Source organism: Sporosarcina luteola (genome assembly GCF_007991495.1).
Taxonomy (GTDB): domain Bacteria; phylum Bacillota; class Bacilli; order Bacillales_A; family Planococcaceae; genus Sporosarcina; species Sporosarcina luteola.
Genome location: NZ_BJYL01000012.1, coordinates 1 through 101,869, shown reverse-complemented (window position 1 = coordinate 101,869; position 101,869 = coordinate 1). Strand labels below are relative to the sequence as shown.

The 101,869-nt window shown below is 41.4% G+C and carries 95 protein-coding genes and 1 riboswitch; of the genes, 41 read left to right on the top strand and 54 right to left on the bottom strand.

The genetic code is table 11. From position 1 onward, the window contains the following. Positions 1 to 35: 35 nt before the first annotated feature. The 5 genes from SLU01_RS05020 (at position 36) to thrS (ending at position 6,675) form a co-directional block, all read left to right on the top strand. A complete protein-coding gene (locus SLU01_RS05020; RefSeq protein WP_147055986.1) occupies positions 36 to 416 on the top strand; it encodes a hypothetical protein in 381 nt (126 codons plus the stop codon). A 234-nt stretch (positions 417 to 650) separates the two neighbouring features. Then, positions 651 to 1,148 (top strand): helicase, encoded by a 498-nt coding sequence (locus SLU01_RS05015; protein WP_147056002.1) that lies wholly within the window; start codon positions 651 to 653, stop codon positions 1,146 to 1,148. 315 nt (positions 1,149 to 1,463) lie between these two features. Further along, positions 1,464 to 1,724 carry a hypothetical protein gene (locus SLU01_RS05010; RefSeq protein ID WP_147055983.1) on the top strand — a complete coding sequence of 87 codons (261 nt, stop codon included), beginning with the start codon at positions 1,464 to 1,466 and terminating at the stop codon, positions 1,722 to 1,724. A gap of 812 nt (positions 1,725 to 2,536) precedes the next feature. Then, on the top strand, positions 2,537 to 4,771 hold the full coding sequence (locus SLU01_RS05005) for an S-layer homology domain-containing protein (RefSeq protein WP_147055982.1): 2,235 nt from the start codon (positions 2,537 to 2,539) through the stop codon (positions 4,769 to 4,771). A 707-nt stretch (positions 4,772 to 5,478) separates the two neighbouring features. Further along, positions 5,479 to 6,675, top strand: coding sequence for a threonine--tRNA ligase (thrS, locus tag SLU01_RS04995; protein WP_147055978.1), 1,197 nt, complete (start codon positions 5,479 to 5,481; stop codon positions 6,673 to 6,675). A gap of 32 nt (positions 6,676 to 6,707) precedes the next feature. Here the strand turns inward: thrS and SLU01_RS04990 are convergent, their stop codons facing one another. Beyond that, positions 6,708 to 7,436: a Fic family protein gene (locus tag SLU01_RS04990; RefSeq protein ID WP_218029693.1), complete on the bottom strand. Its 729-nt coding sequence runs from the start codon at positions 7,434 to 7,436 to the stop codon at positions 6,708 to 6,710. A gap of 205 nt (positions 7,437 to 7,641) precedes the next feature. Between SLU01_RS04990 and SLU01_RS04985 the strand changes: the two genes are divergently transcribed. The 7 genes from SLU01_RS04985 (at position 7,642) to SLU01_RS04955 (ending at position 14,158) form a co-directional block, all read left to right on the top strand. Then, a complete protein-coding gene (locus SLU01_RS04985; protein ID WP_170232594.1) occupies positions 7,642 to 8,496 on the top strand; it encodes a DUF4362 domain-containing protein in 855 nt (284 codons plus the stop codon). A 56-nt stretch (positions 8,497 to 8,552) separates the two neighbouring features. Further along, positions 8,553 to 9,185, top strand: coding sequence for a DUF8580 domain-containing lipoprotein (locus SLU01_RS04980; protein WP_147055974.1), 633 nt, complete (start codon positions 8,553 to 8,555; stop codon positions 9,183 to 9,185). A 144-nt stretch (positions 9,186 to 9,329) separates the two neighbouring features. Beyond that, on the top strand, positions 9,330 to 9,755 hold the full coding sequence (locus SLU01_RS04975) for an acyl-CoA thioesterase (RefSeq protein ID WP_147055972.1): 426 nt from the start codon (positions 9,330 to 9,332) through the stop codon (positions 9,753 to 9,755). Beyond that, positions 9,755 to 10,072 (top strand): hypothetical protein, encoded by a 318-nt coding sequence (locus tag SLU01_RS04970; RefSeq protein WP_147055969.1) that lies wholly within the window; start codon positions 9,755 to 9,757, stop codon positions 10,070 to 10,072. The genes SLU01_RS04975 and SLU01_RS04970 overlap by 1 nt, the downstream gene beginning before the upstream one ends. Before the next feature lie 93 nt (positions 10,073 to 10,165). Next, a complete protein-coding gene (locus SLU01_RS04965; RefSeq protein WP_147055967.1) occupies positions 10,166 to 11,365 on the top strand; it encodes an ATP-grasp domain-containing protein in 1,200 nt (399 codons plus the stop codon). 36 nt (positions 11,366 to 11,401) lie between these two features. After that, positions 11,402 to 11,809: a CotY/CotZ family spore coat protein gene (locus tag SLU01_RS04960; protein ID WP_147055965.1), complete on the top strand. Its 408-nt coding sequence runs from the start codon at positions 11,402 to 11,404 to the stop codon at positions 11,807 to 11,809. Between the two features lie 183 nt (positions 11,810 to 11,992). Next, positions 11,993 to 14,158: a YheC/YheD family protein gene (locus SLU01_RS04955; protein WP_147055963.1), complete on the top strand. Its 2,166-nt coding sequence runs from the start codon at positions 11,993 to 11,995 to the stop codon at positions 14,156 to 14,158. Between the two features lie 36 nt (positions 14,159 to 14,194). Here the strand turns inward: SLU01_RS04955 and SLU01_RS04950 are convergent, their stop codons facing one another. After that, positions 14,195 to 15,424, bottom strand: coding sequence for an ATP-grasp domain-containing protein (locus SLU01_RS04950; RefSeq protein WP_147055961.1), 1,230 nt, complete (start codon positions 15,422 to 15,424; stop codon positions 14,195 to 14,197). A gap of 281 nt (positions 15,425 to 15,705) precedes the next feature. Between SLU01_RS04950 and SLU01_RS04945 the strand changes: the two genes are divergently transcribed. The 4 genes from SLU01_RS04945 (at position 15,706) to SLU01_RS04930 (ending at position 20,394) form a co-directional block, all read left to right on the top strand. Beyond that, positions 15,706 to 17,091: a Mur ligase family protein gene (locus SLU01_RS04945; protein WP_246110879.1), complete on the top strand. Its 1,386-nt coding sequence runs from the start codon at positions 15,706 to 15,708 to the stop codon at positions 17,089 to 17,091. A 112-nt stretch (positions 17,092 to 17,203) separates the two neighbouring features. Continuing rightward, complete coding sequence (locus SLU01_RS04940; protein ID WP_147055959.1) at positions 17,204 to 17,641, top strand: hypothetical protein; 438 nt, start codon at positions 17,204 to 17,206, stop codon at positions 17,639 to 17,641. Positions 17,642 to 17,681: 40 nt separating this feature from the next. Further along, the gene (locus tag SLU01_RS04935; RefSeq protein WP_147055957.1) at positions 17,682 to 19,034 is read left to right on the top strand and encodes a YheC/YheD family protein; all 1,353 of its coding nucleotides are present in this window, start codon (positions 17,682 to 17,684) and stop codon (positions 19,032 to 19,034) included. Further along, positions 19,012 to 20,394: a UDP-N-acetylmuramoyl-tripeptide--D-alanyl-D-alanine ligase gene (locus SLU01_RS04930; protein ID WP_147055955.1), complete on the top strand. Its 1,383-nt coding sequence runs from the start codon at positions 19,012 to 19,014 to the stop codon at positions 20,392 to 20,394. The genes SLU01_RS04935 and SLU01_RS04930 overlap by 23 nt, the downstream gene beginning before the upstream one ends. 44 nt (positions 20,395 to 20,438) lie before the next feature. Here SLU01_RS04930 and SLU01_RS04925 read toward each other — a convergent pair whose 3' ends face one another. Continuing rightward, complete coding sequence (locus SLU01_RS04925; protein ID WP_147055953.1) at positions 20,439 to 21,809, bottom strand: C40 family peptidase; 1,371 nt, start codon at positions 21,807 to 21,809, stop codon at positions 20,439 to 20,441. Between the two features lie 223 nt (positions 21,810 to 22,032). Next, positions 22,033 to 22,635, bottom strand: coding sequence for a glycerol-3-phosphate 1-O-acyltransferase PlsY (gene plsY, locus SLU01_RS04920; RefSeq protein ID WP_147055951.1), 603 nt, complete (start codon positions 22,633 to 22,635; stop codon positions 22,033 to 22,035). 249 nt (positions 22,636 to 22,884) lie between these two features. Here plsY and parE point away from each other — a divergent pair, with 249 nt between their 5' ends. The 4 genes from parE to SLU01_RS04900 all read left to right on the top strand — a co-directional run bounded on the left by parE (position 22,885) and on the right by SLU01_RS04900 (position 29,508). After that, the gene (gene parE / locus SLU01_RS04915) at positions 22,885 to 24,855 is read left to right on the top strand and encodes a DNA topoisomerase IV subunit B (protein WP_147055949.1); all 1,971 of its coding nucleotides are present in this window, start codon (positions 22,885 to 22,887) and stop codon (positions 24,853 to 24,855) included. Continuing rightward, the gene (gene parC / locus SLU01_RS04910) at positions 24,852 to 27,287 is read left to right on the top strand and encodes a DNA topoisomerase IV subunit A (RefSeq protein ID WP_147055947.1); all 2,436 of its coding nucleotides are present in this window, start codon (positions 24,852 to 24,854) and stop codon (positions 27,285 to 27,287) included. The genes parE and parC overlap by 4 nt, the downstream gene beginning before the upstream one ends. A gap of 156 nt (positions 27,288 to 27,443) precedes the next feature. Further along, entirely contained in the window at positions 27,444 to 28,667 is a 1,224-nt protein-coding gene (locus tag SLU01_RS04905) for an MFS transporter (RefSeq protein ID WP_147055945.1), read from the top strand. Between the two features lie 190 nt (positions 28,668 to 28,857). Continuing rightward, complete coding sequence (locus SLU01_RS04900; RefSeq protein ID WP_246110882.1) at positions 28,858 to 29,508, top strand: GTP pyrophosphokinase; 651 nt, start codon at positions 28,858 to 28,860, stop codon at positions 29,506 to 29,508. Between the two features lie 250 nt (positions 29,509 to 29,758). Here the strand turns inward: SLU01_RS04900 and SLU01_RS04895 are convergent, their stop codons facing one another. Then, complete coding sequence (locus tag SLU01_RS04895) at positions 29,759 to 30,133, bottom strand: rRNA methyltransferase (RefSeq protein ID WP_147055940.1); 375 nt, start codon at positions 30,131 to 30,133, stop codon at positions 29,759 to 29,761. Between the two features lie 5 nt (positions 30,134 to 30,138). Next, positions 30,139 to 30,948: an LAGLIDADG family homing endonuclease gene (locus SLU01_RS04890; protein WP_170232593.1), complete on the bottom strand. Its 810-nt coding sequence runs from the start codon at positions 30,946 to 30,948 to the stop codon at positions 30,139 to 30,141. 181 nt (positions 30,949 to 31,129) lie between these two features. Further along, positions 31,130 to 31,276: riboswitch (FMN riboswitch) on the top strand. Positions 31,277 to 31,339: 63 nt separating this feature from the next. Here SLU01_RS04890 and ribD point away from each other — a divergent pair. From ribD to ribH, 4 genes are read left to right on the top strand one after another with little or no spacing between them, the layout of a single operon-like run. After that, complete coding sequence (gene ribD, locus SLU01_RS04885) at positions 31,340 to 32,425, top strand: bifunctional diaminohydroxyphosphoribosylaminopyrimidine deaminase/5-amino-6-(5-phosphoribosylamino)uracil reductase RibD (protein ID WP_147055936.1); 1,086 nt, start codon at positions 31,340 to 31,342, stop codon at positions 32,423 to 32,425. Then, on the top strand, positions 32,426 to 33,076 hold the full coding sequence (ribE, locus tag SLU01_RS04880; RefSeq protein WP_147055934.1) for a riboflavin synthase: 651 nt from the start codon (positions 32,426 to 32,428) through the stop codon (positions 33,074 to 33,076). Between the two features lie 12 nt (positions 33,077 to 33,088). Next, positions 33,089 to 34,282 carry a bifunctional 3,4-dihydroxy-2-butanone-4-phosphate synthase/GTP cyclohydrolase II gene (locus SLU01_RS04875; RefSeq protein WP_147055932.1) on the top strand — a complete coding sequence of 398 codons (1,194 nt, stop codon included), beginning with the start codon at positions 33,089 to 33,091 and terminating at the stop codon, positions 34,280 to 34,282. A 13-nt stretch (positions 34,283 to 34,295) separates the two neighbouring features. Further along, the gene (ribH, locus tag SLU01_RS04870) at positions 34,296 to 34,760 is read left to right on the top strand and encodes a 6,7-dimethyl-8-ribityllumazine synthase (protein WP_147055930.1); all 465 of its coding nucleotides are present in this window, start codon (positions 34,296 to 34,298) and stop codon (positions 34,758 to 34,760) included. A gap of 40 nt (positions 34,761 to 34,800) precedes the next feature. On the opposite strand, the gene fni is transcribed toward ribH, so the two are convergent. The 6 genes from fni to SLU01_RS04845 form a co-directional block, all read right to left on the bottom strand. Then, on the bottom strand, positions 34,801 to 35,835 hold the full coding sequence (fni, locus tag SLU01_RS04865) for a type 2 isopentenyl-diphosphate Delta-isomerase (RefSeq protein ID WP_147055928.1): 1,035 nt from the start codon (positions 35,833 to 35,835) through the stop codon (positions 34,801 to 34,803). Further along, on the bottom strand, positions 35,832 to 36,953 hold the full coding sequence (locus SLU01_RS04860; protein WP_147055926.1) for a phosphomevalonate kinase: 1,122 nt from the start codon (positions 36,951 to 36,953) through the stop codon (positions 35,832 to 35,834). Before SLU01_RS04860 ends, fni begins: the two co-directional genes overlap by 4 nt. Before the next feature lie 19 nt (positions 36,954 to 36,972). After that, positions 36,973 to 37,953: a diphosphomevalonate decarboxylase gene (mvaD, locus tag SLU01_RS04855; protein WP_147055924.1), complete on the bottom strand. Its 981-nt coding sequence runs from the start codon at positions 37,951 to 37,953 to the stop codon at positions 36,973 to 36,975. A 24-nt stretch (positions 37,954 to 37,977) separates the two neighbouring features. Continuing rightward, positions 37,978 to 38,919, bottom strand: a complete 942-nt coding sequence (gene mvk / locus SLU01_RS04850; RefSeq protein WP_147055922.1) for a mevalonate kinase — start codon at positions 38,917 to 38,919, stop codon at positions 37,978 to 37,980. A gap of 174 nt (positions 38,920 to 39,093) precedes the next feature. After that, entirely contained in the window at positions 39,094 to 39,270 is a 177-nt protein-coding gene (locus SLU01_RS17895; protein WP_170232592.1) for a hypothetical protein, read from the bottom strand. 79 nt (positions 39,271 to 39,349) lie between these two features. Continuing rightward, entirely contained in the window at positions 39,350 to 40,036 is a 687-nt protein-coding gene (locus SLU01_RS04845) for a YwaF family protein (protein WP_246110881.1), read from the bottom strand. A gap of 161 nt (positions 40,037 to 40,197) precedes the next feature. Between SLU01_RS04845 and SLU01_RS04840 the strand changes: the two genes are divergently transcribed. Beyond that, positions 40,198 to 40,518, top strand: a complete 321-nt coding sequence (locus SLU01_RS04840; RefSeq protein WP_147055917.1) for a hypothetical protein — start codon at positions 40,198 to 40,200, stop codon at positions 40,516 to 40,518. 41 nt (positions 40,519 to 40,559) lie between these two features. Here the strand turns inward: SLU01_RS04840 and SLU01_RS04835 are convergent, their stop codons facing one another. Genes SLU01_RS04835 through SLU01_RS04825 form a run of 3 tightly spaced genes read right to left on the bottom strand, consistent with a single transcriptional unit; the run spans position 40,560 to position 44,210 of the window. Continuing rightward, entirely contained in the window at positions 40,560 to 41,045 is a 486-nt protein-coding gene (locus SLU01_RS04835) for a (2Fe-2S)-binding protein (protein WP_147055915.1), read from the bottom strand. Further along, the gene (locus SLU01_RS04830) at positions 41,042 to 41,872 is read right to left on the bottom strand and encodes an FAD binding domain-containing protein (RefSeq protein WP_147055913.1); all 831 of its coding nucleotides are present in this window, start codon (positions 41,870 to 41,872) and stop codon (positions 41,042 to 41,044) included. The genes SLU01_RS04835 and SLU01_RS04830 overlap by 4 nt, the downstream gene beginning before the upstream one ends. After that, entirely contained in the window at positions 41,853 to 44,210 is a 2,358-nt protein-coding gene (locus tag SLU01_RS04825; protein WP_147055911.1) for a xanthine dehydrogenase family protein molybdopterin-binding subunit, read from the bottom strand. The genes SLU01_RS04830 and SLU01_RS04825 overlap by 20 nt, the downstream gene beginning before the upstream one ends. A gap of 152 nt (positions 44,211 to 44,362) precedes the next feature. Here SLU01_RS04825 and SLU01_RS04820 point away from each other — a divergent pair, with 152 nt between their 5' ends. Both SLU01_RS04820 and SLU01_RS04815 read left to right on the top strand, forming a co-directional pair. After that, positions 44,363 to 45,373 carry an XdhC family protein gene (locus SLU01_RS04820; protein WP_147055909.1) on the top strand — a complete coding sequence of 337 codons (1,011 nt, stop codon included), beginning with the start codon at positions 44,363 to 44,365 and terminating at the stop codon, positions 45,371 to 45,373. Beyond that, positions 45,349 to 45,969, top strand: coding sequence for a nucleotidyltransferase family protein (locus tag SLU01_RS04815; protein ID WP_147055907.1), 621 nt, complete (start codon positions 45,349 to 45,351; stop codon positions 45,967 to 45,969). Before SLU01_RS04820 ends, SLU01_RS04815 begins: the two co-directional genes overlap by 25 nt. Positions 45,970 to 45,992: 23 nt before the next feature. Here SLU01_RS04815 and SLU01_RS04810 read toward each other — a convergent pair whose 3' ends face one another. The 3 genes from SLU01_RS04810 to modA form a co-directional block, all read right to left on the bottom strand. Continuing rightward, positions 45,993 to 46,643: an ATP-binding cassette domain-containing protein gene (locus SLU01_RS04810; protein ID WP_147055905.1), complete on the bottom strand. Its 651-nt coding sequence runs from the start codon at positions 46,641 to 46,643 to the stop codon at positions 45,993 to 45,995. A gap of 4 nt (positions 46,644 to 46,647) precedes the next feature. Then, a complete protein-coding gene (gene modB / locus SLU01_RS04805) occupies positions 46,648 to 47,343 on the bottom strand; it encodes a molybdate ABC transporter permease subunit (protein WP_147055903.1) in 696 nt (231 codons plus the stop codon). A 137-nt stretch (positions 47,344 to 47,480) separates the two neighbouring features. Continuing rightward, entirely contained in the window at positions 47,481 to 48,260 is a 780-nt protein-coding gene (modA, locus tag SLU01_RS04800; RefSeq protein WP_147055900.1) for a molybdate ABC transporter substrate-binding protein, read from the bottom strand. Positions 48,261 to 48,463: 203 nt separating this feature from the next. Between modA and SLU01_RS04795 the strand changes: the two genes are divergently transcribed. Beyond that, positions 48,464 to 49,450, top strand: a complete 987-nt coding sequence (locus SLU01_RS04795) for a substrate-binding domain-containing protein (RefSeq protein ID WP_147055898.1) — start codon at positions 48,464 to 48,466, stop codon at positions 49,448 to 49,450. A 91-nt stretch (positions 49,451 to 49,541) separates the two neighbouring features. Here the strand turns inward: SLU01_RS04795 and SLU01_RS04790 are convergent, their stop codons facing one another. Next, the gene (locus tag SLU01_RS04790; RefSeq protein ID WP_147055896.1) at positions 49,542 to 50,738 is read right to left on the bottom strand and encodes an AI-2E family transporter; all 1,197 of its coding nucleotides are present in this window, start codon (positions 50,736 to 50,738) and stop codon (positions 49,542 to 49,544) included. A gap of 10 nt (positions 50,739 to 50,748) precedes the next feature. Then, the gene (locus tag SLU01_RS04785; RefSeq protein WP_147055894.1) at positions 50,749 to 51,711 is read right to left on the bottom strand and encodes an LCP family protein; all 963 of its coding nucleotides are present in this window, start codon (positions 51,709 to 51,711) and stop codon (positions 50,749 to 50,751) included. Positions 51,712 to 51,881: 170 nt separating this feature from the next. Between SLU01_RS04785 and SLU01_RS04780 the strand changes: the two genes are divergently transcribed. From SLU01_RS04780 to SLU01_RS04760, 5 genes are all read left to right on the top strand, one after another. Further along, the gene (locus SLU01_RS04780) at positions 51,882 to 51,980 is read left to right on the top strand and encodes a YjcZ family sporulation protein (protein WP_147055892.1); all 99 of its coding nucleotides are present in this window, start codon (positions 51,882 to 51,884) and stop codon (positions 51,978 to 51,980) included. Between the two features lie 152 nt (positions 51,981 to 52,132). Beyond that, a complete protein-coding gene (gene msrA / locus SLU01_RS04775) occupies positions 52,133 to 52,663 on the top strand; it encodes a peptide-methionine (S)-S-oxide reductase MsrA (RefSeq protein WP_147055890.1) in 531 nt (176 codons plus the stop codon). A gap of 116 nt (positions 52,664 to 52,779) precedes the next feature. Further along, positions 52,780 to 53,034: a protein YuzH gene (locus tag SLU01_RS18525; protein ID WP_507772823.1), complete on the top strand. Its 255-nt coding sequence runs from the start codon at positions 52,780 to 52,782 to the stop codon at positions 53,032 to 53,034. Positions 53,035 to 53,142: 108 nt separating this feature from the next. Further along, positions 53,143 to 54,750, top strand: coding sequence for an ABC-F family ATP-binding cassette domain-containing protein (locus SLU01_RS04765; protein ID WP_147055886.1), 1,608 nt, complete (start codon positions 53,143 to 53,145; stop codon positions 54,748 to 54,750). Between the two features lie 113 nt (positions 54,751 to 54,863). Beyond that, entirely contained in the window at positions 54,864 to 55,544 is a 681-nt protein-coding gene (locus SLU01_RS04760; protein WP_147055884.1) for a hypothetical protein, read from the top strand. A 220-nt stretch (positions 55,545 to 55,764) separates the two neighbouring features. Here the strand turns inward: SLU01_RS04760 and SLU01_RS04755 are convergent, their stop codons facing one another. Continuing rightward, the gene (locus SLU01_RS04755) at positions 55,765 to 55,965 is read right to left on the bottom strand and encodes a cold-shock protein (protein ID WP_147055882.1); all 201 of its coding nucleotides are present in this window, start codon (positions 55,963 to 55,965) and stop codon (positions 55,765 to 55,767) included. 180 nt (positions 55,966 to 56,145) lie between these two features. Continuing rightward, the gene (locus SLU01_RS04750) at positions 56,146 to 56,466 is read right to left on the bottom strand and encodes a DUF1033 family protein (RefSeq protein WP_147055881.1); all 321 of its coding nucleotides are present in this window, start codon (positions 56,464 to 56,466) and stop codon (positions 56,146 to 56,148) included. 196 nt (positions 56,467 to 56,662) lie between these two features. On the opposite strand from SLU01_RS04750, the gene SLU01_RS04745 reads away from it, so the two are divergent. Continuing rightward, the gene (locus tag SLU01_RS04745) at positions 56,663 to 57,325 is read left to right on the top strand and encodes a 5-bromo-4-chloroindolyl phosphate hydrolysis family protein (RefSeq protein ID WP_147055879.1); all 663 of its coding nucleotides are present in this window, start codon (positions 56,663 to 56,665) and stop codon (positions 57,323 to 57,325) included. Next, positions 57,312 to 58,517: a toxic anion resistance protein gene (locus tag SLU01_RS04740; RefSeq protein ID WP_147055877.1), complete on the top strand. Its 1,206-nt coding sequence runs from the start codon at positions 57,312 to 57,314 to the stop codon at positions 58,515 to 58,517. Before SLU01_RS04745 ends, SLU01_RS04740 begins: the two co-directional genes overlap by 14 nt. Before the next feature lie 67 nt (positions 58,518 to 58,584). Here the strand turns inward: SLU01_RS04740 and SLU01_RS04735 are convergent, their stop codons facing one another. The 6 genes from SLU01_RS04735 to murG form a co-directional block, all read right to left on the bottom strand. After that, positions 58,585 to 60,477: a vWA domain-containing protein gene (locus tag SLU01_RS04735; protein WP_147055875.1), complete on the bottom strand. Its 1,893-nt coding sequence runs from the start codon at positions 60,475 to 60,477 to the stop codon at positions 58,585 to 58,587. A 10-nt stretch (positions 60,478 to 60,487) separates the two neighbouring features. Further along, complete coding sequence (locus tag SLU01_RS04730) at positions 60,488 to 61,351, bottom strand: AAA family ATPase (protein ID WP_147055873.1); 864 nt, start codon at positions 61,349 to 61,351, stop codon at positions 60,488 to 60,490. Between the two features lie 58 nt (positions 61,352 to 61,409). Continuing rightward, the gene (locus tag SLU01_RS04725) at positions 61,410 to 61,607 is read right to left on the bottom strand and encodes a DUF6501 family protein (protein WP_147055871.1); all 198 of its coding nucleotides are present in this window, start codon (positions 61,605 to 61,607) and stop codon (positions 61,410 to 61,412) included. A 73-nt stretch (positions 61,608 to 61,680) separates the two neighbouring features. Further along, the gene (gene odhB, locus SLU01_RS04720) at positions 61,681 to 62,916 is read right to left on the bottom strand and encodes a 2-oxoglutarate dehydrogenase complex dihydrolipoyllysine-residue succinyltransferase (RefSeq protein WP_147055869.1); all 1,236 of its coding nucleotides are present in this window, start codon (positions 62,914 to 62,916) and stop codon (positions 61,681 to 61,683) included. Between the two features lie 255 nt (positions 62,917 to 63,171). Continuing rightward, positions 63,172 to 65,982 (bottom strand): 2-oxoglutarate dehydrogenase E1 component, encoded by a 2,811-nt coding sequence (locus SLU01_RS04715; protein ID WP_147055866.1) that lies wholly within the window; start codon positions 65,980 to 65,982, stop codon positions 63,172 to 63,174. Between the two features lie 199 nt (positions 65,983 to 66,181). Then, entirely contained in the window at positions 66,182 to 67,258 is a 1,077-nt protein-coding gene (gene murG, locus SLU01_RS04710) for an undecaprenyldiphospho-muramoylpentapeptide beta-N-acetylglucosaminyltransferase (protein WP_147055864.1), read from the bottom strand. A 177-nt stretch (positions 67,259 to 67,435) separates the two neighbouring features. Between murG and SLU01_RS04705 the strand changes: the two genes are divergently transcribed. Continuing rightward, on the top strand, positions 67,436 to 68,782 hold the full coding sequence (locus SLU01_RS04705; RefSeq protein WP_246110878.1) for an MATE family efflux transporter: 1,347 nt from the start codon (positions 67,436 to 67,438) through the stop codon (positions 68,780 to 68,782). Between the two features lie 43 nt (positions 68,783 to 68,825). Here SLU01_RS04705 and SLU01_RS04700 read toward each other — a convergent pair whose 3' ends face one another. From SLU01_RS04700 to fakB, 13 genes are all read right to left on the bottom strand, one after another. Further along, the gene (locus SLU01_RS04700; RefSeq protein ID WP_147055862.1) at positions 68,826 to 69,893 is read right to left on the bottom strand and encodes a Ger(x)C family spore germination protein; all 1,068 of its coding nucleotides are present in this window, start codon (positions 69,891 to 69,893) and stop codon (positions 68,826 to 68,828) included. Continuing rightward, positions 69,890 to 70,906, bottom strand: a complete 1,017-nt coding sequence (locus SLU01_RS04695; RefSeq protein WP_147055860.1) for a GerAB/ArcD/ProY family transporter — start codon at positions 70,904 to 70,906, stop codon at positions 69,890 to 69,892. Before SLU01_RS04695 ends, SLU01_RS04700 begins: the two co-directional genes overlap by 4 nt. Continuing rightward, the gene (locus SLU01_RS04690; protein WP_373866389.1) at positions 70,906 to 72,336 is read right to left on the bottom strand and encodes a spore germination protein; all 1,431 of its coding nucleotides are present in this window, start codon (positions 72,334 to 72,336) and stop codon (positions 70,906 to 70,908) included. Before SLU01_RS04690 ends, SLU01_RS04695 begins: the two co-directional genes overlap by 1 nt. Positions 72,337 to 72,434: 98 nt before the next feature. Then, positions 72,435 to 73,304, bottom strand: a complete 870-nt coding sequence (locus SLU01_RS04685) for a CAP domain-containing protein (RefSeq protein ID WP_246110876.1) — start codon at positions 73,302 to 73,304, stop codon at positions 72,435 to 72,437. Between the two features lie 180 nt (positions 73,305 to 73,484). Continuing rightward, entirely contained in the window at positions 73,485 to 74,396 is a 912-nt protein-coding gene (locus tag SLU01_RS04680; protein ID WP_147055992.1) for a CobW family GTP-binding protein, read from the bottom strand. Positions 74,397 to 74,555: 159 nt separating this feature from the next. Beyond that, on the bottom strand, positions 74,556 to 76,055 hold the full coding sequence (locus SLU01_RS04675) for a lmo1851 family serine protease (RefSeq protein WP_147055856.1): 1,500 nt from the start codon (positions 76,053 to 76,055) through the stop codon (positions 74,556 to 74,558). 87 nt (positions 76,056 to 76,142) lie between these two features. Beyond that, positions 76,143 to 76,844 carry a purine-nucleoside phosphorylase gene (gene deoD / locus SLU01_RS04670; protein WP_147055855.1) on the bottom strand — a complete coding sequence of 234 codons (702 nt, stop codon included), beginning with the start codon at positions 76,842 to 76,844 and terminating at the stop codon, positions 76,143 to 76,145. 80 nt (positions 76,845 to 76,924) lie between these two features. Further along, positions 76,925 to 77,146 carry a YozE family protein gene (locus SLU01_RS04665; RefSeq protein WP_147055853.1) on the bottom strand — a complete coding sequence of 74 codons (222 nt, stop codon included), beginning with the start codon at positions 77,144 to 77,146 and terminating at the stop codon, positions 76,925 to 76,927. A gap of 14 nt (positions 77,147 to 77,160) precedes the next feature. Continuing rightward, complete coding sequence (msrB, locus tag SLU01_RS04660; protein WP_147055851.1) at positions 77,161 to 77,586, bottom strand: peptide-methionine (R)-S-oxide reductase MsrB; 426 nt, start codon at positions 77,584 to 77,586, stop codon at positions 77,161 to 77,163. Next, positions 77,583 to 78,113 (bottom strand): peptide-methionine (S)-S-oxide reductase MsrA, encoded by a 531-nt coding sequence (gene msrA, locus SLU01_RS04655; RefSeq protein ID WP_147055849.1) that lies wholly within the window; start codon positions 78,111 to 78,113, stop codon positions 77,583 to 77,585. The genes msrB and msrA (SLU01_RS04655) overlap by 4 nt, the downstream gene beginning before the upstream one ends. A 28-nt stretch (positions 78,114 to 78,141) precedes the next feature. Continuing rightward, positions 78,142 to 78,717, bottom strand: a complete 576-nt coding sequence (locus tag SLU01_RS04650) for a YpmS family protein (RefSeq protein WP_147055848.1) — start codon at positions 78,715 to 78,717, stop codon at positions 78,142 to 78,144. A 12-nt stretch (positions 78,718 to 78,729) separates the two neighbouring features. Continuing rightward, entirely contained in the window at positions 78,730 to 79,542 is an 813-nt protein-coding gene (locus tag SLU01_RS04645) for a GDSL-type esterase/lipase family protein (protein ID WP_246110875.1), read from the bottom strand. A gap of 46 nt (positions 79,543 to 79,588) precedes the next feature. Further along, positions 79,589 to 80,428, bottom strand: a complete 840-nt coding sequence (gene fakB / locus SLU01_RS04640; protein WP_147055846.1) for a DegV family protein — start codon at positions 80,426 to 80,428, stop codon at positions 79,589 to 79,591. Between the two features lie 82 nt (positions 80,429 to 80,510). Between fakB and trhA the strand changes: the two genes are divergently transcribed. Beyond that, complete coding sequence (trhA, locus tag SLU01_RS04635) at positions 80,511 to 81,146, top strand: PAQR family membrane homeostasis protein TrhA (protein ID WP_147055844.1); 636 nt, start codon at positions 80,511 to 80,513, stop codon at positions 81,144 to 81,146. A 241-nt stretch (positions 81,147 to 81,387) separates the two neighbouring features. On the opposite strand, the gene SLU01_RS04630 is transcribed toward trhA, so the two are convergent. Together SLU01_RS04630 and SLU01_RS04625 are read right to left on the bottom strand one after the other, a co-directional pair. After that, entirely contained in the window at positions 81,388 to 81,876 is a 489-nt protein-coding gene (locus SLU01_RS04630; RefSeq protein ID WP_147055842.1) for a dihydrofolate reductase, read from the bottom strand. A gap of 24 nt (positions 81,877 to 81,900) precedes the next feature. Continuing rightward, entirely contained in the window at positions 81,901 to 82,845 is a 945-nt protein-coding gene (locus tag SLU01_RS04625; RefSeq protein WP_147055840.1) for a thymidylate synthase, read from the bottom strand. 1,165 nt (positions 82,846 to 84,010) lie between these two features. Between SLU01_RS04625 and SLU01_RS04620 the strand changes: the two genes are divergently transcribed. Continuing rightward, a complete protein-coding gene (locus tag SLU01_RS04620) occupies positions 84,011 to 84,460 on the top strand; it encodes a hypothetical protein (RefSeq protein ID WP_147055838.1) in 450 nt (149 codons plus the stop codon). 524 nt (positions 84,461 to 84,984) lie between these two features. Here the strand turns inward: SLU01_RS04620 and SLU01_RS04615 are convergent. The 3 genes from SLU01_RS04615 to SLU01_RS04605 form a co-directional block, all read right to left on the bottom strand. Beyond that, positions 84,985 to 85,587, bottom strand: a complete 603-nt coding sequence (locus tag SLU01_RS04615) for a YpjP family protein (RefSeq protein ID WP_147055836.1) — start codon at positions 85,585 to 85,587, stop codon at positions 84,985 to 84,987. 439 nt (positions 85,588 to 86,026) lie between these two features. Next, complete coding sequence (locus SLU01_RS04610; RefSeq protein ID WP_308507717.1) at positions 86,027 to 86,806, bottom strand: class I SAM-dependent methyltransferase; 780 nt, start codon at positions 86,804 to 86,806, stop codon at positions 86,027 to 86,029. After that, positions 86,803 to 87,240, bottom strand: coding sequence for a BrxA/BrxB family bacilliredoxin (locus SLU01_RS04605; RefSeq protein WP_147055832.1), 438 nt, complete (start codon positions 87,238 to 87,240; stop codon positions 86,803 to 86,805). The genes SLU01_RS04610 and SLU01_RS04605 overlap by 4 nt, the downstream gene beginning before the upstream one ends. 315 nt (positions 87,241 to 87,555) lie before the next feature. Here SLU01_RS04605 and SLU01_RS04600 point away from each other — a divergent pair, with 315 nt between their 5' ends. Then, entirely contained in the window at positions 87,556 to 87,945 is a 390-nt protein-coding gene (locus tag SLU01_RS04600; protein ID WP_147055831.1) for a hypothetical protein, read from the top strand. A 278-nt stretch (positions 87,946 to 88,223) separates the two neighbouring features. On the opposite strand, the gene ehuA is transcribed toward SLU01_RS04600, so the two are convergent. The 8 genes from ehuA to SLU01_RS04560 form a co-directional block, all read right to left on the bottom strand. Further along, complete coding sequence (ehuA, locus tag SLU01_RS04595) at positions 88,224 to 89,003, bottom strand: ectoine/hydroxyectoine ABC transporter ATP-binding protein EhuA (RefSeq protein WP_147055828.1); 780 nt, start codon at positions 89,001 to 89,003, stop codon at positions 88,224 to 88,226. An 18-nt stretch (positions 89,004 to 89,021) separates the two neighbouring features. Continuing rightward, positions 89,022 to 89,708: an ectoine/hydroxyectoine ABC transporter permease subunit EhuD gene (gene ehuD, locus SLU01_RS04590; protein WP_147055826.1), complete on the bottom strand. Its 687-nt coding sequence runs from the start codon at positions 89,706 to 89,708 to the stop codon at positions 89,022 to 89,024. After that, positions 89,705 to 90,334 carry an amino acid ABC transporter permease gene (locus SLU01_RS04585; protein WP_147055824.1) on the bottom strand — a complete coding sequence of 210 codons (630 nt, stop codon included), beginning with the start codon at positions 90,332 to 90,334 and terminating at the stop codon, positions 89,705 to 89,707. Before SLU01_RS04585 ends, ehuD begins: the two co-directional genes overlap by 4 nt. Before the next feature lie 123 nt (positions 90,335 to 90,457). Beyond that, positions 90,458 to 91,333 (bottom strand): ectoine/hydroxyectoine ABC transporter substrate-binding protein EhuB, encoded by an 876-nt coding sequence (gene ehuB, locus SLU01_RS04580; RefSeq protein ID WP_246110874.1) that lies wholly within the window; start codon positions 91,331 to 91,333, stop codon positions 90,458 to 90,460. A gap of 373 nt (positions 91,334 to 91,706) precedes the next feature. Next, entirely contained in the window at positions 91,707 to 94,790 is a 3,084-nt protein-coding gene (locus SLU01_RS04575; RefSeq protein ID WP_147055822.1) for an MMPL family transporter, read from the bottom strand. A 23-nt stretch (positions 94,791 to 94,813) separates the two neighbouring features. Next, the gene (locus SLU01_RS04570) at positions 94,814 to 95,317 is read right to left on the bottom strand and encodes a MarR family winged helix-turn-helix transcriptional regulator (RefSeq protein WP_147055820.1); all 504 of its coding nucleotides are present in this window, start codon (positions 95,315 to 95,317) and stop codon (positions 94,814 to 94,816) included. A 188-nt stretch (positions 95,318 to 95,505) separates the two neighbouring features. Then, on the bottom strand, positions 95,506 to 96,636 hold the full coding sequence (locus SLU01_RS04565; RefSeq protein WP_147055818.1) for a virulence factor: 1,131 nt from the start codon (positions 96,634 to 96,636) through the stop codon (positions 95,506 to 95,508). A 13-nt stretch (positions 96,637 to 96,649) separates the two neighbouring features. Further along, positions 96,650 to 98,542, bottom strand: coding sequence for an ABC-F family ATP-binding cassette domain-containing protein (locus SLU01_RS04560; protein WP_147055816.1), 1,893 nt, complete (start codon positions 98,540 to 98,542; stop codon positions 96,650 to 96,652). A gap of 386 nt (positions 98,543 to 98,928) precedes the next feature. Here SLU01_RS04560 and SLU01_RS04555 point away from each other — a divergent pair, with 386 nt between their 5' ends. Continuing rightward, positions 98,929 to 100,422, top strand: a complete 1,494-nt coding sequence (locus SLU01_RS04555; RefSeq protein ID WP_147055813.1) for a peptide MFS transporter — start codon at positions 98,929 to 98,931, stop codon at positions 100,420 to 100,422. A gap of 139 nt (positions 100,423 to 100,561) precedes the next feature. Next, positions 100,562 to 101,578: a DUF1646 family protein gene (locus tag SLU01_RS04550; RefSeq protein ID WP_147055811.1), complete on the top strand. Its 1,017-nt coding sequence runs from the start codon at positions 100,562 to 100,564 to the stop codon at positions 101,576 to 101,578. The last annotated feature ends 291 nt before the right edge of the window (positions 101,579 to 101,869 follow it).

Sequence of the window (101,869 nt, the reverse complement as noted above, 5' to 3'; positions counted from 1 at the left end):
TCAATCGTAAATAAATTTAGAAAGGGGAGAGTTGTATGAAAGGTGCACATTTGCTTTTAATGGGATTCACATTAATTCTCATTACTTTGTTAATGGCTTATGATTTTTTTCCAAGCTTTAATGACTTGTTGCACATTCCAAGATCAATATTTATTGGGCTTTTGCTAGTAATTATACTAATTGGATTTATTAATAATCGTGTTCAGAAAGACAGTTCTTCCAAAATCAGTCTTTGGTGGCAAGTTATTTTGCCTTCTTATTTGTTAGTTCTAATTGTTGTTTTCACTTTATTTGGTGGCGCTTCACAAGTCGGTATATCGTTATCTAGTCCTGTTGTTTGGATTCTATTGATCATTAGTTTTTTTGACATTGTAAAGGAACTTAAAAAAATAAAATTGAGTGAATCTAGTGCATAGATTTCTAATCAAACGTTTACAGATAATTGAGTAATACCGTGTTCGAGAATCGGGTGCTTTTGTATAGCACACGCCCTCCGGAATACGTACCGTCTGGAGAGCAAATCAACGGTTTTACTCTATCCGATTAAAGGGTGCTTTTCGAATGAAGAAATGCGTCAAATTATAAGACACCGAATAAAAGGGGGTTAATGTGTGAACATCAAAATACAGGAAATATACCCTAACTGTCATATGATCAACAGGACTGTTGAGGTGGGCGGTCTAACCAAATCACAGCTTATTCATAAAATAAGAAAGAAATCTATTTTGATAAATAAGCTTGGTGAAACACTGTTTGAGGATGATAAATTTACTACTTCTGATAGTAAATACACATTGCAAACAGTAGAGCTGGCTGTACAAGATCTTGGCTTTTTAGAGGGGGGAACCGTATCTCAAATTTTTCGGAAGGCAAATCAGCTTGGTTTGAAATTATGTCCATTGGAGCTTGCACCTTATTTAAGGCTTGCATATCTGGACCAACCAGAAGGTAATTTGAATAGACATCGACAACATAAGGCTCCTTATGGGTCTATTACGGTAGCTTCTCAAATTCTAACTGAAGACCATGATTTTCCAAAAGGTTTTTACCTTAGAAGAATAGATGGCGCACTTTGGCTTCGAGGATATGTCTGCGATGACATGCACATTTGGGAACCTGATGATCATTTTATTTTTGTTAAGCAATAGGGCCATTTAAACCGAAGAACTCAGTATACTGCAAAGGTTATTATCGAGTCGAAAAAAGCACAGTACTCCCTCAATCAAAGGGTGCGAGCGCGATAAAAGCGATTTGTTAGCATTGAGACTGATTTCTCCTTCAACGGGGTTTGATAGTCTCCTTGAAGATGACATCTGGATTGAACTGGGAATTATTTTGACTGGTTACATAGTTATATTCAATATTGTTTTCCTAATTGTCGTTGGAAAAGTCCTTACGAAAAATGGCGTTTGCGTAGAATGTTTACCATGACAGAGAGAGTGTGTGAAAAAGGAGGGTGTAAAATGAAGGTGGACCTACCAGTGAAACTAGCGTTTCCGTTATATTTCAGTATAATATTTATATTTTCTTCAGGAATTAATTCGCTTTTTGATACATTAGGAAATTGGAAATATATAATATGGTTTTTAATCATATTGATGATAATGTGGGGATTACAAAAATCAAAACTTACTGAGAAGAAAGTTCCTATTTGGATAGGGGCTTTTATAATAATAGCAGGATTTGTCATTGGAATCATTTTTGATACGCTTATTCTAAACTAACCACTCAAAACAAAGTCGTTTCGCTGATAGTGCTTCTGTATTTCTTATGTTTTTCTTTACTTTATTTATTATGAAATTGAACAAAACTGAAGCTATAAACTTTTCGCCATGATCATAATAATGTCCTGTCCTTATGAAGATGATTTATATTGAGGTGAATCTGTGTTTAAACTAACTGTGTTGATACTTTTTATACTCTTCATGTACTTTGTTCTATTCGGTGAAAGAAATGCTATTAAGATTACAATCGTTTCTTACTTCACTTTGCTTTCTATCGTGTTCTTGTTCGGAATATCTAAGATTTCGAATAAGTATCACTTATATGACGGACCGGTTTTGGAGAGAGGTTTTCAAAGTCTAGGTGAGTGGGTAGGTATATTTTCATATTTGTACATTATACCATCACTTGTGATAATTGCTTATGTTTCATTTAAAATAATTAAAAGGCTATTTATTGGAACTAAGCTAATAGCCATCGTTTATATCGTGTGGTTGACGATATTAGTGGCAATTAGTTTTATTTCGCAATTAATTTTCACGTTAATTTATTATGGGTTTGCTCCTTAATCATGCAGTTATAATGCAAGTTATATCATTTGTTGAACGTCTGGAAATCACTGTACGTCAGAATAGTATATCCCGTTTCTGTATAATGAAATGAATCGCATCACAAATTCGGCAATTAAATAGCAAGCAACTTGCAAGCTTTTACTATCTGGGTTTTGTTGCCACGGTCTTTTCTCCAAAGGACAATCATACAATCTAACGTCTGCTGTTAAATACACAAAGAAATGTAACCTAGGAGGGTTATTTTGGAGAAGTTTAAAAAACTAGGTATGATTGTTACCTCTTCTGTATTGTCTTTTGGAATGTTCTCGTCGATTGCCGATGCGTCAACAACAGTGAATGGACAACCAGAAAAAGTACGGATCCAAGTTGCCGCTACTGATACTGTTGTCACGAAAGAGGAATTGATCAGGAAGTTTCGAGAGATGTTCCCCAATCAGTTTGACTTCTTAGCGAATAGTGATTTTCAAGTAAGTACTGCCCATATTTTTCCGGAGGATGAAACGGTAAGGTATGATCTGTTTTTCACGAAAACCATTAATGGAAAGCGAATCTACGGGAATGTAGGGTTTGTTGGAGAGGAATTGATGATTGAATCCTTTTCCTATAATCCACCTAACGTAACAGAAGCTTTGTTCCCAGCAAAGGTTTCAAAAGAAGAAGCAAAGAAAATAGCTGAAGATTTTATGACGAAATCTCTTGATGGAAAAGACTATCAATTGGAAACTGACACGTTCAACTATTATCCGCAACAAATATTAACAGAACCGATTCGTTATTCGTTTACGTTTGCAGGAACGAAGAATAAAGTTTCCATCGCTGACAAACGAATGGAAGTGTCTGTTTTAGGAAACGGGGAAATCGTCAGTTTTTATAAGATGTCTCCACAGTCTGGATCAGCCACCTATGATGATGTCAATCAAATAAAAGATGAAAAAGAAATATTGACAAAGGTAAAAGAAAATCTTGCTGTCGATTTGAACTATCAAATTAATTATGATTATCAAACGGGTGATCGAAAGGTCGAGCTCGTTTATCGACCAACGGCAAAACTGCAAGGCATTGAAGCAGCAACAGGAAAATGGATGACTTCAAACGGATATGCAACAGATTTTCCGGGGAAGACAAAGATTGAACTAATCACAACAAACCCACTTCCAGTTAAACAAGATGGTGTTACTGTAGAGGAAGCGAAGAAGATTGCTGAACGATTTCTAGCTTTTGATTCTGAAAAAATCAAATTAAAAATCGAGTCAATCCAAGAAATGGAGAACTATAATGGCCAGGAAATCATTAACGTCTACTATACGTATCAATATGGGAATGGCAGTACCGGAGCAAGCTTAGAGATCAATAAACATACGGGTGAGGTTATTCAATTCTATGATGTAAAGAACCACCTACTGACGGAGATCGGTGAGAATGCGAAAAATGAATTGACTATTACGGAGAAAGAAGCACTCAACCAAGCGACGACCTATCTAAAAAAGTGGGTCCCTTCCTATTTGCACAACTATGCAATGCCTATCGAAGAGCCGTATTTTGACGAAAGAATGGGTTCATATCAATTTGCATTCCCTAGAATAATGAATGGAATCGTTGTGATGGGTGAACAAATTCACGTGGGTATTTCGGCGGATGGTACTTTGAACAGCCTCAGTGTCAATTATCAAGAGATGGAAAATTGGCCATCAAGCGATGATATCATTTCAGAACAAGAAGCAATTACAACTTTTGAAGAGGCACTCAGTCTTAAACTTACCTATATGAAACATGGTGAAAATATAAAGGAAAATCATTATGATCTCCTCTATCTACCTGTATTTAATGAGGAGCCGTTTAGTTATGTAAATGCATCTACAGGGGAATGGAATAACTTGTTCAGTGGCAAGGATTCCGTCAACGTATCACATCCATGGGCGGAAGAGGAGCTTAATTATCTCATTAACGCCAAGGTATTGGACGTGAAAGATGTGAAAAGCTTTGATGCTGATGCTGCCATTTCAAAAGGGGAAGCATTGAAAGTGCTTATGAATTCACTTACCTACTTCTACTATGGCGGCGGTTATTACTACGGACAGGAAAATACGAACCAAACGTTTGACAATATCGACCCTAAACACCCGTTATATCAAGAGATTGAACGTGCGGTTGAAACTGGCATCATCAAATCGGATACGAAGACCTTTGATGTCGATGCAACAATTACGAGAGAAGAGCTTTCGGTTTGGATGATTCGTGTAATGGGGCTAGAGCAGGCTGCGAAAGATGGCAGCATCTTTAAGCTAGGCTTTGAAGATGCGGATAAGGTGCAGTCTGCGAATGCAGGTTATGTAGCAATGGCAAGCTCGATGGGCTTGATAAAACCGGAACAAAACCAGTTTAACCCTGACCGTGATGTGACGTATGCGGAGTTAGCAGTATCAACGATTCGTCTAGCGCATGCAATTGCGGAAAGTGGAAGAGGTTTGCGGTATTGATCATTGCCTATTGACATAGACAAAATGGTCACATATAATACAATACAATTAATAATTCATAAACAAGCGTTGAGAAGGATATGAATCATTTTGGAAGCTTTGCCAGAGAATAGGACCATGGCTGGAAGTCCTGTAGCGGAAAGATGATTAACCACCTTTGAGCAATCACAGAGGACTGCGCCAAGCAGGAAACTATGATCGGGAAACCGTTATCGATTGAGCGCCATGTTTTTAACTATGGCGAAATCAGGGTGGCACCACGACCGCATTCGTCCCTTTATAGGGGAGAATGCGGTCTTTTTTATTTTAATCCAGCTACGGGCGCTAGCTGCTTGGGTCATAAGCCAGCCCTGCTGCACGGCAAAAAACGCCGTTTCGCATGTCCGTCTTATGCCTGTCGCATCTGAGCGAGCGCCCTTCGCTTTTTTTATTTTCATATAATGCGTTGAGAAGGACATGAATCATTTCGGAAGCTTTACCAGAGAACAGGACCATGGCTGGAAGTCCTGTAGTGGATGAAATGATTTACCACTTTCGAGCAATCATAGGGGACTACGTATGTAGGAAACTATGATCGGGAGACCGTTATCGATTGAGCGCCGTGTTTTTAACTATGGCGAAATTTGGGTGGTACCACGACCGCATTCGTCCCTTTGCTAGGGAAGAATGCGGTTTTTTATTTTATATACATTATGGGAGGAATTGCAATGTCAGTACAAATGGATATCGAAAAAAGGAATCATCGTAAATTAGGCCAGGAGCTTGAGTTGTTCATGTCATCAGAGGAAGCGCCAGGCATGCCGTTTTATTTGCCAAAAGGGATGATTGTCAGAAATGAGTTGGAGCAATTTTGGAAACGGAAGCACCAGGAGGCGGGCTATGAGGAAATCAAGACGCCGATCATGATGAAGCAGGAGCTTTGGGAGCAATCCGGCCATTGGGATCACTATCATGAAAACATGTATTTTTCAGATGTGGATGAACAGCAATATGCACTAAAGCCGATGAATTGCCCGGGTGCAATGCTCATCTTTAATCATAAACGTAGAAGTTATCGGGAGTTGCCGATCCGTTATGCGGAATTAGGGTTAGTGCATCGTCACGAACTATCGGGCTCATTAAATGGTCTATTGCGCGTTCGGGCGTTTACACAAGATGATGCGCACCTCTTTGTACGGAAGGATCAAATTGAACGGGAAGTGGATCGTGTATTGGATTTGATTGACGACATCTATTCGGAATTTGGTTTCAGCTATGAAGTCGAATTGTCGACTCGTCCGGAAAATTATATGGGAGCCGTCGACTTATGGAACGAGGCGGAGCAATCGCTGGAAGAAGTGTTGAAACAACGGGGAATGGACTATCGTATTAACGAAGGAGACGGCGCGTTTTATGGTCCGAAGATCGATTTTCACATATTGGATTCGTTAGGGCGGAGCTGGCAATGCGGCACAGTACAATTGGATTTCCAAATGCCTGAGAAGTTCAATTGCCGGTATATTAATGAACAGAATGAACTCGAATTTCCGATCATTATCCATCGCGCGATTTTTGGCTCAGTTGAGCGATTCCTTGCCATTCTCGTTGAACATTATGCAGGGGAGTTCCCATTATGGCTTGCTCCGGAACAAGTGAGAATCATCCCGATTGCCGATAAGCATGTTTCTTATGCTGAAGAAGTAAAGAAGGAGCTTGTTGCAAAGGGATATCGCGTGAATGTGGATGACCGTGCTGAAAAAATGGGGTTGAAAATTAGAGAATCAGAGAAGCAGAAGGTACCTTATATGATGATCGTTGGGGATCATGAAGTTGAAAAACAAATGGTCTCGGTACGAAAGCGGAAAGAAGGCGACCTTGGGCAGTTGCTAATTGATGATGTCTTGGATTTATTAAAGTTGGAGTAAGAAAAGAGTGCCATGTGAGCACTCTTTTCTTACTATCCCCGTGCAAAGCGCAATTGCTCTTCTAAAGCATCGATTATGCAGTCGTAGAAAAACTCTTTAATCGCTGTATAATTTTTGTAATAACTTTCATCGAGCGCTTGGAAATATGCTAAACGGTCTGTTGTCAATACTGTGATTGGCGGGTAACCTAGTTTTAGTAATTCCAAGTTCATAAGAAGGCGGGATGTCGTTCCGTTTCCATCAATAAATGGATGTATGTTGATCAACTTACATGTGAATTCGATAATATCGTCAATCGTTTTAGGACTTTGTCGATTATACCAATTTGTAAGACTTTTCATATCAGAGCGGATAACGTAATGGGGTGAAACCTCATGACTCGCCCCGCTAATATATACGTCAACTTTTCGATACACACCGGCATTCCGTCGGTCGATACCTTGCAAAATAATCGAATGGATAGATTGCATCGTTGATTCACTTAATCTATCCAACCCGGTTAGTTCTTCAATGTAATCGAGCGCTTCCACATGGTTTTTAACTTCTAGGTGTTCCCGAAGCGTTTTCTTTTCAACTGTCAAGCCTGTTTCAATAATCACCCGTGTTTCCATTTCCGATAATGTGTTGCCTTCAATCGCGTTTGAGTGATACGTATTTTTAATAATATAGTTTTCACGCAGTCGCTTTACCTCAAGTACGCCTAACGGACGATGAGCATCCAATTCAGCTTTTAATTGATGAATCCTCTCAAGCTTCTCCACGATCAACACCCCGAGTTACAATCTACATTCATAGTACCATAGAAAAGTATTTCCCAAAATAATTTCCGAAACAACATTGGCTAAGCATTACCGTTTTACGTCGTATGGCTTAACTATCTTTTGAAAATTCGGCTTTCATGTGCGACACTGTTCATAACCAATTATGCAATTAGTCTTGAAAAATAATCTAATAGGACGTGAAATTTTGAAGAAAGTAGCTTCTTTGATGCTATTGATCACTTTACTTTTCATTGTCACTGCCTGTAATGGAAATGGTGATGGTGGAAAAGATCCGATTGATAGGAAACAAGAACAAAGTACGGGGGGCTCCCGGCCGACAGTGAAAGGTGTGAAAAATGTAGATGTTGTGAATACCCATGGAAGGATCTTTGAGGGGTTGGACAATATGCATACGTTTTATGAAAATGTGCTAAACGGCGTTTTATCTGATTTACGAATTGTCCATTACACGATTGAAGGGGATCCAATCGTTACGGATTTGAAATATGATGGCGAAGCTATGAAGGTGATTAATGATTCTACAAGGGATAAATTTGGAAGTGGTGAAATAGAAACAACTAAATGCAGCGGTTTGATAGAGGAAGTCACCCATACAAATACGACCTATTTTGCAGTCGATTGTTCGGATGGCCATTCAGGCATGCTGGAAATATTGGCGATTGACTATAATGTTGAACAAGAAGATTTTTTCGAGTTGGCATTAAAATACGGGAATGGATTGGAAAATGAAATAAATACAAAAACACAAGTAGCTACAAGAGCCCCTAATTCAAAAGAAACGGTGACTACTAGTGATTTTCAACTGTCCTCGGAAGTGAAGCAAGAAGTCTATAAACAGTTGGTCATGGCAAATTATCTAGGTGATATCGAATTAGTGAACAATTGTCATTCGAATCAGTTTGAGGAATATGATTTACAGGTTTATATTAACGGCGGCGAACGTGAATTTCATTGGTCTAGCTGTGATGAAAGTCCAGCGGGTGTAAAATTCACCAAAATAGCTGAATATATAATTGCGCAATCTGAAATGAAGGAGTAAAATCCCCAAACCGTCATGAATGATATACTAATTTTCAATTGTAAAGGAGCGGTTAGATGAAAAGCCGAAATGTTATTTTGGAAAGTATCCCGGTAGTAGCCTTAGTTCTCATACTTACCGCTTGTACGGAAGAAACAAAGTCTTCCGATACCACACAAAAGGAGACGACAGAAACTGAATCGGTTTCGCCTTCTTCTCCCGAGCAGAAGCCAACTGATATAGAAACTCGCCAAGCAGAGAGAAGCTTCGAACTGCTGACAGTTGAGGGAAATCAGTCAATGGAGGCTAAACTACATCAAGGAAAAGGATTTTCTTTGTATGTCTTCGAGAAATTTACATTTGATGCGACTACTGGTCGTCTATCATTAAGTGATAATCCAGTATATTACGTTGATATTGAACCACTTCCATCCGATTATGATTTGCCTCAACTTGAAGTAGCGGGCATGGAAGAATTAAGTCAAATCGGTGATGTATCCAATTTTAGCGGTGAATTGGTTGAACATCCTCTTGGTTTCGCGGACCTCTACCTTCAAGCATCCGGAAAGGAAGGCATTAGCGATTATATCGTGTGGACATCAGAATCAGGCGATGCTTTTTTGTTTCGCCTTCATAATCCAAAAGGAGCGGAGGCATCCGATTTCGCTGGACCAATTCTTATTTCCCTATCTACCGTACAAAGCGAATAAAACACTGTCACACTTCTATGAGCGACGAACGCACTCCTATGAGCTCGCAACACGCTTTATTGAGCACACATTCCTTACCTAACAAGTTCCACAAACAGCAATCCACCGTCCAGTTTTGTATAATGGACAACAGAGGTGATGAAAGTGTTTGTCAGTGATAAAGAAGTGGAAATCAGATATGCGGAGACGGACCAGATGGGTGTCGTCTATCACGCAAATTATTTAGTATGGATGGAAATCGGCAGGACGAGCCTCATTCAAGATTTAGGGTTTACCTATGCGGGGCTTGAAGAGAAAGGCTATCTTTCCCCTGTTATTGATTTATCAATCCAGTACAAGGCAGCTATGCGATACGGCCAGAAGGCGACGGTGCGTACATGGGTCGAGTCGCATGGAAAACTTCGCACGGTTTACGGCTATGAAATTCTTCATGAAGATGGGACCGTTGCTGCAACCGCAACTTCCGAACATATTTTAGTAAAACGCGACAGTTTCAGACCAGTTGCTCTTAAGAAAATTGATCCTGAATGGGATGCGAAATATATGGAAATCCGCCGGGAGGCCGACTGATGGCGTTCGGCATTAATCGGTCGGAATTAAAAGCTTGGAAAGAAGCGGTCAGTGCTGGAGAAATTGCTTTTCTCACCCATTACTGGCTCGATGATCGTTTTCCAGGCTGTAAAACGGTAACAAAAGCGGGTTGTACGGATCTTGCTAAATTGATCGAATGGGGGAAAAGGTACGGGTTGAAGCCTGAATGGATTGACCATCGTGAAGATTACCCCCATTTCGACCTTTTCGGCAAGATTGAGGTACAAGCATTGCTGGACGCCGGTTTGGCCGAACAAGTGAATCGTTTTAACTTAATGGATAAGCATGAGGGATAGCCCTTCATGCTTATTTATTTTGCCTAAGCGGGCTTGAGCCAATCGCATACAAATGATAAGAGAGGATTGTCTAGAAGGAGGGGCGTAATTTAGATGAAGGCAATTGTGTTTATTGGTTCATCCACCTCCGGATCAAGTGCGGAAGCATTCTCGGCAGCGGCTCAATTAGGATATGCAGCAATCCTTCTGACAGACAGAAAAACATTTTTACGGGTGAAAGAGAAATTCCCGGAAATCGCCGATATCGTTTTCATGGAATCCATGGACGAAGAATCGGTTCGAAAAGAAATAGACCGCCTAGCAGCGTTTCATCATATTCAAGCGATCATCAGTTTTGTAGATCCCTATGTGTCATTGGCTGCAAAGCTTTCCAATGCATTTTGCAATTCTGCTTTATCGGTCGACGCTTTAAGCATAATGGGAGATAAACTGCTTACCCGGAACGCTTTACGAAACCATCCTGCAACATGTGAATTTGAAGTAATTGATCAGAATCACAATAAGCCCGTTATAAATTATCCGTTCATCCTAAAAAGCCCTATTTCAAACGGTTCGAAGGACGTTTATTTCATTGAGAACGAAAAGGAATTTGACATAGCTCTGTGCAAAATGAATAAACGTTTGCCGCAACCATCTTGGATAGCGGAAGAATTTATAGAAGGTCCCCAATATATGATTGAAATTGTTGTCGTCGAGACAATTCCAATTATTGTTGCGATCATTCAACAGGAAATAATAAAGGATTACACATTCATCGTTACCGCGTATGAAGTAGTCATGCAAATGGATGAAATGATCTATCGTGAGCTATGGCAAACAATCCATTCCATTGTAGAAGAAATCGGACTTCAGCACGGGGCTTGTCATTTAGAAGTGCGCTATTCCTCAAAAGGCTGGAAATTAATCGAGATGAATCCAAGAATCGCGGGCGGTGCGATGAACCGGATGATTACAGAAGCATTTGGCATCAATCTTGTGAAGGAGACGATCAAACTCTACCTTGGCGAAGAACCAGATTTGCTTAGAAAGAACAGCCGGTATGTTTACACATCATTTATAACGCTTAATAACTTTGGATATTTAGTAGACATCGAAGGGATCGATGTTGCTTATTCAGTGCCGGGAATTATCGACATCGCTGTAAAGCCCAAAATCGGCTCGATCGTGATGCCGCCAATTTCGATGGGGCAGCGATACGGATATACAATGGCTGTTGGCGAAACATCAGAAATGGCTAAGGAAAGAGCCGAAAGTTCAGCAAGGTTAATAAAATTCTATTTGGAGCCAATTTAAAATGGTTGGACCTTTACATAAAAGGAGGGGGTACAGATGAAAAACTGCTGTATTTGTGAAGAAATGAAAGTCTTATGGAAGGAACAGAAAATGTTAGCGGAATTCTGCAAAGGCTTCCGTTTTGTGCATCTGCCTAAAATGAAAGATACAATTCCTTTCATGCTGCAGTCATCAGACGAACATGTCCCCTTCACTGCAATCATAGACGGCGGGACGACATCTTATTTCAGATTGGAAAAGCTGGATGATAACTGTCGCGCACAGTTGACATTGCTAAAGCCGATCGATTTTAAAGGGCGGCTCGCTGTAACACCCGAGGACCTTTATGCATTGAAAAAGACATCTCTCTGTATCCATGTTGAAATCTGCTCCTTTTGTGCCATCACCCCACTTTCCATCGACCTAATAGACCGTCCTCTCCCTATCATTGAATCTAAAATGTAGAAAACTATAGTTGAATAACAGACGAATTCTACATAGTGCTATCCGTGCTTGTAGTGGATAGCGTCCGCCTGGAACGGAAAGCATTCTATATAATTCCTCTTCTAGTAAACTCTTGTCCTTATCCTACGGCATGCTTATGAATGTATTATATAGAGCCGTCAAAATGAGAAAAGGAGATAGTTTATGACAATAATAGGCATGTTACATCACCGGAAAGATCCAGAAACAGTCATGAAGGCATATGCATTCGCCGCCGTAGCTGCAGCTGAAGGTGCGAAATTTTATTATTTTTCTCCCGGGGAAGTAAACTTACTCAACCGCACAATTAGAGGACAAGTGTACGAGAACGGAAAATGGGAGTCGAAAATAATGCCCTTTCCAAATGTCATTTATAATGCCGGAAGCCCTGAAAAACTGGCAAAATCAAAGGAAATCATCGATAAACTTCGAAAGGAAATCCCCTTTACAACCTATTCGATCGGGAATAAATGGAGCGTCAACCGCCGTCTAAAAGAAGCTAAGGATTTTGCAAGCTACCTCATCCCGACGGAAGCAGTAAAAAGTGCAGACCATTTCATCAAATACATCTCTGCTTTTGAAAAAGTGGTTTTCAAACCGATCGATGGTAGAAAAGGGAAAGGTATTTATTTCATTGTGCAAGAAGGCGACCGTTTTTCAGTAAAAGGGGAAGGGACGCATAGGAATTATTCGGCATCACAACTGAGAGGATTTATCAAAAAGAAATTATCAAACGAAACATTCATCGTCCAACCATACATCCAATCCGTCACAAGATCTGGGCAAGTGTTCGACTTCAGATTGCATGTCCAAAAAAACGGCGAAGGCGAATGGGTGATTACGACGATTTATCCACGTGTTGCTCCAAAGGGTTCCATCATTGCGAATATAAATAGTGGCGGCTACACGAACTATTTGGACCCTTTTTTGGAACAGGAATTCAAAGACGAAGCATTTAACATTAAAAAGAAGTTGGAGTATTTCTCCTTGTCGCTCGCAAAGCATTTGGATGAACTTCAAATGGAGAAGTACAGTGAAGTGATTGATGAAATCGGTGTAGATATCGGAATGGATCAGGACTACAAACTTTGGATTTATGAAGTGAACTGGCGCCCTGGCTGTCCGCCTGCATTCTATTTGGAATTGGATGTCGTAAAAAACACGATCAATTATGCAATGTATATCGCTAAAAATCAAAGAGCCATCCAGGTGAAAATCAAGGAAGCGAAACGTCGAAGCACTAAACGTGAGAATGAAACTCCGATCATCGCCATTACCGGAAGTGCCGGTAAAACAACGACGAAAGCATTCCTATCCTCGATTCTGTCGAAAAAGTGGACAGTCTTCGAATCGAAGGATTATTGGAATACGACAGAACATACGAAAAAACATGCAGCAGAGATCAATTCCTCCCACCAGGCGGTCGTCCTTGAATACGGAATGGCCTATCCGGGCGTCATTACGGAACATTGCCGCATCATTCAGCCGAATATGTCGATTGTAACGAATATTGGGTTAGCGCATGTTGGGAATTTCGACGGTGATCCGAGAAAAGTTGCAAAAGCTAAATCGGAATTGATCCACGGAATGGACCAACATGGGGTTCTTTGCTTGAATCGGGACAATGACAATTCAAGGTTTTTAGAAACGAGGGATTTCAAAGGTAAAACGATAACGATCGGCATTCAAAAGCCTGCTGATTATCGTGCATACGACGTACAATACACCGACCAGGGCATGAGTTTTAAAATGAAACTTCAAAATGAAGAAATTGAACTGTTCATCCCGATTTTTGGGGAGCATCATGTATATAACGCATTATCCGCCATTGCGATTGCCGACTATTTAGGGTTTTCACCAATGGAAATCAAGACGGGGCTTCTATTCAAAAAACCGCCTAGAAGGTTGACGATTTACAATTGCAAGGACAACATCACGCTAATCGATGACACGGTCCATTCGCATCCGGAAGGTGTTCGTGCAGCATTGGATGTCCTAACAAATCTTGCAAAGCACCGAAAGATTGCCATTATCGGGCAAATGAGAGAGCTAGGCGATTTGCGCGAAAAGGAATATCGAAAACTAGGGGATTATATACAGCAACAAGGGATCGACCTATTGATAACGTACGGTTTTAGAACGGAGGAGATTGGTGCACAGGCGGAAAAGAGAGGGATGCCAGGACAAAATATTCACCACTTTACAGACCGTGAGAAATTGCATGCTTTGCTATCTAAATTGATTCAAAAGGATGACACGATTCTTATTAAAGGGGCCAGTAAAACGAATATGTTCGAAACGGTCAAATTCATCGATCAAAACTATAGCTAATGACAAAGAGGACTCCGCATCTGGAAGTCCTCTTTGTCATTGTTCTTTTAGATGAAAAGTAATTTCCTCTGCTGCTTTTTTCGCCAAGCTTTTTGCGATCGCTAATGTTCTTCCTTGTGCAATCACGTAAGCGTATCGGTGCCCCATCGATAAGGGCGGTGTCAGTAATTGCCCTTTTTTCGGCTTCACATACACTTCAACGATACCGGGGGATTTTCTTGCCCTTCCTTTTCCCGTCACTTTTTCCAGAACGCCTCTCTTATCGATGATCACGTATTGTGTAAATACAAAATGTCTCTGTTTGATTTCGAGGGTGGGCTGTTCGCCTAAGTATAATTTAATGGTTTCTTCTGTGAGATCATATCCGAAAGCAGCTTTGAGCATATTATTCATCGCACCTCCGGAAATTCGAGGATTAATTTCGATGAGGCGCCAACCATTTTTCGTTAAACGCATTTCAACATGAAGGGCACCATTTTGAATGGCTAGTTTTTCAACGATGGACGTTAAAACTTCTTTGATGCTGTCGTTCAATTGTCTTGGGACGATTGCAAGTACACCATATCCAGTGATGATGAATCGTTTTCCAAACGTTATTTCTTGTTGAATGACTCCGGCAATTTGTATTTCTTTATTAAACACAATTGCTTCAACCAAATATTGCTCCCCTTCAATGAACTCTTCAATAATGACCGCTTCTAAGGGATTCTTCTCTTGCAGTTTTGCGATATGACGTTGAAGCTGTACATCATCCGTCGCACGCAAAACATCTTTTGATCCGGTGGAAGAAGCTGTTTTGACAATAAGCGGATAATCGGGCAAGGCGTCCATACTTTTTGCATCCAGCTTTTTTCCAGGCTGGATCGTCAAATATTTCGGAGAGAATGGAAGTCCCGCTAATTTAGCCCTTGTCCCCGCTTTGTTTTCCATAATAAAAGCAGCACTTGCAGACGTGCCATTCGGACAGAATTCTTCGCATAACGTAAAAGCGTTGGAGACATTGGAGTCGACAAAACTGGCGATTGTCTTAATTTCATTTCCTTTCGATTTCAAAGAAAGAATTTCTTTCTTCATCGCTTGTAAGTTGGTCGTATCGACAAATACCATTTCGTGGACATCTATATACTCTTTTCGTTGTTGAATCTGCCTCTCATTACTTGTAAATAAAACAGTAAAATACCCGAGCCGTTCGGCAGCCCTGATTGCTTCCCGACTCGAACCCGATTTGTTTGTACCGATGAAGATAATCGTTTTCAAAAAGTCCACTCCTTCATAATTAAGACAACTCTTTATAGGTTATGAAGGAATCTGCCATATACATGGTTATACATCATATAGGTAAGGAACTAAAAACCGTCATTGTCCAGCTCCAGGCGCTAGATGCTCGGGTCATAAGTCAAAGATGCTACGCGTCAAAGACCGCCACGCCGCATCTTTGTCTTATGCCTGTCGCATCTGAGCAAGCGCCTTCCGCTTTTCGTTTAGAAGCATGTTTTTCGTACAAGCCGCTAAGCTAGTGTCGCATAAGATGAAAAAGGGGGAAGGGAGTGAATCAATTGAAGTCTTTATCGACTGGAAACATTAGACAAGTAATAGCCGGGACATTAATACACGGAACTGACGATTTACTAATCCAACACGGTGCATACCGCCTTAAACAAGTTAGAAACCCGCATACCATCCTTTTTTTAAAAGGCAAAATCATGAAATGGGATCGCCTAAGACCTTTCTTTCCAATTGCAGTCGTAACCGAACAGCTTATGCAAACGAATGAGCGCAAAGAGGACGTATCCATCATTCAAGTCGACAACTTAGACGAGGCATACTGGAAATTCATTAATGACTATCGCGACAGGATCGACATACCCATCATTGCAGTAACGGGAACTTCGGGGAAAACGACAACGAAAGAAATGATCCGTCATTTATTGACTGCTGATCGGAATATCGCCTTCACCAATAGTACGAATAATTCCCGGACGGCCCATTTAGCCTATTTGCTCAGTATGGATGAAACGACTGAAGCGGCGGTGTTCGAAACGGCAGTCGGCGCGCCTGGCGATATTCTAAACGCAGCTGCGTACTTAAAACCGACGGTCGGAATCATAACGAACATAGGTGAGCATCATCTGAACCATTGTAAGTCGTTGGAAGGCTATATCGCTGCGAAAGGTGAAATGTGCAAAGCTTTAACGTCCGATGGGGTACTTATTTTAAACGAAGACGACAACAATACCCGAAAACTTGATTTGAAACAATTCACAGGGCAAATACGTAAATTCGGGATTCATCATGCATGTCATTACCGTGCGAGCAAATTCACCTATTCTGCTATGGGAATGGATATGACCTTGGAATACAATCAACAAAAATACGAGATGTTTGTCCCCGGACTAGGTGAACATCAAGTTTACAATGCATTGGCAGCCATTGCTGCAGTACACCAAATCGGAATGAGTTTTGCGGAAATCGCAGTTCGCTTGAAAACGTTTCAAACTTTGAACAAACAAGTGCAATTACGTAAAGGTCTAAAAGGATCCATCCTCATCGATGATACGTGGAGCATCACAACTACTTCCCTAGAGGCAGCATTGAAAGTTTTACAAGAAATCGGAAAGGGAAAGCGGAGAATTGCCATAATTGGAACGATCACCGATTTAGGTTCATGGGGATATACGATTCATGAACTTGCCGGTAAAATCATCGCAGCAAGTGATATAGATATTCTTATCACTATTGGCAAGCATGCAAAAATCATGGGGGACACGGTGAAACAAGCTGGAAAAGCAATTGAGGTCCATTCCTTTAATAATCAAATTCTCGCCTATCAACTTTTAAGGAAGACCATAAGCGAGGAGACCGCCATTCTTATTAAAGGAGACATGTATAGCGAACCGATCAAAAAGTTGGCTGAACTTCTTCGGGAAAACTAGTCAATTGCTTTCGGTTATTACTATTAATTAACCGAAATAGGACAAACACCAAGCTCGAACAACACTCGTAGCAATATAGTAAAGTAGTTCAATCTGAAAGGGGGGTCGAATAATGGGCCAAATTTGTACTTGTGGCGTTCTCGTCAATGCGGTGTCATGTGATAATAATGTGAGATTCGCTGGACATATAGGAACTGTTAAAGGTGATCTGACTTACATGGCCAATGTATGTGACACTACAATGTCAACCTCAACTTTGTATTTGGAGTTTACGGATAAACAAACGCATGGATGCAGATATAGTTTTGAATTTGTATCAGAAACGATAACAGCTGTCGTTTGCAGGAAAGAAGGAATGGATTGTGAAATTACGGTGAGGGGAACTGGCGTTGTAGGAGGCAGAGTATTTCCTTTTGAAGCAGTCTTTAGAGATCAAGTCGAAGCGGCAAACTATGACATTGTTCAAAGCTTCGTCATCACTGGTTTCTTTGACCAAGATGGCGCTGCGCCGGTTCCTCAAGGCTCTATTTTTGCAATAGGCTGCGAGTAAGTAAAGTAGCGTCGAAGTGTTCATTGAAGGAGGGAAGTCTATGAAGGGGATTCGGGGCCGTTACGGCCAGCAAGCGGCCTTACAGAAAGACATGAGATTACTTGAAAGTTTACCGGCAATGAGTTTGTTTTCAGAGGGGAATTTCAATATTGCCCTGAATACCGAACATATTTTTTTGATTAAACCGCTATTTAGTCCAGAAGAAATTCGGGTAGTTTCTAAAAATGATCAATTAACAGTGGAGTTTACGAATGGTAAGCAGCACTTTACTAGCAAGGAAGATGCTTATCATTACTTAATCACAAGCGTCATGACGAAAAAAGTGTATATTATCCAAAGTGTTCCCCCTCATAGTGCTTCCCTTCATTATCGCCGCTTCACCCTCCATAGAAAATCTTCTTCGGCTAGTTGGAATGTTGTTCACAGCATGGCAGTAGGTGAATTCAAAATTTCCCGGTTTCACCGATTAGACAATATATGGAGATTGGTTAACTTCTTAAAATCAACAGCTGCTGTACTCGGAAAATCATTTCCTGATTGCCATACAATCATCATCGAATTAGCCCAAAATAAATCCGGTCAATTCTGGATTACCGATACGGTTTTACATGAACGCAACAGTAAATGGAGCCAATATCATGCGCTATATGGAAAAAGGAGATTGCGCCGCTACATTCCCAAAACGGATTTATGCACTAGAAAATCACTTAGCAATTTTTTGCAGTCGTTTCAACATGTCATCTTGAAGCCATGCATAGGCCAACAAGGAATAGGTATTGTCAAAGTGTCTGTGCGGGTTGACTTCACCTTCGAAGTCCATGAGAAAAATACAAAGATGATCAAAACGGATTTCAATCAATTATTTCATTTTATCAATGAGCACTATCTGTCAAAAAAGGACTATATCGTCCAGCAATTCATCCATTTAGATGAAATAGACGGTAACCCGTATGATGTGCGGGTCATGTCCCAATTGGATGATAAAGAATGGATTGTAACCGGGCTCATCGTAAAAGTGGCTGCACAAGACTATTTCACTTCCAATCGAGCTAGCAAGCTATTGTTAGTAGAAAAAGCGTTGTTGGAATCCGGGAATTATATGACGTATGACAAATGCCGCATGTTAATGGAGCGAATATGTAGGAGCGCTTCCGCCAGGCTTGCAGAGAATAGTATAGATGTATCGATCATCGGATTTGATATCGGGATCGATAAAAAGGGCGAAGTATGGATCATTGAAGCGAATTATGCGCCTTCCATGTCTCTGTTTTATATGTTTGATCAAAACAAGATGTATAAAGAGATTTACGAGCAGTTGAGGAAAAACAAAAAAGGGTTTCATTGCCGCCCGACCGAAAGGGGGAAGAAAATTGAAGCCAATCGTTGTGAGTGAAATTCGGAAGGTGCTCGGCGGCACGGTTATTGCCGGGCCGGTTGATTGGGAAGTAAGAGACGTTATTTATTATACTCGCCATGAGCATGCGAAGCGAAACACTTTACTGTTCGTTGGAAGGACGGTGGAAGTGGATTGGTTCGCAATCAATAAAAAAGGCCCCTCCCTCGTCGTCACCGATAAATCCAGATTGGAACTAAAGGGCGCATATCCGAATACAACCATCTTACAAGTGAAAAGCCTTGTCCAGTCTTATTGGAAGTTCATCAATTACTACCGGAATCTCTTTCAATTACCGGTTGTGACAATAACGGGCACATGCGGGAAAACGACAACAAAAGATATGATCAGGCATATACTTCATCCAACATGGACCGTTCATGCGTCAGCGAGCAGTAAAAATGAGCCGAGGCGTTCATTGCCTTATTTGATGGGGATTGACGATCATACGGAGGCGGCTGTTTTTGAACATGGCCTCGGTAATTCCGGCAATATAAAACATCAATGTATGATTTACCAGCCGACGATAGGGATCATAACAACTATAGGCGTTCACCATTTGGATGGCTGTGGAAGCGTGGAAGGATATATCCGCGCAAAAGAAGAAATAATCGGGGGCATTAAAGAAGACGGAACGCTTATTTTAAATGCGGATGATAAAAACACAGAGAAGCTGAGGACGCATTCTTTTAAAGGGAAAATCATTTACTTTGGAACTGCTGATAAAGCTGATTTCAAGGCAACCGATATCAACTATGCAGAAGGGGGAATGGACTTCACCCTTCATGTTAATCGTAAAACATATAAAGGTTTCATCCCGGGATATGGAGAACACCAAGTAAGCAATGCGCTAGCAGCGTTAGCAGCTGTCCATGAAATGGGGATGGATATAAAGTCGGCTATTGCAAGGTTAAAGACATTTCAAAACATGGATAGACATTTGGAATTCTCAAAAGGGATCAATGGAAGCACAATTATCGATGATACGTGGACGAATAACCCGACGTCAGTCGAGGCGGCATTGAAAGTGCTGGATGCCATTGGAAGAGAAAAAAAGATTATATTGATTCTTGGAGATATTAATAGGCTAGGCGATTTTGAGAAGAAATATCATCGGGAAATTGGAAGTATGGTAGCGAAAAGAAAGATTCATACGCTCGTTACAATTGGAAAAAAAGCTGAGGAAATCGCTAGGCAAGCTAAAAGGGATGGAAGTACGGCGAATATCAAGATCTTTGAAAATGTGAATGAAATTGGTGACAAATTGGATCGGATGTTTGATGGACAATCGATTGTACTTATTAAAGGACCGATGTCGAGCCGTGGCATGATTGAATTTGCAAAGAGATTAAAAGAATAAAGTTAAAAGAAGCATCCAACGCTACTGCGTTGATGCTTCTTTTGTTAGTTTGTAATCACTCTGCGTGCTTGGACATAGTTTTTAGACGCCCATGATGATGAAAGACTTTGAGTCTCTACTTTACCGGAAGTGGAGAGGGTGATGAATTGATTCCCCCCGATGTAAATTCCAGTCTGTGTAATGCGGGATCCTTTATTATCCGTTGAAAATAAAAGTAGATCCCCTTTTTGAAGATTTGACTTCAAGACGGAAGAACCGACAGTCGCCTGTTGACTTGCCAATTTGTATTTCAAATCGATCCCTTGTTGTTTATATACATAATAAGTGAATCCTGCACCTGTAAATGTTAATGTTTTTTCATCATATCCATAACCGAATTTCGCCTTATCCGTTAAGCTGCTTGCGAAATTAACGATCTTTTCAGCAGAAGAAGTCGTTGTTGCTGGTGGAGTTGAAGGTGTTGAAGGTGTTGAAACTTTATTATCCGATCCTACGCGTTTAGCTGTAATGTAATGATCCTTATAATAATCTACAAGAAGGACTCGGGTGATAACGCCGCCTGAATTCGGTATAATGAGTCGCTGTTCACCGGCATAGATAGCGACAAGGCTAGGAGTTGTTGAACCTTTTACACTGTTGAAGAATACCAAATCACCTTTCTTCAAGTTCGAGCGAGAGACGGTTGTACCTTTACTCTGTAAATCTTTTAAACTGGAGGCATTTAATGTCGTCCCGTTTTTCCCGTAAACATAATTGACGAAACCTGTGCTTGTAAACTTCTTAGTAGCTTCATTGTTAACAGATCCAATCGTCGCCGTATCTTTCAAATCATATGCAAGACTGACGATGTTATCTTCTGCCGTTGCTGGATTAGAAGGAAGCAGGCTCGGAATCACTCTGCGTGCACCGTAGTAGTTTTCAGTATAATAGGGTTTGCTATTTAAATCGGAGATGACAATATTCTGTTTTGAATCTGCCATGTGAATTACTTTATTATCGCCGATATACATGGCAACATGATCCGGGTCGGTCCCTGTCGTTTTACTTCTGAAGAATAATAGATCGCCTTTTTGCCATTGTCCTTTGGCGACCGGAGTCCCTTGTTCCATCATATAGTTTTCGTTATATGTGGCAAGGTCAACGCCGTTTTGCTCAAACACATACATAAGAAAAGTTGCACATGAGAATTTATATGGGTATGTCGACTTGTATTCGGCCGTGCTGTATGTCGCTTTTCCAATTAAGCTTTTCGCTGTTTGGATCAATTGGTCAGCTTTTGCAGAGACCGCAACATTTGTCGGTTGAGCTGAAACTGTGGCGGCTGAGACGTTATAAGCTTGATCGTATGATGGTATGGTTAAAGAGCTTGCAGTGACGCATGTAATCAATGCAGCAGATAATAGTTTTCTTTTCATCGTGAGCCTCCGTAATTGATTTTCTAACGCTACAAAACGATCGTAGCATAGAAAAAGTAACGGATTTGAAGGGAATATTCACCATTGAAAAAGGAGCGTTTCCGTAATCCATGCCAATCCTACGCTCAACCCTCTTCTTTACAAATAGATTACAAGCGATAAAAGGGGAAATCTGGAACTAGAAAAACGTGTGGCGTAAAGCCAACACGTTTTTAGAGGGGTATTATAACCATTTTACTTTTGGCTCAGTTCCAGCCTTGATTCTTGAAATGTTTGCACGGTGTCTGTAAAAGATGAAGACACCCATTAAACCTACGATGATCATCAAATAGAAATCACCGGTCCAAATATAGTACGCGATGCTATACAAAAATCCGACGACAGCGACAATCATGGAAGAAAGAGAAACCATTTTCGTCAATTTCAATGCAATTAAAAAGGTCAGTAGAACGATAATGAAAATTGGCCAGTTATAGCCGAGCAAAACGCCGCCGGATGTCGCAACTGCTTTTCCGCCTTTGAATTTAGCGAAGACCGGGAATATATGTCCGATCACGGCACAAAAACCGATGAAAAGCGGATGAATGCCAGTATTGCTTAAAGCCGGTATTAGCGGCAAAAGGACAGCCGCAGTTCCTTTTAAAATATCTAACACGGTGACGACAAGTCCAGCTGTTTTACCTAAAACGCGGAAAGTGTTTGTCGCACCCAAGTTCCCGCTGCCGTGTTCTCGTACATCCGTTTTGTAGAACAGCATGCCGATCCATAATGCGGAAGGGATGGAGCCAAGTAAATAAGCACATAGTATAATAATGACAATGTCCATTTCGGAGTCCCCTTGATTTATTTTAATGGTTGTGTTTCAAGTTTAGCAGAACCTAATGACTGCTACAATGGTAGGATTCAATATACAATGCAAGCGACCAACATTTTTCGCATCTCATTGCATTTAACCACTTTCTTCTATACAATTAATTGAGCGAGCTTCCTGAAACGTTGATTTGACAAGCTTTACAGGAAGCGATACGATAGTATATAACTAAAAAGAGAACATTCGTTTGATGGGGGTTGCGATTTGACGAAAAAGCAAGATGTATATACGTATGATGATGATTCAATCCAAGTTCTTGAAGGCCTAGATGCTGTACGAAAACGACCGGGCATGTATATCGGTTCGACAGACGCTCGAGGACTTCATCATCTTGTTTATGAAATTGTAGATAATGCGGTCGATGAGGCGCTTGCCGGGTATGGTACCGAAGTGGATGTAACGATTCATAAAGACGGCAGCATCGGCGTGCGTGATTATGGTCGTGGAATGCCGACAGGAATGCATAAGACGGGGAAACCGACGACGGAAGTCATTTTGACGGTTCTTCATGCAGGCGGAAAGTTTGGACAAGGCGGATATAAGACAAGTGGTGGCTTGCACGGTGTTGGTGCGTCTGTCGTCAATGCCCTTTCCGAGTGGCTTGAAGTGACGATATTCCGTGACGGCAAGAAATTCCGCCAACGTTTTGAACATGGAGGGAAACCGGTTACAACATTGGAGGAGATTGGGACAACCCGGGAAAAAGGAACGTTGATTCACTTTAAACCGGATCCGACAATCTTCTCGACGATTAAATATCAATACGACACGTTATCAGAGCGTTTGCGTGAGTCTGCCTTCCTGTTAAAAGGTTTAAAAATTGAACTGAAGGAAGAAGGCACGGATAAACACGACATTTTCCATTACGAAACAGGCATTAAAGCATTCATCAATTATTTGAATGAAGAAAAGGATGTCCTGCATGATGTCGCATACTTGGAAGGTGAATCCGACGGAATTGAAGTGGAGTTCGCATTCCAATTTACGGATGGTTATTCGGAAACGATTCTTTCTTTCGTTAACAATGTGCGTACAAAAGATGGGGGAACCCACGAAACTGGTGCGAAAACTGCGATGACACGGGTTTTCAATGAGTATGCGAGAAAAACGGGTTTATTGAAAGAGAAGGATAAAAACCTCGACGGGGCTGATATTCGAGAAGGCGTGTCTGCCATCATTTCCGTCCGTATTCCGGAAGAAATACTTCAATTCGAAGGCCAGACGAAAGGCAAATTGGGAACGAGTGAAGCGAGAACAGCAACAGATGCGATCATTTCACAGCATCTGCTTTATTTTCTAGAAGAAAACGCTGAATTGAGCGCTAACTTGATCCGTAAAGCAGTGCGTGCGCATCAGGCAAGGGAAGCAGCCCGAAAAGCAAGGGAAGATGCGCGTTCAGGCAAAAAACGTCGGAAATCGGATACGTTGCTATCCGGAAAACTGACACCCGCGCAGTCAAGAAATGCTGCGAAAAATGAATTATATCTTGTGGAAGGTGATTCTGCTGGAGGATCCGCCAAGCAAGGACGCGATCGGACATTCCAAGCGATTTTGCCACTTCGCGGTAAAGTCATCAATACCGAAAAAGCGAAGTTGGAAGACATTATGAAAAACGAAGAAATCAATACGATTATTCACGCTATCGGCGGCGGTGTTGGAGCAGACTTCAATATTGACGATATTGCTTATGATAAAGTGATTATCATGACCGATGCGGACACGGATGGAGCGCATATCCAAGTGCTGCTGCTGACGTTTTTCTATCGATATATGAAACCGCTGATTGAAGCTGGAAAGATTTATATCGCCTTGCCACCGCTTTATAAAGTATCTAAAGGGGCAGGCAAGAAGGAACAGATTGAATATGCCTGGACAGAAGCCAATCTGGATGAAGCGATTAAAAAAATCGGCAAAGGCTATATGCTGCAACGCTACAAAGGTCTCGGGGAGATGAATGCCGATCAATTATGGGATACGACGATGAATCCCGATACACGTACACTTATCCGTGTCACGATAGAAGACGGAGCACAATCGGAAAGACGTGTTACGACGTTGATGGGCGATAAAGTCGAACCGCGCCGAAAGTGGATCGAGAGCAATGTAGACTTCGGGACGGAAGATCAAAATATATTAGAGAATGAATTTTTACATGTTGAGGGGGACTTTGAATGACTTCAACTGAGCGTTACCAAGACCTTCCCTTGGAAGAAGTGATTGGCGACCGTTTTGGTCGTTACAGTAAATACATTATCCAGGATCGCGCACTTCCTGATGCGCGGGATGGACTGAAACCGGTACAAAGGCGAATTTTATATGCCATGTTCCATGAAGGGAATACGCATGACAAGGCATTCCGAAAATCCGCAAAAACTGTCGGTAACGTAATCGGCAACTATCACCCTCATGGTGATACTTCCGTATATGATGCGATGGTTCGTATGAGTCAGGAATGGAAGTTGCGCCATCTTATGGTTGAAATGCATGGTAACAACGGATCTGTAGACGGTGACCCGGCAGCAGCGATGCGTTATACGGAGGCGAGGCTATCGTCAATCGCAGCGGAAATGTTGCGTGATATCGGAAAGGATACTGTAGAGTTCATTCCAAACTTTGATGATACTGAGCCGGAACCAACTGTTTTGCCTTCCCGTTTTCCGAACTTGCTCGTCAATGGTTCGACAGGGATCTCGGCGGGATATGCAACTGATATTCCACCTCATGCTTTACACGAAGTCATTGACGCGGTTCTAATGCGAATGGATAACCCAGACGTTACAGTCGATGAATTAATGACGGTCATTAAAGGACCGGATTTCCCGACTGGAGCAATTATCCAAGGGACTGGCGGCATTAAAACGGCTTATGAAACTGGTAAAGGCCGATTTATCATTCGTTCTAAATCGGAAATTGAGCAATTGAAAGCAGGTAAATCTCAAATTGTCATTACCGAGATCCCGTATGATGTCAACAAGGCAAATTTGGTGAAGAAGATCGACGAACTTCGGTTAGACCGTAAATTAGATGGCATTGCCGATGTTCGGGACGAATCCGACCGTACAGGACTCCGTATTGTGATTGAATTGAAAAAAGACATGGACGGCAACGCCATTTTACATTATTTATTGAAAAACACGGATCTTCAAGTGACGTATAACTTCAATATGGTAGCCATATCGAATCGCAGACCGACTTTGATGTCGCTGCCAATGCTGCTGGATGCCTATATCGATCACCAGAAGGACGTTGTGACAAGAAGATCGAAATATGATATTCAAAAAGCGAAAGATCGATTGCATATTGTAGAAGGTCTGATGAAAGCTTTGTCCATTTTGGATGAAGTGATAAGGGAAATCCGTGCATCAAAAGATAAACGCGATGCCAAAAACAATATTATTTCGAAGTTCGGTTTCACTGAAGTTCAAGCAGAAGCCATCGTTTCACTCCAGTTGTATCGTCTTACAAACACTGATATTACTGAACTGAAAAAAGAGGAAGAAGAGCTTCGTAAATTGATTGAACAATTGGATGCCATCTTGAAAAGCGATAAAAAGCTTTCAAATGTGATTAAAAAAGAGTTGACGGAAATTAGAAAACAGTTTTCAGAACAAAGACGATCTGTTATTGAAGAAGTGATTGAGAACATCAAAGTAGATCTCGATATACTTGTACCAAGTGAAGAAGTCGTCGTTTCTGTTACCAAAGACGGCTATGTAAAACGGACGAGCATCCGTTCGTACAGCGCTTCAAACGGCACTGGTCAGGAAATGAAAGAATCCGATTATAGTCTATTGGAGTCCGTCATGAATACCCAGCACCATCTGCTTCTTTTCACTTCGCTTGGCAACTATATCTATCAGCCAGTGTATGAATTGCCGGATATAAGATGGCGGGATTTGGGCCAACATATTTCAAGCATCGTCTCCCTTGAACCGAATGAAGAAATCATTGCGGCAATTGGTATAGACAGTTTCGATGATGAGAAAGTGGCCGTTTTAACTGCTTCGGATAACGGAAATGTCAAAATCTCGAAGCTATCCGACTTCCAAGTCCAACGATACTCAAGGACATTCAAGGCGATGAATGTAAAAAAAGGACAGCGGATGGTCGGTGTTCAACTTGTGACAGGCGATGAAGATCTCATTCTATTCACTGAACAGGCATACGCATTGCGCTTCCCGTTAACCGAGCTTTCGCTAACTGGCGTTCGGACTGCGGGTGTCAAAGGCGTCAACTTAAAGACCGGCGATAAGCTTGTATCGATGCTCGTGTTGCGAGATGACGCAGAATCGGTATTAATCGCCACGCAGCGAGGATCTGTCAAACGGATCGCGTTGAAGGAATTGGAATCGGCTGCGAGGGCACAACGCGGCATGGTTGTATTGAAAGAGTTGAAATCGAATCCACACCGGATTGTAGGGACCGCATTCGTCAAACCGGGGGACTCAGTCATCTTAGCGACTGAAAAGGACCAGAAGATAAGCATTGAAGCTGGATCATTGCGTCTCGTCGATCGCTACTCAAACGGTAGTTCCGTAGTCGATGAGAACAAAGATGGTAAGCTTATTCATGTTTATAAAGAAGTAAAAGCTGAATTGAAATCTTAGGAGAGTACCTGTCGACAGTAATATGACCGTCGGCAGGTGCTTTTTTTGTCAGGAATTGTTTGTTGAGAATAGTCATTCAAAATTATAGTGACAGAATTCAAGTTGTACCGTATAATAATTCGAAAGTCGAAATATATATAGGGAACGGTGAATGGAATGTGGAAGAACCGCAATGTTTGGATAATCCTAAGTGGGGAAATGATTGCCGGTCTTGGCCTATGGACAGGAATCATCGGCAACTTGGAGTTTTTACAAGAAAAAATCCCGTCCGATTTTGTCAAAGCAATGATCTTATCAATCGGCCTGCTAGCAGGGATTATCGCAGGACCAACAGCTGGAAGAATTATTGATCAGTCAAGAAAGAAGACCGTCTTATTGGTAGCCGGGTTAGGAAGGCTCGTCAGTGTTGTTTTCATGTTGTTAGCGATATCAACAGGCTCCGTCTGGTGGATGGTCGCATTCATTATCTCGATACAATTGTCAGCAACCTTCTATTTTCCTGCACTGCAGTCTGCGATTCCGCTAGTTGTCAAAGATGAAGATCTTTTGACGATGAACGGAATGCATATGAACGTCGCAACAATTTCTCGCATCGCAGGAACAGCGCTTGCAGGGGTCATGCTCGTATACTGGTCGCTCGCTTCACTTTATTGGGTCTCAATGATCGCTTATGTATTCCTGTTGCTTTTCACAATGTGGCTGAAAATCGATGAAGGGGAGGGAAGTAGCTCCCACCGTAAACAGCAAGGTGAAAAAGGGGGATTCATGGAAGTTTTCCCTGTGTTAAAGGCATATCCGGCAGTTGGTATGACTTTAATCATGACAATGATTCCATTATTATTTCTTGGATCATTCAATCTGATCGTCATCAATATTAGTGAAATACAGGACTCTTCATCCATTAAAGGATTGATTTATACATTTGAAGGAATTGCTTTCATGGTTGGTTCGTTTGCGGTTAAGTATTTCTCCCGGAAGTGGAAAACCACAGCGATTTTATTCTTTTTTGCGTCAATGGTCGCTGTAGCAGAGTTCATGCTTTATTTTGCTCATAATATTATTTTAACATTAAGCGCATTTGCAGTTTTAGGTTTTGCGCTAGGTTGTTTTTTCCCAACCGCGATGGTTGTTTTTCAGAAGCAAATGCCAAAAGCCTATCACGGACGTTTTTTCTCATTCCGTAATATGTTGGAACGGATTATGTTCCAAGTTGTGTTGTTAAGCGCTGGGGCATTTTTAGACATATTGGGGTTACAAACAATGGTAATCATCTTTGGTTTCATCAGTTTAAGTATGACGTTACTATTTTTCATACAGATGAGACGCCGGAATATTGTTTTAGAACAGGTGCAAGTAAATCCAGCAGCAGAAATCATTTAATGATTTCTGCTGCTGTTTTTGATTAACACCATTATTATTGACTCATCACAATGTGTCATATAAAATGATGGATGTTCATCAAATGAAAAGCGGAACATCTTAGATTGGAAGGGACATGAAGACCTTGGCTGAACCAACTTTTGAAAACATTGAGCAATTGAAAACGATTAAGAATGATCTTAAAAGATTTATGATGGGATATAAATTTGCGATAGATGAAGTGAATACGAAGCTAAATATATTGAAAGAAGAATTTCAATATATTCATGAATATAATCCAATTGAACATATTAGCTCAAGAGTAAAAACGCCAGAAAGCATCTTGAAAAAGTTGAAAAGAAAAAATTGTGAGCTCTCATTGGATTCCATAAAAGAAAATATTAAAGATATCGCAGGTATTCGAATTACCTGTTCTTTTATTTCTGATGTATATAAAGTAAGTGAAATGATTAAAAATCAAAAAGATATCACTGTAATTGAATGTAAGGACTATATTAAGAATGCAAAACCGAACGGATACCAAAGTCTCCACCTAATTATTAAAATTCCTGTTTTTATGACGGATAGAGTTGAGCATACTTATGTAGAAATACAGATCAGGACAATTGCAATGGACTTCTGGGCTAGTTTGGAACACAAAATCTATTATAAATTCAATAAGGAAATACCTAAAAGATTAACGACAGAACTAAAGGAAGCTGCCATGTCTGCGATGGAGTTAGATAAGAAAATGGAAAGGCTTCATGAAGAAGTGAAAATGATTAAAAGTACAGAAAACAGTACTGAACATCTGATGGATTATAGTATTAATGAAAAATTGTCATTGCTTATTAATTCATAGAACTAGGCAATGAAAATGTTAGAAATTCGAAGTGGATACTAAGAATTTACTGAAAGAATAAATGGCTGGCCGATTACACGGATAACGTGGTAAAATCGGCCATTTTTATTTGGAGTTCTTTGTGGTGTAAATTTGGTTGAAGAAACTAAAAAAATCGATTTCATCTCACTGTTAGTAGTATACTTTATAATGAAACATAACTTCTGATAATAAGTATTATGACGGGGGCGTAGTTTTAAGTATATATTACTTACTTCTCAATTCTATATCTATAGCCCCTTCCTTTAGTTTCCTCTACGTTAATAAACTGTATGCTATATTCTATAAGATCATTGATGAATATGTTGTTTTGTTTTGCTATCTTCTTTATTTCGGCTAAAAGTTCTTTGTCGTATGTTGTTTTGTATTGCACTCTATCTTTTGGCCGCAAGTCTTTATTGTACGAGATTACATCTTGTTTCAATACATGTAGCAAACCGCTTTCTAACAAATAATTAGTATGGGTATCATTTTCCTCAGCTAGTTTATTTAAATTGTTTAAAATTGCTTTACTTATGTTTGTTCTAAACTTTACTCGATCCGTATCTGAAGTTTGTTTCAGCTTTCCATTAACTACTTTCCACATTTTATTCACTCCAATTCTAAAATCAATTGTACCTTCTTAGCAGCATGTTGAACCATTCTTTTCTTTTTCTTCTCATTAAACAGCTCACAAGCTCCATCGTATATGATATTAGCTAGATTTGGAAGGTCTCGTTTACCTTTTACCCAAACCCTGTAGATGTTTTTTTCAGATTGTGTTTGGTCAATGGATATTTCTGTTCTCAAATTCCAATTTTGAAAGACTGCATAAAGACCTTTTGCAAATGCTTCGCTCGCGGTAGTTACATTCATAACATACCCTCTACTTTGAACCCAGCCATCCCCATCAATGACTCCTCGAACAAAAGCCGGCAAATATTCCGTTGGCACATTCGGGAATTCCACTGTACGTGATTTATTTGGCGTGATTCCAAGCTGGTTTAAATCTTCCTTGATAATTTTCGAATTGATCGTCAGCATTGGAACCTTTCTTGTGCAGCATGGCGGTATTATTCCTGATTCCGCCTCCATTAGATTGGCCACCTTTTTTAGGAGGGTCTCGTCTTTTTGTGATAGATTAACGCTATGAACTTTTTTGTTCACATGGCCATCCGTTAAAAATAATCCCAAAACCCAAGACATCTCATGAGACCAAGTTTTGAAAAAGTCCTCGTTCACATTATGAATCCTTGGTCGCCCTACAGGTTTTAATTCAACTCCATGTTTGATAAGAACATTTCGGATTCCTCTGTCTGACAATCCGATCAAGATTCTAAGCTCACTATAAGGTAACCCACTTTTATACAGTTCAATAATCTTGTTATCAGTCATTCCCGGATTTCGAGGCAATTTTTCCAATCCCCCTTTCTAACTCCATTATACAAACATACATTCTGATTATCAACTAATTAACTGAATAGAGAAATATATATTTCCTGCATAATAATTTTGGCGCATTTTTGATTCCCATAGTATATTTGAAATCAGTTACTTGGCAACAAATACCGTAGTATGTTAAATTGGAATCGGTCAAATCAAAACGACTCTTCGGGGCAAGGTGAAATTCCTTACCGGCGGTGATCAAGCATTGCTTGTTAGTCCGTGACCCGTTCTTCCCTACCGGAAGACGGTGGAGCTGGTGAAACTCCGGCACCGACAGTTAAAGTCTGGATGGGAGAAGTTGCTCGGATTTGAAGACCATGCCCAACTCTATATCCGCCCTTTTGTAATGAATGAAAGGGGGAATTCGATGGACCACGACGATTATATGAAGTTAGCAATAGATCTTGCTAAGCTCGCAGAAGGCCAAACCTCACCGAATCCAATTGTCGGTGCTGTTTGTGTTAAAAATGGCCAAATTGTCGGGACAGGCACGCATATGCAAGCAGGAACTCCTCATGCGGAAGTGCATGCTCTCAACATGGCAGGACTGAATGCAATCGATGCAGATCTATATGTCACTTTAGAACCGTGTGCGCATGACGGTAAGACGCCAGCATGCACGGAGAAAATTATCGCAAGCGGCATTCGCCGTGTTTTCATCGCGTCTAACGATCCGAATCCTGCCGTAAATGGCAAAGGAATTAGGTTTCTTCGAGCTGCCGGAATAGAAGTGATCACAGATTTATGTAAAGAAGAGGCGGATTTTAGCAACCGGGCATTTTTTCATTTTATACAACATCAAAAACCCTACGTCACTTTGAAGGCTGCCACAACACTTGATGGCCGTCTTGCAACGCAAAATGGGAACAGCAAATGGATTACGTCTGAAAGTTCAAGGCAAAACGTCCATACCCTCCGCCATACCCATGATGCAATTTTAGTAGGTGTTAACACAATTCTTCATGATAACCCTTTCCTCACCACCCGTTTGCCCCATGGTGGAAAGAACCCAAAACGAATAATTTTAGACAGGCATCTACGGACGCCAAAAACTGCGAATGTCCTGCAGGACGAAGCTGCCGAGACGATTATCTTTGCACTCGAATCAGATAAGTCGCGTACTTTTTCCGATTCTCCTTATGTTCATATTGAAGCAATTCCGGAACATACCGATTTTTTGGATGAAGTTCTTACCCGACTTGCTAAGCGAGGCATCGTGACGCTGTTAGTGGAAGGCGGAAGCCAGGTTCATACCAGCTTCATCCAATCTCGTCTCGCGAATGAGTTGTATTTGTATATGGCGCCGAAACTAGTCGGAAATGGCCCTTCCCTATTCATGGATTCAAGCCGATCGACTATTGCGGAATCTGAGCCGCTTCGCATCCTTGATGTGAAGCAAATCGGAGAAGATATTAGGATCCATGCCCTTTTTCCTACAGGAGGTGTAAGCTGATTGTTTACTGGAATTGTTGAAGAAGTCGGTACGATTCACGCGATAAAGAAAGGCTCTTCGTCAATGCAATTGGTCATTAAGTGCAATTATGTGCTTTCTGACGTAAAAAAAGGAGACAGCATTGCCGTTAATGGCGTTTGTCTCACTGTATCAGAGTTTTCGAAAACACAATTCGCAGCGGACGTTATGCCTGAAACATTCAAAGCGACGACACTTTTTGCACTGCAAATTGGAAGTCGTGTGAATTTGGAGCGTGCTATGGCAGCGAACGGTCGGTTTGGTGGTCATTTTGTAACTGGCCACATCGATTGCGTCGGTGAAATTATTGCAGTCCGACCGATCGAGAATACAATCTACATGGATATTCAAATCAACCCCGCATTCCAGGCGCATCTCGTTCCGAAAGGTTCTATAACAGTGGATGGTACCTCATTGACTGTTTTCGATAGCTCGGAACAAGGGTTTACGATATCGCTAATTCCAGTTACTCAAGCTGATTCCGTAATTGGTCATAAACGTATCGGTGACTATGTCAACGTAGAATGCGATATCCTTGCGAAATATTTGGAACGTATCGTTTCAAAGAAAGAAACTAAACCGTCCGGCGGGTTGACGATGGGTGCACTTGCCAAAAGCGGATTTTTGGGATAAGAGGTGTTTGTAATGTTCGGTACAGTTGAACAAGCGATTGAAGAATTACAAAAAGGTAAAGCGATCATAGTTGTAGATGACGAAAGCCGCGAAAACGAAGGAGACTTTGTTGCGCTTGCTGACTTTGGCACTCCAGATATGATTAATTTCATGGCGACGGAAGGACGAGGTTTGATATGTGTTCCGGTTGATCAACGGCTTGCTGATCACCTTGATTTAGCGCCTATGGCAACGACGAACACGGATGCCCACGGGACCGCTTTCACAGTCAGTATCGACCATGCGTCTTGCCACACGGGGATATCCGCATTTGAACGTTCGGAAACGATAATGCAAATGCTTCACCCTGACTCGATAGCTTCTGACTTCAGAAGACCGGGTCATATCTTTCCGTTAGTCGCGAAATCAAACGGCGTCTTGGAACGACCGGGCCATACAGAGGCTGCGGTTGATCTCGCCCGTCTTGCCGGTGCATCTCCAGCCGGTGTTATTTGTGAGATCATGAACAACGATGGAACGATGGCAAGGGGAAAAGAGCTCGCGAATATCGCGGAACAGCATGACCTCGTCATCTTGACGATTGAACAGTTAATTGCATACCGGAAACGAAACGAAAAACTCATTGACCGTGTTGTCGATATACACTTGCCGACTCAATACGGAGATTTCACCGCGATAACTTATATCGAAAAGCTAACCGGCCGTGAACATATTGCATTTGTGAAAGGCCATTTGAAGGAGTTAGCTCCCCCTCTCGTAAGAATCCATTCGGAATGCCTGACGGGTGATGTTTTCGGTTCCTGTCGATGTGATTGCGGCCCGCAACTGCACGCGGCACTTGCCCAAATCGAAGAAGCCGGAGCTGGGATTCTTATTTACATGCGTCAAGAAGGACGCGGCATCGGCCTTGTCAACAAAATGAAAGCCTATAAGCTGCAAGAACAAGGATATGACACCGTTGAGGCGAATGCCCGCTTAGGCTTCGGAGACGACCTGCGGGAATATTTCATTAGCGCACAAATCCTAAATGATCTCGGTTGCAACCGAATTCAATTGTTGACGAATAATCCGCGAAAAGTCGAAGGACTTTCTGAACATGGGATAACGATAGAAGATCGCATTCCTATCGAATTGCCTGTCAAGGATGACAACCGGTTCTATATGGAAACGAAGAAGACGAAATTAGGACATCTACTGCATAATTGAGGAGGAAAAATGAATGAATAAGACATATGAAGGACATTTGATCGGCACAGGACTTAAAATCGGCATCGTTGTTTCCCGATTCAATGAATTTATTTCTGGTAAGCTTCTCGGTGGTGCAGAAGACGCATTGCGCCGCCACGGAGTAGACGTGAATGACATCGAGATCGCATGGGTACCTGGCGCTTTCGAAATACCGCTTATTGCAAAACGGATGGCGGCAACTAAAAAATATGACGCGGTGATCACATTAGGCACTGTTATCCGCGGATCTACCCCCCACTTCGATTATGTATGCAGCGAAGTCGCAAAAGGGGTGGCAGCTCTCAATATGACAGAAGATATACCAGTCATATTTGGTGTATTGACGACCGACTCAATTGAGCAGGCGGTTGAACGTGCTGGTACGAAAGCTGGAAATAAAGGATGGGATGCAGGCGTATCCGCCATTGAGATGGAAAATCTTATGAAACAACTGTAAAGAAAAAAGGGCTGTTCAGATGAACAGCCCCTTATTAACGTTATAACTCCTTATATTGAACTCTGTCACTATTTTGCAGTTCAGCAATCGTGGCAGCTCCGATACCGAACATTGCCATACGTAACTCCAGTTCTTTCGTTTCCATTACAGTAATGACGTCTTCGACGGATTGTGTCGCTTCTTTTAAGATGGATCGGCCGAATCCGACGATGTTAGCTCCTAATGCAATTGACTTTGCAGCATCCAAACCAGTGTACATTCCGCCACTTGCTACGATCGATTGATCACCGATCTTCTCGCGTACTGAAACAATGCAGTCGACTGTCGGGTTGCCCCAGACGCTGAACGTTTCTGCCGCGATCCGTTTAATAGGATCATTTGAACGGTGTTTTTCAACTTGGCTCCAAGACGTGCCGCCAGCTCCTGCGACGTCAATGAATGAAACACCGACATCACATAATCGTTTGGCAGTTTCTCCATCGATTCCCCATCCGACTTCTTTCACACCTACAGGCACTCCGACCGTTTTTGTCAGTTCTTCAATTTTCGGCAATAGATCTTTAAAATTCAAATCACCGTTAGGCTGAATGACTTCCTGAAGGCTATTCAAATGCAGCACCAATGCATTCGAGTCAGTCATCTCGATGATCTGGCGGCATTGATCGACACCAAATCCATAATTTAGCTGCACTGCGCCTAAATTCGCGATGATCGGAACTGTAGGCGCATATTGCCTTACTTGGAATGAAGCCCTGTGCTCCTCACTTTCTATTAAAGCACGCATCGATCCCAATGCAAAAATCCATCCTTTTTCTTCAGCCGCAATTGCCAAGTTCCGATTGATCGTTTCGGCAAACGCGGCACCGCCTGTCATGGAACTAATCATAAACGGAGTTTTGCGTGTTTGATTGACAAACTTGCTTTCCAATGAAATCTCATTGAAATCAATTTCCGGCAAGGCATTATGTATAAAGCGAACCCTCTCAAGGCCGGTTGTAATATGATTACCTGTCACTTTTTCATTTAAAGTGATTTGAATATGTTCTGCTTTTCGCTGATGGATTGAATCCGTCATTTTTCAATATCCCCCTTCCTTTTTACCGTCGCGCCCTTCATTGACACATTTATTGGCAACCGTTCGATTCCTGCTTTTTTCCATTCTTTTTGTAGATTCCCGACGTTTACATCAGTAGTTACGAATGCGATGCCGCAATCTCCACCGCCTGCACCTGATGTTTTACCCGCTCCATATCGATCTGCTATTTGAATTAAATCTTTCAATAGCGGCGTTTCAATGTCAGCGTATGCAGCTTCGCTTAGCCGCATTAGCGCTTGGCGGTTATTTGATAGGCTTTGGATCGCATGGGTCGCATCCTGATCGCGAAAAGCCTTCACTAATGATATAACAGCTGTTTGGCTGTCCTTGAAAAAATGCTTATAGACAGCAGGTTGTTCGCTTCGTACTTGTTGAATTTTCTTGATCATCGGTGATGTGGACATTTCACTTCCCGTCCATCCGACGTACAGAAGCAGATGAGGTGGAGGACTTATAGATGAAATCATCAGATTGGGCCAGTCTTTCTCGACGATAGAACGGACGTTTTTATCATCTCTCATTTCTTCACGAAGCCATTCACCATCAAAAGCACTATAGTTCAGCCATCCACCATACGTGGATGCTGCGATATCTGCGCATGATCCGTTGCCTTGTGTCTTGAAATGCGCGATGGATGCGAGCTTATACGTCAAACCCAATGACGGTTCAATGCCAGCCTTCGCGTGAAGCTGTAAGACAGACGAAATGACTGCCACAACTACCGCCGCACTCGAACCAAGTCCATACTTTTTACCTGAGGCATCATCTAGTTCACTCGTTATGGATAAAGAAAAAGACAGCGGTCGAACGTTTGATTCCTTTATATATTGCATGCAAACGCGTAATGCATTTTGAATGAATGTCAGTTTAGGCGCGTTGTCACTAAATTGTAAGTGTCCATTCATCATCTCCCATGTCACGCCTGAAAATCCAAGCTGAGGCAAATGGATGTTATTATGATCACTCTCGCGGATGTCGGCAGTTACATACCGGTCGATCGCTGCAACAACGCATTGCCCTTCCGGTTCTAACACGGCGTATTCCCCGGCAATAAATAACTTTCCAGGTACGCTTATACGATAGGTTGAAGCACTCAAACGGAGACACGTCCTTTCCTTATGTAGTCAAATAGCTAATTCCAGGACCGGGATGACAAAGGAAGATGTCTTGGACGCAATTCAGCGATTGTAAACCCTCTTTCACTTTCTGCTCATCTTTCAGCTGGCAAATTACTTTCACATTCGGTCCCGCGTCAATTGTGAAGTACGCTTCCACTCCGACTTCCCGCAGTTCTTGTACTCGTTGCATAACTTCAACTGTAGCATTTGTCCAATAAAGAAAAGGTGGATTTGCGCCTAACGTTGTTGCATGCATTTTTAAAGCATTATGCTCCAAAATCATCCCTAATTGTTCAAAATCGCGTCTCTGGATCGCCTCTCTAGTTCCGACCAAATCGGTTTCGAGCGACTCCAACCATCCCGAGTAAAAAGGAGAAGTTTCCACAGTCCGTCTCATGCCTTCCCGACTCAGCACTTTTTTCTGCTTTGCCTCCACCATGATAGAAAGAACACTCACATTCCATCCATTTTCATCTAAAATTTGAGTGGCAAATGAATCGACACCGTCTGCCCGCTCCCCTTTATTCCATTCAACAAATCCGCCATAGATCGATCTGCAAGCAGAGCCAGATCCTTGACGTGCGAGTCTTGAAAGCCCCGTGTCATCAAGATCTAATCCAATTGCCTTTGTCGCTGCAGCAGCTAGCGCAGCGAATCCGGATGCAGAAGAAGCGAATCCCGCAGCGGTCGGTACTTGGTTCACTGAATCGATAACAGCGAAATACTGCTTATTCGCGGTATTACGGATTAGATCAAGGAAAGAGGAAATTTTCTGCCGCTCTTTGCCGCCAACCTCTTCCCCATCCAAGAGGAATCGATCTGATGACAAATCCTCTTGAAACGATACGGAAGTCGTAGTATAAAAACGATCTAACGTAATCGAAATGCTGTTATTCATAGGCAGGAACAATTGTTCGTTTCGTTTTCCCCAATATTTTATCAATGCAATATTTGTGTGCGCTTTTGCGATCGCCTTCAAATGAATCCCTCCACTATCTTCTCATCAACCGTCTAATCTACTTGTCCACGTCCGGGGAGCTCCTGCTTCTTTAAGTGCATGGGAAAGAGAAATTGCATGCTGTTCATTTTCAGCTAATGCTAAAATGCAACCTCCTCGCCCGCCCCCTGTCAATTTTGCGCCAAGCGCATCGTTTTTCCTTGCAACCTGAATGAACTGTTCAAGTCTGTCATCACTTACTCCTAGCTTTGTAAGTTCAATTTGGGCTAGGTTCATAAGTTCTCCGATGCGGTGCAAGTCACCCGTTGATAATGAATGAGCACATTCAACAGTGTACTCTCCAAGCAAATCAATCGAGCTGCGCGTAGGGCCAGGATGTTTGAGATACAAACTTCGAATACTTTCCACTGCCGTTTTGGTGTCGCCAAAGCGGCCGGAATCTGCAACGATCAAATGCAATGGCGATCCGATTTCTAAAGCCTTTGTCTTCTTCCCCTTTTGGAACCATATCGGAGCGTCGCTATAAGTAGCCTCCATATCAATTCCACTTGGGTTTCCATGCGCATGCGTCTCGGCTATTTGGACGAGATGCATTTGAATATCTTTGGATAAAGACGCATCAAAATGGTTGAAAATTGCTCTCACAATTGCATGTGCCACCGCCGCACTGGAACCTAAACCACGGCCGGACGGAATAGTGGAACTGATTGTAATGCATATATTCTTCGGTTTGGCATTCAGCAAATAGAATGTTTCTTCCACACAGGCTTTAATGCCTGACAATTCTTCAGGAGCATTTATAAGTAAGCCGTCATAATACTTGCTATTAATGTAAATTGAATGGTTTGCAGTATAATTTTCTTCTATCGTTGCTGTGACATTCACAACAGGAAAAGGGATTGCAATCGCAGGTTTGTCATAAACGACGGAATGTTCGCCGATTAGAATGACCTTACCGTGGGCTTTCCCTTCTGCTTTTTGAGACATGGATGTTCCTCACTTCTATCATCAAATTCGTAGCTGTTTACAATCCATTATAGGGCACAAGCCGCCAATTTTCAGCATTCAGGCTTGCCTACTTGGCAGCTATCCTTATATTATCATGAGATGCCTTGAAAACGAAAAAACACCTATCCGCTTATGCAGGGGATAGGTGAAAGGTTAGACGCCCATTTTTCTCCGGGATTGGCTCACTTTTTTCGTTTGCTGGCTTTTCATTTTTGGCGTTTGTTGAATGGAGTTTCCAACCGATTTGCCGGCTGTCGTTTTATTTTTCTTCGCTTCCAGCTGTTGTTTAACAGCATCCTTCAAACTGATTTTCTTCTTTTCAGTTGTCATAAATACCCTCCTATTTTGAGTATGTTCAGTTCCTAAATCATACCATCCGGATAGAATCATTGTCCATGTGTAAAACGCTTTATGAGACGATCTTTTTACGGGATGAACGCTTCCTTAGCAAAAGCCATATCAAGCTGAACATGATAAAGGCTACCGCTTCCAGTGACAGGATGTACCATGGATAGGGTCCGAGGAAGTCAAGTAAACTGCCATTTTGAGGTTTCATGCGCAAAAACATATAATTCCCATCAAACAACCAATTGGCCGCCATAATAATCGGCAGTAAAGCATTAACCGCAATCATCGTTTTTAGAACTCCCCTAAAGGTCGGCCTGTAGTTCTTCACCCATACGAAATAGAGACCGGTCAAAATAATCCCGGCATGTGTGTAGAAAAAGTGGAAAAAGCGGAAATGTGGAAAATTCATATCAAGGACAGGCGTAATAACTGCTTGGATGGCGCCTCCGATTCCTGCAAAAACAACAAAGTCCACTAACCGCCGATCTCCAGTCCAAAGTAAAATGATTGCAGCTAGCAGCGAAATACTGCACAGTTCTAGAGGCAAAGAGTCTTCCGCTCCCCATCTGCCCGTCCTACTCATCCATAGATGATAGGAAATCTCCATTGCGAATAAAGAGATCGCTGCAAAACGCTCCCAAAATTTTAACCGATCAGTTTGTGAGCATATGTACCTCCGTCCCAAAAACAAGAGGAGAATTAGACATAGCAGCACGAGAATTGTTGCTAAATGAATTACGGAAAACATCTCAAAAGAGTTGGAACTACTCCCCAATTCCATTCCCCATTCCCTTTTTATTTCCCTAATTATATCATTGCATACAAGGATTATGAATGAATCATCTGATTAATAAAAGATTCTACAACACATACTAGTGAAAGCATCTAATTTGAAAGGGGAAATTGAACTTGGTACAAAAAACTGCACAAGAGGCGCTAGACGAACAATTCCAGCGAGAGAAAAAACAAATTCTCAAGAAACTTCAAAGTGCATCACAAACGATTCAGCAGATGAATACCTTATTTGATGCGCAAGCAGTGAAACAAGCGCAACAACAACTTCAACAAGCTTCCCAGCTGTTAAATCAAACACAAGCGCAAGCTGTCACTCAATCACCTACGACCGTTCAGCAACAGCTTGAACAAGTACGCAAACAGATCGACCAGGCCGCACAAACCCTGCAACTCATTGAAACGTTGAATATGGGCAATCAGAGCTTTAAAAAATAAAAGTGAACCCTCGGCATATGTTGAGGGTTCACTTTTATCATTTAACCGTTTTTCTTATTCATTTCCAAAACGAATTTGACGGCTTGTTTTATCTCATAGTAGCCAGTGCATCTGCAAAGATTGGACTGCAACCATTCCTCAATCTTCTCATCATCAGCATCGGGATGCTCTTTAACAAGTGCATGGCAATTTAAAATAAACCCAGGGGTACAGTAACCGCATTGGATCGCCCATTGTTCTACAAAGGCTTGTCGCATCTCTGAATGTTTCAATCCTTCAATTGTCGTAATCTCCTCAGATACGGCCTCTACTGCAAGCATTAGGCAGGAGTGCATCGGCTTGCCGTCGACCAACACCGTACAAGCGCCGCAATCACCGTTGCCACAAGCATGTTTAGCTCCGGTCAGCCCTATTTGTTCACGTAATGTGTGTAGTAATGTATCTGCAGACCGCACCATTACATCATGTGACTGACCATTTACAAGCAACGGTATTACAGTATATTTGCTAGTGTTCGACATAATCATGGCTGCCCCTCCAATACTGTGTTCATTTCTGTTAATAATATGCCAAGTGTAAACTTGCGAAAGCCTTTCGATGCCAAAAAATCATCGGATATCGATGTGGGTAATTTAGCGATTGCCTTACTGATTCTTTGCTCGTCACTCAATGTACGGTCATTCAAAGTAGCCTCCACGACCGCTGATCGAAATGGATACTCATCGAGACCGCTGAATGCCACCCGTATTCGGTCCTCTTTTATCAATGCCGCCAAGCTCACGATCGGATAACCGACTTTTGTAGTACGTGTTCGTTTTAAACTTGTGTATGGCAAATTGAGATTCGAAACCGGCACTTTTATTTGAGTGAGAAATGTTCCTTCTTCCAATATGCCCGACGCAAGTTTTTCTGCCGGTAACTCTTCCATTCCTTTAGGACCCACTATGACAACGACAGCTTCAGCTACTAAAAGGGGCAATATACACTCCTTATAGTTGAGCTTACTCATCAAATTGCCTCCAATTGTTATTTTGTTCCGAGAAGTATGATCCGCAATGCGGCGGGCCGTTTCGCTTAATAAAGGAAAGACATCCGATTCAATCAATTGATTTAATGTAATGGCGGCTCCGATGATGAGTTTTTCTCCAACCATTTCCAACACAGTGCAATCAGGAATTCCTTTCAAATCAATGACCGCGTCAGCAGTCATTTTGCCGCCACGGGAAAAGGTAATCACTTCCGTGCCGCCAGTGAAATAGACGACTTTTTTTCCTAATTTCCATTCACTTGTATACGTTTTAATCGCCTCTTCCGTGGAATCCGGCTTGAAATAATCAAAATTGAACGGAATCATAGGCTTCTCCTTTCATCCGCCAAATCATTTCCGGAGTCAGTGGCAGCTTATTCATTTCTACATTTGTTGCCGAAGATAGACTGTTGGCTAATGCCGCCGCCGCACCAATCACTCCGTATTCACCTATTCCTCTCGCTCCGAAGGGACCATCTTCACTAGGTGTTTCTATAAATTCCACAATGTATTCACTCGGCTGATCTCCCATACGCATCATCTGATATGTTCGTAAATCCGGATTTTGAATAACCCCTTGCTCATTGAATTCGAATGATTCGCCGCTAGCTATGCTTAAACCTAGAAAAATTCCTCCGCGCATCTGCTGTGTTGCGGTCATCGGGTTAATGATCGTCCCACCATCCATCACCGTTACCGCCTTGATGATTTTATATGTGAAATTGCGTTCATCCCATTCGATTTCCACTCCCTGCGCACCGACAGACCACCAAGGACCCGGATCTCCGAAACCCGTTTCCTTATCCATGGTCGTCAATTGGCGTTGCATCTTGACGCCGGTTCCGATGACCTGCCCACCTACCGTATGTCCGTCAGGGAATTTGTAGCCGAGCGCAATTGTTTTTATAGCGATGCCTTTCATTGGATCAGATTTTATATACACTCTGCTATTTCCTACTTCCAAATCCTCCTCGGAACATTGTAAAGCGACCGCACCAATTTTTTTCAACTGCCTGATCGCATCATCTGCCGCAGCCAATACAGCATTTCCAGCTAAAAAAGTTGTGCTACTGGCAACAGTACGCCATTGATGCGGCGTATATTGCGTGTTCACTTCCATCGTCACATGTATTTCAGAGACATCCATTTTTAAGCGTTCAGCGGCAATTTGCGCCAGTATCGTTTTTGTCCCTTGTCCGAGTTCCACGGCGGCACAACTCAATTTTACTGAACCGTCCGGCTCAAATAGCAGAATCGCTCCAGCTTGTGCATTCGTTGATGTAGTCGACGTCTTCCAGAACAGTGCTACTCCTTTTGCCCGAATCAGGCCATCTTTTGTTGTTGATACCGGATCACTGGTCCATTCGATCAACTCTTTTGCCCGCGTTATGCATTTCGCCGCATCTCCAATATTGTTTACAGTTAGCACTGATTGCGTAGGAGTCGTATGCCCAGGTTTTATGGCATTTAATAAACGGAATTCGATTGGATCCATCTTCAATTTATTCGCAAATTGATCCATCGTCCGTTCGATCGCAAATGTAAGCTCTGGATGCCCATACCCCCTGAATGAAGTGGCGTAAGGATGATTTGTGTACATGCAATAGGAATCACACCAGACATTCGGGATATGGTAAGGCCCCGTACAGTCTAGTGCAGCGGCACGAGTGATACCAGCGGCCTGATCCGAGTAAGCTCCCGCTTCAATAAGAAACGTATATTGGCCAGCCATTAGTTTTCCTTCTTGATTTACACCTAATTTAACGGTTGCGTTGAAGCCGATATGACAAGGCGCTGTCATCATGTCTTCCTCTCGTTCAAAATGCAATTTTACAAGTTTCCCACCAACCGCATTGGATGCCAAATAGGCGAGAGGTTCCAGTTGAACGGCACCTTTTCCGCCAAACGCGCCTCCTAACATGGGGATATGAACAATGACTTTCCCGACTTCCAGATTGAAAAATTGATTGAAAATCTTTTTAATCGTATACGGAGATTGGCTCGTTGAATGGACAATGACCCGGCCATCGGGGTTTATTTCAACCGTTGCTGATCTCGTCTCCATTGCTGCGTGATCCGATAGATTGAATGAATATGTAGCGGTGAATGTATCCGTACAGGCAGCCCACGCTTGTCCAAAATCCCCTTTTCTAATTTTAATGTGGCTCGCAATGTTTGTACCGGGAACCGGATAGACATTATCAATGATTTTTGTATATTGTCCTGATTGTTCATGTATTAACGGCGCGTCTTTCTGAAAAGCTTGCTCTACCGAATTAACAATGGGAAGCGGTTCATAATCGACGATGATTTTTCTTGCCGCCTGCTTTGCCTGATAAGGATGCTCCGCTACAATGATCGCTACCGGCTCCCCGTAATACCGCACTTTTTTAAACGCGAGCGGCGGCCGGTCAGCAAGTATCGGACCGATTGGAAACGGAAACATATCCCCAGTGACAATGGCATGTACACCGGGCACTTTCCACGCCTCCATTGTATTAATAGATTTGATGATTGCATGGGCTTCCGTACTCGTCGCCACTTTAGCATGCAACATCCCTTTCGTTAATTTATCCCCGAGATATTTCACATTGCCCGTAGATTTCTCAATAGCGTCAATCCGTTGTTCTGCAGTACCAACAGTTTTATGAAATCCATTCTGCAAGACTTATTCCTCCCTTTCGATCGAAAACAATTCAATCTCAACTAGTAAATATGTTAGCCAAGATAGACGGCATTTATAATAAAGGTTTCGAATAAACCGGATGCAACATGTTGAAACTGTCCGTAATTAATGAATTGCAGAGGTGAAGCTTGATGGGGTTTATTCCACAACTGATTGAAACGATTACCAAAACTGAACAAGCAGCTGTCCTTGCGCAAGTCATCCACGTAGAAGGGACTGCCTACCGGAAAGAAGGGGCTTGGATGTGTTTTCTCGAAGACGGATCAACAATAGGCATACTGAGCGGTGGATGTCTTGAAAGTGACCTTCAAATTCGGGCAAAGGAACTGTATCATTCGGGTGAAGTGAAACAATGTAAATTCGATTTAAGTGCTGAAGATGATTTAGGATGGGGGCGCGGTGCAGGCTGCAACGGCGTTGTCACGGTATTGCTAAGGGATGTGGATGATGAATTCAAAGAATGCCTGCATTTTCTTTATAATGAACTTCAACAGAAAAGGCCCGTAAAATTCATTCAATCATTGGAGGATGAATATAAGTACCAGTTCAGTTCTGCAAGTCACAAGGTTGGTCCATTACAGATTGAACGGGTGCATGAAAGCCTGCAGCCCTATCAGCAAGTTGCAGAGCAAAAATTCATGGAAGACGAGCTTTTCTACCATCAATGGATTTGGCCAGAACCCTCTTTATATCTATTTGGGGCAGGTGCAGATGCTAGACCATTTGCGCAGCTCGCTTCGACAGTCGGTTATGCTGTTCATATATGTGATTGGAGAGAAGCACTTTGTACGAAAGTGAATTTCCCAACGGCGACTTCGTTTAAAATAGGCCCTATAGACAAGTTACTGAGACAAATTAATTTCCGTCCACTCGATTCAGTCGTCATCATGACACATGATTTCCAAGTGGATGAGCAAATCGTACGTAGACTGCAAGACACACAACTATTATATACAGGTTTATTAGGATCGAAAAAAAGGACTATGCGGTTAGTCGGCAATTCGATTCCAGCATGGCTTAATTCTCCAATCGGTCTTTCCATTGGTGCAGAAGGACCTGAAGAAATTGCAGTTAGCATCATCGCCGAAATGATTTCTATTCGAAGAGGAATGGCTATATGTCCGTCGTTGGCATCTATTTAGCAGCCGGTAACAGCCGCAGGATGGGGAACGATAAATTGGCTTTGCCGATCGGCAAGATGGCATTGGGAAGCTTGGCACTTGATACGGCGGTTCAATCGACACTAAAGCAAATCTACATTGTTGCAAAGGAAGGTGATGAATTATTATGGATGCCCGATCGTTTAAGAAACCATGAAAAATGCACAGTTTTACCTTGTCCAAATGCTGAAGACGGGCAATCGGTGTCACTGCGATGCGGAATTAGTCATGCTAAAAACTTTGGCGCCTCAGCTGCAGTTGTCCTCTTAGCGGACCAACCGTTTATTACTGCTGCCATGATCGATGAAATGTTGAAGTGTTGGAACAGCCATCCTACAAGTAAGTACGTAGCAACAACTTATGAAGGGACAATGAAACCGCCAATTTTATTGTCCTCGGAAGTTTTTCCAATCCTTTTGAACATTAGAGGGGATAAAGGCGCAAGAGAACTTCTGCATGGAACCTTATTCACTCAAGGTAAGCGATTGCCTTGCATGGATCACAGACTTTTATTCGATGTAGATACGCCTGATGACTACAACTTATTACTAACTGAACAGCTCGATGGAGAAAAATAAAACGACTGCCTCAACCGAAATTTTCAGCGGTTACAGGCAGTCGTTTTTATAATAGTTCCCTTTTCAAGGAATAAAATGCGGTCTCCCAGCTTTTTGGCTTCATCCATATCATGTGTAACAATGATAAATGGAATTTTCCATAACTCATGGAGCCGTATCAGTTCATTTTGACACTCGGTCCTTGTTTCGCTATCAAGTGCAGATAAGGGCTCATCTAGAAGTAAAATGGAAGGTTCCGTCGCCAACGCCCGAGCAAGTGCCACCCGTTGCTTTTCTCCGCCAGAAACCTGATGGGGATACTTAGACAATAAGTGTCGGATCCCAAGAACATCCAGTAGCTTTTCCAAAATAAGATTGAGTTCGGTCCCCTTCTTTTTAACCCCATAACGGATATTCTTTTCTACCGTCATATGCGGAAAAAGTGCATAGTCTTGGAAGAGGTAACCGATATTCCGTTCCCGTGTTGGTAGCGAGCCGTTCTTATCACCATAAAATAGTTGATCATTCAATGAGATTTCTCCGGAATCAGGCTGACACAATCCTGCAATACTATTTAATATTGTCGTCTTTCCAGAACCGGATGGACCAAACAGAACGATAATTTCACTTGTGGCTGTAAAGTCTACTTCCAAATCGTAATGAAATAATTGCTTGTTGATATGCACTTTTAACATGTGATCACCTTCTTTTCACATCATTCGAAAATCGTCTCATATTGCGTTTGCTCCACCAATTCAGCCACATGATCGTACTGAAGCCTAATGCGACTATAATAATGACCCAGAACGTGGCTTTTTCCATTTGCCCGGATTCTACCGCAAAATAGATCGCCATCGGTATGGTGTCAGTCTTTCCCGGGATATAGCCTGCCAACATAAGTGTGGCGCCAAATTCCCCCAGTCCTCTAGCGAATGATAACACTAATCCGGCAAGCAACCCTGGCCAAGCTAATGGAAAAGCCACCGTCCAAAACACACGCCATTCAGATGCACCCATTGTTCGAGCGACATTTTCGAATTTTTTATCAAGGCTTTCAAAAGCAGCAACAGCACTTTGGTACATTAACGGGAAAGAGACGACGATTGAAGCAATGACAGCACCAATCCAAGTGAACACAACTTGAAAATCAAACCATTCAATAAGCCAACTGCCAATCCACCCTTTTTTCCCGAACAACACAAGCAGACCAAAACCAACAACGGTAGGAGGAAGGACTAACGGAAGCATAAAAAAAGATTCGATAATACTTTTGCCGAAGAACTGTTTCTTTGCAAATAAATAAGCGAAAAACACACCTGCTACAAATACAATAGAGGTCGAGATGGCCGCCACTTTCAACGATAAAAGTAAAGGAGTATAGTCTCCGTTAGTCATATTATCCCCTCCTCATTCAGAATGCGTAGGGCGCCTGTCTAGAAACGACGGGCATAAGACGAAGATGCGAAGTGGCGCTCTTTGCCACATAGCATATTCGACTTATGACCCCGAGTTTCTGGCGCCCGAAGCTGGACTTACTTGAAACCGAACTTCTCCAACTGTAACTTCCCGTCTGCACTCATTAGATAATCCAAGAATTCCTGTGCTTCTTCTTTATGTCGTGAGGAATCCACAATTGCCCCCGGATAAACAATAGGTTCATGCCATTCTGTGTCTGCTTTCGCCAATACTTTCACTTTGTCCGAAATTAACGCATCGCTTGCGTAAACGATTCCTAGATCGGCATTGCCCATTTCAACATGGGTCAAAACCTGGCGTACATCTGATCCCATAACTAATTTACTTTGTAAAGGTTCCCATAAGCCAAGATGCTCGAAAACTTCCTTTGTATAACGGCCGACAGGAACGCTTTCAGGCTCACCGATTGCAAGGTGGTCTATTTTTGCCGAATCTATTTTTTCAAACGAATTAAGATCAATAGTGGAATCCTTATTAGAAATTAACACAAGTGAATTTTGAGTAAAATCAATTCTTGAAGGTTCATCGATTAATCCTTTATCATTCATATTATCCATATCTTTTGCGCTTGCTGATAAGAACAGATCGGCTGGAGCGCCCTGTTCGATTTGTGCAGCTAATTTTCCCGAACTACCGAAGTTGAATGTAATGCTTGTATTTTTATGATCTTTTTCGTATTCTTCTTTTAGCTCCGTTAATACATCGGTCAAACTGGCAGCAGCAGAAACCAGCAGTTCAACTTGCTCTTCATCTTCCTTTACTTTCCCCCCATCACTACATCCGAAGGAAAGCAATAAAACAAAAAACAGGCAAAACAGTAGGACGTTTTTTTTCATAAGTTACCACCTCTCCATTCCTGTTATAACAATTCACATCTTAACATCATTATTTATAATCTATTATAACTATATATAACTAAACATATCTAGTTTTAATTAAAAATATTTAAACATCAATACTTTTAACTTTTGATATTTTGTAAAATTGCTTTTTTATAGAAGGTAAGAGAAAATGAATGAAAGAGCATTTTGGAGGAACTATGACAAATCACAATTCAACTTCCTATACGACCGAAGAAATTGCAGATCTATTGAAAGTTTCCAAGTTAACCGTTTATGACTTGATTAAAAAAGGGCAGATTCGAGCTTATCGTGTTGGTAGACAGATGCGTGTTGACGCGACTGATTTGGACACTTATAAGGAAAGCACAAAAAGCGGTGGAGTTGAGTCCGCGAATGTAACTGTTTCGGAACAGACAAACGAACCTATCAGAAATAAGAATGATTATAGCCCGCCTCCCATCATCCAACCTTACGCTACCCGTCAATTGATCATTAGCGGGCAAGATATAAGTCTTGACCTCCTGGCAAATGCAATTGGGAAAAAAACGGGTGGATTCCGACCGCTTCGCTCTTATACAGGAAGCCTTAATAGTTTAATGGCTATGTACGCTGGAGAAGCGGACGTTGTCAGTACGCACTTATTTGATGGAGATACAGGCACCTATAATATCCCGTTTATCAAGAGGATTTTGGTAGGTCATTCATATGTGGTCATCAATCTATTATCCAGGACAGCAGGCATGTATGTTCAGAAAAACAATCCAAAGAATCTTCATACATGGAGTGACTTGATAAAGCCGTCTATTACAATGATCAATCGTGAATTAGGCTCAGGCACAAGGGTTTTGCTTGATGAAAAATTACGATTGGAAGGCATATCCCCTCGAAAAATCGATGGATATTTCACGGAGGAAATGAATCACATTGCAGTGGCAAGTAAAGTGGCGTCGGGTGCAGCTGATGTCGGTGTCGGCATCGAAAAGGCTGCAATATTAGTCGGAGTAGATTTCATACCGCTCATACAGGAGAGGTATGATTTAGTCATGTTTAAAACTGACGAGAATCTCCATCTACGAGAATCCATTTTTTCCATCCTCCGTTCCAAAGAATTTCAAAATGAAATCAATGCGATGGGCGGGTACGATCTATCATTAACAGGGACTGTTGTATATGAAACGGAGTAATCGTTCCTTAGATGCGTAGCCCAATTCATTCGTTATCCGCATTGCATTCTCCACATGCAAAAGACGTCCATAACTGGACGCCTTTTGCATTTTATCCCTCATAATGCATATCCGTATCAGGTTCGTGTTTATTGTACCTAAGTTTCAACAGCTTGAACATATGTGTGAAAACCACTTTGATTAATGCGTATCCCGGAATACCTAAAACGACTCCTACTACCCCGAACAATGATCCGGCAGTTAGCAAGACGAAGATAATTGTTATTGGATGAACCCGTAAAGATTTCCCCATGATTTGCGGAGATATGAATTTACCTTCAACCAATTGGACGATTGTCCAAACAACGGCTAGCTTCACCAACATGAATGGTGATGTGACAATTGCTATTATAGCAGCCGGAGTGATTGCGATAATAGGTCCTAAATAAGGCACGACACTTGTGAACATCGCGAGCGCTCCTAGTAAAAGTGCGTAATCCATGCCGATGATTCTAAAGCCGATCGATACCATAATACCGATACAGATTGCTACAAGAATCTGCCCTTGGATATAGGCGCTAATTTGATGGTCGGCGTCCTTGAAAATAGCGTCCGCCTCATCGCGAAGACGTGGCGGCAACATTTTTACAATCATTTTAGGCAGCTTCTCCCCATCTTTCAATAGATAGAAGAGGATGAACGGAACTGTAATGATTGCAAGGACGAAACCTGTTAATGCAGAAATGAATGAGGTCACACCAGATGCAATCCCACCTATCGCATCCGTGAAAAATTCTCCAATATTTCCTAACCCATTGTCTAATAGCTTGTTAATATTAATATCCATTTCGCCATAATACGCTGAAAAGATTGAAGTCCGTAAAAAGGTATCTACATTGATGAGCATCTGCTTAAAATAAGTTGGAAATTCCTCAATCAAGTTCGCAAACTGTATTTTCAGGAATGGAAAAACAAGAAACACGAATAATGTGATCAATCCTGCAAGCCCAACAAAAAGAATAAAAATCCCCCATACCCTTGGAATCCTCATCCGTTCCAAGAGGCGTAAAATCGGTCGCAATAAATAATAAGCAATTGTTGCAAGGATTATCGGAAGGACTACCGTTGAAAAAAAGACTTTAATCGGATAAAAAATAAAGGATACCTTGCTGAAAACTAATATAATAAGCCCAATCAGCAAGATAGATAGTAAAACGAACATCGTTGCCCGGCCACCTAAAAAACGAATGATTCTTGGCGTCGAGTCATTTCTTGCAACTGTTTCTTGTCCTTGACTCTTATTGTCCATGGCTACCCCCTCAGTCAATTTTCATATTCAGGAAAGTTGAAAGTGCCTCTTTGTTTTTATCAATATCGAGCTCAATGACAGATCCTGCATGTGAATAAGAATTGAACCAATATGTACCTTCTACAGGTACTGTCATCGTCTCAATATCCGATTTGCCGTTCATGAGAAGCGTGACAGCTTTTGAAATCTCATCTTTTGCCGTCAAATCAGTTTGTATAAAACTGGATAATGCACCTGACAGCTTCGGAATATGACGGAGCATTCCAGGACGGAGCGCTTCATCTTTAACGGCCTTAATCACTTCTTGTTGTCTTGAAACCCTGCCGAAATCCCCTTCTGCATCGGCGCGGAATCGAGCAAAACCAAGCAATTCTTTACCGTTCAGCTGCTGTTTCCCCGGCATTAGCGTAACACCGATTTTCTCCGACATTTCTTTTTCCACATCGATTTCGATTCCTTTTGGAAATGCAATATCGATTATGGACTCGAAATTGTCGAAATCCACAATAGCATAATGGTGAATCGGAATACCAAACATGCCCGTGATCGTATCCTTTGCGGCCTGTACTCCGTTCAAATAATACGCTGTATTCAACTTATATGACTTATAACCGGGTATATCTGCGTAAATATCACGCATGAATGAAACGAGGCGTATCGAACCTTCTTTTTTATCCCAAGACAGAACGATCATCGTATCTGTACGTGATTTACCACTGCCATCGTCGTCAATTCCTAACAGTAAATAATTCTCAATCGATGGATTTTTTGGATCGACGACATCCCCTGTAAAAGGACCAGGATCGATTTCATTGCCTTTAGCTAATGATTTACCTTCTTTATATTGAAAGTATGAATAGAAGCCCGTCACGATGAAAACAGCGAAAAGGATCGTTAAAAACAACCTGCCGATTCGCAGCTTCTTTCTCCTTCTTCTTCTTGGAACAGGGCCTTCGTACTGGTCTTCTTTCAAATCAGATTCCTCCAAATTTTAATGTCATCTAAAGGACGTTTGTTGTTTGCAAGGGTTGCGTCGCCGGTTAGTATGTCAGACAATCGCGCTAAGTTATTATGAAAACCATAGTCATTTCCCCATCTGCTGTTTTCTTCATTGCATAGTCTACTATGAAGGTGGTGGTATAAATGGGAAGTGAATACGGGAGAGGAAGCGGTTCCTCCTTTGCTTTGCTTGTTGTGCTTTTCATCCTGTTGATTATTATTGGCGCAAGCTACATTTATTAATGATGTAAAAAGCACACCACTCATTGCACCTCTCAGAAAGGTTGTCTACCGTTTACACACTGACCGGTACGCAGCCTTTCTTTCGTATGTACAGTCTAGCCCTGAAAATTATGATACAATTTATTTGAATTAATTGAAAGGGGTTAGATTGGATGTCTGAAAAGAAGTATGCAAAAGCGGCATTTGCGGGCGGATGTTTTTGGTGTATGGTAAAACCATTCAAAGAATGGGATGGTATAGAGGATATAGTATCAGGTTATATGGGAGGGCATGTCGAAAACCCAACCTATGAAGATGTGAAAAAGGGTGACTCCGGACATTTGGAAGTCGTTGAAATTACATTTGATCCCTCCCTCTTTACATATGAACAGTTGCTAGAACTTTATTGGCAGCAAATTGATCCGACTGATGCCGGTGGACAGTTCCATGACCGTGGCCATTCCTATTCGACAGCTATCTTTTATTATGACGATGAACAAAAGATGGCTGCAGAACAATCGAAGAAACAGCTTGGAGAAAGCAATCGCTTCAAAAAGCCGATCGTTACGGTAGTCCGCCCGGCTGAAACATTTTACAGAGCCGAGGATTATCACCAGGATTATTATCAAAAAGAACAGTCCCATTACAAAGAAGATCGGGCTAAATCGGGCAGAGATGAGTTCATAAATGACCATTGGACATAATAAATGCCAGAAGAAGGAATAATTCATTGTTTCCTTCTTCTTTTTTTAATGTGTACAGTCCCTCTTTTGCCGGTGCAAGAACTTGTGTTCCTCTACGGTTTCATCTATAATTAGCCATGAAAGGAAAGATGTTCATGAAGCTACTTCATTGGGAATACACGCGAAAATATCAAGTTAAAGGTATTTTTGACGAATTTCCTGAAACTGTTTTTCTCTTCCGTAGAGTAAAAGACTATTACTTTCTGTTCTCCATGTCCGGCTTAGATCAACATGCTATCCCCTCTAAAAAAGATTATGTCAGGATGGAATATATATTGAATAAAGAGCTATACTCATTGGACGCTTACCGGCAACGGAAAGTCTTTCAATAACAAATCCCTGTCCCCAGGGATTTTTTCGTATAAACAGGTTTAACACATACCACTCATGAAAGCTTTCATGTTATAATAGGAGCATTGTGAATTTAGGAGGATTTTTTTATGATAGCTGTCAGTAATGTTAGTCTTCAATTCGGTGACCGCAAACTGTTTGAAGATGTCAATATACAGTTTAACCCAGGCCATTGTTATGGTTTAATCGGTGCAAACGGTGCGGGAAAATCGACGTTCCTTAAAATTTTATCCGGCGAACTTGAACCACAAACTGGAAACGTAATTATGAACAAGGATGAGCGTCTTGCTGTCCTTAAACAGAACCATTTCGAGTATGAAGAAAACGAAGTACTTAACACAGTCATTATGGGTCATAAACGCCTATATGACATCATGACCGAGAAAAACGCCATTTATATGAAAGAAGATTTTTCAGATGAGGATGGCATGCGGGCAGCTGAACTTGAAGGTGAATTCGGCGAGCTGAACGGATGGGAAGCAGAATCAGAAGCAGCCATCCTCCTGCAAGGGCTCGGTATTCCAGAATCTCTTCATCACGTTAAAATGGCAGAACTGTCCGGTTCGGATAAAGTGAAAGTGCTTCTCGCACAAGCACTATTCGGAAAACCAGACGTCCTTCTTCTCGATGAGCCGACGAACCACTTGGACCTCAAAGCGATCCAATGGCTTGAAGAGTTCCTTATCAATTTTGATAATACCGTCATCGTAGTCTCACATGACCGTCATTTCTTGAACAAAGTATGTACGCAAATTGCAGACCTCGATTTCTCGAAAATTCAATTGTACCCTGGCAACTATGATTTCTGGTATGAATCCAGCCAATTGGCATTAAAAATGGCGCAGGATCAAAATAAGAAAAAAGAAGAAAAGATTAAAGAATTGCAAGCGTTCGTTGCGCGTTTCAGTGCGAATGCTTCCAAATCCAAGCAAGCAACTTCCCGTAAAAAAGCGCTTGATAAAATCGAGTTGGATGATATTCGTCCATCTTCCCGTCGTTACCCATTCGTCAATTTCCAAATTGGACGTGAAATCGGTAATGATGTCTTAAGTGTTCAAGGCCTTTCTAAATCACAGGACGGCAAAGTAATGTTCAAAGACGCAACATTTACTGTGAATAAAGAAGACAAGATCATCCTTTTAGGTAATCCCCTTGCAAAGACGGCACTGTTAGATATTCTTGCTGAAGAATCTCAGCCTGACGAAGGGTCATTTAAATGGGGTGTCACGACGACACGTGCATACTTCCCACTTGATAATAGCGAGTATTTCGAGGGGGATGAATCTTCCCTAGTGGAATGGTTGCGACAATATTCACCAGAAGATCAAACTGAAACGTTTTTACGCGGTTTCCTTGGCCGTATGCTCTTCTCAGGAGAAGAAGTGAAAAAGAAACCTTCCGTCTTATCAGGTGGAGAAAAGGTACGTTGCATGCTTTCTAAAATGATGTTGACGAATGCAAACGTGCTTTTATTGGATGAACCGATGAACCACTTAGACTTGGAATCCATCCAAGCGCTAAATAATGGGTTAACAGCTTTCAAAGGAGCAATGGTATTCACTTCTCATGACCAGCAGTTCATCCAAACTGTTGCGAACCGCATCATCGAAATTCGCGAAGATGGAACAATTTTTGATAAAATGATGCAGTATGATGAATATTTAGAGTGGAAAGAGCAACAAACAATTTCCAACTGATCACGAACCGTTTTCCCTTATGGGAGAGCGGTTTTTTTATTCAACAGAATCCATGGAAAAAGGATAATCACTTTCGTTTCGGGTATATTATTGAAAAAGGAGAGTGTTTTTTTATGAGGAGGAACCGTCTAGTTATCGCATTGTTGTTTACAATCCTCTTGGTTGCAGGTTGTTCAAGTAAAACGACAACATTGAACAATTCCGGCAACAGCGGTGAATCAAATGAACCGGATCAGGCGACAGAAAATAATGAGGAAGAAACGAAAAACACTACTGACGAATCATTGAAAAATTACTTCCTGCCCGATGGTTCGAAAGCACATTTTCTTGGGGAGGGAAATGAATTTGCAGAGCTCGATGTCACATTTGCGCAGCCATACGAAAATATTATCGGCGTCCATGAAAATAATGGCGGTGCGATTATAAGGTATATTTATAGGATTGATGAAGATCAGATTACAACAATCGGACATAAAGCCGTCGATATGAACGCGGACTTCCCTTCTTTGGAAGAGATCAATGCGATGGAACCTGAAGGCGTTTATCTAAAAAAGCCATTTGAGGTAGGAACGACTTTCGACAAGTGGGAAATTGTTGAAACGGGCGTCACGGTAGAAACCCCTTATCAAACATTCGACAATGCCTTTGTGATTCAATCCGAAGAAAATGATGCAGTCAATCGAAAATATATCGTGGAAGGGTTCGGCGAAGTAAAGCGTGAATTCATCATGCCTGCGGAAAACAACGAAGAATTCATCGTGACTTCGACATTGGAATCTGTATCGAAACCCTAAGAATGGAACACGGATTTCCACTCCAGGCGGACGCGTTCCGCGGGCACGGCTTCAGCCTCCTCACTACGCTTCGCTTCGTTGCGGGGTCTTCAGCTCGCGCTGTTCCCGCTGGAGTCGCCGCCTTCCGTTCCAATCCTGAAGAAGCCTGATACATTCAAATTCATCCTGTAACTGACGAAAAAAAGAGGCACCGATAATGGCGCCTCTTTTACCTGACGAATTATAGTTTAACTACGTTAGCAGCTTGAAGACCACGATTGCCTTCTACAACTTCGAACTCGACTTGTTGTCCTTCGTCCAAAGATTTAAATCCGTCTCCCTGAATTGCAGAGAAGTGTACGAATACATCGTCTTCCCCTTCAACTTCGATAAAACCGAAGCCTTTTTCAGCGTTGAACCATTTTACAGTACCTTGTTTCATGTGTGACTACCTCCAAATAATTGTACTTGCTAATACATGAACAGAAAAAAATTCACATATTACAAAAAGCACCGACAACGCCGATCACCTTTTGTAATACGTGAATACGTTTGATTCGGTAAATCCCTTTATAGTTACTGATACTATACCATACCCTATATATTTGTCAATATAACAATATCAAATATTCGAATTATTTATCAATGTTATCGAAGCCGGCTTGCCATTTACAAGTGAAATGATGCCATGAAAAATTTGAAGATCTTCATCGCAACCTTCACAGAACATCCGCTCGCAATCAGACCAATATGCAAAAAAGCAGTCATTGCGTTCCTCTGCATAATTATATTTTGCGCTAAATTCATTTTTTAATTCGCCAAGGTACCCCTTCGCTTCCTCTGCTGTCTCGAAATGCTTTCTTACCTGGACCATCTTTTCCCAGTCTTCAAACATCCACCACGGCTCGTAATCCGCTTTCATATAGACGACTTCGTATTCCATATCGCTTCCCCCTATCTATGAGTGCCGTGAGTGCATTCATTTTAACAAATCTCGTGAATGTATCCAAGTAAATGGATTCATGTACTCATAACAATGTATTTCAATCATAAATCAGGTATAATTGCACTAACGACTTGAAACTTTTGACCATCTAAAACGTAGTAAAGTATAGAGAACGCAAGGAGGCCTAGAGACGATGAAAGAAGTCAAACAGTTTTTCCAAAGGCATTTAATAACAGCACCTATCAGTTTCGGCTCTTGGTTGACGATGATTATGGCTGGGGGCATGAATGTTTTTGCAGCAACGGGCCTGATGATTGCATTATACCTGGGTGGCAATTTCACGATCAAACAAATACAATTATCATCCAATGTGAAAGAATTAGGTATGTCAAGATCCGAATATAAGCATATCAAAACCCAAATTTCCGAAGCTAAATCAAAAATAAAACAATTAAACGGGCTGTACGGTCAAGTTCGTTCCGTCCAAGCATTCAAGCAAGTATATGAGATGAATAATATGTCAAAAAGGATTCTTACCATAGTACGCAAAAATCCTAAGAAATTTTACCATGTCGAAAAGTTTTTCTACTCACATCTTGATTCAGCCGTCGAATTGACTTCCAAATATGCAATGTTAGTAAATCAACCGTTGAAAGACCAAGAAATCAGGGTAGCCCTTCAACATACAAGAGAAACGTTGGGGGATGTAAATAAACAATTGGAACAAGATCTAAGAGGGGCTTTAGCTACCGATATTGAACAGCTCCAACTAGAATTGGATTATGTAGATGTTACAATGAAAAAGAATAAACCGTTGCTTGAGATGAAAGGAGAAATGCACGATGACAGAAAATAATTTACAAAATGATGAAGTGAAAACGATGGATGACCTATTGGACAATCCGTTTAATATGAATGAACCGTTATTGCCGAAAGAGATGCAAACGGAACAACAAAATAATGGCCAGGTCGCTGTTAAATTAATGGATCGTTTGACCCCGGAAGAGCAGATAAAAGCAAAGCAATTAGCCGAGCAGATCCCTGTCGGAAACTATGAAGCGATCATTACGTATGGTGCAAATGCGCAAAACGAATTATCAAGATTCTCCCATAAAATGCTGGACCATGTGCAAAGTAAGGATATCGGTCCGGTTGGCGATGTACTTAGCGATTTAATGAGCAAGCTTTCCGAAATCGACCCGGAAGATTTATCCGAAAAGAAAAAGTCCGGACTTAGTCGCCTTTTCAGTAAAGCTACCCGCTCCATTCAAGAAATGATGACAAAATATCAAAAGCTGAGCACACAAATCGATCGCATCGGTGTTCAATTGGAACATTCCAAGCGAGGTTTGCTCGAGGATGTCCAAATGCTCGATAACCTATACGAACAAAATAAAACGTATTTCCAAGCATTGAATGTGTATATCGCTGCAGCAGAAATCAAACGCGATGAAATCGCCACTGTCATCATTCCCGAAATGCAAAGAAAAGCGGAATTATCAAATGACCAAATGGCTTTCCAAGAAGTAAACGATATGGGGCAGTTCTTGGATCGTTTGGAAAAAAGGTTATACGACCTTCAACTTTCAAGACAAATCACAATCCAAAGTGCTCCACAAATACGGATGATCCAACAGACGAACCAAACACTCGCGGAAAAAATACAGTCTTCCATCATGACATCCATTCCATTATGGAAGAACCAAATCGCGATTGCACTTACGCTCAATAGACAACGTAAAGCTGTCGAGTCGCAACGGTTAGTAACAAAGACAACAAACGATCTACTATTGAAAAACTCAGAGATGCTTAAAGTCAACTCGATTGAAACTGCAAAAGAAAATGAACGCGGCATCATTGAAATCGATACATTGAAAAAGACACAAGAGAACTTAATTCAAACAATCGAGGAAACGCTCGTCATCCAAGCAGATGGACGCGTTAAACGAAAAGCTGCTGAAGTGGAAATCGCCCGTATGGAAGAAGAGCTAAAACAACGCCTTCTCGCCGTTCACGAAAAAACACAAACCCCTGACCGTCCATACTAACGACAAAAACCGCCTGTAGAGGCGGTTTTTCTCATCGAAAGAATTGCATGAATTGATTGGGTACCTGTCACCCGATTGCAATCCCCAGCAACTTCCGAAGGATCCTTACTGTTTGATCCGTAAAATTTTCAACAGAGTCGGATGCTGCGGATTTGTTTCCAAACATCATCGAAAATAACGCACGCTGGTCGTCGGTTGGCTCTTCAGAAGCTAAAAATAGGTGGATGACGGAGACCCCTCTCTTTTCAGCCTCCATGACAGATTCCCGCGTATCCAGAATCCCGTTTCGGTCATACCCGAACGCGGAAGGTTCCCCGTCGGAAAAAACAAGCAAGAACCTATGTTTTTCTGATCTTGCTAAAAGTCTTTGCGTCATCCAGCGAATGGCAAACCCATCCCGGTTATCCTCATTCGTTTCAAATGAAAGTATGCCTAAACCATCATCTTTCCGCTGATCTCCAAACGTATGCATAAGTTCAAACACATTCGGTTGAAGTTCCTTTGTCGCATGGTTGGCGTCTTCATAATAGGATGAAATCTCATGTTGAACGGAAAGCTGCCTTAGCACATCATGGAATAGAAGGACCGCTTTCTTCGTTTCATCCAATTTATCCATCATGGAAGCTGATCCGTCAACAAGCAATCCAAACACTGCATCTAATCGGTCTGACGGGATATTTTTACGATAAAATGGTCGAGGTCGTTCATCGACTAGTAAAGTAGTGAGTTTTGTCGATAATCTCCCCTTCACTAACCGGTTTCTTCTTGCGTCTTCTTTTAACTCTATCCTTTTCCTCATTTCGTCGACGAAAGAACGTATATAGGGCTTTTGTTCTTCACGCCAACGTACGAGCTTCGCTTTATTATCATCATTACGAACCACTTCAACTTCCTTTTCTTCGTAGACAACATGAACATGCTCTTTCCCGAACTCCCGCCCAGCCTTTTTCTGTTCGGATTTCTTATTGGTTTGCTCCCGTTCTTCGTCAGACCACCGTTCACTTTCATTTCCTTCTGAATGTCCACTGCCGGTTTCTTGAATTTCGGCATCTTCATTGCCCTCTGTTGCATTGCTGCCATCACCTCGGCCCGCCCGGCCATGCTCAAGTTCGTACTCCAGATGTACACCGGCCTCACTTTCATTTTCACGATGCCACGTACGGAAAATTTCTTCAATCGTTTCCTTTACTTCCGTTTCACCTTTTTCCGCATCTGCCATTCCTTCATGATAATGAAAAACGGCGGTCTTCTCTGAAATCGAATCACCGATCGCATAATACTGGTGGATAAGATCATCTTTGATGATCTCCTCAATCATAAAAACAACTCTTTCCACCAAACCAGCCATGTCAGACGTAGATCTCGCATCAGTTGCATAAGAAGCAATCAATTGGATATGTTCAATCGGCAACTCCCACTCCACTTGTGTATCTCTGTACATCCCTTCATGGAGAGTGATAAAGAGCTGATTCATCAAAGCATCTGTATAAAACCCTTTTTTGAAATTGGAAAATAGCCGGTCACGATGAAATTGAAGCATCAGCTGACGCCTTACAGAAAAAGCTCGCCCCGTGCCAGGCCGTTCCTTCTCGACAAAATCCATCAATCTGAACTCTTCAAACATCAACAGCATTTCTTCCGTAAATTTCCGCAAAGGATGATTCTTATACATAGCTCTGAAATTAACCCAATCTAGAACTGAAAAATGCTTCCAAAAACCCGCTGTCATTAAATACACATCCGAAAGTCTTCCCGCATGGGTAATATCATCCGGACGATGGCGCCAAAACACACTTAATGAAATAACACCCTCCGTCGGTTGTAATTCAAAAAGTTTTCGTTCGGTTAGTTTCAGATATGGTGCATCCGCAAGCGCTCTACCCACTCGTTCATAAAGCAATAACAGATTGGCATCGATTGTTTCATCATTAAATTGAATGAACCGATTTAACTTCACCATTTGTTTCGCCTCATTTCACCCACGTATCTACTAACTCCATGATGAGTTTCTGTTCCATTTTATCATCCAGTTTTTCGGCAATCGCGTACTGGACTGCACGCCTTACCGGAATATGTTCCGCGAGCGCCATGGCATCCAGTAGACTCCTTACCGATGCTGCCTCTTCAGCCAATAAGCCGTTCATCACTTGTTTCTTCAAATCCTCATTAATGTTCATCATTAAATTGACCAATGCTTCATCCGCAGATGGAAACTGTGCTTGAATGATTTCCCGGAGTTGATCTCCCGCAAGATAAGGAATCGAAAAGGAAATGAACCGATTTTTTAATGCTTCATTCATTGGCGATGTCCCGACATATCCTTCATTAATCGCTGCAATGACGGCAAAATCGGCATGCGCTTGTATAACTTCCCCCGTAAATGGGTTTGTTAACATACGTCTATGATCCAGCACGCTATGTAGGATTGGCAACGTTTCGGGCTTTGCCATATTAATTTCATCTATATAGAGGATATGTCCCTCTTTCATCGCTTGAACGACAGGTCCCTCGACAAATTCTATAACTGTTTGTCCTTCTTTTGTAATGATCGTTTTAAATCCTAATAACGACTCCGCGTCGAGGTCAACTGAACAGTTCACGCTATGCATGGGCTGATTGAAAAATTGAGAGATGCTTTGCGCAAGCTTTGTCTTACCTGATCCGGATGGGCCTTTTAACAAGACAGGCTTCTTTAAAACAACACCGATTAAAATGTCTTCCCATAGATCCGGGATAGGTGAAATATACCCGCCTTCTTGAATCAATGATTGTTCATGTGTATTGTATGTCCTGGCATGCCTTTGCTTTCTTTCCTCAGGAATGAGCGTGTTCATTTTTTTTACCTCCTAATTAAAAATGCCCGATTGCCTATTATCGGCATCGGGCGAATGATCATTCGAAATACGTTTTATAATAGCCGCCGACTTTGCCAGTATTATCTACGATGAAAATGAATTCGTCTGTCTCATTCTTAACGTCATACTCTTTGCCAGGCGTCAATACGTCCGTCACTACATACTTTTCCGCATTTGCATGTGTACATACGACTTTTCGTAGTGTCGGAGCGGTCGTCCAATTCATAAATGACATAGCGCTCACCTTCCAATTGCATTAATTTGAAAAAAGGCCCGAAGATTTCGGGCCGTTGTTTGTAATTATCGAATCAAGAACCTAAAAGTAGGTCTTCAGGGTTTTCGATCAATTCTTTGACCATTTTCAAGAAGCCGACTGAATCTTTTCCATCGATGACACGGTGGTCATATGATAATGCGATATACATCATCGGACGGATTTCTACTTCGTTGCCAACAGCAATCGGGCGTTTTTGAATTGTGTGCATTCCAAGAATACCAACTTGAGTACCGTTTAAGATTGGTGTTGATAATAATGATCCAAATACGCCACCGTTGGTAATTGTGAATGAACCGCCTGCCATATCGCCAATCGTCAATTTGTTATCTCTTGCTTTTCCAGCAAGTTCACCAATGTTAGCTTCGATTTCCGCAAAGTTCTTGCGATCTGCGTCACGCACGATTGGAACGACAAGGCCACCTTCAGTAGATACTGCAATACCGACGTCATAGTAATGCTTCAAGATGATTTCGTCGCCATCGATTTCCGAGTTGACGTATGGATATTTTTTAAGTGCAGCAACGACTGCTTTTGTGAAGAATGACATGAAACCAAGACGAACATCGTTTTTATCATAGAATTCGTCTTTTTTGCGTTTACGAAGTTCCATTACTGCAGTCATGTCGATTTCATTGAAAGTTGTAAGCATTGCTGTAGATTGTCTTACTTCTAAAAGACGTTTGGCGATCGTTTGACGGCGGCGCGTCATTTTCTCGCGTGTTTCACGTCCATCTTCTACAGGTGCAGCAGATTTTGCAGCTGGTGGTGCTGCAACGGGTGCTTTAGGAGCAGTGCCATGTGCAGAAACGTCTTGTGCACGAACGCGGCCCATTGGATCGACTGGTGAAACAGCAGCAAGATCGATGCCTTTTTCGCGAGCTAGTTTTCTAGCCGCCGGGCTAGCGATTGTGCGATCAGATGAAGTTTGTTCAGTTGTTTCTGCAGCCGCTGATTGTTGTGGTGCAGGTGCTGCAGCAGGCGCTTCCTCTGCTTTAGGGGCAGGCGCCGCTGGTTGAGCAGCTGGTGCTCCAGATCCTTCGCCGACTACTGCGATGACTTGGCCGACTTCGACTGTATCGCCTTCGGCAGCAAGTAGTTCCTGGATAACTCCAGCTTCTTCAGAAATAACTTCAACGTTGACTTTGTCTGTTTCCAGTTCAACGATGAATTCTCCTTTGTCTACACTTTCACCTGGTTGTTTCAACCATTTTGCGATTGTTCCTTCTGTAATCGATTCTGCAAGTTCTGGTACTCTGATCTCTGCCACAATAAATTCCTCCTCTATTCTACCGTCACAACGGCATGTAACAATTATCAATATAAGCATGAACTGTTGCTTTCCGTTCCAGGCGGACGCTTTCCGGGGGGCGGGCGCGGCGGTGAGCCTCCTCACTTCGCTTCGCTTCGTTGCGGGGTCTCACCTGTCCCGCTATTCCCCCAGGAGTCGCCGCCTTCCACTACAAGCAACGGAAATAACCATGAATAAATCAACATTTCTTTCAGCATAACATTAAATATATTATTACTTCTTCAAAGCTTCTTCGATAATGCGGAGTTGTTCGGACTTATGTGCTTCGCCGCTGCCTTCGGATGGGCTTGCGCGATGGATGCGTCCGGCATAGGAAATCGTTTTTCCGTCTGCGATTTCTTGCAAGTATGGATATGCGAATGACCATGAACCCATGTTTTTCGGTTCTTCTTGAACCCAAACAAGTTCTTTCGCTTTCGGGAAACGAGCAGTGATTTCAGCAATTTTTTCTGATGGGAACGGGTAAAGCTGTTCCACACGAACGATATGCAAGTGTTCGAATCCTTCTCCGTCTTTTACCTTTTCAGCAAGGTCGATTGCCATTTTACCGCTGGCAAATAGAATTTTCTTCACTTTTCCAGGCTCCTGCCCTGTACCCGGCTGTTCGAGAACTGTTTCGAAGTGACCTTCTGACAGATCGCTTACATCCGCACCGACAAGCGGGTGGCGCAGTAGGGATTTAGGTGAGACGATGACTAACGGACGTTCAACTTCAGTGCCAAGCATCATTGCCTGTCTGCGCAAGACGTGGAAATAGTTTGCTGCGCTTGAAATGTTGGCAACCGTCCAGTTATTTTCAGCACATAATTGCAAGTATCTTTCAAGTCGTGCACTGGAGTGCTCCGGTCCTTGACCTTCATATGCATGTGGCAACAGAATCACCATACCGGATTGCTGACCCCATTTGGAGTGGCTTGAAGAAATGAATTGGTCAAACATCACTTGGGCCATATTTGCAAAGTCGCCATATTGGGCTTCCCAAATTGAAAGAGACTGATCTTTTTCCAAGTTATAACCAAATTCATAACCAACAACCGCAAACTCTGTCAACGGGCTGTTATACGCTACAAACGAAGCATTTGAATCGCTAATATGATGAAGTGGAACAAATTCTTCACCTGTTTTTTCATCATGTAAAACTAAATGACGGTGTGCGAACGTACCGCGTTGAACGTCTTGACCGGTAATGCGGATAGGCTTCCCGTCTTGAAGGATGGAACCGAATGCCAATTGCTCGGCATGTGCCCAGTCAATTTTCCCTTTTCCTTTAAACGGTTCTTCACGGCGTTTCAAGATCCGGTCCAATTTACTGAAAACAGTAAAATCCTCAGGATAAGAAAGAAGCTCTTCATTCATTTTTTGAAGTCTTTCCTGTTCTACACCCGTTTCAAGATCTCTTGGGTATCCTGCCAATACGTTTTCAGGCGTTGCATTAGAACGTTTTTTCACGTCAGATGAATGTTCTTTCACTCTGTCATATGCAGCTTGCATCATTGCAAACACATCAGCATCAAGCTTCTCAACATCAGTGTCCTTAATAATGTCGGCATTTACAAGTTCAGTTCCATAAAGCTGACGCGGAGTTGGATGTTTATGGATAAGGTGATACATCATCGGATTCGTAACTAATGGTTCATCCATTTCGTTATGTCCATAGCGACGGTATCCGATTAGATCAATTAAGATGTCCTTGCCGAATTTTTGACGGTATTCAAATGCGAAAGCCGCAACAGCAATTACATCTTCCGGACTGTCAGCATTGACATGCAAGATCGGTACTTCGAATCCCTTTGCAGGATCTGAAGAATAATGCGTTGATCTTGAATCATAATATTCAGTCGTGAAACCGATCGTATTGTTCGCAATGATATGGATCGAGCCGCCGGTCTTATATCCACGAACTCGGCTATAGTTAAATGTTTCCGGTACAATTCCTTGTCCCGGGAATGCAGCGTCGCCATGGATCATAATGGCATATGCAGACTTCATATCGTGTTCAGGCAATCCTTCCTCGCCCGTTGATTCTTGAGCAGCACGGGTTTGGCCCGCGACAACAGGATTTACAACCTCCAAATGGGATGGGTTGTAAGCAAGGAATCGTTCTGTACCAGATGGAGCTTTATAAAGAGCACCCATATGGTATTTAACATCGCCGAACCATCCGCGGGAAGTCGATAAAGAACCATCCTCAGGGATAAATGGGTCCGAAGGGACACCAGCAAATTCAGCAAACATCATTTCATAAGGTTTATTCAAAATATGTGTCAGTACGTTTAATCGGCCACGGTGTGCCATGCCGATTAATACTTTTTTCATTTTATCTGCTTCTGAACGGCGAACTAGTTCGTCTAAGAGCACTACAAGAGAGTCGAGCCCTTCGATGGAGAAACGTTTTGCCCCGACAAAAGTACGGTGAATGAACTTCTCAAAGCCTTCAACTTTCGTCAATCTTTCTAGCAATGCCTTTTTATCATCAGCTGATAGGCTTGCGGAAATACCGCCGCTTTCAATCTTTGATTGAATCCAAGAACGTTCTTCCTCATCAATGACATGGGCAAATTCATAGGCAATTTTGCCAGTGTACAATGACTTCAAATAGTTTACGGCTTCTAGTCCGTTTTCAATATTGGATGGTACATTTTTCAAGAACAAAGAGGCTGGCATTGATTGCAAATCGTTTTCGGTTAAACCGTAATACGAAAGTTCCAGCCGGGTCGCGTCTTTTGGACGGTCGTTCAAAGGATATATATCCGCGGCAAGATGCCCATATGCACGGATAGCGTCAATTAACGTGTAAGCAGCTAATACTTTTCCGAAATCACCGGTAGGTACAGCTGATACTGCTGTTGTTTGTTCGACTCCATCAACCGAAGGTGCGCCATAGCTTCTGAACATCTCAGCAAGCTCAGGGTCTATCGATTCAGGTGACACTTTGAACTGTTCATACATTTCCATTACATACCCAAGGTTCGGACCTGTGAATACCGAATAAGGGGAACGTTGGGTACCAACATTGTTCGACATGTAAAATGACCTCCACATTTGCCAATTGGCCTGTTGTGTTTTTATTTTTTATCCGTATCCATATTACCACGCAAAAACTATAACTGAAAGGGTTTCGTATAAATTAATTGACTTTTATATCGCCTATAACGAAACAGTTCTTTTTAGATAAATGCAATAATACTTCTCCGCTTTTTCACCTATCTCGTACCTATTCCAGCTAATTTTTGTATGACAGTATCAAATCGGCCATCATTTCAGGAGATTTCGTGTTTGATAGCTCTTGCATTTTTTCGACCAGATCATTTTTATTCTCCTCGAGAGAACTAAATAAATTCACCATCATCGAATTTTCCAATTCCTCTTCCAGGACAGTTTCCGCAATACCGAGCGATTTGAATAGCGATGCATTCAACAGCTGATCTCCCCTGCTTTGTGCGGCGGATAATGGGATGAGGAGCATCGGCTTGTGAACGGACAATAATTCGAATATAGCGTTCGAGCCCGCTCGTGAAACTGCGTAATCCGCTGCAGCTAATAAATGAGGCAGCCCTTCTGTAACATATTCAAATTGTGTATATCCGGGAATGCGTTCCAAAGACTCATCTATATTCCCTTTACCGCAAAGATGTATGACTTCAAACCTATCTAAGATAGTTGTCAATTCTTTTCGTGTGGCATCATTCAATAGCGCTGAGCCTTGGCTCCCTCCCATGACGATGAAAACAGGTTTAGTTCCTGTCAGACCTGCAATGCGCAAACCTTCTTCCTTGATCCCTTCAAATATTTCTGGTCTGATGACAGCCCCGGTGCAAGTCGCTTTTCCAACCGGCAAATATTCAAGGGTTTGTTCAAAGACTGTGAAAATATGGTTAGAAAAAGGAAGTGCAAGTTTGTTTGCCAAACCTGGGGTGACATCCGATTCATGTACGACTACAGGAATCTTCGCCAGTTTTGCCGCCAATACAACTGGCACAGAGACAAAACCACCTTTAGAAAAAATGATTTCAGGTTTTAATTTCCGAAGGATGGAAAAAGCTTGAACAACTCCTGCGCCGACACGAAAGGGATCCGAAAAGTTCTTCATTGAGAAATATCTGCGTAATTTGCCGCTCTGGATCGCATGGTATGTCACTTCACGATGTCGATCCTTTATCAATTCTTTTTCGATTCCATCATGGGAACCGATATAGTGGACTTCATATCCTTTGTCAATGAAAACAGGTATTAGCGCTTCGTTCACGGAGACATGCCCCGCTGTCCCGCCACCTGTCAATACGATCACCGGCCGTTTCATTTGGCCATTCACCTCATTATCTTTTATTGGGCGTTAAGCCATATCATTTTACTACTTTGCTATTATAGCAAAGAATTCATGTTACAATGTTGATTGATTTGTATGGGTATGTATTTTTATATTAGTTTTGGCAAGAAATCCGACCATTCGGATTTATGACTCGAAAGGAGAATCTATGTGGAAGTAATTTCACCTAATAAACAAAAGATAGAAACACTAATTAAAATCGTCGTCCCAATATTAATCACCCAAGTCGCACTATACTTAATGACTTTTTTCGATATTCTTATGACTGGGAGATACAATACGGAAGATTTGGCGGGGGTTACAATCGGTTCTTCCTTCTGGGTGCCAGTATACACTGGTTTATCTGGTATTCTGATGGGACTTACTCCAATAATCGCCCACTATATTGGTGGAGGCAAAAAGGAGGAGGCGCGCCCATCAGTACAGCAAGGCTTGTATTTATCTGTAGTACTAGCAGTAATTGTATTTTCAATTATGATGCTTGCAGTCATCCCTTCACTTGATCATATGCCACTAGAAGATGAGGTTAGGATTGTTGCGGCTAACTACTTGAAAGGGATGAGCCTTGGACTTCTTCCGTTATTCGCTTATACAGTGCTTCGATCTTTTTTCGATGCACTTGGGGCGACTCGAATATCAATGCTTATCATTCTGTTATCTGCACCTATTAATATTGTTCTGAACTATTTGCTGATTTACGGAAACTTTGGTTTTCCCGAATTAGGAGGCGCGGGCGCAGGCTTTGCTTCTGGTATTACATACTGGATTGTTTTTGTAATTGCCTTTTTGATCGCTTGGAAAAGGAAATCTTTCCAACTTTATTCCCTGTTCTCAAAATGGGATGCTATTTCGTTTAATCGCTGGAAAGGGATTTTAAAGATCGGTGTACCAATCGGCTTATCAATATTTGTGGAGATTAGTATTTTTTCTGTCGTAACACTTTTAATGAGCGGCTATACAACCGTTACAATTTCCGCCCATCAAATTGCATTAAATTTCACTTCACTGCTATATATGTTGCCGTTAAGCATTTCAATGGGGGCTACAATATTAGTCGGTCAGTCTGTCGGTTCTGGTAAGTTACAAGATGCGAAGCATTATAGTTACATTAGCGTAAGCTTAGCCGTTTTATTCAGTTTTATTTCAATTATAATATTGTTAACTTTTAGGGAACAAATTGCTTCACTTTATACAATGGACACTGCAATTATTAAATTAGCCACACAGTTCCTCATCTTTGCAGCATTCTTTCAGTTATCCGATGCAATCCAGGCACCGATTCAAGGCTCCTTACGAGGTTATAAAGACGTAAATATGACGTTTATTATGGCAATTATCTCTTTTTGGGTGATCGGCCTACCTGTAGGATATGTAACTGCAAATTTCACAGATTTTGGGCCTTTCGGTTATTGGATCGGTCTCATTGTAGGATTAACAATCGGCGCCATTACGTTGAGCATAAGACTTGTTCACATCCAAAGGAAAAACTTGAAATAACAAAAAATGAATCCCGATACTACTATATGTGGATCGGGATTTTTCAGTCTAAAATATTCGTCCTTTTCATCCTAACTTTTACATCGACTTCGATTGGAAAAGTCGCATATGTTTCCTGCCAATCTCCACGCTCCCATAATTCTGAATGAAATGCATGAACTCTTCTGCCAAAACCGAAAATATCACTTTTCGCTTCTTGGGTTTTCTGAATTACTTTATTAAAATCCCTCTTCATTTCGTCAGATAAGAAGTTTTCTGTTTCTCTTCTCATATCATTTTTATACAAGCCGTTTTTAGGAAATTCATCAACACCGATATCAATGACATAATTCAAATCAATCTTGTCATGGGTAATTTTGATCTTTCTGTGTACACTTATAATTTCAATTGTAATAGGGCTTTCCTTTTGCCGCCATTTATAGGTGAGATAGGTATGCTTACCAAGATTGTCTTTCATAATATTTGCTGCAATCGACTCTTCTTTCCTTAGCGTTTTCCCCGTAAATTTATAATTGCTGAATAGAGCAATCCCTTCCACTGTTGGAATTCCTTTTTCGTTGAGGGTCATATACGGCAAAGATAAGTCCATCGATTCTTCTCTAAGTATTTTAGCTGTTTCGCCCAATGTGTTTTCGGCAACAAATGTATACAGAACTGCAGTATGAAGCAGTTCTGGATAGAAATCTGCTACATCGGTATTAACATCCTCAGGAAGATTGAAATATTGTTCCATATCCCCTTCGATTATCGCTATATAACTAGTAATCCGATTTTTGGGTGTCCTGAAAAACATATCCAACGGTTCATAAATATCCTTTTTAGCAAGATTGTCGGATACTAATAACACTTCCAGATGGGCGAGATTCAATGCCTCCATTGTGCGTTGGTTTGCATCATATCGCGCGTTCCATGTCGAAAACCCCTTTCCTTCCGAGGTACTGTAATTGATCATTCCATTTTCAAAAGTGGGAAATGAAAATATCGTTTTTATTTCTTCGCCATCCTTCTCTATTCCCATAACCGGAACGATTGTAACATCTTTGTATTGTGCCTCATCCCAGCAACCGCCAAGAAGGAGCATCATAATTATAATCAATAATCCTTTTTTCATTTCTTTTCCCTCCGATCCATGAGGATGACGATAATAGGAACCAAAATTGAAAAAACAATGTGGATGTAGATGATTGCTCTTCGGACAATTTCTACCCTGTCTTTTGTCGCCAAATAGACTGAAGCGACGACAAGGATCAAATGTAAAAGAATAATAAAGCGATTGCTTGTATTCTTAAAATGGATTTTACGTGTATGAATAATCATGAAGTTATAAAGTATCACCGTTATAGCACTCCAAATCACCCAAATGTACAGAAAAAACATGTCAAGACGTTCAACAAATGTCACCTTCTGATATTTCAACAGTTGAAGAAGTGGCTCCGTCACAAATTTAAGTCCTGAGATTGGGAAATAGAGCAAAACAAAAATCACTGTTGTAAAGAAAAAAAGAAACCAAATGGATTGATAAATGAAGATTGGCTTACCTTTAACCTGCTCATCATCTTTGACATATTGTCTTAAAAAAAGAAAAATCTCAATTCCGATGAACGTTGCTTGTGAAAGAAATAACCCTTTTAATAATGGCTTATATTCCATAACATCCAGCGGGAAAAGCCTTGTCCATACTAAATCCGGCAAAGACATGAAAAGGAATACAATGAAGATAGGAATAAGTGGGATGATGACAATTGGTAAGTTGATGATTGTTTCCGGTCTTCTTGTATTCGCATATAGTGAGACACCTACAATCGTTGCCATTGTGATAAATTGTGGTGTGTGGGGGAATATCCACACCGATAGTGTGTAATTAATGTAGGACAAAAATGAAATGGTGATAATTATCCAATAAGCAATATATAAATGAGAAACAGCCTTACCCGGATTAAACCTTTTATGGAACTTTTCAAACAGCAATAGCTGTACATAATGCAAGCTACCTGCAAATATAAAGATTACCCAGGCATTATGATCAGATGCCATGATAAAACGGGATTGAAATGAAATGAATACGGTGCCTGTCTGAATGATGAACAAAAATAAGAAAAATTGGACTCTCGATAATGTGAACATTATGATTTCCGACCTTTCTTTTTACCGATGAATGTGAAAGTCTTTTGTTGTTTATGGAATTTCGAATACGGTACTCTTAAAAACACATGCAAGATTCTTGATGTATCTAATGGAATGAACGGAGAAAAATACGGTTGTTTCAAAGAAGTTAATGTCAAAAGGTGTATAACCAAAATCAATGTTCCGATAGCCATTCCGAAAAATCCAAACATCGCTGCCGCAAGCATAAATGGGAATCGTAAAATCCGAATGGACATATTCATTTCAACGGTAGGAATGACAAAACTAGAAATAGCTGTTAAAGCTACGACAATGACCATTAAATTAGAGACGAGGCCTGCATTGACAATCGCATCACCGATTATCAAACCGCCTACCACACCAATTGTCTGGCCAATTGGTTTCGGCAACCTGATACTCGCCTCCCTAATCAATTCAATGAAGATTTCCAATATGATTGCTTCGAAAATAGGACGATACGGAATTTCATTGATTGCCAACTTCACCTTTTTGCTGAGTTCTATCGGTAATATCTCTGAATGAAAGCCAACAACCGCAATATAAAATGCGGGGAGATAGATTGCCATTATCAAACTCATAACACGAAGCAGCCTGAAAAAGGAACCGACGACGACACGGCCATTAAAATCATCGGGAGATTGAAAAAAAGAAAAAAAACTAACAGGTGCAATCATTGCACTTGGCGAATTGTTTACGAAAATTGCAATTTTACCCTCCATTAAGTTAAAGACGACTCGATCGGGTCTTTCTGTTGTCAGTAGCTGTGGAAAAGGCGAAAAAATAGATTCCTCCAAATAATCTTCGAATTCGCCAGAATTCATAATTGTTTCTTCTTGTATATCCTGCAATCGGGATTCGAATAGTTTGATAACTTCTTTATCCGCAATGGAATCGATGAATAAGTATGTAATTTCCGTTGTTGTCTTTTTCCCCATTTTAAACTTTCTGACGACAAGATCATTTCTTGAAAGTTTTTGGCGGATGAGTGTAATATTTTGTTGTGTCCTCTCAATAAAACCGTCATGTGGTCCACGGATAACCTGTTCTGTTGCCGGTTCACCAGGCGTCCTGCCAATCGTGCTTTGCGCTGATATGGTCACCATCACCTTGGATTGTTGAAAAATGATGACTGATAAACCATCGCAGACAGAATTTACAAGGTCCGCTTCAGAAAAAGGCATGACATCCGAAACAGCCGTTTTCCCCCAGTTGTCTATCTTCTTTGATGCTCGTTGCTGAATAATATCAATTTGCTTGTTTACTTCAGTTCCGTCAGCCAAAGACGAATAATAGCATAAAACCCCTTTTCCTGTTGGCCAATCAATATCCGTTACTACGAGATCGGATGAATCGAAAAATAGTTGTTTTACAGTTTTTTTATCGATTACAGAATTCCCTTCAATGCCCAATGCTCTCACCCCACGTTTAAAGTATCGCCTCAAGAAATCGCTTTTATGCAAAAAAAGAGCATAGCTGAGACGTTCCCAGCTATGCTCTTGCTATTTTTTTATTTTTGGATGAATTGTTGTGTCCAATATTTACCGTTTGCATCATAACCGATGCCAATGTGGGTAAATTCTGCTGTTAGGATATTTTGTCTATGTCCTGGCGACTCCATCCAAGCTTTAACGACTTCCTCAGCTGAACGTTGCCCCATGGCAATGTTTTCTGCAGCTGAGCGATAGCTGATGCCATTTGATTTCATTTGGTCAAATGGAGATCCATAAGTCGGGCTTGTATGGGAGAAATAATTATTAGCAGCCATATCGGCAGACTTTTGACGTGCTGAATTCATTAGTTTTGTATCAGCTTGTAATGGCTGTAGGCCAGCTTTTTGTCTTTCAGCATTTGTTAAATCAAGAACGGCCTTCTCTATAGCAGAAACCGATGTATCCACAGTATTGGTAGACGGTTTTTCAACTTCCGGCTGTGTAGGCTCTTGAGTCGATGGTTCTACCGGTGTTGGTGTTTCAGGTTTAGCTTGTTCCACTGGTTTAGATGGTGTTTCAGGTTTAGCTTGTTCTACTGGTTTAGATGGTGTTTCAGGTTTAACCTGTTCTACCGGCTTGGATGGTGTTTCAGGTTTAGCCTGTTCGACAGTTTTAAAATAATCACCCAAATTCAATTTCACAAGTTTTTTCACTTGAGTTTTAAAGCCTAGCTCTTTACCAAAAAGATTTTCGTAGTTATTTACATAGCGATTAACTTCTTGTCCATTATACGTAAAAGACTGTTCTCCGTATGTAACATAGTATTCTACGTTCTTTAAATCTTTATAACTATTGACCTCATTATTTTGATAAGAAGCTTCAACACTATTGTTGTTCGGCAGTAAGAGCGCCGAACCGAGTAAGATGATAGACATCGATTTTTTCATCTCTAACTCCTCCCTTCGCAAACTATCATATCGCATGGAAGAAGAGAAGAATTAGAATGAATTACCATACTATCCATTAGATTTCAAAACACCTTGACAAAGGTAGCTTGAAAATGTGGAAAATGGATAGTACTGGATTCCCCGTATATTATTTCATTTGAAATGGGGTTGACAATCTCATCAGTGCTTTGGAGTTCCCCCATATTCTATATCGCTGATTCCTTCGCCAATCACAACTAAACGAGCTTCCATTTTAACATATTCAGGAATCCAATTAACCATTCCGTAAGCATATTGGAAAAGGAATGGATTTTTAGAACCCTTTAATGGAACATATCCTTTCATTCGATAGACCGTATCTGGCAAAGATCTGACCCAACTTTCAAATTCGTCTTTTTCGACTGCATTGTCAAAAGTGATCAATTTTGACGACAATGGAAGGTTTTTTCCTGATACGATCGTAGGACGTTCAGATTTTTGCATCTTTCCAAGTGTTTCTTCAATAAAAGAAAAAGCAATATGTCCATTCGCTGTCTGTATGATCGGAGCTGTATCATTGTAATTTGCCAGTTCCATAGAAACAGTCGCCAGTTCTCCCTCGGTCAATAAATCGGTTTTATTGGCTAAAAGAATATGCGCATGGCGAATCTGCTCCATGAACAATGACCGAATTTGCGGGGACATTTTATCCCGTTCTAGCCATCGTTTAGCATCTGCGACAGTGATGATTCCTTTTATAGTTAATCGATCAGCAAATAAAGGCGAATAGACGGCATCTAACGCCTCTACAGGATGGGCTGCGCCAGTCGTTTCAATTAATATGACATCTATTTCTTCATGTTCTTCTAACAATCCTTGGAGCTGTGCTTCCGTTTTCTCGGAGCCGGTACAGCAAATACATCCATTAAGCAGTTCTTTTAAAGGAACATCCTTGGACTGTCCGACGGTATCCGAATCTATGGAAATGGAGCCAAACTCATTCATGAGCACTGCAGGCTTTTTCCCTTGCTCTTTCAATTGAGCTATTAAATTCATCAGTAAAGATGTCTTTCCGCTTCCTAAGAAACCACTTAGTAAATAAACATCGATCATTATAGATCCCTCTTTTTTATATAATCTATACATATACCAGATTTCCACTCCAGGCGGACGCTTTCCGTTCCAATTCTAGAGCAAATGTAAAACTTTTAAATTCATCTCATATAGCCGAAAAGCATCCACATCCCTAAAGGAGTGGACGCTTTTCAGTTATTATTTCTTCAATTGCTCCAATAAGACTTCCTTGGCTTTTAGTAGCTGCGGGTCTTCTTCTTGCATTTTTTCTCTTAGTTCATTCATTAAACCGAAAGTTGTCTCGCCGACTAGGACGCCGTCCACTGTTAAAGATAAGCTCTTTTGCAGTGATTTGATAGCCTCTTCCGTCTTTTGGTCGTATAGGCCATCGATTTCTCCCGGATCATATCCAACGGCATCCAGCATCTCCTCAGCAGTTTTAATTGCAGGGGATACCATTCCTTCCTTCATCTCAACTGTAGGGTCTAGGAAAGGAAGCGTTGCGTATGAAGGATACTGCACTTCGATATCAGGCTCAATCCCTTTTTCATGGATCCAATTTCCGTCAGGCGTCAACCATTTTGCAGTTGTCAGCTTCAGGTTTGAACCATCGGCTAAATCTTTTGGTGTTTGAACTGTCCCTTTTCCGTACGTTTTAATACCGATAAGAGGAACGTTTGCAGATTCCTTCAATGCTCCTGCCAAGATTTCTGATGCAGATGCACTTCCGTCATCAATGACCAATGTTACTGGTACTTCCACTTTCCGGCCGCCAGAGGCAACATATACTTCAGGGTTATGACCTTTTCCTTGGTATTGGAAGAGGTTCTTATCTTTTTCGACGAATAGGTCGGATATATCAATTGCCGTATTCAGCATACCGCCAGGGTTTTGCCGAACATCTACAATCAAGCCTTCCATTCCTTGCGCTTCCATTTCATCCAAAGCTGCAAGCAATTCTTCGTACGTATGTTCAGAAAAGCTAGTAATTCGAATATGGGCAATTTTGTTATCAAGTAATTCAGCATATACCGTTTCAATCGGAATGACATCACGTTCGATTTTGACATCGAAAGGTTCAGCCATTTCTCCACGACGGACTGTTAACGTGACGGTCGATCCTTTTTCGCCTCGGATCAGCAACACTGCTTCGGATGAAGACATTCCTTGGATACTTTCGCCATCCACTGCAACAATAAGATCGTTTGGCAAAAGACCTGCACGTTCTGCCGGAGAATTTTTGATCGGTGAAACTACACTAATATACCCATCCGATTCCCGTATTTCAGCACCGATCCCCTCAAAGCTTGAAGAGATGCTTTCGTTTAATTGCCGTGCTTCCTTTTCATTTAAATAATCCGAGAAAGGATCACCAAGTGCCTCGATCATTCCGTTAATGGCACCGTCAATTATTAAGGTTTCATCGATATCATTATAGTATGTTTTTTTCATTTCATCGTAGGCTTCATACAACTTTTTAAATTCTTTCCGATCAACTGCCGGATTTTGGGGACTGACGACTTCTACAACCTTACCTTCACCTGTAGTCAACGCAAAAAACGTCACAGTTGCAGTTGCTAGAACTAGTCCGAATATGAGCATGACTAAGGAAAACGGTTTCATCTGAATATGTCGTTTTGCCGGAGGCTGGTACTTCGTTTCTTCTTCGTTTCCGGCATTATTCTCTTTTTCTTCCATCCCATTCCCCACTTTCTATCCTCAAGATTCAAGTTCATTCAAAAAAAGGACCGCCGCTGTTATAGCAAGCGGTCCTCCGTTACGAGATTATTGAATAGCAGCATCTAAAGCGACTTCAATCATTTCATTGAATGTCGTCTGGCGCTCTTCTGCAGATGTTACTTCACCCGTTAAAATATGATCGCTCACTGTCAAGACGGATAATGCCTGTCTTCCGAATTTCGCAGCTAATGTGTAAAGAGCTGCTGTTTCCATTTCAACTGCAAGCACGCCATATTGAGCGAGCTTCTCATGCTCAGCATGTTCATTGTAGAAGAAGTCTTCCGTGAAGACGTTTCCTACTTGTAAATGTAATCCTTTTTCATGGCCGGCATTATAAGCTTTAAGCAATAGGTCGAAGTTTGCAGTAGGTGCGTAGTCGACGCCATTGAAGAATGTTCGATTGATTGGTGAATTAGTCGTTGCGCTTTGTGCCAAAATGACGTCTCTCACTTTAACATCTTTTTGAATTGCACCACAAGTTCCGACGCGGATTAGCTTTTGGACGTCGTATTCTTGCATTAATTCTGTAATGTAGATGGAAATGGATGGAACACCCATGCCCGTTCCTTGAACTGAAATTCGTTTTCCTTTATAAGTACCTGTGTATCCGAACATATTCCTTACTTCATTATACTGGGTAACGTCTTCCAAGAATGTTTCCGCAATATATTTAGCGCGTAATGGATCACCTGGTAAAAGAATCGTGTCGGCGATATCGCCTTTTTTTGCATTGATATGTATGCTCATTTTACACTGCCTCACTTTCAAATTTCTTTACTCATCATACAGTTAAACAGTTATTTATGCAATGAAGATGATGCAACAGATTACCGATAGCGCTCTTCGTATAATGCATATAACTCATCAAAAATGATGCTTGGCATTTCGGGGTCCGCTTTTTCTTCCAAATATCTTGATAGGGGGTCGAAGCTTTTTTCACCTTTCGGAAATGCGTGATCATTAAACATTGCTTCTGCAAAAACGGCTTTCTGATCGTCTTTCTTTCCACCACGGAACGATAAGACGAATTGATAAAAAGAACGGTCCATTGAGAAACCCCCACTTAGTTATTGAATAGTTTCGTGTACTCCTCATATCCTTCGTCCTTAAGCTGATTGGCAGGGATGAAACGGAGGGCTGCTGAGTTGATGCAGTAGCGTAATCCTTCGGGTCCAGGTCCATCTGGGAAGACGTGTCCTAAATGGGAATCTGCGGTTTTGCTTCGTACTTCTGTTCTTCGCATTCCGTGACTTTCGTCAAAATGCTCAGTCACTTCTACGCTTTCAATAGGCTTCGTAAAGCTGGGCCAGCCGCATCCTGCATCATACTTATCCTTTGAACTGAATAGCGGTTTGCCAGATACGATATCTACATATATGCCGTCTTCGAAATGGCTGTCAAATTCATTTCTAAAAGGAGGTTCAGTCCCGTTTTCTTGAGTCACATGGTATTGTATCGGTGTTAACGTTTTTTTAAGGTCTTCCTTCATTTATCTTCACTCCAATGTTCAGATTTGAAATGTTCGCGTCCAGATCCAACTGCGTAGCGATTATAATGTGATGGGTTTTTCAAGTAATAGTCTTGATGGCCCTCTTCCGCAGCATAAAACGGCTTAGCAGGAAGTATATCTGTTTGTATTGATTTATCGAATTTCCCTGAAGCCTCCAGTTCTTGTTTCGATTTCAATGCAAGTTCATTTTGCTCTTCTGTATGTGTAAAAATCGCTGTGCGATACGATTCGCCCCGATCAAAAAATTGTCCACCGGCATCTGTTGGATCGATCTGTCTCCAAAAAATTGAAAGGAGTTCCTCATAGGAAATGATTTCGTCGTCAAATGTGATTTGAACAGCTTCCCGATGCCCGGTCGTATTTGTACAGACGAGTTCATATGTCGGATTTTCAACATCTCCACCCGTATATCCTGACACGACGGAGATGACTCCCTCATACCGGTCAAAAGGCTTTACCATACACCAAAAACAACCTCCTGCAAATGTCGCTTTTTGAGTTGCCAAGATTAGTCCTCCCTTATCAGAAACAACTTTAGTTATTCGGAATTGTCACTTCGAGTTCAATATTATCATTCGCAAGATCAACCGATTTAGCCCTTACTTGTAAATTCCCCGGTATTTCAAGTTCAGTAAGATGGATGAAAATCTCTTCCTCTTTCGGTCTTACAATCATCCATTCCGGGAGTTTGACCGAGTCACGCAAAACCTGCAATACAGCTGACGGTTGCATATTCAAATTACCAATTTCCATCGATGTCTGTTTCAACATTAAATTACCGTCGTCCAAGATATCGGGATCAAAGTGCATAATAAACGGTAATGTCCTTCCAAAAACCGTCAACTCAGAATACAGAACGACATCGTTAGTGACGATCATTGTTACAGGAATCGGCTCGTCTTTCATCGCCTTCTGGATATAATTATTAGCCAGTGCCTCTAAATCGCTCCGTGAAGCTTTTACGCTTACAATACTTCCTTTAGTAACCGCTCGCTCAGACGAGGGAAGTGGTTCCGAATCGCCAGGGCTATCAATGTATAGCATAAGTGCTACAATTCCTACCGCAATCAACCCAGCCAAACTAAAAAATGCTATTTTCCATACGTTCACAAACGACCACCCCTACATATCCAATTTCCCATCCGATAATTCGATCAAACCACAAGCATCGATTTTTTCAATAAAGCGGTTTGCCATTGATTCATATCCTTTTGCGTTCGGATGAAAAAAATCGGAATGGTATACCATGTTTTCATTTCCGCTAAATAGATCATTAACTGGCACAAAACAGGCTTTACCATCCATGATCGTCTGTATTTCAATCGCTTCATTCCAGTCTTCTATAATTGTATCAAACTCATTCGCCTCATCAATGACAATCGACAACGGATTATACAGTCCGGCAACAACGATCACCGCATCTCCGTTCAACCCGCGAATCATCTTGAATACTTCGTCAAGTCGGTTTTCAAACTTGCCCAACTCAACATAAAACGGTTTTTCCGTCAAATTGAAAAGATTTGCCTTGACGATTTTCATCATGTCATTCCCGCCGATCGTCATATAAATGACATCCGCTTTTTTGACGGACTCCTGAATATCCTCATCTTCAAGCTGTTTGATTAATTGGTCGCTGCGCCTTCCTCTTTTGGCTAAGTTTATAGGTTCTAGATCTTTTACGCCCTTCCAATAATTCATAGCGAGAGTGACCCGACCGAAATAACCATCCCTCTTCAGTTCATCTCCAACACCTTGAGTAAGCGAATCCCCAAGACCAATAACATTGATTGTTTCTGGGATGAAGTAATCGGGAACGAAAAATCCCTCAAACGCCGTGTTGTCCCTTTCTAAAAAAGGCATTTGTTCGGAAATGCCCTCTTCCTGGCATCCGGATAAAACGAATGAGAAGACGATCAAAATCAAAATTCTTCTCATAAACACAGTTCCCCTTTATCTATTTATTGAACCATTCAAACTGCAATTAGTCGGTGTAATACATGAATCCGATTGCCCCTTCTCCTGTATGGGTGCTAATAATAGGAGAAGTGAATGAAAATTTAACATCCTTCCAACCAGAATCTTCGATTAGTTGCAGTAGTGGTTCCGCCATGGCCATACCGTTTGCATGGGAGATACCGATGGAACGAATTATTTTGCCGGCCGTTTCTTCCTTGAATGCCTTGAATAAATGGGATACGACCTGTTTATGGCTGCGTGCCTTTCCAACGGGCGTATAAACGCCGTCTTGAAGTGTCGCGATAGGTTTAATGTTCAATAATGAACCAATCATCGCTTTCCCCTTGCCGACACGTCCGCCTTTCACTAGATTGTCCAGTATATCGACAACGACGAACAATGTCGTGTTTTTGCGGACATCTTTCAAACGCTCTTCGATTTCCTTTACACTTTTCCCCTCACGAGCCATTTTGGCGGCTTCGATGACTTGGAATGTCAGGGCGTGTGATATATACATCGAGTCGATGACCGTCACTTTTGAATCCGTCATTTGAGCAGCGGCTTCTGCTGATTTTACTGTACCGCTCATGCCACCCGTCATATGGATTGAAATGATTTCGCTTCCATCTGCCCCGAGACGATCATAAAGATCTTTGAATACACCTGTAGCCGGTTGGGAGCTTTTCGGAAGTTCTTTACTGTTTTTCATTTTTTCCATGAAAGACTCGGGTTGCAAATCGATTTTATCCGTAAAGGTTTCCCCGTCAATATGGATCGTTAGAGGAACAACGTGAATATCGTATTCGTCCGTATAGTTTTCAATCAAATCTGCTGTTGAATCAGTGACAATGTGTATTTTTTTCATGTTAATGCACTTCCCTCGTCATATTGGAGATATTCATCTTATTTTAGTATAGTAACAGTAACTAGAAGGGAGAAATGTGTGTATGACTGAAGCTTTTGATTATAAAAACCAGAGAGAGGAACTGTGGAATGCGATCACACACGGTATTGGATTACTGTTAAGCATTCCTGCACTCGTTCTACTCATTTTAGCTGGCGTTCGACATGGTACTGCTTTAGCAATTGTCAGCTTCACCATTTTCGGCGTTTCCACGTTTCTACTATTTCTCATGAGCACACTATTACATAGTATGCCTGTTAAGATGAAAAAATTGTTTTCGATTTTCGATCACTCGGCCATTTATGTTCTTATCGCCGGAACATATACGCCCTTTTTATTGGTAACGATTCAAGGCGCCCTCGGTTGGTCCCTTTTTGGAGTGATATGGGGCCTTGCGATTGCAGGTATCCTGTTTAAGGTGTTTTTCATTCATAAGTATGAAACTGTTTCGCTTATTTTCTATATTGTCATGGGTTGGCTCATTGTATCGGCCATTAAACCGCTTTATATCCAGTTGCCGATTGAAGGGATTATCCTTTTGGTACTGGGCGGAATTTTTTACACATTCGGTTCTGTTTTTTATGCTTGGAGAAAGATCCCTTATAATCATGCGATTTGGCATGTTTTTGTTATCGCCGGCAGTGCCTGTATGTTTTTCAGCATCCTTCTTTATGTGTGAGGACGCACTTCAAAAAGTTGCTTTCCGTTCCAGGCGGACGCTTTCCAAGGAAAAGCGAAAGGCGCTTGCTCAGATGCGACAGGCATAAGGCGAAGATGCGGAGTGGCGTTCTTTGACGCGTAGCAGCTTTGACTTATGACCCGAGCATCTAGCGCCTGTAGCTGGACAGGCGGGCGAGTAGCTATTCGCCGCCTTCCACTCCTAGCAACAAAAAACACATTATACAAATTACTGTTTATAATTAGTCGCCTTTCTTCCGCTCGAATACTAAATAGGAATACGGAATGCCGTCTTCTGTATGGTGATCTTCGGATTCGGATACAAGTTTCCAGCTATCGTCGTGTTCAGGGAAGAATGTATCGCCTTCGTATTGCTTTCTGATAATCGTAATATAAAGCCGGTCGGCAATTGGCATTGATAAATTGAAGATTTCCGAACCGCCTATTATAACGACTTCATCAGAATATTCTTTTCCTCTTTCAATCGCCTCATGCAGATCATGTACTACTTCCGCACCATCGGCCGAATATCCTTCATTCCTGGTGATAATTATATTTAAACGGCCCGGCAATGGTCTTCCGATTGATTCGTATGTTTTGCGCCCCATGACGATTGCCTTGCCCATCGTCACTTTTTTAAAATACTTCAATTCTTCAGGGATATGCCACGGCATTTTATTATCGATCCCAATGACACGATTCAAATCATAGGCTACAAGCAATGAAATCATTTACTACTTCCTCCCTACCAACTATTAAACTGCAATCGGTGCTTTTATTTTTGGATATGGGTCATAGCCCTCAACGGAAAGATCATCGTACGTAAGGTCGAATATAGTCGATTTGCCATTCATGTCAATGTGCAGCACCGGTAATTCTTTTGGCGTTCTGGAAAGCTGCTCCTTCACTTGTTCAATATGGTTCAAGTAGACGTGTGCATCGCCTAATGTGTGGACGAATTCGCCAACTTCCAAGTCGCATTCTTTAGCAATCAAATGAATGAGCAAGGCATACGAAGCAATATTAAATGGCACTCCAAGAAAGACATCCGCGCTTCTTTGATAAAGTTGACAAGAAAGCTTCCCTTCAGCAACATAAAATTGAAACATTGCATGACACGGAGGCAATGCCATTTCATTCACTTCCGACGGATTCCAAGCAGTGACGATATGTCTTCTGGAGTCAGGATTGTTTTTGAGTCCTTCAATTAATGCAGTAATCTGATCAACTGAATCATTCCCTGTCGTCCAGGAGCGCCATTGTTTTCCGTAAATCGGTCCAAGATCGCCATACTTTTCAGCGAAAGCTTCGTTTTCAACGATTTGTTTTTTGTATGATGCCATTTGTTCTTTATAGACAGCAGCAAACTGTTCGTCTTGTTGGCTGCGTCTTCCGAAATCCGTCATATCAGGACCGGTATACTCATCGCTAGTTACCCAGCGTTCGAAACCCCATTCATCCCAAATCGGATTTTTCTCTTCAATTAATGTTTTAACATTCGTATCTCCTTTTAGAAACCAAAGAAGTTCAGATGCGATTAAGCGAAAAGCGGTTTTTTTAGTTGTCATGAGTGGAAAACCTTTTTGGAGGTCGTATCTCATTTGATACCCGAAAACGCTAATTATACCCGTTCCCGTCCTGTCTTCTTTCACTGTACCATTTTCAATGATATGGGAGCATAACTCCAAATATTGTTTCATCTATTCGTCCTCCTTACACTTACTTGACAGTATAACAAAAACCGCCGAAATGGTCTTATGATAACCATTTCGGCGGTGTGTTTTTGAACAATTTCCGACATTACTTTTAATATTGTGTAATAAAATACTGCGATGGCTATATATCTGACTTGGGTTGAACGTCTTACAAAACCGAATTCAGTATTTCGTATGGTGTTAATTTTGGTAACTAATGGGGTATCACTTAGGCACCCAATATATCTTTACTATAACTCGAATGATCTATATCCGTGATTTCAAAATACTTCAGAAAAGTAATTTAAATTTATTATAATAAATAACCTATTTGTTTTTTCCCTTTATTGATTTCTTGTTTGTGTATAACACATAAATAATGTTTGCAATAAATATTATTATTGCAGCGGTTAAAAAGCCAAGTACAGAGGGTAGGTTAGGTTCGATTATTAAATTCAAGATGGTTGCGAAAACGAACATTCCCCAACCAACAATACTAGGACGCCATCGTTCTTCTTTAAAAATCAACATAATTAGAATCTTCCACCTCCAGATTCCTGGATAAGACATCCACAAATATATCGAATAACCATTACTGTTCCATCAATTGAAAATAATAATAGTTAAATATTAGTTACTAATAATGTTTACAGAATATTATAACATATTATTCCAACTTATTCAAGTGCATTATTTCAATTATATTAACACCAATAATAAAACACATTGGTATCAAAACTATTTAATTGAAATAGTAATCAAATTCCTGTAAATAAAAAGTTAATATGATAGGCTCATATTGTAACAATCGATGATGATTTAATTACAATTCAATGTTCTCCTAAAAATCAATGGGTTGGTTTAGATCTAATGCAACATATTCGAATGTAAAAGGAAGTTTTGTTAATTATTCAAATACTGAGGGTATGCGAAAGCAAGACGAGATTTTGATTCGATGCCTGGGAGAGTTATACTCAACACGAATGAACGAATCGTTAAAGACACAGGTGAAGGGCTACACTTAACACTTTATAAATCAACTCAACACTAGTACAAATCCATGGTCATTACAATATCCACGTAGCCTAACTTTTTGCACTTTCGACAAAATAAGATACTATGAAGGGTCGTTTATACCAATAGAACCATAAAAAAGAAAGTTGGGCGTAGCATGATAAAAAAACCAACACTCATCACTTGGGAACCTGCCGATGAAATTACTAAAGGATTTATTGAAGTAGTTAAATTCGACATGAGTTTCGGTGACAAGGGACTAACTATAACTCTAGTTGATAAAATGAAAACTAAAGTAGACATCACATATGACAAGAGTACAAACTACTTGGGAGACTATGTTGTATCTTTTCGTTATACCAGTGAAATCCCAATGTCCATGCTTGCCTCCCAAGCAGAGGCAGCCAGGGATAAGAGTCGTCTAAACAATTTTGAGACTTGTTTTTATAAAGCAGTGGACTCTGATTATTTAGATCGGTTTAAGCCAGATTTTCCCGGTGATTTAGCAGGTGGTTTAGAACACCATATATTTCCCGTGGACACAGGAATAGTTGAGGTTATTAGTGACTATGTCCCGAGCATTACTTTAACTAAGACCGCTTTCTAATCAGCCGGCCCAATGTCGATTAACCCAAAAACACTAATCCATCCTTGAGTGTCTAGCTCAAATAGGATGGATTATTGCATCCCGAGCTGCCCCTGTATAGTGCAGTATGAAATACATAGTATTGCACTCAAACTCGGAGCTGTTTTCATTATATCAATATCCTACATACCTTCTCAGTCTATTTATAATACCGGTAGTCTAATAGAAGGTCCCTCCTTGCTATAATTTAGTTGGCTGGATCAGTAGGGATTCTTCTGGTCTTTTTTATTTCGGAATGTATTCTATATTAACGCCGCTAAATTACTATCGTGCCGCATGTCTTAACTGCTGCCAAACAAACTGGTCCTCCTTTTTCTCTTCGAAAGCCGTCCAGTCACCTATACCACGCTTCCTTTATAAAAATCTAAGTCTGACTCGAAAAAACACTTAGTTAAAACTAAACATCTCTCCAATACAGGAGGTGAATTGATGTCGGTATATCAGCGTTTATGCAATAAAAAAAACACCCGTATTTTGTACGAGTGTTAGGACAACCATTTTGGAGGCGTGTTTTTGGACCAATAGATATCTCCCAATGAATGATGTACTGTGAAATTATCGTCAGCAGAATGATAATGGAAGTTATAGAAATATCCATCTTGTGGTCTTTTCTCTGTTCTTACATGAAATCGGATCAGATCTTTATTCTCATCTGTGTCGGAAACGTGAAAGATTTTCTCGGCGTAGTGACCGGAAGGCGTTTCGGTAATGGAAAGACTTCTTTTTTCAAGCCCGCCAGCTGATGCGACAGTTGAATGGATGACTTCTTCAATTTTCGGGAAGATGCTCTCGTCAAATTCACTTTGGATGACGGGACCAATTTTTGTTCCAAATTTCATATAAGCCATTTCTTTCGCAGGATGGAATAGCGCTTCTTCAATAGATGGTGTCTGTTCAAACCGTCCCCGGTCAAATATCGAGTCTTCGAGCCCTAATTGAAGCTCATGTTTCGAAGAAGTAGGAAGATCAGCTTCCCTCGAACTGTCTTTAGGTTGAAGGGTCGTCCAAATTTCATGACTCGGTGATATGACCCCAAGAGTCAACACAGCGACGATAGCAATTATTAATTTTTGGAAATGTTTTTTCATCTAATCACCCGCTTATTGTTATGTATAGTTATATCCAACTTAAATAGTTGCTTTCTGGTCCAGGCGGACGCTTTCCGCGGGCATGGCTTGAGCCTCCTCGGTCGCGAAAATCGCGCTCCCTGCGGGGTCTCAAGACTCATGCTATTCCCGCAGGAGTCGCCGCCTTCCACTCCAAGCAACGAAAAGCACAAAGTGAAAATCATTAGTCTGTAATTAATTACGTTTAAAAATTGAAAAGGTTTCTTATTTCTTAATTTCATTGTACAATAAAACTGAACTTATTTGTGAGGTTTTATAAGGAGGTTTTTATAAATGGATGTTCAACTACTAATGGGAATCGGAATGCTCGTTCTAGTCCTTTATTTAAGCTCGTTGAATTTTACCCACTGATCACCCAAAAAATGAAGCCGTCAACTCTACATTGAGTTGACGGCTTTAATCATTTAGATAAATACCCATAATGAAATTTTGTGTTCGGTCGGATGATGCGTTCCAGATTAAACTGATCAAACACCGGCGCATCATACCTTTCCTTTACGACGACTCGACGTTTGCAAACTCTGAAGGCCTCATTCATCCATTCTTCCGTCAAAGTAGTATGTATACCTGCCTGACGGAGGGGCGTGAAATTAGAAGATTCTTCGATGGGCGCGTGGAACATCGGGTCGATATAGACAATATCCCATGAATGATCCGCTTGCGTCCGAAGATATGTCAACGCTTCGGAGTGGATGACTTTAATGCCCTTCATGGCCATAGCTAAAGTCTGAGAATCGGTATGAAATTTTCCAAGTCCAACCTTCGTTAAAAACGCGACAGTCGGATCTCCTTCCAAACCGACGCATTTGCCAGGCTCACCTATTATATAGGAAGCAATGATACTATCTGAAGCTAATCCAAGTGTACAATCCAGAAATGTATCACCTGCCGATAATTGACTCGCATCGATAAGCGGATCCATTTCCCCTCTGACGATACGCTTTAAACGGAAAGCAGCGGAATTTGGATGGAAGAAAAAAGGTTGATCCATCCCCTTTCGAAAAAGTTCATAACGCTCTTTTCCGGCAACGAGAATATCGGATGCATATTCATTTTGCATGCGCGAGATCGATCGCTTTTTCCTTTCCACTATAGGAAATCCTAATTCATCACTTGCAGCCTTTGCTAATTCATATGTCGTTTCATCCGGTCTACCGGCAGTCGTAATAATCGTTGTCACTTTGTGCAAACTTGTTCCAGCACGCCTGACAGGTGATCCTTGATTTGTTCCATGTCGAAGTTCTCAATTTGTTCTCTTGGAATGAAATAAGCCAATGCCCCATCTTTCCAAACAGCGACAGAAGGAGAGCTTGGCGGCACTTCAGGGAAATAATCTCTCATCATTGCAGTTGCTTCTTTGTCTTGTCCCGCAAATACCGTTAATAAGTGATCAGGTTTTGCAGTGGACTCACTTAGTGCTTCTCTAACCGCAGGACGTGCGAGTCCAGCCGCACAGCCGCACACTGAATTAATAACGACCAAAGCAGTCCCTTTTAGCCCATCCATCGTTTCTTGCACATCTTCAGCAGTTGTCAACTCCGTAAATCCGGTTTGAATCAATTCCTCACGCATCGGTTTCACGATGCCCTTCATATATTCATCGTACGCGTTCATGTTTACATTCCCCTTTCAATAAATAACTTTCCTGTCGATTTCATTCTACATGGAACGGTTCGAAATTTCATTTATTCACTTCTATCACTCTTGTTTACATAATAATATTATAACCTACTATATAGGTTTTTGTGATAAAATAGAGATATAAGAAGTAGATTTGTTCAACAAACAGAGCCTTTAATTGAATAAGCAACGCTGTTTTTATTAAACTATCTGGGTGCGTTTGATCGTGCCTTTATTGCACTTGGAACCATTTCGTTTAATAAGTAAACTGATTTAATAAGTAAAAAGACCATTTTGGGGGAGATTTTTATGAAAAAGAGGATAAAGCAAAAATTAGGTAATAGATATAACTTACTTAGACGGGCAAAAAGACAAAAATTAAAAAGAAGAGGAAAACAATGTATTGATTATGCACATGTACTAATGGGTGAAAAAGATTTTATTAGTTTTAATAAAGAAGGATACAGTGCTGACTATCCTTATGCTACTCATTTGCTTATTGAGATTGTTCCATGCCATTATTCTTACAATGCACCTTATATAATATATACCTATCCCGTAAATAGCACGGGGAGAAGTAACAAAAATTTAATTCTAAGTATAGTCGATAGCGGAAAGCTAGAAGATATCCTTCCAACTTATCAAAAGACGGTTAAGGATATAAAAAATGACAGATATATGGCTAGCCTATTCGCTTAATTGACTAATTAGGTTCACCGCACGACCTCCGAAAAGTGTATCGTCTGGAGCGCAAATCAACAGTTTTCTTCTATTTAATAAAGGGCGCGATTGTTAAATCAGTCACTATAATAGAATATGGTAAGTAAAAAAACGCACACTGTGCGTTTTTTAATGCTGCCTACACTGTTAATTAAGGTGTGAAATGGCGTTGATGGGGGTGATAATTGTAGTGCATTTCAGCATCTCCTCCCCATCAACCGAACCTGTTAAAAACATCTGGCAGCTTTCTTCTATTATTATCTGCTGTTTGTAAATCGGGTAAGGAAATCTTTCAATCGTTCGCTTTTCGGGTTTACCAATATTTCAGTCGGGTGCCCTTCTTCTTCAATGGTTCCTTCGTTCAAGAACAGGACCCTGTCTGCGATATCAAGGGCAAAATCCATTTCATGCGTGACGAGAATCATGGCCATATCACCCGCTTTTGCAAGATCGCGAATAACTTCAAGCACTTCGCCGACGAGTTCGGGATCCAGTGCGGACGTCACTTCATCAAATAGCATCACTTTCGGTCGCATCATAAGGGCTCTCGCCATAGCAACACGTTGCTTCTGTCCTCCTGAAAGTTGGCTTGGATACAAATCGACTTTATCAGAAAGGCCGACCTTATCGAGCATTTCAAGGGCTGTCTTTTTCACGTCGGCTTTGTCTTTCTTTTTGACGATTGTCGGAGCCAACATACAGTTTTCCAAAATGGTCATATGTGGAAAAAGATTGAAGTGCTGAAAGACCATTCCGATATCGCCTCGGATTTTACGTAAATGTTTGTCATCCGCTTCAACGAGTTCGTTTTTCTTATTCTGCATTAGCCAGAGATTTTCCCCGTTCACTTCGATGATGCCGCCAGTCGGCTGCTCCAACGTCATCAGTAACCGGATAATTGTCGTTTTTCCTGAACCACTCGGCCCGATCAAAGCGACTTTTTCTCCGGGCATAATGTCCAAATTGATGCCCTTCAGTACCTCCACGTCACCGAATGATTTCCGGATATTTTTATATTGTACAATTGGTTCTTCCATTAAAAATTCTCCTTCGCTTTATAAGGTAGCCGTCTTTTTATCGAACCGCCGATTGTACTTCTTTTCCAATCTACCGATCAGCAAAGCGGACGGATAGCTTAACAGAAGGAAGAACAATGCCACGACGGTTAAAGGCTCTACATATTTATAATATTGAGCGCCATAATCGTTCGCCAAGTGCAGCATGGCAACGACACCGATTGTTGAAGCCAATGGCACTTCCTTAAACATGATGATCAAGTAATTTCCGAGCATCGGGATTGTCGGTGGAATCGCTTGCGGCAAAATAATATGCCTCCATTTTTGCGCGGTCGATAAATTCAGAGCAGTAGACGCTTCCCATTGTCCTTTATCGACACTTTCAATTCCCGAGCGATACACTTCAGACGTGTACGTACTGAAATGTATACCAAGACCGAGTATCGCAGCGACGAAAGGATTTAGCGTAACACCTATCACCGGGATAGCCGGCCATGCATAATAGATGAAAAACAATTGGACAAGCGGAGGTGTGGAACGAATAAATTCCGCAATCCATCTAAATAGCCAATTGACAGGCCTCCATGGAATACGGCTCATGAACACCCAGAAAAAGCCGAAAATCATTGCAAATAAATAACAAGCGATCGTCAATCCGACTGTGATCCACAGACCTTTGAATATAATTGGAATAACGTTGATAAAAACATCCCAACTCCAAGTCATCCGTGAACCACCCCTTTCTTAGCGACTTTCTCCATTTTCCTTGTAAACCCAATAAGAGGCAATGCAAGCAGGAAGTAAAGGAGTAGAATGATCATGTAAACTGTAGGAGCTTCCGTCAAATGTGTACTTCTGTATATGTTTCCGTAATACAAAAGGTCAGTTAATCCAATTAACGAAACGAGCGAGGTCGCTTTCAATATTTGAATCAAGTAATTTCCGTATTCCGGCAGCATCATCCTTATCGCCTGCGGAACGATAATATGCCGCATCCTTTGAAACCTTGTTAAATTCAGCGCAATTGAAGCTTCTGTTTGCCCTTGCGGAACGGATAGGATAGCCCCTCTAACAATCTCGGACATATAAGCCCCGTAGTTCAATGAAATCGCCAAAACTGCGACCCATATATCACTTCCAAGGTGGATGTTAAAGAGACCTGGCAATGCGTAGGAAAACCAAAAAAGTTGGACGATGAGTGATGTCCCTCTGAAGATTTCTACGTAGAAACCCGTAAAACCGGTTAATAGTTTGTTATGGTATACTCTTGATAGGCCTGCAATCAAAGCGATTAACGAAGAGAGAATGATTGACAGTACGAGTACAATCAATGTAACTTTTATTCCCCTCATGAGCATGAGGGTTATTTCAGTTATGGCCAAAACAAAACAACTCCATTTATAGTCTAGTGGTCACGAACAACATGAAAGAAAAACAGGGTCAAACCTGTCAAAGGCGTGACCCTTCAAACCAGCTTAGTAATTTTCGCCGCTACAAATACTTTCAGTCGTTAATGCCGGATCCACTACATTCATTTCTTTCGTAAATCCGTACGGTTCGATGAGTTCAGCAATCTTCCCGCTTTCTTTCAACTTCTTAAGTTCAGTATTATACGCTTCTCTTAATTCGTCATCGTCAATACGGAAAGCAGCCGCGCCGTAACTTGGTACACCTTCAATGTCCGGTTGCACAAAGTCCTCTACGAACTCCAATTTGTCTTTATTCGCAGACTCCAATGCCATTTTAATCGTCATTTCAGTACCTGTCGTTGCTTGCGCCCTTCCTGATTCAACAGCCGCAAACGAAGCAGGGATATCAGGAACCATCATGATCTGTTTTTCATCCACGCCTTCACGCATCATGAAATCCTTTTCCGTCGCTCCGCTCATGACCGCAACAGTAATTTCAGGATTCGCCGCGATATCTGCGTAGCTACGCAAATTCTCCGGATTGCCCGTCGCGACGATCAACCCTTCCCCGTATTGAATTTCAGGCTCACCGAATTCAACGCTTCCACAACGGTCAGGCGTGATCGCCATACCAGCAGTAATTACATCAAATTTCCCAGCACCAAGCCCTGGGATCAACTGACCGAAATCGGATAAATGACCGTCAACTTCCTCTATGCCAAGATTTTCAAAGACAGCTTTTGCGATTGCCACTGCGCCGCCTTGCAACTCTCCATCTTCTTCAAATGCATATGGTTTTTCATTTGCAAATCCGATTTTCACTACACCTTTGTCCTGTAATGAACTCAATAAACCTTCTCCTGCTGCTGAGTCATCTTTGCCACATGCAGCAAGAATTACTAACAATGCCATTGCTAAAATACTAATCTTAAAATTCTTCACAATGTGCCCCCTTTATTTTTTCATCAAACCTATTAGTTTGATAGTTAACAGAGTAACATAGGGAATTTTAAACATCAACCAATTATCGGTTAATTTGAACCAGATAGAAAATACAAACTCCTCACGAAGTCCTTTGTATAGCGCCTTATGGCTAACTAAATAATTTTGAATTTATTTTATACTAATCTGGAAGATAAAATGAAAACGCTGTCTAAATTCGATTTTTGACTTTAATTTTTATGATAAATTCCATTTTTCTTATGGTGTTTTTACGAAAAAATAAAAGAACACCAGCAAGCGTAAAATGGCATACGCTGCTGGTGTTCGACAATATATGTTGAATTTCAACTCGATCATTCGACAGATCCTGCAATCATACTGTCTTTTTTTCTAACTCTTTGCTTTTTCCCTTCTTGCTGAAAACGATATTCGATAAACTTTCAGGAAGTGCCATTAAGGCAGGCAGGAAGATCGGAAGCAAGATGAAGCACAGCACGATCAACCCCGTAATGACCGCAATTGCCAATTCTGTTAAAAGTACAATTCCCGCTGGTGTCAGTGTTGCAAACGTACCTCCGAGAATTACGACTGCTGATATGATTACGCCACCTATATGCTTAGAAGCCATTACGATTGCTTCTTTAGGCGGCAGATCCGGATACTCCTTGAATCGCATCATTAAGAATATGCTGTAGTCTACTCCCAGAGATACAATGATGATAAAGGAGAAGAATGGAACAAATGAAGATAAGCCTGCATATCCCAGCATATTTATGAAGATGGAATTCACGACGAACATAGCTGCATAGTATGCACCTACAAGGGATGCGGTAATGAAGATCGGTGTCCAGAAGGATCTGATCACAAAGAATAGAACAAGCAATACGCCTGCAATGACGATAACCGTTGTTTTATTCAAATCTCTCGACAGGATGTCGTTCATATCTCTCGTTCTAGCACTCGAGCCTGCTGTTCCATATTCGGAATCGGAAAGGACCGTACCTTTTAATCCCGCAGAAATCGTGTCATTCATTTTTTCAATCGTCTGTAACGCCGCATTTGAATAAGGGTCGTCATTCAAAATAACGGTCATCTTCGTAATCGTTCTATCTTTTGACATGAATGCATCTAAAGATCCTTTAAACTCATCATTCGTCAACGCTTCCTTCGGAATAAAGAAGCTCTTATTTTTATTCAACTGCGTCAGGTAACCATTCGTTTGGCCTATGCCATCGGAAATCCCCTCTAATCCGCCGTTTACTTCTGATAATTGATCTCCGAAAACGCTAAATCCATTTAGACCTTCGGCAAGCTGCTCTTGTCCGGATTTCATCTGGCCAAGTCCAGTATTTACATTGTCCATATTTGTTACAATTGTGCCTATTCCTGAGGATGCCTCGCCTAGTCCTTCTTTTAGCTGCTTCAAACCAGCTGTGATTTTGTCTAAACCATTGCTGATTTCTGCGAGATTCTTATTAGCTGTACCAAAACCGGCAGTGGCTGCATTGTATTGTTCATTTAATTGGTTGATGCTCTCAGGCGTAATATCACCTAAAGAGGATGATAATGTAGTTAGTGTCTGTTTTAAACCCATATAATGTTCATCATTCATTAAATCGGCGTAACTGTTTCCTAGGTCTGCAACCATTGATTGCATGAGAGAAAGTGTTTCCTTTACCCCTAGAAGAGCTTTTGCAGCATCTTGGTAATGTGTTCCCATTTCCTTATAACCAGCCTGCATTTTTCCATAGTTGTCAGCTAGCATAGATACGCCGCCACTCATCTCTGAAAGATTCGTTTCGATGGATGTAAGACCGTTTGAAATGGTTTGTGAATTGCTAGTGCCATCATCGATTCCGGCTTGGATTTGTTTTAATCCATTGGCTAATGCTGTTACGCCGTCCTGAAGTTTCGCCGTACCATCGACCATTTCACTTACTTGAGAAAAGTCAGCAGAGCCAAGCTTTTCAGACGCTTCCTTCATCCCATCAGATATCGTATCTACACCATTTTGTGTTTTTGATAAACCATCTGTCACCGTTCCCATTTGACCGGATACATAGAAATCGTCAATTCTCTCACCTAAAGGCTGCGTGACCGATGATACCTGTTTAATGCCCTTCATCCCTTTAAGTCTCTCTGTAATATCATCAATTACGGCAAGAGAGTCATTGTTGTCCAGGGCATTCTTATTTTCAATGACAACGGTAGCGGGCATCGATTGGCCTTTGCCAAAATGCTCCGATACTAAGTTGATTGCTTTCGAGGAAGGGTATTTATTTCCAAGTTCCCCTACAGTATCAAAGTTAAGTTTCTCGTCATGGAATATGACCATCGGACCGATGATTAGAAGTACGATCAGCGTAATGATGATCGGATGCTTGATCCCTAATGTTGAAGCTTTACCCCAGAATTTGTTTTCCTTATGACCGCCGACGTTCTTAGACGGCCAAAATAGCTTTTTGCCTAACACTTTCATGATAAAAGGCGTTAGTGTCAAAATTTCGAGTAATAATAGGGTCACACCGATGACGACAACGACACCAGATTGATAGATTGGTGATTCAGAGAAAACAAGTGCTAAAAACGCAATAAATACGGTGAGTATACTATAAGCAATTGTTTTTCCCGCTGTTTTATACGTATTAACGATTGAATCATCGATTGAGTGGCCTTTTGACAGTTCTTCCTTAAATCGATTGAAAAGAAGAATATTGTAATCTGTGCCAAGTCCGAAAAGAATAAGGACTAATAGCATTTGTGTGAGACTTGTTATTGGAAATCCTGCTTTATCGATTAATTGGGCTGCAATCCCCATCGAAGTAAGATAGGAAAATGCTACAGCTACCAAGGATACCAATGGTGTGACGACAGATCTAAAGGCAATGATGAGGACAACTAAAATGAAGATGACCGTCAGCGCTGCACTCTTTTCCACACCTGCTTGGGTTGCCTGTAAATAGTCATTATTGATGAAGTCTTCCCCGCTCAAATAATATTCGACCGGCACCTTATCAAGCTTCGCCTCGAATAGCGGCTGGATGTCATCGATTTCCCGGCCTTTTTTATCAAGCTTATAGCTCACCATTAAGGTTGTGCCATCTTCAGATACTAACGAACTCTTCGCATCCGGCATGTTGAAAGGGTCAATCATGTCCGTGATACCAATCTCTGAACTGCTATCCTTGAGTGAATTGATCACTTTTCCGATCTGTTCCATGTCCTGATCTGAGATTTTATCTTTGTCATGAAAAACAATCAGATTATCCGTACCAACTGTTGTATCCATCTTTTTCAAGATGTCGCTCGCTACAACAGAGGGGCTGTCTTTACTCGTGCCTTCCTGTCCTTGATCTCGCAATATTGCATTGACGTCTGGTTGAATGACTGTTAGCACAACTGTGGCAATTAGCCAAATAGCTAAAATGAACCAGCGTCCTTTTATAATTGTTCTCATCCTGCAGCCTCCCGCATTGTTGTTTATTTCTTAGTTTTGTCTTTATCAGAGAAGTACAGAATATCAAAGAATTTATTATCATCCATGCCTTCAGCGATCATTTTTTCTTTAACAGCAGAAACCAATAGCTGCATTCCCTGTTCCACAATCTCCTGGTCTTTCTCATCCAGTAGATTAAGAACACCCACTAATGATTGGCTTTGAATTTGAGCGATGCTCTCATCAATATTTTGCGCAAGTCTTTCCGATAAGGTAATATCCACTAATCGTTTGTCCTTCTCATTAGGTGTTTTCTCCAGAAAACCTTTTGACACCAATCTCTCCACGATATCCGAGACAGTGCTTTGCGTCATTTTCAAGTTTTGCGAGAGTAGTTTAATACTTACAGTTTTATGAGCAAACACCTCTGCAATGACCCTAACTTGCGGAATGGTGACGCCATGTTCCTCCGCTTGTTTTTGAAGACTTTTCATTGTATAACGATGCAAATATTCAATGGATTCTCCAATAAAATTTGCCCTCTCCACTACTCCCCAACTCCTTCTTTTTAAAAAACAATCGTACACGATACATCGAACACGATACATATCATAAAACGATTTGAGTGATTTGTCAATGGAATCACTTCCCGTTTAGAACGCAATAAAAAAACATCAGCTCGCGCATAATTACATACGCTGCTGATGTTTCAACAAAAGTTATAATGATTGGTAAATTATTCGACAGCTCCGCCCCTAGCTTCTGTCATTTGCTTCCAAATAGAACCTTTCGCGTCTTCCCCTTCTTCAATTCGGGAAATCGCCATTCGGACTTGCAGTTTCACTTCAAATTCAGGATCATTTTCAGCCGCATGGAGTGCTGTTAACGACTTTTCAGTTCCTGTTTCGTAAATAAACATGGCCGCACGCCAGCGAACGAGTTTGTTTTTATCTTGCAAAGATTCGATTGCTGCATTTTCGAATCCCGCGAACCCCAGATCACTCATACAATCGCCTGCAGTTCTTCTAACCGCCCAGCTTTTATCTTTCAATGCTTTTTCAACATAAGGAATAACCGCCTCATCCTCGATCATACCGAGATAAACCGTTGCGAGGCGTCGGATGGACATTTTTTCATCATCTAACGCTTTTTCAAGCAACGGCAAGTCAGAAACATCCGGATCCGGCATTTGGTCAATTAACTGAAAACGTTTTTCCCATTCGTCTACATCAAATTGTTCAACGGTCACTTTCTGTCTTTGTTCCACTTTGCTAGTTCCGTTATTTGCCGATTGCTCGATGATTTCTTGCAATCGTTCGTCAGGATAAGCTGCTTCCACCTCCGAAACGACTGTTTCCCCGATTTCCTGCTTCTCCCCATAACGGATGCCATAGTCAGCCCATTTACGCAATAAAATATAGTTTTCCACTTCTGCGCTATGCACTTTTTCCATAGCTTTTTGGAATCGTTCACTCAGACCGAATCGCTGCTCGGAACTATTGTCGAATACTTTTACTTGCAGAGGAATGTCCTTATAGGTTTGCACATGCACATATACCTCTCCGAAATGTTCATCGGCAGCTTGTTCAGTCCTGTCAGCTTCTACATTCTCTTCATTGAAAACACTTTGCAGTTCAGACAGAATATCTTCCCAGGCTACGTTGCCAATCCGTTCGACAGCCATGAAATTCATGACATGATAGATACCTTTTATCCCTTTAATACTAAGCAGCTCTGACACCGGGTGTGGTGCGGTTCCAGCATCATCTCTCTTATAATTATGGCTGGTTCCCATCGGCAATTCTTCGTCCAAGATGATTTTCATCGAATTGGGACTCGGTGTAGGTTCAATCGTTACAATTCTCATCTTTCTACCCCTCTCATAAAGATTCATTTAGTTCTTGTAAATACGTCCACCGCTCGATTAGCCGTTCGTATTCCGTGTTCAATTCATCAAGCGCTTTCGTCAACTCATTTAATTTTTCATAGTCCGAACCTAAAGACGCCATCTCTAATTCGGTTCCCTCGATTTTTTCTTCGATTTTCCCGATATCGGATTCAATTGTTTCCCATTCTCTTTTTTCACCGTACGTCATCCGCTTTTTCGGCTTTTCATTCGCGATCGACTGTTGCACTGGCACTGTTTTTTCGATCATCGGCTCATCATTTTTCGCTGACGCCTTCTCTTCCAAATAATCGGAATAAATGTCAAAGGACACTTCTATATTTCCGGAACCATCAAGCACCCACAATTTTGTCGAAGTCCGATCTAAGAAAAAACGATCATGCGAGATTGTAAGAACGACGCCCGGAAAAGAATCGATGAAAGACTCTAATACGGACAACGTCTCGATATCGAGATCATTCGTCGGTTCATCCAGCAACAGGACGTTCGGCTGTTCCATAAGCAATTTCAATAAATAAAGTCGCTTCCTTTCACCTCCGGACAACTTCCCGATCGGTGTTCCATGTGACGAGGTAGGAAACAGGAATCGCTCCAACATTTGCGTCGCTGATATTCGCGCCCCGCTTCCATCTTCAATATCATTTGATGTTTCGCGTATATACTCGATAATCCGCTTGTTTTCATCCATTTTCGGCAATTGCTGATGGAAATGAGCGATTTTCACAGTAGAGCCCGTTTCAATATAACCGCTATCGGGTTCCAATTCTTTTGCAAACAATTTCATGAGAGTCGTTTTTCCAGCCCCATTTGGACCAACAATCGCTATCCGATCACCTGATTGTAAAAGGCAGCTAAAATCGTTTATGACTTTCCTTTCACCATAAGACTTGGACACTTCATGGGCTTCAATCACTTTACGACCGAGTCGCGAAGTTTTCAGCGCAACATCCATGTCGGATGATGTTTGATCCTTCTTTACTTTCTCTTCAAGTTCTTCAAACCGACCAATACGAGCTTTTTGCTTTGTAGATCTCGCTTTTGCCCCCCGCCTGATCCATTTCAATTCATTACGGTAACGGTTCCGCATTTTTGCGTCAGTCGCTTCCGCCATTTCCTCACGAATTGCCTTGGATTCCAAATAATCGGCGAAGTTCCCGGTGTGAGCGTACAGTGTGCGATCTGCCAATTCATAAATATGGGTGGAAACTGCATCCAAGAAATAACGATCATGGGTAATGAAAATGACCGCGCCTTGCTCATTTTTCAAATAATCCTGCAACCATGTGATCGACTCAACATCGAGATGGTTCGTAGGCTCGTCCAACAATAATAGATCAGCTGGTTCAATCAGTACTTTTGCCAACGATACCCGCTTCTGCTGGCCTCCCGATAGCTCGCCCATCTTCTTATCGAATGAATCGATCCCTAACTTTGTAAGGACCATCCTCGCTTTCGTATTCAAATCCCATGCCGAGCTTGCATCCATCTCATTTTGCAAACGTGAAAACATCTCTTGGTTGTCGGGAGATGATGGGTCATTCGTCAACGCGGCAAGCGCATGCTCATACTGTAAGTTCAACTTTATGATCGGTGCCTCAGACATAAAAACGGTTTCCATTACGGTCTTATTCGGATCGACAATAAGGCTCTGAGGCAAATAGGAAATTGTATATTTATTCGGATGCTCCATCTTTATCGAGTCAGATTCTTCGGTGCCGGCAATTATTGAAAGAAGCGTCGACTTTCCGGTTCCATTAATTCCAATTAGACCTACTTTTTCTCCTCTCACAATCGTAAAGGAGACATCACGAAAAAGAATCTTCTCTCCAACCGTTTTCGTAAGATTCTCAACAATTAATTGACTCATCACAACACATCCATTTCTAGAAACTGCATACCTTCATGATAGCTCATATTGAAGGATTTTTGAATATGAGTGAATCGGATTGAATCAAAAACGGAATTTCTTATGAAATACCTATTGGATTCATCATTCAAATATCACCGTATCACACTCGCTTTGAAGGGAATCATAATAGAGAACATAAAATTAATAAATCATAGATTTTTCAAATTAAATTAAATCGTTTTTAATATATGGATATAGCTTTATTTAGACAATTCAAATGTGCGTGGTGTCAGAAAACACTGTATTGTCAAGATAAAAACATATTTAACCAATACTCATTTTTATTTTGACAATACAATAAATTTATTTATATAATAATGAAATATAAAAGGAGGCCATCTTGAATGTCGCAACTATCAAAAGAACAAATTGTTGAAAGCGTTCCCCAAAAGGGATTTTTCGGACATCCTAAAGGTTTGTTCACGTTGTTTTTCACTGAGTTTTGGGAACGTTTTTCATATTATGGAATGAGGGCAATCCTTGTTTTCTATATGTATTACGAGGTTTCAAAAGGCGGTTTAGGGATTAGTGAGCCGACCGCGCTTGCTATTATGTCGATTTATGGTTCCCTCGTCTATATGTCCGGTATTATTGGCGGCTGGCTCGCCGACCGCGTCTTCGGAACGTCCAGGGCTGTATTTTTCGGTGGAATTTTCATAATGCTTGGACACATCGTACTTGCTTTTCCTGGCAATTTAACGATGTTCTTCATATCCATGGCATTGATCGTCTTAGGGACAGGCCTTCTAAAACCAAATATTTCAAGTATCGTTGGGGACATCTATGCAACTGATGATATACGACGGGATTCCGGTTTCAGTGTCTTCTACATGGGCATTAACATGGGTAGCTTTTTAGCGCCTTTAACTGTCGGAACAATCGGATTGGATTACAACTTCCATCTTGGGTTTGGTCTGGCTGCAATTGGGATGTTCGTTGGACTTATCATTTTCTTGATAACGAAGAAAAAGAATTTAGGACTTGCTGGTACGCAAATTGCAAATCCGCTAACTCCTGTTGAACGGAAACGATATGTCAAAATCTTTATCGCGGCGATTGTTATCCTTGGAGTTCTTCTTTTCATCACGATTCCTAGAGGATGGCTCACATTTAATTCGTTCATTGCGCTCGTTGGTATTTTAGGGTTTGTTATCCCATTCTCTTATTTCTTCTTCATGTATAGAAGCCCTAAAACGACGGCAGATGAAAAATCGAGGATCATCGCTTACATTCCTTTATTCCTAGCTGCTGTCATGTTTTGGGCAATCGCTGAACAAGGATCTACGATTTTAGCGCTCTATGCGGATAAGCGAACTGACTTGGATGTGTTCGGATTCCATATTTCACCTGCATGGTTCCAATCTTTGAATCCGTTATTCATCATTACATTGGCTCCGGTTTTTGCATGGCTCTGGATGAAGTTAGGGAAAAAGCAGCCGTCAATCCCACAAAAATTCTCATTAGGGATTTTCTTTGCTGGCCTTTCTTTCATCGTCATTCTTCTTCCTGCTTATTTTGGGGGCACAGATACGTTAGTAAACCCACTATGGCTCGTGTTGAGCATCTTCATCGTTGTATTAGGTGAGCTATGCCTATCACCTGTCGGGTTATCAGCAACGACAAAATTGGCGCCAGCGGCCTTTTCAGCGCAGACGATGAGCTTATGGTTCTTATCTAACGCTGCTGCTCAAGCATTGAATGCTCAGCTCGTGAAATTTTATTCTGATAAAACCGAAATGATGTACTTCGGAATCATCGGGGGCGTTGCAATTGTTTTAAGTGTAATCCTTTTTGCCATCTCCCCTGTTATCCAAAAATTCATGAAAGGTGTCCATTAAGACATCTCAATCCATTAGAAAAAGCATAGCCCTAGGGTTATGCTTTTTCTGTTAATTGATGTTCTTAAAAATAGCCCGAAACCATAATTTGAATGATATGATAGTTATGTGAATTCAATAAGGAATAGAGGGACAGATTATGATTATAGGTTTATCGATTATTTTAGTATTTGTCTTATTTTTGCCATTCACAGTACCTTTTATTGAACGAAACTTGGAAGTGTTCCTTTTTGTTATGGGAATTGCCGCAGTTCTTGTGAGCGGTGTATTGGATAAAACTCTTCTTCTGAAAGCACTTGAAGACCCAATCAATATTACACTTGCAGTCATTATTGCGGGATTATTGTTCAAATGGTTGCAGAAGCCGTTCGAAACGAGCATAAAAGGGATCAGCCGGACAATCCCTTATCGATTGTTCCTGGCACTTGTTGTAATCATCCTAGGGATTGTTTCCAGTGTCATTACTGCCATCATCGCCGCAATCGTTCTAGTGGCCATTGTGAGCGTTTTGGAGCTAGACCGTAAATCGGAAGTGCGTTTTGTCATCCTTGCCTGCTATTCAATTGGAATGGGCGCTGTTTTAACGCCGATTGGCGAACCTTTGTCCACAATTGCAACAAGTAAATTGGATGTAGATTTCTTTTATCTCATGCGTTTGATCGGTCCGGATATCATCCCCGGTGTGATTGTTTTTGGGATTTTAGCAGCAATTATGATCAAACCTTCAAAAAAGACTCCCGGATTAAAGGCAAATCAAGGCGCAGAATCGTTCCTTGATATTTTAATCCGCGGGTTTAAAATATATTTATTCGTAATGGCTTTAACATTATTAGGAGCAGGATTTGAACCTTTCATCAACAGGTTCTTGCTAGATCTCAACCCGCTCGTCCTCTATTGGATCAATATGATTTCTGCGGTGCTCGATAATGCGACATTGGCCGCTGCTGAAATTAGTCAAGAGATGGATGCTCCGACAATCAAAGCAATTTTGCTTGGTCTTCTGATCAGTGGAGGGATGCTCATTCCGGGGAATATACCGAATATCATCGCAGCGGGTAAATTGAATATTAAAAGTGTCGAATGGGCCCGATTCGGTGTGCCGATCGGACTCATCGCTATGGTTATTTATTTTATTACAATTGTTGTATTTGGATAATGTAAAATGAGAGCTGTCCCAGAAAGTCGAAAACTGACTTTCTGGGACAGTTTTTGAATATTAAAAGGTCGCGTGTGCGTCTAAAGAAAGTGGTTTATTTAACAGTTTCTGCATACCTTACTAGCTGCTAATTGACCAGCGGAGCTTTTTTTTCTTTCGAACGGGACATTAAGAGCTGTTTAATTGACCGGCGGAGCATTATTTTCCTTCGCACGGGACATTAAGCGCCGTTTAATTGACCGGCGGAGCATTATTTTCCTTCGAACGGGACATTAAGAGCTGTTTAATTGA

Excerpts from the sequence above, each read along its gene's own strand:
- fni (WP_147055928.1), bottom strand. The coding sequence starts at position 35,835 with ATGACGGATTCAATCCATCAGCGAAAAGCAGAACATATTCAAATCACT.
- SLU01_RS04935 (WP_147055957.1), top strand. The coding sequence starts at position 17,682 with ATGAAGGGGATTCGGGGCCGTTACGGCCAGCAAGCGGCCTTACAGAAA.
- trhA (WP_147055844.1), top strand. The coding sequence starts at position 80,511 with ATGACTGAAGCTTTTGATTATAAAAACCAGAGAGAGGAACTGTGGAAT.
- SLU01_RS04845 (WP_246110881.1), bottom strand. The coding sequence starts at position 40,036 with ATGTTTTCCGTAATTCATTTAGCAACAATTCTCGTGCTGCTATGTCTA.
- SLU01_RS04625 (WP_147055840.1), bottom strand. The coding sequence starts at position 82,845 with ATGAAACAATATTTGGAGTTATGCTCCCATATCATTGAAAATGGTACA.
- ribD (WP_147055936.1), top strand. The coding sequence starts at position 31,340 with ATGGACCACGACGATTATATGAAGTTAGCAATAGATCTTGCTAAGCTC.
- SLU01_RS04970 (WP_147055969.1), top strand. The coding sequence starts at position 9,755 with ATGGCGTTCGGCATTAATCGGTCGGAATTAAAAGCTTGGAAAGAAGCG.
- SLU01_RS18525 (WP_507772823.1), top strand. The coding sequence starts at position 52,780 with ATGAAAGGAAAGATGTTCATGAAGCTACTTCATTGGGAATACACGCGA.
- SLU01_RS05015 (WP_147056002.1), top strand. The coding sequence starts at position 651 with ATGATCAACAGGACTGTTGAGGTGGGCGGTCTAACCAAATCACAGCTT.
- SLU01_RS04700 (WP_147055862.1), bottom strand. The coding sequence starts at position 69,893 with ATGAAAAAAGGATTATTGATTATAATTATGATGCTCCTTCTTGGCGGT.
- SLU01_RS04725 (WP_147055871.1), bottom strand. The coding sequence starts at position 61,607 with ATGTCATTTATGAATTGGACGACCGCTCCGACACTACGAAAAGTCGTA.
- SLU01_RS04790 (WP_147055896.1), bottom strand. The coding sequence starts at position 50,738 with ATGGACAATAAGAGTCAAGGACAAGAAACAGTTGCAAGAAATGACTCG.
- SLU01_RS04555 (WP_147055813.1), top strand. The coding sequence starts at position 98,929 with ATGTCGCAACTATCAAAAGAACAAATTGTTGAAAGCGTTCCCCAAAAG.
- SLU01_RS04815 (WP_147055907.1), top strand. The coding sequence starts at position 45,349 with ATGTCCGTCGTTGGCATCTATTTAGCAGCCGGTAACAGCCGCAGGATG.
- SLU01_RS04820 (WP_147055909.1), top strand. The coding sequence starts at position 44,363 with ATGGGGTTTATTCCACAACTGATTGAAACGATTACCAAAACTGAACAA.
- SLU01_RS04680 (WP_147055992.1), bottom strand. The coding sequence starts at position 74,396 with ATGATCGATGTTTATTTACTAAGTGGTTTCTTAGGAAGCGGAAAGACA.
- SLU01_RS04810 (WP_147055905.1), bottom strand. The coding sequence starts at position 46,643 with ATGTTAAAAGTGCATATCAACAAGCAATTATTTCATTACGATTTGGAA.
- plsY (WP_147055951.1), bottom strand. The coding sequence starts at position 22,635 with ATGGACATTGTCATTATTATACTATGTGCTTATTTACTTGGCTCCATC.
- SLU01_RS04900 (WP_246110882.1), top strand. The coding sequence starts at position 28,858 with ATGATGGGATATAAATTTGCGATAGATGAAGTGAATACGAAGCTAAAT.
- SLU01_RS04695 (WP_147055860.1), bottom strand. The coding sequence starts at position 70,906 with ATGTTCACATTATCGAGAGTCCAATTTTTCTTATTTTTGTTCATCATT.
- SLU01_RS04605 (WP_147055832.1), bottom strand. The coding sequence starts at position 87,240 with ATGAACGCGTACGATGAATATATGAAGGGCATCGTGAAACCGATGCGT.
- SLU01_RS04585 (WP_147055824.1), bottom strand. The coding sequence starts at position 90,334 with ATGAGGGGAATAAAAGTTACATTGATTGTACTCGTACTGTCAATCATT.
- SLU01_RS17895 (WP_170232592.1), bottom strand. The coding sequence starts at position 39,270 with ATGACAACTGAAAAGAAGAAAATCAGTTTGAAGGATGCTGTTAAACAA.
- SLU01_RS04740 (WP_147055877.1), top strand. The coding sequence starts at position 57,312 with ATGACAGAAAATAATTTACAAAATGATGAAGTGAAAACGATGGATGAC.
- SLU01_RS04905 (WP_147055945.1), top strand. The coding sequence starts at position 27,444 with ATGTGGAAGAACCGCAATGTTTGGATAATCCTAAGTGGGGAAATGATT.
- ehuD (WP_147055826.1), bottom strand. The coding sequence starts at position 89,708 with ATGACTTGGAGTTGGGATGTTTTTATCAACGTTATTCCAATTATATTC.
- SLU01_RS05010 (WP_147055983.1), top strand. The coding sequence starts at position 1,464 with ATGAAGGTGGACCTACCAGTGAAACTAGCGTTTCCGTTATATTTCAGT.
- SLU01_RS04730 (WP_147055873.1), bottom strand. The coding sequence starts at position 61,351 with ATGAACACGCTCATTCCTGAGGAAAGAAAGCAAAGGCATGCCAGGACA.
- SLU01_RS04750 (WP_147055881.1), bottom strand. The coding sequence starts at position 56,466 with ATGGAATACGAAGTCGTCTATATGAAAGCGGATTACGAGCCGTGGTGG.
- SLU01_RS04645 (WP_246110875.1), bottom strand. The coding sequence starts at position 79,542 with ATGAGAAGAATTTTGATTTTGATCGTCTTCTCATTCGTTTTATCCGGA.
- SLU01_RS04980 (WP_147055974.1), top strand. The coding sequence starts at position 8,553 with ATGAAAAGCCGAAATGTTATTTTGGAAAGTATCCCGGTAGTAGCCTTA.
- SLU01_RS04685 (WP_246110876.1), bottom strand. The coding sequence starts at position 73,304 with ATGAAAAAATCGATGTCTATCATCTTACTCGGTTCGGCGCTCTTACTG.
- SLU01_RS04925 (WP_147055953.1), bottom strand. The coding sequence starts at position 21,809 with ATGAAAAGAAAACTATTATCTGCTGCATTGATTACATGCGTCACTGCA.
- SLU01_RS04830 (WP_147055913.1), bottom strand. The coding sequence starts at position 41,872 with ATGATTCCGTTCAATTTTGATTATTTCAAGCCGGATTCCACGGAAGAG.
- SLU01_RS04955 (WP_147055963.1), top strand. The coding sequence starts at position 11,993 with ATGACAATAATAGGCATGTTACATCACCGGAAAGATCCAGAAACAGTC.
- msrB (WP_147055851.1), bottom strand. The coding sequence starts at position 77,586 with ATGAAGGAAGACCTTAAAAAAACGTTAACACCGATACAATACCATGTG.
- SLU01_RS04550 (WP_147055811.1), top strand. The coding sequence starts at position 100,562 with ATGATTATAGGTTTATCGATTATTTTAGTATTTGTCTTATTTTTGCCA.
- parC (WP_147055947.1), top strand. The coding sequence starts at position 24,852 with ATGACTTCAACTGAGCGTTACCAAGACCTTCCCTTGGAAGAAGTGATT.
- SLU01_RS04960 (WP_147055965.1), top strand. The coding sequence starts at position 11,402 with ATGAAAAACTGCTGTATTTGTGAAGAAATGAAAGTCTTATGGAAGGAA.
- SLU01_RS04765 (WP_147055886.1), top strand. The coding sequence starts at position 53,143 with ATGATAGCTGTCAGTAATGTTAGTCTTCAATTCGGTGACCGCAAACTG.
- SLU01_RS04620 (WP_147055838.1), top strand. The coding sequence starts at position 84,011 with ATGATAAAAAAACCAACACTCATCACTTGGGAACCTGCCGATGAAATT.
- modB (WP_147055903.1), bottom strand. The coding sequence starts at position 47,343 with ATGACTAACGGAGACTATACTCCTTTACTTTTATCGTTGAAAGTGGCG.
- SLU01_RS04565 (WP_147055818.1), bottom strand. The coding sequence starts at position 96,636 with ATGAGAATTGTAACGATTGAACCTACACCGAGTCCCAATTCGATGAAA.
- fakB (WP_147055846.1), bottom strand. The coding sequence starts at position 80,428 with ATGAAAAAAATACACATTGTCACTGATTCAACAGCAGATTTGATTGAA.
- SLU01_RS04560 (WP_147055816.1), bottom strand. The coding sequence starts at position 98,542 with ATGAGTCAATTAATTGTTGAGAATCTTACGAAAACGGTTGGAGAGAAG.
- SLU01_RS04735 (WP_147055875.1), bottom strand. The coding sequence starts at position 60,477 with ATGGTGAAGTTAAATCGGTTCATTCAATTTAATGATGAAACAATCGAT.
- modA (WP_147055900.1), bottom strand. The coding sequence starts at position 48,260 with ATGAAAAAAAACGTCCTACTGTTTTGCCTGTTTTTTGTTTTATTGCTT.
- mvk (WP_147055922.1), bottom strand. The coding sequence starts at position 38,919 with ATGTCTCAAAAAGCAGAAGGGAAAGCCCACGGTAAGGTCATTCTAATC.
- SLU01_RS04760 (WP_147055884.1), top strand. The coding sequence starts at position 54,864 with ATGAGGAGGAACCGTCTAGTTATCGCATTGTTGTTTACAATCCTCTTG.
- SLU01_RS05020 (WP_147055986.1), top strand. The coding sequence starts at position 36 with ATGAAAGGTGCACATTTGCTTTTAATGGGATTCACATTAATTCTCATT.
- msrA (WP_147055890.1), top strand. The coding sequence starts at position 52,133 with ATGTCTGAAAAGAAGTATGCAAAAGCGGCATTTGCGGGCGGATGTTTT.
- thrS (WP_147055978.1), top strand. The coding sequence starts at position 5,479 with ATGTCAGTACAAATGGATATCGAAAAAAGGAATCATCGTAAATTAGGC.
- SLU01_RS04875 (WP_147055932.1), top strand. The coding sequence starts at position 33,089 with ATGTTCGGTACAGTTGAACAAGCGATTGAAGAATTACAAAAAGGTAAA.
- SLU01_RS04795 (WP_147055898.1), top strand. The coding sequence starts at position 48,464 with ATGACAAATCACAATTCAACTTCCTATACGACCGAAGAAATTGCAGAT.
- SLU01_RS04615 (WP_147055836.1), bottom strand. The coding sequence starts at position 85,587 with ATGAAAAAACATTTCCAAAAATTAATAATTGCTATCGTCGCTGTGTTG.
- SLU01_RS04835 (WP_147055915.1), bottom strand. The coding sequence starts at position 41,045 with ATGATTATGTCGAACACTAGCAAATATACTGTAATACCGTTGCTTGTA.
- SLU01_RS04600 (WP_147055831.1), top strand. The coding sequence starts at position 87,556 with ATGAAAAAGAGGATAAAGCAAAAATTAGGTAATAGATATAACTTACTT.
- ehuA (WP_147055828.1), bottom strand. The coding sequence starts at position 89,003 with ATGGAAGAACCAATTGTACAATATAAAAATATCCGGAAATCATTCGGT.
- deoD (WP_147055855.1), bottom strand. The coding sequence starts at position 76,844 with ATGAGCATACATATCAATGCAAAAAAAGGCGATATCGCCGACACGATT.
- SLU01_RS04940 (WP_147055959.1), top strand. The coding sequence starts at position 17,204 with ATGGGCCAAATTTGTACTTGTGGCGTTCTCGTCAATGCGGTGTCATGT.
- murG (WP_147055864.1), bottom strand. The coding sequence starts at position 67,258 with ATGAAACGGCCGGTGATCGTATTGACAGGTGGCGGGACAGCGGGGCAT.
- SLU01_RS04965 (WP_147055967.1), top strand. The coding sequence starts at position 10,166 with ATGAAGGCAATTGTGTTTATTGGTTCATCCACCTCCGGATCAAGTGCG.
- SLU01_RS04675 (WP_147055856.1), bottom strand. The coding sequence starts at position 76,055 with ATGGAAGAAAAAGAGAATAATGCCGGAAACGAAGAAGAAACGAAGTAC.
- SLU01_RS04630 (WP_147055842.1), bottom strand. The coding sequence starts at position 81,876 with ATGATTTCATTGCTTGTAGCCTATGATTTGAATCGTGTCATTGGGATC.
- SLU01_RS04575 (WP_147055822.1), bottom strand. The coding sequence starts at position 94,790 with ATGAGAACAATTATAAAAGGACGCTGGTTCATTTTAGCTATTTGGCTA.
- SLU01_RS04745 (WP_147055879.1), top strand. The coding sequence starts at position 56,663 with ATGAAAGAAGTCAAACAGTTTTTCCAAAGGCATTTAATAACAGCACCT.
- ribH (WP_147055930.1), top strand. The coding sequence starts at position 34,296 with ATGAATAAGACATATGAAGGACATTTGATCGGCACAGGACTTAAAATC.
- SLU01_RS04665 (WP_147055853.1), bottom strand. The coding sequence starts at position 77,146 with ATGGACCGTTCTTTTTATCAATTCGTCTTATCGTTCCGTGGTGGAAAG.
- SLU01_RS04895 (WP_147055940.1), bottom strand. The coding sequence starts at position 30,133 with ATGTGGAAAGTAGTTAATGGAAAGCTGAAACAAACTTCAGATACGGAT.
- SLU01_RS04780 (WP_147055892.1), top strand. The coding sequence starts at position 51,882 with ATGGGAAGTGAATACGGGAGAGGAAGCGGTTCCTCCTTTGCTTTGCTT.
- SLU01_RS04755 (WP_147055882.1), bottom strand. The coding sequence starts at position 55,965 with ATGAAACAAGGTACTGTAAAATGGTTCAACGCTGAAAAAGGCTTCGGT.
- SLU01_RS04715 (WP_147055866.1), bottom strand. The coding sequence starts at position 65,982 with ATGTCGAACAATGTTGGTACCCAACGTTCCCCTTATTCGGTATTCACA.